The organism is Brevibacillus sp. HD3.3A (assembly GCF_013284375.2).
GTDB lineage: Bacteria > Bacillota > Bacilli > Brevibacillales > Brevibacillaceae > Brevibacillus > Brevibacillus parabrevis.
In genome coordinates this window covers 2,711,060-2,826,402 of record NZ_CP085874.1, presented here as the reverse complement: position 1 = coordinate 2,826,402, position 115,343 = coordinate 2,711,060, and the positions used below count along the sequence as shown (strand labels likewise).

The window sequence follows — 115,343 nt, the reverse complement described above, 5'->3', positions numbered from 1 at the left end:
AGCATGGCGACAGCCATCGCGCTCACCATTCCGTGCATCGGCTGGATGTGCGCCCTCCTTCGCCAAACCAAGCCGGTAAACCAGACGTACCCGATCAGTACGAACGCAAATATTTGCCAAACGGCGCTCATGATACCACCTCTACGTATATGTCCCTCCCTACACCGTATGTCCACGAGTGGCAAAACAGGACAAGAACGCGCGGCGAATCAAAGAGATAGCCGACAAAACGGGCACGCCTGACACGTCACAGCTCAACCACTTTCGTCGCGATGTTTTGGCAAAACTCCCGGTCATGCTCGACAAACAAAATCGTCGGCGCATGCTCCAAAAGCAGCTCCTCCAACTGCATGCGCGACAGCACATCGATAAAGTTCAACGGCTCATCCCAAACGTACAAATGCGCCCGCTCGGAAAGACTTTTCGCGATCAGCACCTTTTTCTTTTGCCCGCCGCTGAACGAAGCCATGTCTTTTTCGAATTGCGTTCGGGAAAAGTCCAGCTTGCGCAAAATGGCTTTGAACAAGCTTTCGTCTATGTCGTTGCTTTTCGCATAGGCCGTCAAGCTGCCCTGCAAATGTGACGTATCCTGGGAGACGTAAGAGATTTTCAGCTGGCTTCCTTGGCGAAACGTTCCCGTGTAGCTCACGTCCTCGCCGCAAATCAGCTTGAGAATGCTCGATTTCCCCGAACCATTTTTCCCGGACAGGGCAATTCGCTCGCCTTGTGAAATAGAAAAACGAACGCTGCCCGTCACCTGCTTATCTCCGTAGAAAATCGCCACATCTTCCAACTCGATCAGGCGATCTTTATGATACGTCAACGGAGAGATTTTCAGCGCTTCGCTCTGCTCCACATTTTTCAGCAGCTTCGCCTTGTCCTCGATAGCCGAATGCTGCCTTTGCTCGATCGATTTGGAGCGCTTCATCATTTTCGCTGCCTTGTGACCAATATAGCCTTTGTCGACTTTGGAGCCGGAATTGGTCGTACCGTTTTTCGTTTTTTCCACCTCATGCGACCAGCCGCTGGTGCGCTTCGCGGACTCGGACAGGCGTTTGATGTCTTTTTTCAGCCGCTCGTTTTCAGCCAGCTCAAAGTGATCCTGGCGCTGCTTGTTTTCCCACCAGGTCGAGAAGTTGCCTTTTTGAATCTCGATGTTGGTTTTGTTGATCGACAAAATATGGTCGACGCAATTGTCGAGGAAGGCGCGGTCATGAGACACGAGAATAAAGCCGTGCTTGGTCTGCAAATAGTCGCTGACCAGCTTCCTGCCTTCCATGTCCAGATGGTTCGTCGGCTCGTCAATGAGCAGGAAGCTGTTTTCCTTCAAAAACAGGGCGGCGAGAAGCACCTTGGTCTGTTCGCCGTTGGACAGCGTAGCAAACGGCCGATACAAAACTTCCTCGTCGATTTGCAAATAAGAGAACTCGCGCAAAAGCTCCCACTCCATATAGTCAGGGATTACTTCGCTAATGACATCCGCTGTGTTTTGCTGCTTGTTTTCAATCAGGTACGGAAAATATTCAAACGTCACCTGGGAAGAGATCGTTCCGCTGTACTCGTGGCGACCGAGCAACAGCTGGAGAAACGTCGTCTTTCCCCTTCCGTTTCGTCCGGTAAAGCCGAGCTTCCAGTCCGTATCAATCTGGAAGCTGACATTTTCAAAAATGTGATCAAAACTGCCGTCGTAGGCAAAAGTCAAATTCGTCACTTTGATGGTCGACATACAATCGTCCTCCTTGGAAAAAAATCAAAAAGAGCTGCAAGAAAGTTACTCTCTCGCAGCTCAAATACATATAACAAACCAAACCCCAGCAAGGAGTCAGATTGCATATACCGTTTGAGTGAACAGATGTCGTAACTTTCTTGCGTATAAGGAAATAAACATGCGAAATCCATCGCAATCGTTTTCCTTTACTAGCAAGAAAGCTTCCTACATCGGCTTCAACTCCAGTCATCAAAGTAACCTCATCTTACCATATCTGCTAACACCATTCAACCGCAAGCAGGCTTGACCGCCACTAGAGTACGTTTCCCATTGCCAGCAAGCAACCATCCTCAGGCTTTACTTGCCGGAAACAGGCTCGCTTTCTTTCAGATCGAGCGGGTTTTTCTCCAAAAAGTTGGTAGCGAATTGGCCGGAGACAAAATCCGGATGCTCCAGCAATTTTTCGTGAAACGGCACAGTCGTGTGCACGCCTTCGATCACAAATTCGCGCAAGGCGCGCTTCATGCGGGCCAACGCTTCCTCGCGGCTGCCACCCCACACAATCAGCTTGGCGACCATCGAATCGTAAAAAGGCGAGATGTCATAGCCCGGATAAACAGCGCTGTCCACGCGCACGCCGTAGCCGCCTGGAGGCAAGTAATTGGTCACTTTTCCCGGCGACGGCATGAAGTTTTTCGCAGGATTTTCCGCGTTGATCCGGCATTCGATGGCCCAGCCGTTGATCTTCACCTCATCCTGGGTAAAAGACAGCGGATTGCCCGCGGCGACGGAGATTTGCTCTTTGATCAGGTCGATCCCGGTAATCATTTCGGTGACCGGATGCTCTACCTGAATGCGCGTGTTCATTTCCATGAAGTAAAACTGCCCGTGACGATCGAGCAAAAATTCCACCGTACCTGCTCCGTGGTAAGAAACAGCTTTTGCCGCTGCCACGGCAGCTTGCCCCATCCGCTCGCGCAATTCCTGATCCAGCGCTGGCGATGGCGCTTCCTCCACCAGCTTTTGATGGCGGCGCTGAATCGAGCAATCCCGTTCGCCGAGGTGGACGACATTCCCATGCTTGTCGCCCATGACCTGAATCTCTACGTGACGCGGCTCCTCGACGTACTTTTCCAAATACACGCCCGCGTTGCCAAAAGCGGTTTCCGCTTCTTTTTGCGCCTGGCGAATCGCTTTTTCCAGTTCCTCGGCGTCATAAGCGACGCGCATGCCGCGACCGCCTCCCCCCGCCGTAGCTTTGACGATCACAGGGTAGCCGATTTCCCCGGCCACTTGCACTGCTTCCTCGATGTCGTCGATCAATCCGTCTGTTCCCGGAACGAGCGGAACATTGGCAGCACTCATCGTTGCTTTCGCGACGGCTTTGTCGCCCATTTTCGTAATCGCTTCGGGATCTGGCCCGATGAACGTGATGGAGCAATCTTGGCAAAGCTGGGCAAACGAAGCGTTTTCCGCCAAAAAGCCGTAGCCGGGATGAATCGCATCCACCCCTGTGAGCAAAGCGACCGTCATGATGCGGGGCATGTTCAAATAGCTCTCCCTGGACTCTTTCGGCCCGATGCAGTAAGCTTCATCTGCCAGCTCGACATGCAGCGCTTCGCGGTCAGCTTCCGAGTAGATCGCTACCGTAGCGATTCCCAACTCCTGGCACGCTCGAATAATGCGCACGGCGATTTCGCCGCGATTGGCAACCAATACTTTCCTGAACATAGGAACGCTCCTTCTTACTGTGGCTTGACAACAAGCAACGGTTTTCCGTAATCGACCAATTGACCATCCTGCACCAACATTTCGGCCACAACCCCATTTGCCGTGGAAACGATGTCCGAGGACAGTTGCAAAGCGTCGACCGTGCAGCGGCCGATCACATCATCTGCCTTGATCGTCTGCCCGACCTTCACCTGGGCGTAAAACAGTCCGACTGACGTGGACAGGACGAGCTGAGGTGTTTTTTCCGGCGCGGGAGTTTCCTGCTCCTTCTCGACGGCAAGTGTCGCTGTTTCAGTTGTAGCGGCGGCCTGCTGGTAGCCTTGATCCACCTCGTCTGTCTGAACCGGAAACGGCGTCGCGCTCACTGCCGCAGGCTCGCTTTTTTTGATGACGATTCGCTCTTTGCCCTTTTCCCATTCCAGCTCCTCGATGGACGACTGGTTGACCAGCTTGATCAATTCACGCAGTTCATGCAGCTTCATGCAAGATGCTCCCCTCTTACAATGGGATGTTCCCATGCTTTTTGTACGGACGGTCTTCCTGCTTGTTTCTGAGCATCTCCAACGCCTGGGCGACCTTCATCCGGGTTTCCCGCGGGTCGATGACGTCGTCGACCATGCCGAGGCTTGCCGCCACGTACGGATTGGCGAATTTCTCGCGGTAGAGCGCGATTTTTTCCGCGCGGGTTGCCGCCGGATTTGCGCTGCTCTCGATTTCTTTTGCGAAAATGACGTTCGCAGCACCTTCTGGGCCCATGACGGCAATTTCCGCATTTGGCCAGGCGTAGACGATATCTGCGCCAATCGACTTGGAATTGAGCGCCACGTATGCGCCGCCGTACGCTTTGCGCAAAATGACGGTAATTTTCGGCACGGTCGCTTCCGAGTACGCATACAAAATCTTCGCCCCGTGGCGGATGATTCCTCCGTGCTCCTGGTTGATCCCCGGGAAAAAGCCGGAGACATCCTCAAAGGTCAACAGCGGGATGTTGAAGCAATCGCAGAAGCGGATGAACCTGGCCAGCTTGTCGGAAGAATGAATGTCGAGTCCGCCCGCCATTACTTTCGGCTGGTTGGCGATGATCCCGACACTGTGTCCGTCGATCCGCGCCAGTCCGATGACGATGTTGCGGGCAAAATTCGGCTGCACTTCCATGAAGTCGCCGTGATCCACGATTTTCTCGATCACTTTGCGAACGTCATACACTTTCGTGCTCTCGGCCGGAACCAGCTCCAGCAGCTCTTCCTGCCATTCTTCGCCGCCCGCAGCTTCGAGGACAGGAGCGCGGTCGCGGTTGTTTTGCGGCAGGAAGCTGAGCAGCCTGCGCACTGATTCCAGCACCTCTTGCTCGGATTCGGCCGTAAAGTGGGCATTGCCACTGACCGTGGAGTGGACGCGCGCGCCGCCCAAGTCTTCCGCGGAAATTTTCTCGCCGGTTACTGTCTCGATCACTTTCGGTCCGGTGATGAACATTTGGCTCGTCTTTTCGACCATAAACACGAAGTCGGTAATGGCCGGAGAGTAGACCGCTCCGCCCGCGCAAGGCCCCAAAATGACCGAGATTTGCGGAATCACCCCGGAGTAGATCGCATTGCGGTAAAAAATCGTGCCGTATCCGTCCAGCGAGCTGACGCCTTCCTGAATGCGTGCGCCGCCGGAGTCGTTCAATCCGATGAACGGAGCGCCGTTTTTCGCGGCCAAATCCATGACTTTGGCGATCTTCATGGCGTGCATCTCGCCGAGCGCACCGCCAAATACAGTGAAGTCCTGCGCGAACAAATAAACAGGGCGACCGTTGATTTTGCCGTATCCGGTTACGACGCCTTCGCCCGGCGCTTCCATCTGATCCAGTCCGAAATGCGTCGCTCTGTGCTCGACGAACGGATTCAGCTCCATGAACGTATCCGGGTCGAGCAACAGCTCGATCCGCTCGCGGGCAGTCAGCTTGCCTCGGTTATGCTGGGCATCAATCCGGGCGTCACCGCCGCCCAGCTCGATTTTGAATTTTCGCTCCATCAAGTCATCGATTTTTTTGTGCATGTCGCTCATCGTCCGACCTTCTTCCTCTCTCTATTTCATGATCGCTTTTTCGAAAATGGCTACAAGCTGTTGTACCGCGCTCGTCGGCGACAATTGTCCGCTCGTCACGGATTGCTCGATGGCCGGGAGCATCTTGGCTACTTGCGGATTGCCAAAAAACGTAGTGCGCAAGTAGTCTTGGGCCATGCTGTGCATCCAGTCGAGCAGCTGCGCCTTGCGCCGGGCCTCGAAGCTGCCCGATAGTCCCGTCACATGGCGAAATGCGCCAACGACCTCCCATATGTCCGCGATGCCTTCTCCGGTCACCGCCGAGCACATGTACGCTTTCGTCTCCCAGCCGGATGTTGCTGGCTGCAAATAGTGCAGCACCCGGTTGTACTCGCCTTTGGCAATCAAAGCCCGCGTGCGGTTCTCCCCGTCCGCTTTGTTGATCAACAGCGCGTCGGCAATTTCCATGATCCCCTTTTTGATCCCTTGCAGCTCGTCGCCAGCTCCGGTCAGCATCAACAGCAGGAAGAAATCGACCATCGATCGGACGGTCGTCTCGCTCTGTCCGACGCCAACCGTCTCGACCAAAATGACATCGTAGCCAGCCGCTTCGCAAATCAGCATCGTTTCCCGCGTCTTCCGGTTGACCCCGCCCAGCGTCCCTCCGGTAGCGGACGGGCGGATGAACGCGTTCGGGTTGCGCGAGAGCAGCTCCATCCGCGTCTTGTCGCCGAGAATGCTCCCGCGCGTGACGGTACTGCTCGGATCGACCGCAAGCACAGCCACCCGATGGCCTTTTTCGCACAGCATCGTGCCAAATGCCTCGATAAACGTGCTTTTGCCTGCTCCCGGCACTCCCGACACCCCGATGCGAATCGATTGCCCGGTGTGGGGCAAAAGCTGGCGGATCACTTCCTGCGCCATGTCCATATGGGCGGCGGAATTGCTCTCGACCAGCGTGATGGCCTGGGCGAGCACGGTCCGGTTGTTTGCCCGCACGCCCTCGACGTACTGCTCGACAGAAAGGCGCGGGAGGCGGACTTTGGAAGAAAAGTTCAGGGATGTTTTGCCGTCTCCACCGCCGCTCATAGGCCGGCAGCCTCCAGTCGATGTACGATTTCCTGCAAAACGTGCTGGGCTGCTACCGGAATGACGGTTCCCGGACCGAAGATGGCGGCAGCGCCATGCTCGCGCAAAAAGGCGTAATCCTGCGGCGGAATGACCCCGCCGATGACGACGACGATATCTTCGCGGCCCAGCTTTTTCAGCTCCTCCACGAGTTGCGGCAGCAATGTCTTGTGTCCGGCAGCGAGCGAGCTGAAGCCGATCACATGCACGTCGTTTTCCACCGCTTGTTTTGCCGTTTCCTCCGGTGTCTGGAACAACGGCCCGATATCGACATCAAAGCCCAGGTCGGCAAAAGCGGTTGCGATGACTTTTGCTCCCCTGTCGTGCCCGTCCTGGCCCATCTTGGCGATCATGATGCGCGGACGCCGCCCTTCCCACTGCTCAAATTCATCCGCCATTTTGCGCACCGCTGCCACTTCATCCGCATCGGCGTACTCCGCACTGTAGACGCCGCTGATCGAGCGGATCACCGCTTTGTGCCGTCCGACCACCTTTTCATACGCATCCGAGATTTCGCCGAGCGACGCCCTTGCCCGCGCCGCTTCAATCGCCAGCGCCAGCAAATTGCCTTCGCCCGTGCGCGCACACTCGGTGATAGCAGACAGGGCCGCCTGCACCCGCGCCTCGTCCCGATTTTCGCGAAGCTCTTGCAATCGGCGGATTTGCGCTTCGCGTACCGCTGTGTTGTCGACTTCGAGAATTTCCAGCGGGTCTTCCTTGTCCAGACGGTACTTGTTCACACCGATGATGGCTTCTTTCGCCGAATCGATATGCGCCTGGCGTCTGGCTGCCGCTTCCTCGATTTTCATTTTGGGCAATCCCGTCTCAATCGCTTTCGCCATGCCGCCCAAAGCTTCGATCTCCTCGATGTGCGCCCACGCTTTTTCCACGAGCTGCGCTGTCAGCGACTCGACGTAGTACGAGCCTGCCCACGGGTCCACGACCTTCGTAATCTGGGTTTCGTCCTGCAAAAACAACTGTGTGTTGCGGGCGATTCGCGCGGAAAAGTCGGTCGGAAGCGCAATCGCCTCATCGAGCGCATTCGTATGCAGCGACTGCGTATGTCCGAGCGCCGCCGCCATCGCTTCCACGCACGTCCGCACGACGTTGTTGTACGGGTCTTGCTCGGTCAGGCTCCAGCCGGATGTTTGCGAGTGCGTGCGCAACGCCATCGACTTTTCGTTTTTCGGGTTGAACTGCTTGATCAGGCTCGCCCAAATCAGGCGTGCCGCCCGCATTTTCGCTACCTCCATGAAGTAGTTCATGCCAATCGCCCAGAAAAACGACAGGCGCGGTGCGAAAGCGTCAATGTCGATGCCAGCCGCAAGCCCCGTTCGCACGTATTCCAAACCGTCCGCGAGCGTATACGCCAGCTCGATGTCCGCTGTCGCGCCTGCTTCTTGCAGATGGTAGCCGGAAATACTGATGCTGTTGAACTTGGGCATGTGCTTCGAGGTGTAGGCGAAGATATCGGAAATAATTTTCATCGACGCCTCTGGCGGGTAAATGTACGTATTGCGCACCATGTATTCTTTCAAAATGTCGTTTTGAATCGTCCCGGTCAGCTCAGCCTGCGATACGCCCTGCTCCTCCGCCGCCACGATGTAAAAGGCCATGATCGGCAATACCGCTCCGTTCATCGTCATGGAAACAGACATTTTATCCAGCGGAATCCCGTCGAACAAAATTTTCATGTCGAGAATCGAGTCTACAGCCACTCCCGCCTTGCCGACATCCCCGACTACGCGCGGGTGGTCGGAATCGTATCCGCGGTGTGTGGCGAGGTCAAAGGCAATCGACAGCCCTTTTTGTCCGGCAGCCAGGTTGCGGCGATAAAAGGCGTTGCTCTCCTCTGCCGTGGAAAATCCGGCATACTGGCGCACGGTCCAAGGCTGGGTGACGTACATCGTCGGATACGGGCCGCGGAAATAAGGAGGCAGGCCCGGCATGTAGCCCAGATGCGTCATGTCTTGCACATCTTCTTTTGTATAAACAGGCTTGACGGGGATTTGCTCCATCGTCTGCCACAACTGCTGCTCCGCAAACTCAAACGCCTTTGCCCCGGCAGAAGCCTCCGCCGGAAACAGGTCGGAGATGTCCCGCCTGGACGAATACGGCATTTTGGAAAAATCAGGTCTCTTCATCGTGAGCTCACTCCTGTCCGCTCCTGAAGTTCTCGCAGCATCTGATAGCAATTGGAGCGCAGATGAATGCAATCATCCACTCCAGCCGCTTTGTACTGCGCCAGCTGCTCGGCATCCGGCAATCCAGCCAAAAGCACGGTCATATCCGGAGCCGCCTGCTTGATCGCCTGGGCGAGTGGCGGCACCAGCTCGGGATAGCTTGCATCGTCGGAGCAAATGACGGTAATCCGCGCTCCCGATGCGATTGCCGCTTGTGCCGCCTCTGCTGCCGAGCTGTACGCTGCTGTTCGCAGCGCTGCAAAACCGCCGACGGCAAAAAACTCTGCGGCAAAGTCCGCTCGCGCCTTATGCTTGGCGACAGGGCCAAGCGCCGCCAGAAACACGGATGGCCGCTGCCCTGTTTTCTCTGCGTACGCTTCCGCTTGCTTGCGCAATGTTTCGAAAGCTTCAGCCGCCCGGTGAACGCGAAGCGGAGCAATCACCGTCGCTGCTTGCTTGCCTGCGGTCAGCGCCTTGGCAATATCGCCTACGGTCGCGCCGTCAAGCGCTGCTTTTGCCGCCGCTTCCACCCAATCAGCCGTATGTTGCGCCAGCTTTTCCAAGGCTTCTGCGGCATCAGCCGGAGTTTTTTGGCTGCGGTATGCGCGCAATTCCGCGACTCGCTGCTTGTGAAGCGCTGGGGTGGTTGGGCGCGTGAGCAGTTGCTCCGCAGGATTCGGATACATGTTGGTGCCGACGATGCGGCTTTTGCGCTCTTGGATGTCTTTTTGCTTGCGGGCCGCTGTCTGGGCAATCGTTTCTTGCACGAAGCCGGACTCCAAAGCACGAAGCAAGCCGCCCTGCTCCTCTACTTGCACAAACAGCTCCCACGCCTTTTTCGCCAATTCGTCCGTGAGCCACTCGACATACCAGGAGCCGCCAGCAGGGTCAGCGACTTTTGCCAGATGCGCCTCCTGTTCCAAAATGATTTGTGTATTGCGTGCGATCCGGCGGGAAAACTCGTTGGCTGGACGAATCGCTTCGTCAAAAGCAGATACATGCAAGCTGTCGACGCCGCCAACAATCGCAGAAAACGCTTCCGTAGTTGCGCGCAGCATGTTGACGTACGGGTCGCAGACCGTTTTTGTCCAAGCCGCTGTGCGGGCGTGAATCGCTATTTTTTGCGCCTCGACCGAACCGCCGTACGCGTCCACAATATTCGCCCAGAGCATTTTCACGGCCCGAAGCTTGGCAATTTCCATGAACACATCGGAACCGACCGCAAAAGAAAACTGCATCCGGCCCGCCACTTCTTCAATCGTAAGGCCGCGGTCAAGCATCGCCTGAATATACTCGACGCCCGTTGCCAGCGAAAAAGCCAGCTCGGCCACAGCATGACCGCCGCTTTCGCAATACGGATTGCCCTGAACGAGAATCGTTTTGAGCTTGGGCGCATGCTGACTGGCCCAACTCGTCATTTTCGCCATGGCGGCAAAAGCAGTGTCAAGCGAGTGCGGAAGCTGCCCTTCCACGAGCAGCGGCGTCAGCGGGTCTTGCCCGATGCATCCCCGCAAGTTTGCCGGACTGTGGCCGCTCGCCTTCATATGAGCGAACAGCAGGGAAAAGACTGGCAAACCCAATGCTCCCGACTGCACGAACAAAGGCAGCTCTTCCAAATTCAGTCCGCGCAAGGCTTCCCCCAGTTCTCCCAGGGCAAAAATGGACAAGCCGTCTTTACCGATGTCTTCCGGCAGTGCTTCATCTGGATCAAGCCCTGCGCGCACAGCGCGATCAAATACGATGTGCAGCGCCGTTTGCCCGCGCGCCAAATCTGTCAATGCCGCTTCATGAAACGATTTCGCGTCCGGGGCCGCCATTTCCTGGCAGACCTCCCAGCGCCCAGCCTGCTGATCCAGCGGACTTCTCGTTCCCCTGACAAAAGGAGCCTCGCCCGGCCCCCCTCGTCGTGGCAATGTTGCGACATCTTCCGCCCGATAGATCGGCTGGCGGATAATTCCTTCCTGTGTTTTGGTCAACAGCTTGGCATCGAAGGCAGCTCCCTTCAACGATTTTTCGGCCGCCTCCCGCCATTGCTCGTACGTCGGCACAGGAAATTGCGTAAACAGTGTATCTTTATTCACGATCCAGACCTCCCCTCATTCGCCGATTCTACTCGGCAAGCTTCACCAAAAACAGCGGCTGGCCGTGGTCAACCAGTTGGCCGTTTTGTACCAGTATCGAAACGATTTCCCCTTTTACCTCTGCTTCAATCTCGTTGAACAGCTTCATGGCTTCCACGATACAGACAATGCTGGACGGCTCCACGCGATCGTGTACCGCTACATACGGTGGCGCATCCTCGGCAGAAGCCGCGTAAAAGGTCCCGACCATCGGGGAGGTGATTTTATGCAAGTTTTCCGTCTTTTCTGCGGGATGAGCTGTTGCCTCCTGCCGCTTTGTTGCTACAGGTTCTGTTTGGAGCGGTTGAGTTCCTGCTTTTTGCGGCAGGTTGACGACGGTTGAAGCTGGCTTGGCAGTGACCGCTGGCAACGTCGGCGCAGTCACGGCAGCAACGCTTGCTGTTTGCCCGGCAGTCCGGCGTTTGATGCGCAAACGGGATTCGTCATCGCTGACATCGATAGACTCTATGTCTGTCTGCTCCAGCAGCTTGACCAGTTCTCTCAGTTCATAGATCGAAAACATACGTATTCCTCCCATGTCCCGACTCATTGTGGCTGATTTGCCAACGAACCGACTGGTTGGTCTGTGATGAATGCGCAAGACCGACCAGTTGGTCTTTTAATCATTATAGCAAATGTCTGAATCGTCGTACAGACCAACCAGTCAGTCTGAATGGTACATCGCTGACCGGACCGTGAAGCGACTATGCCTCTGCTCCCATTTTTAGCAATGACGAGTAGTCGCCTGATCCATATTCGTTTACAACAATTTGAACGGCGCTTCGGGCGAAGCCAGGAAAAAGCGGTTGAAGTCCGGATTTTTCATCGCCTCTGGCTTCAGGACGGAATGCAGAACCATGTCGGCGTAAATGTCCGCAATCTGCTCGATCGAATACGTTCCTGTTTTTTGATACCATTTGTAAATCCAGTTGACCATGCCGAAAATCGCCATAGAGACGATTGGCACAGGCAGCTCCGGCCGGAACTCGCCCGATTTGATCCCGTCGGAAATGACGGTAAACATGATTTGCTTGTAGCGGTCCCGCTTCGTTTCAATATCAGTGAAATACTCCGGGGTCAAAAACAGGCTTTCCTGATAAAAGATCGTGACCTGCGAACGGTACAGATCGATCATCATCACAAACGATTTGACGATTGCTTGCAGGCGCTCGGTTGGCGTATCCCACTTCTCGTACGCTTCTTCCGCTTTTTCCAGCACGTACGTAATGAACTGGTCGTGAATGATGTAGAGCAGTTCATCCTTGGACTTGAAGTTGTGGTAAAAGCCTCCCTTGGAGGTGCCGCTTTCTTTGACGATCTGGTCGACGGTGACCCGGTGGTAGCCATGTGCTTCAAACAGGCGCATGGCCGTATCAATAATTCGTTCCCTGATTGATTTTTCGCTCATTATCTTCACCCGTGATCATTATAGCATAGAAATTCTTTTGCCGAAGGACGTTTGCATGCGCATATGTATTCGCGCTACAAGAAAAACGCCGATTCTTCCGTAGCGAAAAATCGGCGTCTCCTTTTTTCCGAAAAGCTTAGGTTTAGTTTGACTCAGTCTCATTGGCCGCGGCGGGAACCACACCTGAATACTCCTCCAGTGTGATGCCTTGCTCGCTGATTTGTTTGGCGATCTCCACGCCGACGTAGCGCAAGTGCCACGGCTCGTACATGTAGCCTGTGATCGCTTCTTTTCCATCCGGATAGCGGATGATAAAGCCGTGTTCTGCCGCGTGCTCGGCAAGCCACAATGCTTCCTTCGTGCCGCCAAAGCAGCTCGTCGCCGCGCATTTGCCGTCTACGCCGGATACGTCGATCGCAAGCCCGGTTTCGTGTTCGCTCGTACCTGGCACGGCGCTGTAAGTGCGCGCTTTTTCCACGCCGTCTTTTTGCACGTAGCGGTTGAACAGCGCTTTCTGGTAAGCGTGAGAGCGGTAGGCCGATACTCCTGCAAGCGCTACTCCGTCCGCTTTTGCCGCTGCAAACAATTCCTCCAGCGCAGCCGCCGCTTCCTTGCGCATTTTCCGCTTCTCGCTCTTTTCCGGGAGCAGGTACGGGACTTTCGGGAATACCAGGTCGTTTGGCGTATAGTTTTCGGGAAGCTTGCGCTGTTTGTTGACCAGGACCGCTACACTTTGCGGTTCAGCGACTACCTCGATATCCGCAAGCAGCTCTTCGTACTTGCCTGCCCCTTCCGCAGACGACTTTTTCGGCGGTTGGGCCTCTGGCTGCTTGGTTTCTTCCGGTTTCGTTTCTTCCGGCTTCGCCGTCTCGGCTGGCTTGGTTTCCGGTTGCTTGGCTTCCTCGGCAGGTTTGGGCACTTCTGCTGGAGCAGGTTGGGTCGTCTCCTGCGACGGCTTTGCCTGTTCTTCGTTTGGCGCAGCCATGCTGCTGCATCCAGACAGCGCGAGAATCGCGGCTGTTACCAGTATGATGGAATGATTCGTACGATTGGCAAAACGTTTCATCATGACGTCCTTTCGAATCGGGCCCGGCTGTACAGTCAGCCCGCATGGGTGTTGGGTACTTATCCAGCATGGAAGTACGTACCCATTATGACATAAATCGGGCCTTTTTCGTTACAGGAACGTGCCATTTTGGCAAAAAATCAGCGCGCCTTTGCCGGGACGCCTACTCTTCTTTTTTGGCAAAATAGGTGGCGAGCACAGAGCCGGAAAGGTTGTGCCACACGCTGAAGATGGCGCTCGGCACCGCTGCGAGCGGATTGAAGTGAGCCGCCGCCAAAGCCGCGCCCAAACCGGAGTTTTGCATGCCTGTCTCCAACGTCACCGCTTTGCGCTTCGCCAGATTCAAGCCGAACAGCTTGGCGAAAAAATAGCCGAGCACGTATCCGAGAATATTGTGCAAAATGACGACAGCAAAAATGATCATGCCTGTCTCGACGATTTTGCCTTTGTTCAGGGCAACGACAATCGCCACGATCAAAACGATAGCAATGGTAGACACGAGCGGCAATGCCTTGGCGCTCGCTTCCGCCTGCTTGCCGAAAAACGCTTTGACGATCACACCGAGTACGATCGGGACAATGACGACCATCACAATATCGAGAAACAGCGACTTCGTATCAATCGCCATCCATTTTCCAGCCAAAAGCGAGATGAGTGCAGGGGTAGCGATCGGGGCGATCAAGGTGGACACAGCCGCGATGGAAACCCCGAGAGCCACATCGCCTTTTGACAAGTACGTCATGACATTGGACGCCGTCCCGCTCGGACAGCAGCCGACCAAAATGACACCAACCGCAATATCCGGCGGAAGCTGCAACGTGATCGCGAGCACAAAGGCAAGCGAAGGCATGATCAGGTAGTGACCGACTACGCCGATCAACACATCGACCGGCCTGCGAAACACTTCGCGGAAGTCTTCCGAAGACAAGGTCAGCCCCATTCCGAACATGATGACGCCGAGCAGGAACGAAATGTAGCCTTTTCCGCCGACGAACGCTTCCGGCACAAAAAAGCCGAGAATGGCAAACAAAATTACCCACAACGAGAACGTGCTGCCAACAAACTTGCTGATTCTCTCCACAGTATTCATGTTTCTCTCTCCTGTTTTTCGTTTTATGTCTATTTAAAATATTTTTGATTATACTGCACGTTTTTGCATTGTTCTATGCTTTTCGGCAATTCCGTCTATACCAAAAACCTATACAGCTATAGTCTGAGCCAAACAAGTAAAAAAGACGCGCCGTATACACCAGCGCGTCTGTCCCTTATGATCTTGTTCGTCACCCAAGCACCAGCGAGTGCAGCGCCCGTCCGGCAGCAGTTGTTCGCTTATTTTTGAATGCTGACCTGGTCGAGCATGAGATAGCCAGCCGGACTGATGGAAAAGCCTTGAATGTCGGTGCTGATGACGGCGAGATTTTCCAGATTGCGAATCGGCACCAGCAGCGCATCCTGCATCTCCAGCTCCTGCGCCTTCGCGTAGATGGCGAGACGCTTGGCCGGGTCTGACTCGACTCGTCCGGCTTCGAGCAGCTTGTCCAGCTCCTGGTTGCTGTACTGAAAGCTGTTTCCGGCTCCGCCGCCCATCGTGTGAAACAGGTTGTACTGGTTGTAGTCCGCGTCACCCGTCGCGTTCCCCCAGCCGCTGACGAAAATCTGATGCGTTCGTGTCTTTTCGATCGTCGTGACGAAATCGGCGTAGCTGACCACATCCATTTTGGCGTCGATCCCGATTCCTTTGAGCTGGGAACGGATGACTTGCGCAACCATGACCCGATCATTGCGGTCGTATGTCAGCATATGGATGGAAAAGCCGTTGGGGTATCCTGCTTTGGCGAGCAGCTCGCGCGCCTTGTTCAGGTCGTACGGATAGCTTTGGACGGACGCACTGTAGCCGAATACTTTTGGCCCGAGCGGCGAGTTGGCCTGCGTGCCTACATTGTTGTAGACGCCTTTGATGATGGCTCCTGTTTCGATGGCTGAACTGATAGCCTGCCTGACGCGAATGTCGTTGAGCGGCTCTTGCGCCACATTGAACCCGATGAACTCGGTTCCCAACGCTTCGCTGCGATACACATGCAAGCGATTCGATGCGGACAGCCGATCGATCTCCTGCACCGGAATGGACTCGGCTACGTGGGCCTCGCCGTTTTCGACCATGGCAATGCGCTTCTGATCGTCCGCCACGACGCGAAAAATCACATGATCGATTTTCGGCTTGTCACCCCAATACTGCTGGTTTTTGTCCAGCACGATCTGATTTCCCGGCTCCCAGGAGCGAAACACAAACGGCCCGGTTCCAACCGGATGCTCCGCCAGCTTGCGCCCGTACTGCTCGATCGCTTTCGGGCTAATCATGCTGCCTTCGTGACTGGCTAATATGGAGAGCAGCGGCGTAAACGGCCGCTCCAAAATAAACTGTACGGTGTACGGATCGACGATTTTGATTTGCTTGATCTTGTCAAACATCGCAGCTCGCGGCGAAGCGATCTTCGGGTCCATGACCCGGTCCAAGGTTCGCTTCACTGCGGTGGCGTCAAACGGTGTGCCATCGTGAAAGAAAACGCCCTGTCGCAGCTTGAACTCCCAGACAAGATCGCTGACTTGCCGCCAGGAGAGGGCGAGCTGCGGCACGATCACCATGTTGGCATCCCGTCTGACCAGCCCTTCGTACACTTTTTGGTGGACGACACTCGCGGCATTGATCGTGGAGATGAAGTGCGGATCGAGATTGCCAGCATCGGACATTCTGACAATCGTCAGCGTCCCTCCTTCCACCGCTTTCGCGGGAAGGTCTTCCTTTTCGGCAGACGGTTCCGTTGCCATGGAACAGGCCGCGAGCATCGTCACGGCGAGCAGCAGTCCAATCAAGCTGGCAAAACGTCTCTTCTGTATCATCGTGGACTCTGTCGCACCCTTTCTTTCGCGAGATATACGCCTATTTTGTACAAAAAGACCGCCTTCCCGAATGATTCACAGAGAACGGCGGCCCGATGCTGGCAACGCGCTAAGGACAGGTCAGTCTTTTGGTTTATCAAACAACGACTTGTACTCGCCGAAGCCCTCTTCTTCCAGCTTGTCTTTCGGAATAAAGCGCAGCGCCGCAGAGTTGATGCAGTAGCGCAAGCCGTTTTCTCCCGGTCCGTCTTCGAACACATGCCCCAGATGCGAGTCTGCGTGCTTGCTGCGCACTTCTGTCCGAATCATGTTGTGGGTCAAATCGAGCTGCTCGGTGACATTCTCGCTGGCCAGCGGTTGGGTAAACGACGGCCAGCCGCAGCCGGAATCGAATTTGTCCAAGGAAGAAAACAACGGCTCGTTCGACACGATATCCACGTAGATGCCTTCCTCTTTGTGATTCCAGAACTCATTGGCAAACGGGCGCTCCGTGCCGCTGTTTTGCGTCACTTCGTACTGAATCGGCGTCAGTACCTGTTTCAGTTCTTCCTGCTTCTTTTTGTCGCGCCACGCTTCCTTCACGAACTTCGCTCTTCCCGACGCCGCCCGGTAATACTGGTAGCGCACAGGGTTTTTCTTGTAATAGTCCTGGTGGTAATCCTCTGCCGGGTAAAACGGCTTGGCAGGCAAAATCAAGGTCGCTATCGGCTTTTGAAAAATGCCGCTTTGCTCCAGTTCCTCACGCGAGCGAATCGCCAGGCGTTCCTGCTCTGGCGTGTGAAAGAAAATCGCCGGGGCGTACGATTGCCCCCGATCGCCGAATTGGCCGCCTGCATCTGTCGGATCGATCTGTCTCCAAAACATCTGCAACAGCTCTTCATACGAGATGAGCGCCGGATCATACGTGATTTGCACGGCTTCATAGTGTCCGGTTGTATCCGAGCACACTTGTTCATAGGTCGGATTTTCGACGTGGCCGCCTGTGTAGCCCGAGACGACCTTGATGATTCCTGGCAGCTTGTCAAACGGACTGACCATGCACCAGAAGCAACCGCCGGCAAAGGTTGCGGTTTCCCATCGTGAAATTTCGCTGTTCATGCAGTGCGCCTCCTGATCTATACGAAAGCTTCGATACCCTCGATTGTACATGTTTTGCAAAATGAAAGTCCACTCCGTAGCTGCCGCAAAAACAGTTAACCGAAAAAAAGACCCCGCATCGTGTCGAGGTCCTTGTTGGCAGAGCATTTATTTGGTCAGGGAAAGCGCCTGGGCAAATCCGGAAAGCATCACAACCATGTGGGCGATTCCTTCCTCGAAATCTTTCAGGCGAATCGACTCGTTCGGCGCGTGCACCTTGCAACCGACCCAGCCTACTCCCGTACTGACAACCGGAAGCTTAAGCTGCTCGCCGAAAATGTACATCGGGCCTGTCCCTGCCGAGTTCGGTGCGAGAACAGGCTCGTTCTCGTAGATGACGCGGGCGGTATCCAGCACATGGGCAACGAACGGATGGTGGAAATCGGAGCGGTACGCTTTTTGCCCGTTGATCATCGTCACCGTAATGTCGTCGTAGCCATGCTTCTTCAGATGCGCCTCGATGCAACGCAAGATGTGCTGCGGGTCTTGTCCCGGCACGAGACGGCAATCCACTTTGGCTCTGGCGTTTTTCGGCAGCACCGTCTTCGCGCCTTCTCCGGTATACCCGCTGTCCAGTCCGCAAATCGTCATCGTCGGGTGGAACACCATCGCCTCGCGCGGGTCCACGCCTTTTGCCTTCGTGATCAGCGGGCGTTTCAAGCCGTACAGTTCTGCCGTCGCTTCCTCGCTGAACGGCAGCTCGGACACGACTTTCTTTTCATCTGCTGTCGGTTCTTCGATGCCGTCGAAAAAGCCTTCGACCAAAATTTCGTTTTGCTCATTTTTCATCGTCGCCAGTGCTTGTACCAGACGCCATGCTGCGTTGTCTACATAAGCGCCGACAGAAGAGTGCATGTCGATGTCCGCGCCTGTGCAGGTCAGTTCCAAATACGCCATGCCTTTGATTCCGGCAACCATGCTGATGCGCTCGGATTCGTCTTTTCCGCCAAATTCCCAAATGCACGCATCCGCTGCAAACAGGTCTTTATATTGGCGCAAATACGGTTCCAGGTTCGGACTGCCGATCTCCTCTTCCCCTTCGATCAGGAACTTGATGTTGCACGGCAAGCCGCCCTGCTTTTGCAAAATTTTGATCGCGCTCAGCCGCGCTACCAGGTCGCCTTTGTTGTCGGCTGCGCCGCGTGCGAACAGCTTGCCGTCGATCACAGTCGGCGTGAACGGCTCGGTATGCCACTCGTTGAACGGTTCCGGCGGCTGAACATCGTAATGGTTGTAGTAGAGCAGCGTCTTGCTGGCATCGCCATTGCTGCCTGCTGCAAAAAAAGCATAGACGACGGGGTTGCCGCCAAGATCGTCGAGCACCTTCGTCTCGCCGCCAGCCTCGTGGATCATCTGCACGACGTAGTCGACTGTTTCCGGAATCGCTTTGTGCTGGGCAGAAACGGTGGGGTAACTCAAGTATTGCTTCAGGCGGTCAATCGCCTCCGGGAGTATCTCCTGTACGCAGCCCAATACTTGTTCCTTGTTCATCTTTCGTTCCTCCTCGTGAGCGCTCTTTGGCGGATTTGGATTTGGCATCGATACGACTACTACTGCTGCAAGCTTGGCACTTTTGGCTCCATATACGTCGCGAACCAGTCCTCTGTATACTGCAATCTCAGCACGCGCTGCTCGGGATCTCCGCTGCGGGACAGCTCATGTCCGGCTCCGGGGAAGCGAATGAAGGACACGGGTGCCTTGCCTTGGTGTTTGAGCGTGATGTACAGCTGTTCAGCCTGCTCGATCGGGCAGCGGTGATCCTGTTCCCCGTGCATGATCAGAAGCGGCGTCTCGATGTTTGCGACCAGACGAATCGGCGAATGTTGCCACATTTTCTCCGGATTGGTGAACGGATTGGCCTGAATTTCTTCGACGCTGAAGTAGTAGCCGATGTCGCTCACGCCGTAAAAGCTCACCCAGTTGCAAATGCTACGGTCCGTCACACCTGCACGGAATCTGTTCGTCTGCCCTACAATCCAGTTGGTCATCAGGCCGCCGTAGCTTCCGCCTGCCACTCCCAGGCGGGACTCGTCCACGAAATCAAACTGCTGGCACGCGTAGTCGACTGCGCTCATCAGGTCGAGATAGTCTTTGCCGCCGTAATCTCCGCAGCACGCCTGCATGAAGCGCTCGCCGTACCCGTAGCTGCCGCGCGGATTGGTGTAAAGCACCGCGTAGCCTTTTGCCGCCAAAATCTGAAACTCGTGGAAAAACGTATTGCCGTACATGGAGTGCGGCCCGCCGTGGATTTGCAAGACGAGCGGGTATTTTTCACCTGGCTTGTAGCCAACTGGTTTCAGCATCCAGCCGTGCACCTTCCAGCCGTCTTGCGCTGCAAATTCGATTTCTTCCGGCACAGCCAGCTCCACATTCGCAAAAAAGTCGCGGTTCAGTTCGGTCAAACGTTGCTCTGCCTTCGTTTCCAGGTTGAAGTGATACAAGTCTCCCGGAATGAGCGGATCACTGATCGCTGCGATCAGCGTCTGCTTTTGCTCGTCAATCGTGAATCCGTACACGTTGCGGTTGCCGCTGACGATGTGCTCTTTTTGTCCGTCCAGAGCTACGCGGTAAATGCCGGAATTGCCGCGCTCGCTTACAATCACGTACAACGCGGTTCCGTCCTCCGTCCAGACCGCTCCTGGAGTCGGGTGGCCCGGCGAGCGCACATCGCCAATCGTCGAATCGCCGATTTGCACGTCCCACTCAGCGGTCACGCAAGTCAGCTCGCCGCTTTCGAGATCGCATGTCCATACTCGCTTTTGCGTTGCGTTCAAGTAAATTCCGTCCGCCAAGCTGCCGATGAACGCGAGCTTTTGGCTGTCAGCAGACCAGGTCGGGTGAGAAAATGTCCCGTTACTGCTCGTCAGCTTCTTCCATTCTCCTCCCGCTGTCGGCAGCAAATACACGTCGACCGTGTGCAGCATGTCAGGATTTTCGTTGCGGTTGGCTGTGATCGCCAGCCATTTTCCGTCCGGCGACCAGGAGCCGATCGTATGATGGTAAGGCCCGTCTGTCAGCGCTTTTACTTCTCCCGTTTCCACATGCACGAGGGCGAGTTGCCGTGTTTTTTCGTACAAATAGCCGTAATCGTCCGATTTGTATTTCATCCGCTCGACATGGATTACTTTCGGCACGACTGCTTCTTTTGCTTCGCCTTTCTGATCGTCAAACGTCTCGCCGCGATCCATCAAGGAAGAAAAGACGATAAGCTGTCCATCCGGCGACCAGAGCGGAGTGCTCACCCCTGTTTTGCAGTGCGTCAACTGGCGCGGCTCGCCACCTTTGGCGTCAATCAGCCAAACTTGTGCTGTCCCGGAACGCTTGGAGACGAAAGAGATGCGCGTACCATCCGGCGACCAGCGCGGATACGTGTCACGCACAGCACCGCTCGTCAGTTGCACCGTTTCTCCTGTCTGCAAGTCGCGGACGAACAAGTGGTTGCGATACGCCCGCTCTTCGTCGATCATCGTCTTCACGTAAACAACCGCATCTCCCTGCGGGGAAAGCTGCGGGTCGCTTGCGTACGTCAGTTGATACAAATCTTCTGCTGCGACTTTTCTTTTTTGGCTGTTCATTTGTCACTCACTCCTTTTCACTGTGGACCGTTTTCAAATGCTCCAGGAAAAAGCGGGTAATGCCCTGATTCAGCGTGATGTGGTTGTCCAGTTTTTCGGTAAAGTGGCCTTCGTCTTCGAAAACGTGCAAAGCCACCTGTTGCCCCCGGCCTTGCATGTCTGCCACAAGCTGCTCCGCCTCGCTGACAGGGACCCGGGTATCGTTACGCCCGTGAAAGACGAGCAACGGTGCCTTGATTTTGGCAGAGTGATTCAGCGGCGCGATTTGTTCGAAGAAATCGTCGTCCTCGCCCAAGTAGCCGTATTCGACTTCACGCAGCTTTCTCCGCCACTCTCCCGTGTTTTTCAGGAAGGTGCCAAAATGCGAGATGCCGACGATATCGACTCCGGCTGCCCACAAATCCGGGTAATGGGTGAGGGCGGCAAGCACCATGAAACCGCCGTAGCTGCGGCCCATAATCCCGATTGCCTGCGGATCGACCGTTTCCTTTTGCGACAAGTCTTTGACCAGCCAGGCGAGGTCGGCGACAGAGTCCATCCGCTTGCGGCGATCGTCGAGTTGCACGTACGTACGGCCATAGCCCATGCTGCCGCGCACGTTCGGTGCCACTACCGTGAAGCCCTGGTTGACCAAATATTGAAAGACCGGGTGGTACTCTGCGCGAATCTGGCTCTCCGGCCCGCCGTGGACGTAGACGACAACCGGACTTTTGCCGGAATGGTTTTTGCTGTAGAGAAAATACGGCACCTCCAGCCCGTCAAAAGAATGGAAGCTGCACAGCTCTGGCTCCACGAGACTGTCTTGAATTTCTTTTGCCACGCCAACATAAGTCACGCGCTCACTCGATTTTTCCGCAAGCGAATACGTCCAGATGTCGCCGGGCAATGTCGGGCTTTTCAGGGCAAAGGCAAGCTGTTCATCCGAGCGGAACGCGAGTCCGCTGATGACGCCACCCGGGATGTTCTCTGCCATTACTTGACGCTGCTCGGTCAAAGAGTAAAAGCCGAGCGCCGAACGCCCGCCTTCATTGATGGCGAAAGCAAGCACTTCCTCGCTGTGCGAAAGTTTCGCTTCCTCCACGTCCCACTTGTCGATCTGGACGAGCTTTTCCAGTTCGGCGCCATCCAGCGCAAAGCGGCAAAGCGCCATCGCGTTGTCATCGCGATCGGTCACGATGTAGCCGTGTTGTCCGTCACGGGTCAACTGCAACGAGTGAAAGCGCGCTTGCTTGCTGCAAATCGGCAGCTTCCGGGCTTGTCTGGTCTGCAAATCCAACAGGTACAAGGCATTGTCGATATTCGTTTCCTGTACGCTGAAAATCAGCCCTGTGCCGTTCGGCAGCCAGGCAATCGGATCGCAGCGCCCGTCATGACGGTACACTTCTTCGTACTGGCCGCTCTCTACGTCCTGCACAAAAATATCGAAGCAGCGTGGCTCGCGACGGTTGCTCGACCAGGCAATTTTCTCGCTGCAAGGCGACCAGCCGCCGAAGTAATGGAAAAATTCGGGCACATCCGTCAATGGCTTGACGACTGCTCCACCCTCTTTCAGCAAAAAAAACTGCTGGCGCTCGTCTCCTTTGTTGTCCATGCCGACAACGGTCTTCGTCCCGCATGGAGAATGGGCGAACTCGACAACCCGGTCAGGCAAAGAAGTCACCTGACGTACGCTCGCAGTTTGCTCATCCCAACTCCACACCTGGGCAATGCCTGTGAGCTTCGTCAAAAAAGTCAGCTCGTTCGTTTTCGGCACCACTTTCAGCTGATAGGCCGACTTGACTTGCAAATAGTCCATAATCATGTGCCATCACCCTTTCCTCGTCATCAAGAAGTGTATGTATAGTGATTCATGGTTGACGAATCGCCAAGAACAGCCAAAAGCAGCTGACTGTTCCGTGTGAAAAGGGAAAAAAGAGGAGAGACTCCTCTTTTTTCTATTTTTTCGTTGCCCAGCGTGCGCTTGGGAATGCATTGACCGGATACGTCAATCCTTCCAAACCTGGTTTTACTAGATAGTTTTGTTGATAGTGGTAGATCGGGATGAACGGCATTTCTTCCATCAAAACAGCCTCTGCTTTGTGCAACAGTTCCATGCGCTTGTTCGGATCTTGCTCCACTTTTGCTGCCATGTTCAGGTCGTCGTACTCTTTGTTTACCCAGCCTGTACGGTTGTTCGGGCTGTCACCCAAGTAGTAATCGAGGTTGAACGCCGGATCGCTGATTTGACCTACCCAGCCCATGCGGCCCATTTGGTAGTTCTTTTGTCTCGTTGTATCGAGGTATACTTTCCACTCTTGGTTGGTCAGCTTCACATCTACACCCAAGTTTTTCTTCAGCATTTCCTGGAGGGCTTGGGCTATTTTTTTGTGGCTTTCATCGGTGTTGTACATAAGTGTTACTTCAGGCAGCGTAGACCAGCCTGCTTCCTGCATGCCTTCCGCCAGCAGTTTTTTCGCTTCCGCCGGATCTTCCTTGAAGTAGTCGCCGCCTTCTTCGCGGAAGTCTTTGCCTGTTGGCGTAATCGCTCCGCGCGGCACCATGGAGTAAGCCGGAGTTTCGCCGCCTTGGCTCACCATTTCGGTCAGTGCTTTGCGATCGATCGCCATAGCGAATGCACGGCGCACTTTTTTGTTGGTGAACGGCTCTTTCGTCACGTTGAACATGTACATGTACGTGCCGTAGTAAGGAACGGATTTGTAGTCAGGGCTTGATTTTTCCTGAGCGAGAATGTCAGATGGCATCTCTTTGTTGAAATCAAGCTCTCCGCTCTTGTACATCTGGTAGGACGTTGTGGCATCGTTCACCATTTTCCAGGTGATCTTCTCCATTTTTACGTCGTCCTTGTTCCAATAATTCTCGTTCTTTTCAATCACCAGTTCGGAGTCATGCTTCCAGGAAACGAGCTTGTAAGCACCGTTGGAAATATACGTCTCGGCATTGGCTGCCCATTTCGGATCGGCTTCCGCCTGCTTTTTGTTGATCGGGTGCCAGTAGCGGGTAGCAAGCATCTTGTCAAAGTAAGAAGTTGGAGCTACCAGTTCGATTTCCAATGTTTTCGCATCGAGAGCCTTGATTCCGACGTCTTCTGCTTTGCCTGTTCCTTTGTTGTACGCTTCTGCTCCCTTAATATAATAGAGGAGATACGCTGTCGTAGAGGCTGTCGCCGGATCGATATGCTTCATGAACGTATAGGCGAAATCTTCTGCGGTTACAGGCTCGCCGTTTGTCCATTTGGCATCGTCGCGCAAAGTAAAGGTGTACTTGAGCTTGTCGTCAGACAGCTTCACTTCTTTGGCTACCCCGAGAACCGGATTGCCTTCTTTGTCTTTCGTGTACAAGCCTTCGCCCAAGTGATCCATGATCCAGAACGATGTCGTATCCGTCGAAGTGAGCGGATTCAAATCGGGTGGTTCGGACTTGGCGTTGAATACGACTTCTTGTTTGACGGCAGCAGCAGGAGTGCTGGACGCCGTACCCGGGTTGTTCGTTGCTGTCCCTGAGCTTCCGCCGCAGCCAGCAAGCGCTGGTACTACGAGCGAGACGGACAGGGCAAATGCAGCTAATTTCTTCACAATGGTTCCCCCTGTATATAAAGATATAAAATCGTACTACCTGTAGAGATGGCAGGCGACCCAGTGATTGGGCGCTGCTTCCATCCATTCCGGCACCTGCTCGGCGCACTGCGCCGTTGCTTTCGGGCAACGCGTCCGGAAGACGCAGCCGCTCGGAGCGTTGGCCGGGCTGGGCAAATCGCCTTGCAAAATGATCCGCTCCCGCTTGATCGTAGGATCGGGAATCGGGATGGAAGACAGCAATGCTTGTGTATAAGGATGCAGCGGTTTGGCGTACAGCTCGAAGCTGTCGGCCATTTCCACCATTTTTCCTAAATACATGACGCCAATTTTCGTGGAGATATGCTTGACCATGGACAGGTCGTGGGCGATGAACAAATACGTCAGCCCTTTGTCCTGTTGCAAATCTTCAAGCAAATTGACGACCTGCGCCTGAATCGAGACGTCGAGCGCAGAGATCGGCTCATCGGCGATAATAAATTCCGGTTCGACGGCAAGAGCGCGTGCGATGCCGATCCGCTGCCGCTGCCCGCCGGAAAATTCGTGCGGGAACCGGCTCGCATGCTGCTTGGAGAGGCCCACCAGCTCCAACAGCTCCTTGACGCGGTCTGCGCGATCTTTGCGAGGAAAGCCGTGAATGTCCAGCCCTTCGGCGATAATGTCCAACACCGTCATGCGCGGGTTGAGACTGGCCTGCGGGTCCTGGAAGATCATCTGCACGTCGCGGTTGAACTGCGCAGAGTCTTTGCCTTTCAGCTGATGCACATTTTTGCCCTTGAACAACACTTCTCCATCTGTACGGTCGTACAGGCGAATCATCGTCCTGCCGAGCGTAGATTTGCCACAGCCGCTTTCACCCACCAGCCCGAGCGTTTCCCCCCGATTGATCGTAAACGTGACTCCATCCACCGCCTTGAGCTGGATGCCGTTGCCGATCTCGAAGTGTTTCTTTAACCCTGTTACTTCTATTAAAGTGTCTCTCATCTACGTCTGCCTCCCTGCCGCCACGAGTTCATCCAGCTTCGGCGCCCGCGGATCATGCAGCCAGCATGCCGCCTGGTGCGCATTTTCGAACACGGTTGCCTCTGGCATTTGCTGCTCGCAAATATCCATGGCAAACTGGCAACGCGCTGCAAACGGACAGCCTTTTGGCGGGTGGAACAAATCTGGCGGCGATCCGTCAATCGGCACCAGCCGCTCTTTTTCTTCGCCGTCAATTCGCGGCATCGAGCGCATCAGGCCCCACGTGTACGGATGCTTGGGACTCTTGAAAATATCTTCGACTTTTCCCGTCTCCACGACGATTCCCGCGTACATCACGACAGCGCGGTGAGCGATTTCAGCTACGACCCCCAGATCGTGCGTGATCATGACAATGGAAAGCTGTTGCTTTTCTTGCAGTTCTTTCAGCAAGTCCAAAATTTGCGCCTGAATCGTCACATCGAGGGCGGTTGTCGGTTCGTCGGCAATCACCAGCTTCGGATTGTTCGCCAGCGCAATCGCGATGACCACGCGCTGCCGCATTCCGCCGGAAAATTCATGCGGGTATTGATCCACCCGTTTTTCCGGATCGGGAATGCCGACCAGCCGCAGCATTTCCATCGCTTTTTTGCGCGCTTCCTCCTTCGAGACGTGGTGAGTCCGCACAAAGCCTTCGACGATCTGCGTTCCGACCTTCATCGTCGGATTCAGCGCTGTCATCGGGTCTTGAAACACCATCCCGATCTCGGTTCCCCGCAGCGAAAGCAGTTCTTTTTTGCTCAGTCGGGTAATGTCTTGTCCGTCAAAACGAATCTGTCCGTCGACGATCCGGCCCGGCGGATTCGGGATCAGCCCCATGATCGCCTGGGCGGTCACGCTCTTGCCACAGCCGCTCTCTCCGACCACAGCCAGCGTCTCGCCACGATCGACGTGAAACGTGACACCCCTGACCGCCTGTACTTCTCCCCCGTACGTTTTGAAATGAACGCGGAGGTTTTCTACTTGCAGCAAATGCTCTGTCATGTCTGGTTCCTCCTATCCTTGGGCGCGGTTACTCACGAATCCGCGGGTCGAGTGCGTCCTGCAAGCCATCGCCAAAAACGTTGAAGGCGAACATGGTCAGCGAGATCATCAGGGCCGGGAAGAACAGTCTCCACCAGTCGCCTGTCAAAATCACGCCTAACGCATCGTTGGTCATCGTCCCCCAGCTTGCGATGGGAGCCTGGACGCCCAAGCCGAGGAAGCTCAGAAACGACTCGGCAAAAATCGCAGACGGTATCGTGAAAGTCAGGTTGACAATAATGACGCCAATCGTGTTCGGAATCAGGTGGCGCAGCAGAATGCGCGGAAATTTTGCCCCGAGCACCTGTGCAGCCATGATGAACTCCTGGTTTTTCAGCTGCAAAATCTGCCCGCGTACGAGACGGGCCATCCCTGTCCAGCCTGTGGCCGACAAGGCGATAATAATCGTCACGATCCCCGGCTCCATGACAACCATCAGCATGATCACGACGAGCAAGTACGGCAGTCCGTACAACACTTCAATCAGACGCATGATGATCGTATCGATCCGATCGCCGCGTTTTCCCCGGCCTGCCATATATCCGGCAATTCCTCCGACGGTAACGCCGATCACCAGGTCGATCAGTGCCGCCGTAATTCCGATGATGAGCGAGATGCGCGCTCCGTACCACGTACGGGAAAACATGTCGCGTCCAAGCTCGTCCGTCCCAAACCAGTGCTCGGCGGAAAGTTCCTGATTGGCTGTCAAAAGGCTCTGATCCGAATAGCTGTACGGCACCAGATGCGGCCCGATGAGCGCCATGAGCACCATCAGTACGATGAGGGTAAAGCCAACCATGGCGAGCTTGTTGCGGACCAGCTTGCGGGTCACTTGCTGAAAATGAGTCAGGCTCGGCCGCATCGCGACGACTTGTCCGTCTGTTTTTTGTGATCTTGGTCGAAACAGCTCATTCGCTGATTGTTCTGCCGCCATTGGCTACCTCCCCCTTCCCGACAATTTGATGCGTGGATCAATGAACATATAAGCCAGGTCAATCAAGAAAATGATCAGTACGAGAATCGCGCTGTAAAAGACGGTCGTTCCCAAAATAACCGGATAGTCGCGGTTGAAAATGCCATCGACGAAATATTTGCCGACGCCAGGGACGGCGAAAATTTTCTCGACGACAAACGTTCCTGTCAGCAATCCCGCAACCAGCGGCCCGAGAAAAGTGACGACTGGAAGAATCGCATTGCGAATGCCGTGTCTGACCACGATCAGAAAAGTCGGAATCCCTTTTGCCTCGGCAGTCCGTATGTAGTTCTGATTCATGACCTCGATCATGCTCGTCCGCATGTAGCGAGTGATGATCGCGAGCGGCCCGAAAGCGAGCGCAAGCGACGGCAACACGGAGTGCTTCCAGCTGGCGAGCGTCGCAACCGGAAACAGCGGCAGCTTGATCGCCAAATAGTTGATGAGCAGCGGCGCCATAATGAAGCTTGGTACAGCAATTCCCAACACCGCCATGACCATTGCCATGTAATCAATCCAGGTATTTCGGTTTAATGCCGCAATTATTCCGAATATAAGTCCAAAAAAAAGTGCGACAGCGATTGCCTGCATCCCGATCAGCGCTGATGAGCCAAAACCGTCCTTGATCATATCGTTGACGCCGCGCGTCTCAGACTTGATCGAAGGCCCCAGGTCAAGCATCGCCAAACTTTTCAGATAAGACAAATACTGCATCGGCAGTGGCTCATCCAAATGGTACTTGGCGCGCAAATTCAGCAAAATTTGCTCCGGCAGTTGATCGGATTCGGATGCAAACGGATCGCCCGGGATCATATGCATCAGCGAAAAGGTCAGCGTCACGATAATCCACAAGGTCACGATCATCATCAAAATTCTTTTTAGCAGATAACGCGCCATGTTTTACTTATCCCCCCTATCCAGGCTTGCAAAAACGACGTATGCTTCGCCCGCTGTTTTTCTTTAACGGAAATTAACCTAAAACATTCCTTAAATCAACAATATAGACCTGTCTGTATTTAATGTCAATTCTGATTTTTTATTTTACTGACTATTTTTGCAACAATTGAAATGATGCCGGTTCCATAGTAAACTACCCTAATACGGAATTTTTCCCTAAAACATCCCTTAAACACTTTTTCGTTGCCTGTTGGATTTCCTTTTCTCTCACCGGCGATATATGGCATTTGCATAAGAAATCAAAACATACTATGATGCCGAAAAGAGGATCGATCCGCTTCGCGACGAATAGAGTAAACCCGTACTTTACCGTTTAGTTGGAGGACATAATGATCATACGAGTCGGCATAGTTGGTCCAAAAGATTCCGTGGAATTAATGAAAAGGGTCGGGCGAGAGTTCGCAGACCGCATCGTGCTCATTCCGTTTATATACCAGCGTGCGGAGGAAGCCGCCACCATTGTCGCAGAAAACGAAATGGATGTAGACATCTGGTTTTTCTCCGGGATTGGCCCTTATTCCATGGCTAGACAGCATTTGCAAAAGCAGAAAGCTTTTTATCCGCAGATCAACGCCAGCGTGCTTACGAAAGTTCTTTTGGAATTGGTATACCGCGATGGCCTGTCACTTGATCGTGTCAGCTTCGATACGGTGTCCGAAATGCATTTCCGCGAGACGCTGGAAGAGCTTGGCCTGCAATGCGACCAGCCTTTTCTCAATCCGTACCAGGAATTTCGCCTGACCAACCATTTGGTGGCTTACCATACCGCGCTCGTGCGGGAAGGAAAAGTAGACGCTTGCGTCACCGGGATGCTCTCTGTCACCGAAGAATTGCAACGCCAAGGCATCCAGGTGTATCGGATGGGGTTCACCCGCTTGACGTTCCGCGAGATTTTCAAGCAAATTTTGCAGGAAGGCGAGACTTTGCACTTCAAGCGCTCGCAAATCGCCGTTCAGCTGCTCGAAGTATCAGAAGTGGAGAAGCTCGCCAGCGAGCCTGCAAACGCTTACGATTTGCGTCGCCTCGATCTCAAGCTGCAAGAGCTTGTGCTCGATTATGCCGAGTCGATTTCCGGCAGCTTTGTCTCCTTGGGCAATTACAAGTTCATTTTGTTTTCGACTCGCGGCTCTTTTGAGGACAATCCGGCGTTTCACCCCACTACCCTGCTGGAAAAAATCATGCTGCTCACCAGCTCTTCGGCCAATATGGGCATCGGGTTCGGCGTCTCTGCTCTGGCGGCAGAACGCAATGCGCAACTGGCTCTCGTGCATGCGAAGAAACACGGGAACGCCGCTGTCCTCGTCGACCACGACGGCTCGATCGAAGGCCCGCTGCGCCAGGCGAAAAGCATCAGCTACGAATATTGGACAGAAGACAAGGAGATCAGCGAGGGGCTGAAAAAGGCGGGCGTCAGCATCACGACGCTGAACAAAATTATCTCGGTGCAAAAAGCTTTGGGCCAAAACTATATCAGCGCAGCGGAGATGGCGGAATGGATGGGCATGACACCGCGCAATGCCCGGCGAATTTTAAGCGATTTGGCGGAGCACAACGTCATCGAGCAAATTGGCGAGGAGACGCCGACCAACCGCGGGCGGCCACGCAAAATATACCGCGTGCTCCCCGCTTTGTCCGAAAGTCCGTAACGCCTGCCATCTGACATGTCCACCTTGCGCCAGCAAACCATACGGGCAACGCCATGGTGGCCTGCGCCATCATACCAAACAGGCACGAACACGTCGCCCTGCGCAGGCGGCCACCTCCCTTTTCAGAAAAAACAGCAAGCCGTTTCGTTTTTTACGCAAAAAAAACCAGTCGCAGACACGACGCACTCGGAAGTGCCGTGTCGGACTGGTTTTTTTGTGTGGCGCACAACATTCTAAACGTTGCAGCGATTCGGGCCATCTGCCATCCGCTGTGCTGCCGCCGTCTGAACCGATTGCTTTTTCCGCATGCTGGCGACGACCACCCCTGCGACAATCAGCAGGGAACCGCCCGCCTGAATCGCGGTGACTTGCGAGCCGAGCAGCAAAAAGCCGACCAGCATCGCGACGAACGGCTGCAAATTGAGGAAAATCGCCGCTTTGCCCGTCCCGACGATTTGCAGTTGCGAGTTCCAAACGATCCCGCAAACCCCTTGCATGAGGATAGCCGTGACGATCAGCATGCCCCACGCCCACGCTTCATGGCTGATGTGCGCCGAGGAGTCGAGCGTCAGCAAGGCCGCAGGCGTCAAAAACAGCGTCCCTACTGTCGTCGAATACACCGTCGTAATAAACGGCTGCATCGTCTGCGTCAGCTTGCGAATGATGATCATCGACGCCGAGAAAGTCACCATCGCAATGACAATCAGCAGCACTCCTTTGGAGATCGACAGGCCCGCTCCGATCCCGACGACGAAAAAGGTGCCGAGCAGCGCGATCCCCGAACCGATTTTCATGCGCAGCGTAAACTGCTCCTTTAAAAACATCGAGGCCAAAACCGCTGTCACAATCGGAGCCAGCGACAAAATCAGCGAGGCGGTCGTGGCGTCAGTCGTCAACAGGCCATTGAAATAAGCGGTTTGGTTTGCCAATGTACCGACAAGCCCGAGCAAAACGAGCAGTCCCAGCTCACGCAGCTTGATTTTCACGAACTTTTTCGTCACCCACGCGTACAGGACGAGAAACAGCGACGTGAACAGCAACCGGACATCAGCCAGAAAAAGCGGTGGAAATTCTTTGACGAGCATGCTCCCGAACACAAAGTTACTCCCCCACAGCGTCACACAAAAAAGCAACAACAAGTACGACCGAATCATTGTTTTTCCTTCTTTCACCCGTTACATGATAGAATCACGTATGCAATCGTACATGAGAAGCCCGAAAAAGTCCATGTGAAGATGCGCTATACTCTGAACTAATTTATGTCTTTCCACATCCTGACGAACCACGGTCAAACACGGAATTGGCGATTAGCTCGTACGAACGCAGTCTCCTGGCGTAATCGGGGAAGTCGGTAATGACCATGATTTCCTCTGCCTGATAGCGCCACGCAATTTCTTCCAGCTTTTCGCGAACATGCGACGGATCGCCCACAATTGGCGGCCTGCGGAAAGCTTTTTGGCTCAACCGGACACAGGCGGTTGCTTCTTCCAACGTTTCCGCGCAAATAACCCCTACGGCGACGATTACCTCCGGATTTGGCTGATGAACGGACGGCTTGTAGTCTCGCCTGTAGGCAGCAACGACTTCCTCCCCCTCCGCTTCGCTCATGAACAGGCCGTAGACGTATCCGGCCCCGTTTTCTGCGGCGTAGCCCGCGCTTTTTTGATTCGTGCCCAAAAGCCACAGCTTGGGCGGCAGCGGCGGGATCGGGCGAGCCACCACAGACTCGCCCTCTACGGTAAACTCCTGACGCAGCAAGGCAGCCAACTGTTGCACCAGCTCCGGCATGCGGCCAACGTCCTGCAAAAAACGGTCGTTCAACGCAAGCGTCGCATGAGCAGAGCCTCCCGGAGCGCGGCCCACGCCCAGATCGATTCGCCCCGGATACAAGGTAGCCAGCAAGTGAAACGCCTCGGCCACTTTGTAAGGCTTGTAATGAGGCAGCAGCACCGCTCCCGACCCGATTCGGATACGATGCGTCTGCGCCCCGATATGGGCGAGCAAAACTTCCGGTGTGGACGAAGCCAGTCCGGGCATGTCGTGATGCTCGGCAACCCAATAACGGCAATACCCGAGCTGCTCGGCAGTTTGCGCGAGCAAGACTGCTTGCTTCAAGGCGCAAGCAGGATCAACGCCCTCATAAATCGGCGCCAGGTCCAGCACACTCCATTTTTGTATCGGCATAAAAGCATTCCACCTGTTTGTTAGTCGCAACCGTTTCTTTCGTTCCCTCTAGCATAGCGCGATCCGCCGCGCGTACACAACCGCTCCGGTGCCCCGAAGCTTTTCCCTTTTCCTTGTCCATGCTCCCCTGATCGGTGACGTAACGACAAAAAAACAGGCCCGCTCCCCTTTCGGATGACGGACCTGCCTACAGGCTCCTGCTTTATTCCTGTGTATCTTGTGCTTCTTTTGGAGCGGCAGTCTCCTGTTTGTTTTCGTCCGAAGCTGGCTTTTGGCTCTCCTCCGCCTTCGGTGCTGGCGCTGGCGCTGGTGTTGCCTCGTTGGCTGGCTTTTCGGCTTTTACCGGAGCAAAAGTTTTCGCGACGAGCAAAGCATACGCCCGCGCGCCTTCCGAGTTGAGATGCACGCCGTCCTTGTAAAAATACGTATTTTTTCCGGCACTCGCGGAATGCCAATCGATCAGCGTCATGTTCGGATGGGCAGCTGCCACCTCTGCCAACGTCTCGTTGACGACGCTCTCCCACGGTCGCGGCACACGCGTATTGATCAAAATGACCTGGTCAACGCCATCCAGCGCCTTCAACAGCTTGTCGAGCTGCCCCTTGCTGAACGAGCCATTCGTTCCCAGTTCGATAATGACCCGGCTGCCAAGCTGTCCCTTCGCTCGCAGCGCCTTGATGACATCGGGCGCTTGCGCCATTTGTCTGCCTACCTTGCCGTCAATGACGATGCCTGGCAACAGCTTCGCCAAGTACGGCTCGATATCGAGCATGACCGAATCGCCGATGGCGGTAATTCCTTTTCCGGAAGTAGCGGCAACATCAGGCTCCTCTGATGCTTTTGGCTGTTTGGAAGCAGCGGAATTGTCCTGATTTTTTGCGGGAGCCGTTCCGCCTTGGGCAGGCTTTCCAGCGTTCGGTTTTGACTCGGTTTTCGGTTTCGTCGCGGTTTGCGTGCTCGGCTTTTGTGTTGGTTCCGGCTTTTTCTGTGTCACCGGTACTTGCGGGCCGTGCGGCTTGGCATCCACGTCTTGCTCTTGTGAATGGTCTTTTTGTCCCGAATTTTCGGCCGCTGCTGACGCTTCCGCAAGTTTTTGCATGGCAGACGTGTCTCCCGCTGTCGCTCCGGAGGTCAGCGATGCCACCCCGAAGTAGAGCACAGCCAGTGCGAAGGCGCAGCCTGAGGCGAGAATCTTTTTGGAACGCTTGGGAGCGCCCTGCTGCTTGCTTGTGCCGAGCTTCGCCCACAGTTTTCCCAAAGCGCCGTGACGAATCGGCTCCTCCATGTACTTCCACGACAGGGCTGCGAGCACGATGCACGCCAACACTTGCAGACACGCCCGCAACACGGCGAACGCCCCGCTTTCCTCAGCCGCAGCAGTCGGGCTGGTGAGCACAATCACCGGGTAGTGCCACAAATAAATGCCGTACGAGCGCACGCCGAGCCACTTGAGCGGCTTGCAGCCCATCCATTTTGCCAACGAGCTTGCCGGGTGAGCCAGCACAGCTACCAGTATCGCACTGACAATCGACAACAGGACAAGTCCGCCCTGATACAGAAAATCGTCGTACTGGTTTGTCTTCCAGATCGCCAAGAGCAAAATCGCCAGGCTCACGCATCCGATCACATCCAGCGTGGCCCGCGCTTTGCCGGAGATAGTTGTGGACAGCTTGCGACTCGGCCACATCATCGCCAGGGCGGCCCCGATCAACAGAGCGAATACCCGCGTATCCGTCCCGTAGTAAATCCGGCTCGGGTCCTCTCCCGGTTCATACATGACAGCCATCAACACGGCGGAAACGGCTGCCAGGCCGAGCGTCAAAATCACGAGCGGGCCGCGGCGCTTGATCAAGGAAAGTCCGAGCGCGACCAAGAGCGGCCAAATCAGGTAAAACTGCTCTTCTACCGCCAAAGACCACAGATGTCCAAGCGGCGAAGGCGGACCGAACTTCTCGAAGTACGATACTTCGGAAAAGACCAGCCACCAGTTGCTGACGTAGAAAAGAGCGGCCCAGACGTCTCCGCGCAAGCGCCCCATCTGCTCGGGCGAAAACAGCGCGACACTGGCGACAACCACCACCAGAAGCAACAGCAATGCCGGTAAAAGCCGTCTGGCCCTGCGCAGCCAGAAGTCTTTCATATCCAATCGCCCGTTTCTGCTCCACTGGGCAATCAGCAAATCGGTAATCAGGTAACCAGAGAGGACGAAAAAGATGCCGACTCCAAGGAGTCCTCCTGGCGCCCAATTGTAATTCAGGTGATAAATAATGACTGCGAGTACCGCCAGAGCCCTAAGCCCGTCGATCCCGGGCATGTAGCGGCTGTGGGCAGCCTTGATCGGTTCAGGCATGCTGGCGGCCTCCTCTGCTTGTTGTTTGGCGAGTCCGTACTTCCTTGCGTGTGTTCGTCAGATCCTTGCCATTCGTAACATTCCTTGCTTGCTTCTTGCTTACCGTGCTCGCCATGCAGTTCATCTGCATTCTCCCCTTTAATTTCCGTTCTGTTTTGTTCATGAGTTGACGGGGGCAGTCATTACACATCGGGAATTGCGTGCTTTATGAATGCAAAAACCCCTGGTTTCTTTGGTCCGCTGAAGAAAACGGGGGTTGGTCTCGTTCATTATCTTTATGGAAAATGAATTGTTCCAATCATCATTGCCCGTATTCAGGATGTGGTGCCCAACGTTTTTCCTGTGAAATGTGCTCCTTCTTCTTATGTATGGCTGTTTCCCCTCTTTCCTTCCTTGGATTTTTTCGGCACACTCGGCTTTCCTTTTTGCATGAAAGGAGCCTGGCCTGCCTTTTGGCCGACTGGAAATGGGCTTCCTTCTGATCGACCTAAAAAAATTGCCCGGTCATGTTTTTCTGTCGTCTTGCGTCGTGTCCGGCAACTTCTTGTAACCTGATTATAAGACGCAAAACAGTAAAAACGCGTTACAAATTGTTTACATTCCTTCCCGATTTTTTCCGGGCAGAAAAACGCGGCAAAAGACAGGCGGAAAGCTTCATCTTCCCGTTTGCAGACAAAAAAAGCCGACGGGGAATTTCCACCGTCAGCTCTACTTTTGTCCTGGATATCAAAAAAGGATGTCCGCTACATATCAGGCCCGCATGGGATCGTCTATTAAATGTGATGAGTAAACAAATAGTTCAGGAAAAATCCCCCACTAATGACGGCAATGGCCATACAGACGATGCCGCTGCGCACCCGTTGGGAGAGCAAACGCATAAAGCCTACACAGAAAAACACACCCGTTACCAAAAAATAGGAAATGCCGACCCAAAACACATTCCAAGGCAGGCTCGCAAAATCCACGTTACCCAAAAGTGAACACCATCCCTGTACCAATCTACTTTTCTTTCATTTTTGCATAAAGGATACTCCATTATAACATTGATCGCCCCTTGATTTGCCAATTTCACTCAGATCGTAACAGAAGTGTCATATGTTTTTGGCCAGAACGCTTCCTGATCGCATTCTGCTAGTTCCGCCAGGATGTTTTTTGCTATAATCAGCGCTAACAAAACTCCCCCTATGAAAAAAGATTGGTGAAATCAAATGATGGCATTCTCACAACTGACGAAGTGCAAACCCCCGATCCCGTAATTTCCCTCTAACCGTTTGAGATTTTTCAACGAATAGGGGGAAGTATTTTGCATACCAAAATCTCAACACCGTCACTGTTTTTGCTCATTTTGCTCGTCGGTTTTCCGCAAATCAGCGAGACGATCTACACGCCGTCGCTGCCGGATCTCGCCAGACAGCTTCACGTTGGCAACAGCACGGTTCAACTGACGCTCAGTATATATTTTCTCGGATTCGCCTTCGGTGTGTTTTGCTGGGGCAGGCTCTCTGACGCCATCGGACGCCGCCCGGCCATGCTCTGGGGAATCGTCGTCTATGGATTGGGCAGCCTTGGCTGCTATTTGTCCGCTTCGGTCGAGTGGCTGCTCGTTAGCCGTTTTGTGCAAGCTTTTGGCGCAAGTACAGGTTCTGTGGTCACACAGACGATCTTGCGGGAGTGCATGGACGGTCCCAGACGGCATGCCGCTTTTGCGCAAATTTCCGCCGCGCTCGCTTTTACCCCTGCTATCGGACCGTTGATCGGGGGCTGGGTCGACCAATGGTTCGGGTTTTCGGCGGTATTTTTTACGCTCGTCTTGATGAGTGTCGGGCTGTTCTTCGCGACCTTTTTCTCGCTGCCTGAAACAAGGGTGGCGTCCCCGGCCAAGACAACTGTTCGTACCGTTTTCAAGCAGATGCTTGCGGACCGGAGAATTTGGGCCTTTGCCTTTTTGATCGGGGCGACGAACGGCATTTTGTTCAGTTATTATGCCGAAGCCCCGTTCATCTTCATTGAATTTTTTCAGATGACACCAGGCTGGTTCGGGTTTTTGGGCGTGCTTGTCGCCCTGTCCTCGATCTGCGGAGCCATGTTAGCGAAAAAATGGCTGCCCCGGTTTGCTGCGGAAAAGATCATTTTGATCGGTTCTTTGGTGGCGACAGGCGGTGCAGCATGCTTGACTGTTTTGACTTTGGCTGGCGTGGAGCCGAATCCGCTCTCGCTGTGCCTCATGCTCGCGGCGATTTTTATGCTGCTGCTTGGAATCGGCATCGCCATCCCCAATTGCCTGAGTCTCGCACTTGTCGACTACGGTGCGGTGCTTGGAACGGCTGGCGCGATTTTGGGGCTAGGCTACTACGTGCTGGTCAGCCTGATTACGACTGGCATGAGCTACTTGCACAACGGCTCGCTCGTCACGATGCCGCTGTACTTTTTCGCGTTGGCACTGCTCATGTCGCTGGTCAGCCAAAAACTTGCCGCTCCCAAAAATCGTTAAACCACACAGACAGATGTAGCAACTAGCCGTTACCCTTTTCAAGCCGATTTTCCTGTTGCGGGAAGATCGGCTATTTGCGTGTTTGACGCCTGCTCTGCTGCTTCCTGTTGCCGTGCCTTCATGGTTTCTCCACATTCCTTTGCTACGCTTTTTTCGAAAAACATTATGAGGAGGATGCAGAAATCCATGAATCAATCCATGTTGCGAAGCAGCGTTTTTCCCGTGTTGCTTGGCGGTCTGGTACTTCTCGCCGCTTGCTCGCCGGACCAAGCTTCCACTACAGAGCATGCCGGACACAATATGGCGGCTACCCAGGACAACACGCAGGCAACCGCCCCTGTGACCCAGCCGATGGCAGCGGCAAGCGACAGTCCCATGCAGGTGCTGACTGGCAATGCGTTCACTTTGACGGCAAAAGAAAGCATGCTGCATCTCGATGACCAGACGATGAAAACGGCTTGGACGTACAACGGAACTGTTCCAGGCCCGCAGCTGCGCGTCAAGCAAGGCGAAACCGTTTCCGTCACGCTGAAAAATGAACTGCCGGAGCCTGTGACGATCCACTGGCACGGACTGCCCGTACCCAACAACATGGACGGCATCCCCGGCGTTACGCAAAATGCGGTAAAGCCAAACGAAAGCTTTACGTACCGCTTCACAGCCGATGTCGCAGGCACGTACTGGTACCACTCGCACCAGAACAGCTCGAAGCAAGTAGACAAAGGACTGTACGGCTCGCTCGTCGTCGAACCGAAAACGTCCGCCCCAGTGGACAAAGACTTTACGCTCGTCCTGGACGAGTGGATGCAGGACGACAGCATGGCAGAGATGCACGGAGGATCAGGCGCGATGGCAGGCATGAATCACGGGACTACTCCCGCTTCGCCGGGCACCTCGGCCGGAAGCGGCCACGACATGCCGGATATGAATGGCATGAGTGATGCGAAAATGATGCCGCTCATGTACACGATCTTTTCCGTCAATGGCAAGACAGGTTCGGCGATTGCACCCCTGCGGGTGAAGGAAGGGGAAAAGGTGCGCATCCGCCTGATCAATGCCGGGTATTTGTCCCACAAGCTGAATTTGCAAGGACATGCGTTCAAGATCGTCTCCACAGATGGGCAACCGCTGCACAATCCGCCGCTTGTCAAAGATCAGCTGCTCAACATCGCCCCTGGCGAACGATACGACCTCGAATTTGTCGCAAACCAGCCGGGAGCGTGGCTGCTGGAAGAAAAGAGCAGCAATCCCGGAGCCAAGTCGTTGGCCGTTCCCATCGTCTACGAAGGTCAGGAGCACGCGCAACGCCAAGCCGAATCGGCGAACCCCCTGCCTGTCGTCGACATCACGACTTACGGCGAGGCAGCGAAAAGCAGCTTTTCACTCGATCAAGCCTATGACGTGACGTACCGGATGGATTTGAACACGGACACGCGCGATGGACAAATGGCGTTTACGATCAATGGGCAAACGTTTCCGAACGTCCCTCCCCTCGATGTGCAAAAAGGCGATCTGATCAAAGTCACACTCGTCAATAACTCGCCGGAGGATGTGCACCCGATGCATTTGCACGGACACTTTTTCCAGGTGTTGAGCAAAAACGGCAAGCCTATTTCCGGCTCGCCGCTGCGGAAAGATACGTTGAACGTACAGCCCGGCGAGTCTTATGCCGTCGCTTTTGCAGCCGACAATCCGGGCGAGTGGATGTTCCACTGTCACGATCTGGGGCACGCGGCAAAAGGCATGGTGTCCGAAGTCAAGTACGCAGGCTTTCAGCGCGATTTCACCGTCGATCCGACTGTCGGCAACATGCCGGAATAAAAAAGAAGCAGGACGCCGCCTTGGCTCCTGCCTCTTTTTTGCTTTCCTTTTTTCCACAACAGAAGAACGGCGTGCAAGCTCCCGTTCCCGTCTCCTGCACACGTCTACACCAATTCGCTTGCCCAGGCATCACGCCACTCGACCCCGGCGGGAAAGACGCTCTGCACATGTTTTCGCAGCTGCTCGTCGTTCCACAGCTCCGGGCTTAAAATCGAGACGATGCCGCTGTCCTCGCGCGTCCGAATCAGACGGCCAATCCCTTGGCGCAGACGCAGCAGCATGTATGGCAAATCGACCTCGGCGAACGGCGACGCCGCGCTTTTCCGCTTGGCGGCAAACACCGGATCGTTCGGAGGAAACGGCAGCGACCAGATGATCACGTTGGACAGCGACGGCCCCGGCACATCCAGCCCTTCCCACAACGTCACGGCGCACAGGATGCTCTCCTCGTCGTTCTGAAAACAGGAGATCAGGTGGCTGATTTCCGCATCGCCTTCGTACCAGAAACGCATGGAAACGCACTCCGGGTAAGCTCCCACAGCCGCTTTGAACTCCTGCATTTCCTCCATCGACGAAAACAGCAGCAGCGCACGACCGCCCGTTTTTTGCAGCAGCGACACAGCCAAATCCATTTTTTCCGCAAACGGCTGCGTACAGGACAACGGCGGCACGAAAGCTTCCATCTGCTCCGCATATTCGTAAGGCGAAGCGACGGAGAACGACAAATAGTCTTCGATGCCGAGACTGTCCGCGATGTAGTCAAACGAGCCTTCTACCGACAAGGTCGCGGAAGAGAAAATAATCGGCATGTTTTGCGCGAAAACGCGTTCCCGCAAAACTTCCTGCACCATTTTCGGCATGACGACCAACGTAGGGCCTGTCCATTCTTCGCTCATCCAGGAAATGACGTGATCAGGCTTCTGGAACAAGCCGAGAGCCAGCTGCATCATTTCCAGATGCTCTTCCACAATCCGCAATTGGAACTCGTCCAAAGAATACAGGCCGCTCTCCAGCGCCAGCTCCTCTTCAATCGAAGCAATCAGGCTCGTAAAACGGTGGATCGAGGCAATCAGCTGCGGATGGAAGGAGATCTCCTTGCGCGTCGAACCGGCAACCGGCTTGCTTTCGGCGTTCAGTCGCAAAAACAAATCTTCACTCTGGATAATCGCTTCTTCAATCGCTACCGCCAGCGACTCCCTGATTTCGCCTTGCAGCAGGCGCGTAATGATTTCTTCAAACACGGAATGATTCAGCTTGTAGGTCAACGCCTTTTGCGCCGCAGGCTCCAGCAGATGCCCTTCGTCGAAGATGACAGAGCTGTGATTAGGCAAAAGCGGCAGTTGTCCTCCCCGCTTCCGCGCCTCATACGTCCAGACATGCTCCATGTAAAAATCGTGCGAGCAAATGATCAGATCGGCAGACTGGCGGTAATGGTTGCGCGACAAAGTCTGTCCGCACCGATGCTGTCTGTCGCAGACAAAACAGTCCTGGAAAGCGTCCCAGTTCATTTGCGACCACTGCTGGTCGTTCAGCGCGGAGTAGGCGCTGCGGTCGCCGTATGGAGTAAACGATTGAAGCGCTTCATGCTTGTGGACAAACGATGGCAGCTCCTCGTAAATGTGCATAAACACTTCGTCGCTGTCCAGCTTGTAACGCGCCTCGTCCAGCTTGCGCAAGCAAATGTACTGGTCTGGCGACTTGCCGAGCCTCGCGTCAATGGTCAAGTCGAGATGCTTGGCCAGCTTGGCGATATCCCCCTCCGGCTTCACCAGCTGTTCGATCAACGACTCGTTGGCACAGGCGATGATCGCCGGCTTTCTCGTATAACGCGCATAGCAGATGGCGTACAGCAAATAAGCGAGCGTTTTTCCCGTGCCTACGCCTGCTTCGGCAAAAATCGTCTGTTTCTCCTGGAAGGCCCGCTCCAGCTGAAAAGCCATGTAAATCTGCTCGTCGCGCACTTCGAAGCCAGCCTCAGGCAAAATATCGTAAAACACGTCCGCTACCCAGTCACTTACTTGCGAGATAAACGGCTGGGCGGGATCGTAGGCAAAAGGATACCGTTCCACTTCAAACCTGCCTCCATTATGAACCAAGAATCGTCGAGCAATGATGCCAAAGTGTAATGATGACACGAGTCATGGATAAACACAATACGTCAGGCAGGAAAAAATCGCGATTCGTGGTAAGATGGGAGAGAAACGACGAAGGAAAATAGTAGGAGTGAATGCGACAATGGACAAAGTCATGTTTATCGAAATCGGCATGGGGATCGATCTCCATGGACAAAACGTTACCAAAGCAGCCGTTCGCGCTGTCCAAAACGCCATCCATCACAACTCGATGCCGGGTCTGCGCTCTGTGCTGCCCGGAAATGATATTCACAAAATGAAAGTCAACGTGCGTCTCGCTGTGCCTGCCGACCGCGACAAGCTCGATCTCGATACCGTGCGGGCGGAGCTGCCTTACGGAGAAGTGTCGTTTGAAGTCGTGGACGGCGGCATGCTGACGAGCAGTGGCGTCGTCATTGCGGAAAAGGAAGACAAAAACGATCTGGCGTACGTCGTGATCGCTTCGGTGGAAGTCGGCTACTAATCAGGAAATCGAGCCAGTCCAGGTTCAGGGTGGTGTTGAAACCGTTCCAGATCGATGTCGCCCGTCTTGGACACCGTTACGCCTTCGCCTTCCAGCAACATTTTTTGCAGCGTCATGGAATCGAAGTCTTGCAACCCGATTTTTCCTTTGGCATTGATGACCCGGTGCCACGGGAGCTTGTGCTTTTGCGACATGGAGTGGAGTATCCGCACGATTTGTCTGGCTCCCCGCGGACTCCCGGCCAATGCGGCGATCTGTCCGTACGTCATGACAGTGCCTGCTGGAATGCTGGCGATAATCTGAATGGCGCGCTTCGTAAATTCGGTCATTTCCCGTTCTCCTGTTCTCTTTCATCCAAAAGTCGAAAAAGGCTCGTGATGCTTTCGTCATCACAAGCCTTTTTTCCTGTTCAGCTAAGCTTTGGGCAACTGGTTATTTTTCAAACAGTCTTTCCAGCTCGTCTACGAGACTGCCGACATACGCCACGGCATCGCGGATCGGCTGCGGCTCTGACATATCTACGCCTGCTTTTTTCATCAGCTCCAGCGGCTTCAGCGTGCCCCCTGCTTTCAAAACAGAAAGCCAACGGTCGACAGCTGGTTGCCCTTCCGCTTTAATGCTTGCCGCCATCGCAGTGGAAGCGGTCAATCCCGCCGCATACGTGTACGGATACAGTCCCATGTAGTAGTGCGGCTGGCGCATCCAGGTCAGGCTGGCTGCCTCGTCAAGCTCCACGGTGTCTCCCCAGAACTCTGCCAGCACTTGCCCTTTCCACTCCGACAGCTTTTTCGCTGTCAACGGCACGTCGTTTTGCGCGGCTTCGTACACTTTGCGCTGCATGCGGCCTTCCAGCAGATGCGTCACGAAGTTGTGGTAGTACGTGTTCATCAGTTGCAAAATGACCCAGCGCTTGAGGCGCGGATCGTCAGACTGCTCCATGATGTGCTGGGCGAGCAGCAGCTCGTTGATCGTGGACGGTGCCTCGATAAAGTACAAGGACGGACGCGAGTTGGTATAGCTTTGCTCACGGGTAGCCAACGTGAAGTGACCGCAATGTCCCAGCTCATGAGCCAGTGTGAAGGCGCTGCGCATGTTGCCCGACCAGGTGATCAGAATATAGGAGTGATTGCTGTACGGCGTCGAGCAGAAAGCCCCTGTCGATTTGCCCACGTTGTCGACGTAATCGATCCAGCGCTCGGACAGCGCTTTGTCCATGATCTCTGCGTATTCCGGTCCCATCACCTGCAAAGCGGACTTGATCAGGCGCCCCGCTTCCTCAATCGTAATCGGCGGGCTAAATTCAGGATCGAGCGGCGCTTTCAAATCGCAAAACGTCAGCTTTTCCAGTCCCAGCTCTCGCGCTTTGAGCTTGGCGTAGCGGCGCATGTGCGGAGCCAGCTCTGTTCCGATAATATCGAGAATGTTGTGGTACAGTTCGAGCGATACTTGTTGAGGATGCAGCAGCATGTCGGTGACGCTGTCGAAGCCGCGCAATCTGGACAGGACGGTCTGCTTCTTCACCTCTGTGGCATAGACGGCAGCGAACGAGTTTTGATAAGCCGCCAACGTTTTCGAAAAAGATTCGTAGGCAGCCCGGCGCAATGTCGTATCGGAAGACATTTCATAGTCCGCTTCAAACAAAGCAAACGAAACCGGACGTTCTGCCCCCGCCCCATCTTTGACAGGCGCGAAGGACATGTCGGACAGCTTCCCGCGTTGATAAATCGTGTAAGGCGCTGCAAACACTTCACCGAGTGCGGCAATGGCAGACTCCGTATCCGCAGACAGTCGATACGGCTTCGTTTCCAGCAAATCGGAAAGACTTCTGGCAAAAGGCGCAAGTCCCGGCTCTTCTTGCAGGTATTTCTCAATCGTGCCATCTGGCAGCGCCAAAATTTCGGAAGGCACAAACGAAAGCGCTGCGTTCAGCGTCGACACGACATCGCCCACCCGCGCAGAATTTGCCTGATTGAGCGGATTGGTGCCATCTTCGGAGGAACGCAGGCGGGCGTATGTCGCCACCAGATTCGCCCGCACCTCCATTGCTTCTTTTGCTTCCAGACATGCGAGCAATGTCTCTGCTCCTGTATGTAGCTGTCCTTGGAATGCGGTGACAATCGGCAGCTGATTGACAATCTCGTCAAGCTCCTGCTCCCATGCTTCTTGGCTGGCAAATAAATCGTCCAGGTTCCACGTATGTTCTACGGCCACCTGGTCACGCATGAGTCTCGTTTTCACTCTGTCTGCCTCCTTGTCATTCCCTCAGTAAAATGTTTTTGATTATTCAAGTTTGATTCTATTTGAATTTTCCTCCAATTCGCGAAAATATACAAGTCCGCTTTGCACGCGAAATCCGCCGTAATCTGTCTTTTCCTGCGCTTTCCGAGGAAATTCTTTCGAAAATAACTAGCAAGCCATTCCAATTTCCCAGGTATAATAGAAAAGAATTTATCGCCAAAGAAAGGGAGGTTTTCTTATGTCTTTTGAAGTGATGTTTGATCGCTATGCCGATCTCGCTGTAAAAGTCGGCGTCAACGTACAGCCGATGCAGACACTTGTTGTTAGCGCACCGCTCTCCTCCGCTCCGTTTGTGCGCAAAGTAGCGCGCAAAGCGTACGAAGCGGGAGCAAAACACGTACATATCGAATGGACCGACGACGAATTGACCCGCATGAAATACGATCTGGCACCCGATGAAGCTTTTGCCGAGTATCCGCAGTGGAAAGCGCAAGGCATGGAGGAACTGGCGCAAAACGGCGCTGCCTTCTTGTACGTTTCCTCCACCAACCCTGACTTGCTCAAAGGCGTGAAGCTTGAGCGAATCTCCAGCGCGAACAAGGCAGCCGGACAAGCCTTGCAGACGTTCCGCAGCTACACGATGTCAGACAAAGTAAGCTGGTGCGTGCTCGCCGTTCCATCCGAGGCATGGGCCGCTACCGTGTTTCCTGACTTGCCAGCGGACGAGCAGGTCCCCGCTCTGTGGGACGCGATCTTCAAAGCGACTCGCACAGACGCGGCTGATCCGGTTCAGGCTTGGCACGACCATCATGCCACGCTCAACAGCAAAGTCGCGTATTTGAACGCGAAGCAGTATCGTTACCTCCACTACGAAGCGCCAGGGACCCAATTGACGATCGAGCTTCCTGACCGCCACGTCTGGATCGGAGGGGGCAGCGTGAACGAAAAAGGCGTTTCCTTCATGGCGAACATGCCTACCGAAGAAGTGTTCACCGCTCCGAAAAGAGACGGCGTGAACGGAACCGTCCGCAGCACGAAGCCGCTCAGTTATCAAGGAAACATCATCGAGAATTTCAGCTTGACGTTTGAGCAGGGAAAAATCGTTTCGGTCACTGCCGAAAAAGGCGAAGAAGCGCTGAAGCAGCTCGTCGCAACGGACGAAGGCTCGCACTATCTCGGAGAAGTCGCGCTGGTTCCCCACCAGTCTCCGATCTCTTTGTCCAACATCATTTTTTACAACACGCTGTTTGACGAAAATGCCTCGAATCACCTGGCGATTGGCAGCGCTTACTCGGTCAATATCGAGGGCGGTGCAGACATGAGCCAGGAACAATTGGCGGCACACGGCATCAATACGAGCCTGGTGCACGTCGATTTCATGGTTGGCTCCGAGCAGATGAACATCGATGGCGAAACAGCTGACGGTGTCCGCGAGCCTGTATTCCGCAACGGAAACTGGGCATAAGCAAGCGGCAAGCAAAACGGCAAAGCGGTTCGCCGGATTCACGGAACCGTTCCAGCGCATGCGCAAGAGGACCGCGCGCCCTTTTCAGGTGCCCCGGTCCTCTTTTTCGTTCCTGCTACATATGGGTAATGATCGGGTAAAGCCTGCCTTGCAAGGCAAACGATGCTTTGCCTGTCTCCTCGGAGACGACGATGATCAGCGCGTCGCATTGCTCGCTGAGTCCCAATGCCGCGCGGTGCCTCGTTCCCAGCTTCTTTTCCCCGACGGTAATCTGCGACAGCGGCAGGACGTTGGCAGCCGAGACAATCTGATCTCCGCGAATGTACACCGCCCCATCGTGCAGCGGACTGCCCGGAAAAAAGATCGATTCGAGCAAGGAATGGCTCAACACGGCCCCAATCGGGATGCCCGCCTGCAAAAAGGGAGCTACGGAATCTTCCCGCTCCATGACGACCAGGGCACCTTGACGCTTTTGCGCCAAATGCGAAACAGCCAAAGACAAGTCGGTATATGTAGACGAATACGGAGCGAGATAGCATTGCAAATAAAAGGAAGCCGCTGTCGTCTCCAGTCGGCTGAATCTGCTGCGAATCTCGTCAAAAGTGCCCAGCAAGCAGCCTTCCGCTTGATCGAGAGCGAGCAAGCTTTGCTGCATAACCGCGAGGATGCTGGTCAATTCCTGCTTCAGCTCCGCTTTCAAGGAGGATGTATCGCAGTTCATCTGTACGATGGTCGTCCTCTCCCTCCACCAGCTTTTCCTCTGATTGTTCCCCATTCACTCCGGTTTCATCCTGCCAGTTGCCTGTGCGCCTTTTCCGGAGGCTGACCCGTTTTGATCTAGCTCATCTGCTTACGAGCGCACGGGACGGATGGAAATATGCGCGGCGGCAAGCGCCTGACGAATGCACTGGGCAAACTCCAGAGCGTGGGCACCGTCTCCATGAATGCAAATCGTATCAGCCCGTATCGACACATCTGCGCCTTGCACAGATTGCACGACTCCTTCTGTCACCATCCGCACGACCTGCCGCACGGCTGCCTGATCGTCCGTGATCAGGGCGTTTGGCTCTGTGCGGGGCGTCAATGTCCCGTCTGCCTGATACGTCCGGTCGGCAAACACCTCATGGGCGGCGCGTAGCCCGATTTTTTCCGCTGCCCGTGTCAATTCGCTCCCGGCCAGCCCAAACAGCACCAGCTCCGGGTTAACCTTGAACACTGCTTCCGCTATCGCTTCCGCCAGGGCCGGGCGCGTTGCTGCCATGTTGTACAAGGCTCCGTGCGGCTTGACGTGCTGCATCGTGCCGCCTTCTGCCTGGACAAAAGCTTGCAGCGCACCGATCTGGTAGACCGTCAGCTCGTAGGCGTCCTGCGCGGAGATATCCAGATTGCGACGACCGAACCCAACCAGATCGGCCAGGCCAGGATGGGCGCCGATTGCCACTTCGTTTTCCAGAGCCAGCTTCACTGTTTTTCGCATCGTCGCCGGATCGCCCGCATGCAGGCCGCAAGCGATATTCGCTGAACTGATATACGGCAAAATCGCCTGATCATTGCCCAGGCGATACACGCCGAAGCTTTCCCCCATGTCGCAGTTCAAATCGACAGTCTTCATCGTTTGCTCCTCCCTCCCAAGTAAAGCTCAATTCCCGTTTCGAGTTCTGCGAGCGCCTTTTCCTGCTCGTACCATGCCTGCTGGGCAGCGCGCAAGGTCACTTGTTGAAACTGTACCCGATCATGTGGACGCAGCTGGGCCAGGATGGGCAAATCGACAGTCGCCACATGGCCGATTTTCGGATAGCCGCCTACCGTTTGCCGATCTGCCAGCAATACGATCGGCATTCCACTCGGCGGAACTTGGATCGTTCCGGCAGACACAGCGGAAGAGATCAGCTCGACAGGTTCGTTCAGCGCAAGCTCTGGCCCGTGCAGCCGATATCCCATCCGGTCTGACTGCACGCTGATTTGATAGGGCGTTGTCCAAAAATCGCGGCGGCTTTGCGCGGTGAACAGCTCGCTCTCGGCCCCGGGCATGACCCGTACGACCGCGTCTTTTTGCTGTGGATAAGGGAAAAATGATTGTGGGACAAACCAGTCGGCCTCGCAAAAGGAATCGGCTCTGTTCACGCTCCGGTCTTGCAGTTGCCGGGCAAGCCGTACATTCTTTTTTCCCGGCTTTCCCAGGGACAGCCTGTCTGTTTCCGCAAGCGCTCTGCCCCATGCCCCGCCAAATTTGGCCCGCACGTTCGTGCTTCGGCTGTTCATCACGAGCGGCACGTCAAAGCCGCCTGCGATGGCGAGATAGGCGCGGCAGCCTTCTCTCGCATGCCCGAAGCGGAGGACACTGCCGCTTTGGACCAAGACTGGGCGATTGCGGCGAAGACGGCGCTCATCTAAAACAGGCTGCATGTCCGCCCCGCATACCGCCACGAGCACATCCTGGTGAAAGCGCAGCGCTGGCCCTTTCATGGTCAGCTCCAAAACAGCTGCGTCAGGCTCGTTGCCGACGAGCAGGTTCGCCACTCGCAGCGCCAGCGCGTCCATCGCTCCGTTGACATGGACGCCATGCCGCTGATACCCGTATCTGCCCAAATCTTGTACGGTCGTGAACAAGCCTGGCGAGATGACTTCGACACTCATCGCCCCACCTGCTTTCTCTGTTCATACTCAGCCGCAGAAATCGGAACGAAGCGCACCCGATCACCTGCGCGCAGCAAGCTGGGCGGATGCTCTTCCGGGCGAAACAGACGCTCTGGCGTGCGACCGATAATTTGCCAACCGCCGGGACTTTCCAGCGGGTATACGCCTGTCTGTGCCCCGCCGATCCCGACGCTGCCCGGCGCAATCGCCGTACGTGGCGTCGACCTGCGCGGAGTGGCGATCCGCTTGTCCAGCCCGCCCAAATACGGGAAACCGGGGGCGAAGCCGATCATGTGCACGATGTACGCTTGACCGCTGTGAATCTGGATGACTTCTTCCTGCGTCAAACCGTGGTATTCGGACACTTCTTGCAAATCCGGGCCGTACTGTCCGCCGTAGCAGACCGGGATGTCCACCACCCGTTGCTCCGATGCGGCGGAAAAAGACAATTGGCGCAACTGATTTTCGAGCGCTGCCTGGAAACGATCGTACGCCAACTCTTGTCCAAGCGGATCGCGCCATGCGAGCGGGTCGTAATAAATCGTCACAGTCGTGTAGCCAGGCACGTATTCGGTCATTCCCGACAGCGGCTGCTGCTCCAAATACGCGGAGATCGCCATGATCTTTTGCCGCGTCTGTTCGTCGATCACATCCCCCAGCTTGAGAACAATTCCTGCATCTCCGAGCGGAAAAAACTCCAGTCGCTCCACTCTGCACTCCTCCTGCCCATCTGTGTCGCTACGCTGCTGTGCCACGCGATCTTGGTGTCAGCTGATTTGTCCGCCGCCCTCCACGATGTCGCGTTCGTGATTCACAGCCGTTTCGATGGCAATCTGCAAACCGTTGACAATCGTCTCTACCGACATGCTCGGCTGCCCCGGATGCTTGGCCGCTTGTTCAGGCAAATACGGAATATGGACAAAGCCTCCGCGAACAGCCGGATATTCTTTGTCCAAGGCGTGCATCAGCCCGTAAAACAGATGATTGCAGACAAACGTGCCCGCTGTTTGCGACACGGAGGCAGGTATCCCTTTTGCCCGCATTTCTTTGACGATAGCTTTGATCGGCAAACTCGACCAATAGGCGACAGGGCCGTCTTCCACGATTGGCGTGTCGATCGGCTGCTTGCCCGCGTTGTCCGGGATTCGCGCATCGTCTACGTTGATCGCTACCCGCTCGATGCTAATATCCGCACGTCCGCCAGCCTGTCCGATGCAAAAAACGAGATCGGGCGAAATCTCGCGGATCGCTTGCAAAAGCAGTTCGACCGATTTGCCGAACACCGTCGGGAGCTGCCTTGCCACGATGCGGTACTCCCCAGCTTCCACCTCAGCCAGCCGTTTCACCGACTCCCAGGCCGGATTGATCGCCTCCCCGCCAAACGGGTCAAATCCTGTGACCAAAATCGTTTTCATTTCGCTTCTCTCCCTTTTTTCTAAAAGTAGATTACTCATTCCCGTTTGCCCGCCGATAGCCAAGCGCCGTCGAGATCCGCTCCGCCGCATTCGTCAGGTGAGCAACCAGTTCAGGTAGCCGCGCCTGCGAGAACCGCTCCTGTGGCCCGGCAATACTGATGCCCGCACAAATCCGGCCGAGATGGTCAAAAATCGGTGCAGCAATCGCTACCGTATCGTTTTCCAGCTCGGAATGGCTGATCGTAAACCCTTTGGCCCGAGACTCAGCCAGCAGACGGCGCAGCTCGTCCTTGTCCGTAATCGTCCCGCGACCGATTGGCTGCAAATCCACCTCTTGCAAATAGCGTTCGCGCTCCTGCTCCGCCAAAAAAGCAAGAATGATTCGCGAACACGCCCCCGCGTACAAAGGCGCCCGTCTCCCGATCTTCGTATACAGCCGCACCGGATGCGGAGTATCGAGCTTTTCCACATAGATCGCCTCGTCGCCGTCCCGAATGATCAGGTGGACCGCTTCCTCTACCTCGTCGCGCAGGACACTCATCACGGGCAAAGCGAGCTGCCGAATATCCAGCCGCTCCGCCACCAGTTGTCCGAACTGCAAAAACAGCAGCCCCAACGCATACTTGCCATCTTCTCCCCGCTGCAAAAAGCCCATCGCTTCCAGTGACCCTGCCATGCGGTGAACAGACGTTTTTGGCATTTGCGCGTACGCGATCATTTCATTCAGGCTAAGTCGCTCGTGCTCGATGAACAATTGGAGCAGCTCCATCGACTTCACAACCGTCTTGTTTTGGTGTTGGTTCATAAAAAGCTCCCGTTTGTCGCGAATTTTGTTCCGAATTTCGGAACATCAGTTTCATTTTTGTTATCTCCATCATAATTTTCTGTCTGCCAAAAATCAATTGCTGCTTTTCGAGTTTTCAGAAAAATAGGCACTTCCTTTTGCCACATTAGAAAACGTGGCTGCGTCAAGCCTTTGGCGCAGCCTTAGTTGCACTTATACTGGATAAGAATCTTGTAAATTCTTATCTGCACAAAAAAAAGCAAGCTGTTCGCTTGCCGTAACACTTCCCGCTGTTAGTGAATGTTCTTTTTCTTGAACCGTCCGCCTGATACATCGTGAATATGTCCAATTGCGAGAAAGGCAGAAGTGTCGATCTCCTCGACGATCGACTTCAGCTTCGCTTCCTCCAGTCGCGTGATCACACAGAAAATGACTTTTTTATCGTCGCCGGAATAGCCGCCCTCGCCGCGCAAATACGTAATGCCTCTTCCCAGCCTGGCTGACAAGGCATCGCCGATCTCGTCAGGAAAGTCGCTGATGATCCAGACCGACCTCGATTGCTCCAGTCCGACCATCGTCAAGTCAATCATTTTATAAGCGATGTAGTAGGCAATCAGCGAGTACATCGCCCGATCCCAGCCAAAAATGAAGCCTGCGCTGCCGAGAATAAAAATATTGAAAAACATCACGACCTCGCCGACCGAAAAAGGACTTTTCCGCGTCAGCAAAATGGCGACAATTTCAGTGCCATCTAGCGAACCGCCTGCACGAATCACCAGTCCGACGCCAATCCCGATGATGATTCCGCCGAACACCGCAGACAACAGCAAGTCGTCGGTCAGACTTGGGACATGGTGCAAAAAATTCGTGCCCAACGACATGACCGCAACGCCAAACAGCGTGGAGATCGCGAACGTTTTTCCGATCTGCTTGTAGCCGATCAACAAAAACGGCAAGTTGAGCAGAAAGAGGAAAACCCCGAGCTTGATCCCGGTCAGGTGCGACATCATGATCGACAGACCCGTCACGCCGCCGTCGATAATATTGTTCGGCACGAGAAAAATTTCCAGTCCGACTGCAACCATCAGCGCCCCGATCACAATGGCGAGCGCCCGGGTGACAATCCTTCGTTTTTTCGCCCGCCTGTGGGTAATCGGACTCGTTTTTGCCGCTTCCATGAAAATCATCCTTACCCGTTTTTTTCTTTTCTGCATCAGCTTTCCCCGGTTGGCAAAAAAATAGCCAGCCGTTTTTCCTGGCTGGCTGGCGAATCCGCCCTTGTTTTCCTGCTAAAATACGGGCTATCCCCAAAACGCGATCAAAATAATGCCGACGGTAATCACAGACGACATCGTCAGTCGCCACACCCATCCCGCCAAAAAATGAAGCTTCTTTTCGCAAATGGAGGTACATACGTGTTAGCGAAGGTTTCTTTTCGCCATGAATCCGAGGAAAAAGAGGTGTTGCATCATGGCCCCCTACCCTTCGCTGCGAAACAGCCCGATCGATCAACTTTTCCTCACGTATACTGGCTACAGCATCGGCACGGACGGAACGCCGCACTATCAGTTTTGGGAGTGTACCGACTTTCTTCCTCTGCTGTTTCACACGGACCCGGCAACCGGGCTGACAGATGGTGTCATGTTCACCGATTTTCTCTTTTTGGCTCTCGGCATTTTGAACCAGTCGGGAGAAGGACGCTTTTTGGCGCGACATGACAAGGCACCCGCCAACTGGAACGAATGGCTGCGCTATATGGATGAGCTGTTTTTGTGCGACCGGAACCTGGATGCCTTGTGCCAGGCGGTGCGCTGTTCGCCGTTGTCGCGCACGAATGTGTGGATTGCGCTGCCTTACCCGAATCCGCAAGTTTTCGGTGACGACGAGTGCCGCATCCAGGCTGTCGTCGACTGGATGTGTCTGTTTCTTGAGCGCTGGGCGACAAAGCCGTGGCAAGATTGCCTATGCCTGAGAGGTTTTTACTGGCTTCAGGAAAGCTTGTACTTCCAAGGGCCAGAGTACGACGATCGGCGGGTGATTCAGGCTGTCAACGCGGCGATCCACAGCTGCAAAATGGCTGGGCAACCGCTCCGCAGCATCTGGATTCCGTACCAGCAGGCGGCTGGCTGGAACGAATGGTCACAGCTCGGCTTCGACCTCGCCTTTTTGCAGCCCAATGCTTACTTCAATCCGAAAAAAAGTCTGGATGCGGCGGCGGTTGCCAGCTACGACCAGCAAATGGGCGTCGAAATCGAATTTGACCTCGGCGTGACTTATGATCAGGACAAACGGGCGCGACTGCTGGAATATTTGCGGGCCGGAGCTGCTGGCGGAACAGATCGGCAAGGCCAAAGCTACGGGCCGTTCCAATACGATTCGCCGCTCGCCTGGTACACGGGCGGCTGGTTTTTTGGCAAAAACGGGCGCAAACAGGCAATGATCAGCCTGTACCAATCGGGCGATCCGCTTTATGAGCAGCTTTTCTACTTTTTAAATGGAATGACGCCACCGTAAATACGCTTGTTTTTTCCATTCACCCGACTTTTGCGTTATAATGGAGGGATGACACTTCGTTCGGAGGATCAAAGCAGATGTTGCAAAGAGAGTTGACACGGGAACAGGCGATAGCTGTTGCAGAGCAAGTCCTGCAACATGTGGAAGGCACGATTATCGAGCGTGGGTATTCGTACTTTTCCGATGGGGTTGTTTTCAATACGCGCGTCGAGAATAACCGCACACTATGCAGCGATGTGCAAGGATCACAAGTGTACCATGTGCGCCTCGATTTGGAGGAAGTGCAAGGCAGCTCCTGTACCTGCCCCTACACCCGTCTTTGCAAGCACATCGCGGCGACTTTTTTTCAAATGTATAGCGTCTTTGAAAACCCGCGCCATTTTTTGGGCAAAGCCCAGCAGCCACGCCGGGCGACATTTTCACCTGCCATGCTCATCCCGAACTATCGGCCAGCGGTCAGCCCGCCGCAAGGAAACGAGACCGCTCCTGTGCAATCAGGGCTTACCGCAGCCAGTTCCGTTCACGACTGGTGGGCCTTTTTCGAGAGCTGGACGCGCAATTTGTTATCGGCGATGGAATCGTTCCGCGCTTCCTCCGAGATTTTTTCCAGCTACCAAAACGTGTTGTCCGTGACCGCTGGCTGGCCGACCGAACGCGCCCAACTGTTCCACATCCACGCCAATTTGTTTCACCTGCAAAAATTGCAGCAATACGTCCAAACGTATCGGCAATCCCACTGGTACCCGGATCTCGCCCAAACCGCGGAACGATTGCTGGAGCAATTGGAGGGCGCGATCTATTTCTCCGATCGGCAGGCTTTGTGGAGCAAACATCGGCTTGCGCTGGAAGAGACGCTCACGATCATCCGCCGTTGGAAGGAAAACGACCTCTCCTCGCTTTATTGGGTGTACGCCTATCGCCTGGTCTGGTGGTCGCTGCTTGACGCCCCCGAGTGGATCGAGCAGGAGAAAGCGGAGCTTGACGAGACGATCGCTTCGCCTAATACGTCAGAGGCGGTGCTGGAAAAAGCCCGCTTGCTTCGCGCCCACTTTTCCGTGATGGATCGGCAGGACGATCTCGCCTTGGCGGTCTGGATGCCCATGCGTCGCCTGCCCCTGGCTTTTTATTTGCCGTACATGAAAGCTTTTGCCCGCGAAGCGCAGTGGCAACGTTTCCTGGACTGGACAACAGCCCTTACCGGACGGATCGGCCAGGCAGAAGCGCAGCAGTACCGCTTTGTGCTCACGGTCTGGCGGGAAGCGATGAAACAGGTCGGTCGAGAAGCCGAGTGCGGAGCGATGCTGAAAACGTTTTTGCCCAGCAGCTATCCCGAATACGCGCTCTATTTGTATGAGGAAAAGCAGTTCAAGTCATGGATCGACTTGCAGATGTCTTTTCGGGTCCCTTTTGCCGATCTCTCGGCTGTCCAGTTGAAAGAAATCGAGGAAGCCGATCCTGCCCTGTTGTATCCGTACTATGTGCGTGAAGTGAATCGGCTGATTCGCGAGCGCAATCGCACGGCTTACAAAGAAGCGATCAAACTGTTGAAAAGAGGGCGCGCCACTTACGCCAAGGCAGATCAGGAGGCCGACTGGGAACGCTTCGTGGACAGACTGTCTGCCAAGCACAACCGCCTGCGGGCTTTCCAGGAGGAGCTAAGGAGAGGAAATCTGAATCTATGAACACGGTTACAACCATGGTGCTAACAGCGGAGCTTTTGGCAGACGGCCGTTTTCTCATCGCCGGATGCGATCAAGAAGGTCAGGCAATCGATCCGGAGGAGGTTGCGGCAGCGCTTTTTGCCTGGGATGAATCATCCTACTACGGCACATTTGTGGAAAAAAACGAGCAAGGCTTGCTGCTCAGTCCGCTGGAGGCCCTGTCCTTTTTTTCCGATCCGCCATGGCTCTTGCACGGGAGTTACTCTGTGGACGAGCGTTTTGCGGAGTACCGCGATGCGGCTGTCACACTGACGCATACGCTTGCCGCCGGTGCCATCCTCCCCGATTTTGCCGAATGGAAACGGGGGCGGTTTGGCTGGAAAGCGGAGCCTGCTCCTTCGACGCTCCCCTCCTACGGCGACAGGTGGCTCTCGCACGTCCTCGAAGAATTGGTCGATGCGCCTGGAGAAGTCGGTCGTGCCTGGGATCAGCTTGTCGCCCATTTTCCCGCTCTGTTGGTTGCGGGCGACGAGCTTTCCGTCCATTTGCAAGAAGGAGAATGGCTGCAATCGATCGGCTGGCTCCCGGATGTGACGCCGTTTCGCACTTGTTTGCAAATTATCGAGCCTGCCCATTCGGAAAGCGACTGGCTGCTGCAAATTTACTTGCAGGACCGGGAAGAACCGGATCGGCTGTTCGTGATCGAGCCTCATTTGTTGGGGGCGGCTACTGCGCAAATGGCGAAAATCCCGCTGGAATGGAAAGAGCATTGGCGGCGCTTGCAGAGCGATCTGGAAAAATGCCGCGAGATTTTTCCTTGGCAACGATCCGGTGCAGGTGAACGGTCTGAACTGCGCACCCAGCTCACGAATGAGGAGGCGTGGATTTTTCTTACCTCTTGCAGCCTGCAACTCGTGCAAGCGGGCATTCACGTCTTTTTGCCCGCCTGGTGGGAGCAAGTACGCCGGGTCAAACCAAAGCTCAAGGCAAAAGTTTCCTCGTCTGTCGGTGCGAGCAGACAGTCTTTTCTCGGCATCTCCCAAGTCATGGACTTCGAATGGAAGCTCGCCCTCGGCCCTGTCGAGCTGAGCGAAGAAGAGTTTGCCCAACTGATTCGCCAAAAGCAACGGCTGCTGAAAATAAGAGGGCATTGGGTTCAGCTCACGCCCGATCTGTTTGCTGAGCTTCAGCAAGCGTTGCAAAAAACGAACGCCAAAAACGGCCTGACCTTGCGCGACGTGATGAGCATGCATCTCACCGCCAATACCGAGGTCGAGGAATCGCCTGACGACCACGATCCGGATGAACCGTACCCGCTCACCGTGGAAATCCAGCTCAATGCCCATCTGCTGGAGCTGATGCACCGTTTGCAGGAGACGAAGCGCATCCCGATTTTGCCCCAGCCGGACGCTTTTCACGGGACGCTGCGCAACTATCAGTTGGAAGGAAGCTCGTGGCTGTTGTTTTTGCGGCAATTCGGCTTGGGAGCGTGTCTCGCTGACGACATGGGGCTGGGAAAAACGGTGCAGTTCATCACGTACTTGCTGCACGTAAAGGCTTCCGGCGCGAGCCAGTCGCCTTCGCTGCTCATCTGTCCGACGTCGGTCATCGGCAATTGGCAGAAGGAATTGCAGCGGTTTGCCCCTTCGTTGAAAGTGTTCATTCACTATGGGAACAATCGTCCCAAAAAAGCAGAGTTCGAGCCTGCCATCGCGGGGGCCGATCTGGTCATCACGTCCTATGCCCTCTCCCATCTCGACGAACAGGAGCTGTCCACGATCACCTGGAGTACGATTTGTCTGGACGAGGCGCAAAACATCAAAAACGCCTACACGAAGCAGGCATCCGCCGTCAGGGACTTGAAGGCGTGGCACCGCATCGCGCTGACGGGAACGCCGATCGAAAATCGATTGAGCGAGCTTTGGTCGATCTTTGATTTCCTCAATCCCGGCTATTTGGGCAGTCTGGGCGAATTTACGCACCGCTTTGTGCAGCCGATTGAGCGCGACCGCGATCAGCAGCTGATTCAGACCGTGCAGCGGCTCATTCAGCCGTTTTTGCTGCGCCGGGCCAAGACCGATCCAGCCATCCAGCTTGATCTGCCGGAGAAAAACGAGAGCAAGGAATACGTTCCGTTGACCGCCGAGCAAGGTGCGCTCTATGAAACAGCGATTCAGGAAATGTTTTCGCGGATGGAAAACGTCTCCGCCATGGAACGGCGCGGTCTGATTCTCACGACATTGACCCGGTTGAAGCAGCTGTGCGACCATCCCGCGCTGATCTTGAACGAGATCACGACTGCAGATGAAGCAAGCCGCTCCCACAAGCTCGAAAGACTTCTTGAGTTGATCGAGGAAATTCGGCAAAAAAACGAGCGCTGCCTGATCTTCACGCAGTATATCGAAATGGGCAATTTGCTCCAGCGCGTGTTGACACGCGAAGGCTACGGTCCGGTGTTCTTTTTGAACGGGGCGACCAAAAAGGAAAAGCGCGACGAAATGATCGCCCGCTTCCAGGATACGTCCCTGCCCGATGAGGAACGCGGCGCTATCTTTATTCTTTCGCTGCGCGCGGGCGGCACAGGGTTGAACCTGACCGAAGCCAACCACGTCATTCACGTCGACCGCTGGTGGAATCCGGCTGTGGAAAACCAGGCTACCGACCGGGCGCACCGGATCGGGCAACGCCGCAATGTCCAAGTGTACAAGTTCATTTCACTCGGCACCATCGAAGAGCGGATTGATGAAATGATGGAGCGGAAGCTGTCGCTCAGCCAGCAAATCGTCAGCAGCAGCCAGGAAGCGTGGATTACAGAGCTGTCTACGGCTGAGCTGCGCGAGCTGTTCGCCCTGCGCCACGATTGGAACGATACGAAAGGACTGTGACCATGAAATCTCCAGATGAAGAAAAAACTTCTGTTCCCGTGTCCTCTGACCAGCAAAAGGCAGACTTGCCCGACGTCTGGAAACGGTTTTTGCAGACGATCCAGACCCGGTTTGCCGAGCAAAAGCGCCCTCGTCCATGACAATGCGAAAAAGGTCCGACCTGCCAGCCTGGCGTTCGGACCTTGCTTTTTCAGTCTATTCGCTTCAAGCCGTATCCGGCGGCCGATTCAAAGGGAAGTACACTTCAACCGTCGTACCTTTGTTCGGCGTGCTGGAAAAATGAATGTACCCGTCGTGATACTGAATAATTTTATAAGTAATCATTAGGCCAAGCCCTGTCCCCTTTTCTTTTGTACTGTAAAAAGGCTCACCCAGCCGCTGCAATCTCTCTTCCGACATGCCGCAGCCTTTGTCCACAATCCGAATCAAGATGTGCTCGTGCTCTGTCCGCAAAGCCGTGATCCGAATCGGGCCTCCATCTGGCATGGACTCTACGGCATTGGACAGCAGATTGATGAAGACTTGCCTGATTTGGCTTTGATCGCCCCACAGACGTATCCCCTCCACCTCTTCCACATCCAGCAGCAGTTGATGGTTCGGTGCTTCTTCCTGAACCATCCGGGCAACGCCGCGCAGCAAGTTCGCGATGGACAGCGCTTCAAACTGATGCGATCTTTTCTGGGTCAAAAACACAAACTCGCGCAAAATGCTTTCCAATTGGTGAAACTCCGCGAGCATGATATCGAAATATTCGTTCTTCCATTGATCGCGTCGCAACAGCTGGACGAAACCTTTGATCGAGGTAACCGGATTTCTGATTTCGTGCGCTACTCCTGCGGCCAGCTGACCAACGACCGTCAGCTTGTCCATTTTGCGCAAAAACTCCTCCGCTTGCACCTGGGCTGTACTGTTGCGAATGATGAAAACGACTTGCGACACTTCTCCTTGCTCGCTCTGGACGGGCGTTCCTTTTGCCTCCAAAATGAGTTTGCTGCCATTTTTATGCTGGCAGGAGAACGTAATCAGCCGCGGCAGCTTCCACTCCATAATTTCCTGAAACGTCTGCCAAACCCGTTTCAACTGTTCGGCTGGCAATAAGTTTTGCAGGTTTTGATGCAGGAGAACTTCCGGAGCTACCTCCAGCACGGCGCGAACGGACGGCGACACGTATGTAACATATCCGTGGCAATCGATGACCACGATCATATCCGATATGTTTTCCGCTATCAGACGGTACTTGGCTTCGCTTACCCGCTTTGCTTCTTCTGCTTTTTTCAGTTCGGTGATGTCGACACAGGAGGCAATCACTTCCTTCACACGGCCATCGCGAAAAATCGGCCGCATGGCTGCCAGATAGCAGACGCCATTGACGACACCTTCGTACGTGACATGTTCTTCGCCACTCCATGCCCGCTCGTAATACATCGTCTTGCGCAGAGCCTCCTGCATCGGTAAAATATCGCGCAACTCGCTGCCTACCACTTGCTCTGGCGTCAAGCCGATGCGGTAGATCAGTTCTCCGGCGCAAAACGTGTGGATGAACGTCGCGTCCTGTTTGCGAAACGTAAATGTCATTCCTTGCTGATTGCGCATCACCTCTCGCAAGTAGACGAAAGGCTCGCCCCGCTCCTTGTGTGCATGCACGGCCAGGTCAAGCATGGCTTTTCCTTGTTCTCGCATTCGCACTTCCAGCTCGTCGGCCGAAAGCGGTTCACAAAAATAATGACCTTGTGCGAGATCGCAATCCAGTTTCAGCAAAAGCTCCACTTGCTCGCGATGCTCTACGCCATCGACTGTCGCCTGGATATCCATGGCTCGTGCGACCGCCAAAAGCGATTTGACCGCCATCTCCTGAGCAGAATCTGTCGTCGCTTGCTGGATCAGGGAGGAATCTATTTTCAACTTATCCAAAGGCATGCGCGAGATAACCGAGATAGAGCTGGCGCCTCTCCCAAAGTGGTCCAGACTTACCTGGACGCCAAGCTGCTTCAGTTGGGAAAGCACCATCATCCTCTCCCCATGCGTCTTTGCCTCTTCCGTAATTTCCAGTTCCAGATAGCGGGCAGGCAATTGACAATCGCGGAGAATCGCCTGGACGGTGTCCGCCAGTCCGACAGACTCAAAAGCATGCGCGGACAAATTAACCGCTATGACCAACGGCCCAAAACCGGCATCAATCCACTGCTTGCACTGCTCGCACGCTGCCCGCAAGACCCATTCTTCCAGCAGATGCACCACTCCGCTCCTTTTGGCAAGCACAAGCAATGCTTTCGGCGACAAAAATCCCCGCTTTGGGTGGTGCCATTGGACAAGCGCCTCCACCCCCCTCATTCCTCCCGTTCTCAAATCGAAAAAAGGCTGGTAATGGAGCGTGAGCTTGCGGTTCACAATCGCTTGATACAAGTCTTCATCACTCTGCTTCTGCTCATCCTGGTCCATTGTTTGAATACGAACCACTTCCCTCCTATTGGTTAGTCATCAAGCACGATCAGCCATTTCAAGCTTTGCAATTCCGAACTATTCTGACTCTTTCTCTCTTTCTACTTTATAGGAAGAATGCATACCCTGTCCAGATATCCGCAACAACGACAAACACCCTCTCACAAGAAGAGGGTGCTTTTTTGCCATGCTCTTTCGCTTGCTCAAGCTTGCAAGGCCGCTTGTCTGCGAACGGCGCGCGCGTCTTCTTTCAGCCGCGGACACGTATAGCAATATTGTCCTTCCCCGGTCTGATAGTACAAACAGCATTGATTTTTCAGGCGTACCTTCTTGCTCGGATCGCGCATGTCTTCCACCCAACGCACTTTTACGTCGAACGGATTTTTGTCCAGACCGAAGCACGCTCCTTCGAGTTGCCGACAGAGCGAGTCGTAGTCATCGCGCAAATGCTGCCGGACGCGCTCGCCTTGACTCTGCTCGACGAAGTAATCCAGATAGTAATTGAATCTGGTCGGCAACTGCCCCCAGATCAGCTTTTCCGGGTTATCCGTAGCCTTGGCAAGCGACTGGATCAACGGTCGCAAACTATGCTGGTAAAACGCGCGGTATTGCTGATCCAGCCAAGCTGCACGCCCGGTTTCCGGTGCCTCGACTTTGTTCCATTCGTCTACGACAAAGGAAAACTGGGCGTAGTCATCTGCAACGTAAAGCTGCACAGTCAGTTGATCGAGCGACAGGTGGAGCGAAACGTTCCACACCGACTGCATGTACTGCAATCCGAGCGCCACGCCGCCCAGCCAGCCCCCGATGTACGTGCCGACAGGTTTGCTGTCGTTTGCCTTGATGAGCGGAGCGTACAGGCTAACCAGCTGATCCATGTTTTCCGGCTTCACCAGGTCGCTCGCTTTCATGGAAAGCAACGTATCCGCTCTCAGCTCTGACGTCAGGCGAAAATGCTCTGCTAAAAAATATTCGTTCCAGCTTAACAAGCATGATCTTCCTTTCTTTTTTCGGTTGGGGAAAACGGCAAGGGCGACACCCATGAAGGTGCCCCCTTCACCGCAGTACACGAAAAATGGCTTATCTGGAAAAAGCGCTCTGCGTCTGCTCCAGGTACGAACCGAACTGCGCGTGGTACAACCGGCTGTAAATGCCGTCCTGGGCCAGCAGCTGCTCATGGTTCCCCTGCTCTGTGATGCCTTGCTCTGTCACGACAACGATGCGATCGGCATTTTTGATCGTCGCCAAGCGGTGGGCAATCACCAGTGTCGTCCGGCCTTGCGACAATTCCGCAAGCGATTGCTGGATCGCTGCTTCCGTCTCCGTGTCCAGCGCCGAGGTCGCTTCGTCCAGGATGAGAATCGGCGGGTTTTTCAAGAACATGCGGGCAATCGCGAGCCGTTGTTTTTGCCCCCCGGACAGCTTCACGCCGCGCTCGCCGATAACAGTATCCAGGCCAGTCGGCTGCGAGCGGATAAAATCTTCCAGCTTGGCTCGCCGTGCTGCCTGCCAAATCTCTTCTTCCGATGCCTGCTGCTTGCCGTAGGCGATATTTTCCCGGATCGTGCCAGAGAACAAGAACACGTCCTGCTGTACGATCCCGATCTGGCTGCGCAGCGAAGCCAGTGTCATTTTGCGGATATCCAGCCCGTCGATCGTAATGCTGCCATCCTGCACCTCGTAAAAACGCGGCAGCAAGCTGCACAATGTCGTCTTCCCAGCGCCGGACGGGCCGACAAAAGCTACCGTTTCCCCTGCGCGAATCTGCAAATCGATCTTTTGCAACACATTCGCTTCGTGCTCGTAACCGAACGAAACACCCTTGTATTCGATATCGCCCGCAAGTGCCTCGACCTTGACGGCATCGGGAGCATCGGCAATATCAGGCGCCGTATCCATGATTTCTATGTAACGCTTGAAACCGGCAATGCCTTTCGGGTAACTTTCGATGATCGCGTTGATTTTCTCCAACGGGCGGAAAAAGACGTTCGTCAACAGCAAAAACGCGACAAACTCCCCGTAGGAAAGCGAACCTTCGATGACGAACCAGCTTCCGCAAATCAGCACGAACAAAATGACCAGACGCATCAAAATGTAGCTGACCGAAGCGTTTTGCGCCATGATTTTGTAGGACAACAGCTTGGTCAGGCGAAAGCGCAGGTTGTTTTCCGCAAAGCGCTCCTTTTCAAAGCTTTCGTTGGCGAATGCCTGAATCACGCGCATACCGCCCACATTGTCTTCGACGCGGGCATTGAAATCAGCCATGTCGCCATACAAGCGGTGGAAAGCTTTCGTCATTTTGCGGTTGAAGTACACGACAAAAAACGTCATGATGGGGATCACCACAAACGTAAGCAACGCCATTTCTTCATTGATGCTGAACATCAAAATAAAGGCTCCAACCAGCGTCATGATTGCAATGAACAAATCCTCCGGCCCGTGGTGGGCAACCTCGCCAATTTCCATCAAGTCATTGGTCAGGCGAGACAACAGATGTCCTGTCTTCGTATTGTCGAAAAAGCGGAAGGACAGCTTCTGGATATGGTCATACAACTGTTTGCGCATATCCGTCTCGATGTTTATGCCTAGCATGTGCCCCCAATACGTCACGACGTAGTTCATCCCGGCATTGATTGCGTACAGGACGAGCAGCCCGAGACAGGCCCACATGATCAGCTCCCAGTCTTTGCTTGGCAAAAGCTGATCGACAACCATGTTCACAGCAAGCGGAAATCCCAGCTCCAGAAGAGCGACGAAAATCGCGCACGTAAAATCGAGCACAAACAATCCGCGATAAGGCCGGTAATAAGAAAAAAATCTGCGAAGCATCGCAGCCACTCCTCTCTCGTTGACAAGCTACATAAACACAGCTCCCCAATGTTTTTGAAAATCATTTTCATTATAGCTGGATTTCTTTTGAAGATCGATCAGGAATTTGCCAGTGATTTGCTGAAAGTGCAGTTTGCCAGGTGGGCTTGTCTGCTTTGGAAAAGCAAAAGACCGGACGGCCTTTTGCGCTCGCTGTCTCATTTCTTCCTGTTTCGATAGGCGCGTGCCAATCGTCTTATATTGCGATAAGGCGCTTTGTCCTTCAAGCGCAAAAACAGGACATGCGAAGGAACCTCATGATTCACTTCGATCAAATAAATTCGCCCTGAACGATCCACGGCGAAGTCGATGCCCAGCTCAGAGCGGCGCTTGAACTGGTTAAAATGTGCGCTGATCTCGTATCCAAGCTGGATCAGCCGCTTCGTGACACGCTCGATTTGTGCTTTGGACAGTGTCGGAGCCAGAGCCGTGCTGACTTTCAGCGCATAACCGCCCCCGCGACGCACATTCGTAATGATGCTGTCCTTCCCTGCCACTTTTGCCAGCATCGCGGCAAATTCCCACTTCCCGGCGGCATTGCGCATCATCATGACCCGGATATCAAACCGTCTGCCGTGTACTTTGGCGAGCGGAATGGTTTTTTGGATAATATGCCGGGTGCTGCCGCTTTTTAGGCGAACCTTTTTGTACAGCTGATCAATCGAGCTGGCGTGCTTTTGGGAACCCTTTTCTTTCACGAATGTGTAGCGGCCCTTTTCCTTCCACGCCTTGATTACGCCCCTGCCCATGTGCTCGTTGTCCGGCTTGATGAATACGGAGGAATAACGGGACATGTAATCACGCAGCGTTTTGCGGCTGAATATCGCAGTGGGCGGCAAATACCTTCTCAAACTTGCGGAACGGGAGTAATAGTTGTGCAATGCCCACTTGGAGGAGTGAAACGGCATAAGCGTTAATCCCCTTTCCTGTGCAAAGTAGCCTTGCCAGTGTCTCTTTTGCCAATATATCTTTCCGGCGGCAAAGCGGCACGGCACTTCGCCAAAGACGGGACGATCGCCCCTATCCAAAGAAAGCCCGAAAAAGCATCCGCTTCGAACAAGAAGAAACGGCCAACCATTTCGAGCCGTTTCGTTTCTGGCCATTGTACGCTTTCCCGGTTGGACGCGAGCTTCCTTCTGCTAGGCGCGACAGATCGCGATAAGCAGGAACCCCTCCGGCTGCTTCTGCTGCCCTTGTCTGCACCTGAACAAAAAAGGCTGGATATCGTGAGGGGTTTTTCTTATAATAGTGACTTGTGAAAAACGGCCCCGACTTTTCTGAAAGGGGAAAGTCACCATACTGAACAGAAAAGAGGTACCGTTTTGAATCTTACCCAATGGAAACTGGACTGGTTCGCAAACGTCCGCGCTGACGTGCTGGCTGGCGTTACCGTCGCGCTCGCTTTGATTCCCGAAGCGATTGCCTTCTCGATTATTGCCGGGGTCGATCCGATGGTCGGCTTGTACGCGTCTTTTTGCATTGCCGTGACGATTGCGTTTGTCGGCGGGCGTCCCGGGATGATCTCGGCTGCGACGGGTGCCATGGCCCTGCTGATGATTACGCTCGTCAAGGAACACGGGATCGAGTATTTGTTTGCAGCCACTATCCTGACCGGACTTTTGCAAATCGTATTCGGCGCCTGTAAAATCGGTCGCCTGATGACTTTTGTCCCGCACACCGTTGTGATCGGGTTTGTCAACGCGCTTGCGATTCTCATTTTCATGGCGCAACTGCCGCATTTTGTCGGGGCATCATGGACGATGTACGCCATGCTGGCAGGGACGCTCGCGATTATTTACTTGTTGCCGCGCCTGACCAAAGCAGTACCGTCTGCTCTCGTCGCGATTGTCTTCATGACTGCCCTGACCATTCTCTGTGGCCTGGATATGCGCACAGTCGGCGACATGGGCGAGATCACGCGCCAGCTCCCGCTGTTTCACGCCCCTGTGGTGCCTCTCGACATGGAAACGCTTTTGATCATTTTGCCGTATTCGCTTCCGCTCGCACTGGTCGGGATTTTGGAATCGCTCATGACTGCGGCGATTCTCGATGAGATGACGGATACGCGCAGCGATAAAAACAAGGAAGTCAAAGGGCAAGGAATCGCCAACATTGTCACCGGATTTTTCGGCGGGATGGCGGGTTGTGCCATGATCGGCCAGTCTGTGATCAACGTCAAATCTGGCGGGCGAGGCCGCTTGTCCACATTGGTAGCCGGCGTGTTTCTGCTGTTTTTGATTCTCGTCTTGGGCGATGTCGTGAAACAAATCCCGATGGCCGCGCTCGTCGGCGTCATGGTGATGGTTTCCATCGGCACTTTCAACTGGAAGTCTGTGCTCGACCTGCGAAAAATGCCGCTCGGCGATGCTGTCGTCATGGTCGCAACGGTTCTCGTCGTCGTAGCCACACACGATTTGGCAAAAGGCGTCCTCTCTGGCGTCGTGCTCAGCGCCCTGATTTTTGGCTGGAAAATGGCCCGGCTGCATTCCACTTCGTACAAGAGTGAGCTGGGCGAAAAAGTGTACGTCATTTCCGGACAATTGTTCTTCGGCACGATGACGCATTTTATCGAGCAATTTGATTTTCAGGATGATTCAGGGCAAATTGTCATCGATTTTTCCCGCTCGCATATCTGGGATATGTCAGCTGTAACCGCCATCTCCAAGGTCGTCGCCAAATACCGCGAGCTGGATAAATTCGTCGTGATCACAGGTTTGAACGAAGAAAGCAAACAGCTCGTGGATCAGCTCGGAATCAGCGTTCCGGCTGGACATTAACCACCGACAGCCCCCTCTTTTTGCAGGCAAAAGCGCACAGCTCGCTTGCGAAAAGAGGGGTTTTTTATGCGACTTTTTCATGCTTGTCGAACGTCAAGGTTTTTTGCTTATTTCAATTTTGCAATAGTCCGATCACAATTCTTGATTGGTCAGTACGGAAAACCAGTGCTAGAATGATCAATATTAAATTCCCCTGCTTCTATGCGGCAAAGGTTGTGACAGAAAGATGGAATTTTCATGGAAGCGCAATTTGTTTGTACTATGGGTCGGCGTCTTTTTTTGCAGCACGGCCTACTCGATCTCCATACCATTCTTGCCCATCTTCCTCCATACATCTTTGGGTGTTCACGAGCATTTGGAAGCCTGGTCTGGTATCTCGTTCGGCATTACGTTTTTGGCCAGCGCCCTGATCTCGCCGTACTGGGGCTCGCTGGCAGACAAATACGGGCGAAAACCGATGTTGATCCGTTCCGGTTTTAGCCTGGCTTTGCTGTATTTCCTGACTTACTTTATTACAGATCCTTACCTTTTCCTGGTACTGCGTGTGTTTCAGGGCCTTCTGGCTGGATATGTTCCGGCAGCAATTGCCCTTGTAGCCACCAATACTCCGGAAAAAAACGTCGGATACGCGCTCGGCGTCATGGCTACCTCCGGCGCAACAGGCGGGATTGTCGGGCCGCTGGTCGGCGGAGTCGTCAGCCATGCGTGGGGCAATGCGGAAGCGTTCCTCTTCTCCGGCTGCGTGGTGCTCGTAGCGGCGCTCATCGCTACCTTCCTCGTCAAGGAGACGAATATGAACCGCTCAGGCAGCCGTTCCAATGTGCGGGAAGATTTGCGCTCGGCCATCGCCAACCGCTCGCTGATGACGATTCTCGGGCTTAGCCTGATGGTGACGATCTCCGTCATGCTGCTGGAGCCGCTGTTGACGGTGTACGTCTTGCAGCTTGGCGCATCGCAGCAGGAAGCATCGCTCAGCGCCGGAATCATTTTCGCCGCGGTCGGAATCGCTACCGTCATTGCTGCGCCGCAGTGGGGTAAGCTCGGCGGCAAAGTCGGCTACACGAAAATTTTGTTCATCGGCTTGCTTGGCGGCGCGGTCGGCAACCTGTTGCAGTTTTTCTTCACCAGTCTGTCCGGCTTCGGGATTTTGCGCTTCGCGTACGGCTTGTTTTTTGCCGCGGTGTACCCTTCGATCAACGCGATGATTGTCAAGGTGACCGACCCTGAGTTCCGCGGCAGAGCGTTCAGTTTGAACCAATCCGTCAACCAGCTGGCGACCATGCTCGGCCCTGTGCTGGGCGGCGTGCTCGGCGGAATCATCCCGATCCGCTACGTGTTCATCATCAACGGGGTCGCTTTGCTCGCTACGGCTATCGTCATTCGCACGAAAAGGCCGGGCCAGCTCGGAAAGCAAGCGGCACAGCAGTCCTCCGACCCGCAGCTTGCAGCCAAATAGCGCAAAAAACTCCCTTCCGCTTTCGTCCGGCGAGATTGTCCGGTGTTAGCAGGAGGGAGTTTTTCGTGCTTTTTCATGCTGTCGCACTGTGCAGTTGCCTTGCCAGCAGCTGTGATGGCTCTAGCGACCGCGAACATGCGGCTGCGGCCAACCTCACTTTTGTTGCAGAGCTACTTTCAAGCCAAGCAAAATGTAGACGGAGCCGATGATTTTTCCGCTCCAACGGCCGAGCCAGGAGATGCGCTTGACCAAGTGCCCCAGCGGACGAACCGACAGGGCGATCAGCGTCGTGTAAAAAATCCGAGAATCGCAAAAATCAGTCCCAGGATCAAAAACTGCACCACAGATGCTCCCCGCTCGGGATGGACGAACTGCGGCAAAAACGCGAGGAAAAACAGGGCTGTCTTCGGGTTCAGCAGCTCAGCCACGATTGCTTGCATATACGCCTTGCCCGGCGGCAAAGGCGACACTTTCGGCAGCTGCGGATCGCTCGGCTTTTCCATGATCGCCTTGATGCCCAAATAGACGAGGTACACAGCCCCGGCGATTTTCACGATGTTGAACGCCCATGCCGATGTCATCAAGATCGCCGACAAACCAACCGCGGCAAAAATCGTGTGAATGAAATCGCCCGTCGCGATCCCGAGTCCCGCCATGATGCCCGCCCGACGGCCGCCCTGAACAGTCCGTGTAGCCGTCAGCAGCACCGCAGGGCCGGGAATTAAAAAAAGGCCGATCACGACCGCCAAAAACGTGCTCATTGTCGCCAGATCAAACAAACAGCTCCCCTCCTCTTTCTCTCTCGTTGTCTATGGATGCTCTCATTATATCGCGCTGCGAGATTCGTGGCGACAGGATCATGTGCTTACAACCGCCTAGCGCACCGGAAACAGCAGCGTAAACACAGTTCCTGCACCGAGGTTGCTTTCCAGCGTAATCGTCCCGCCGTGCGCCTCCATGATCCCTTTGGCAATCGTCAGCCCCAGACCGGCTCCTCCCCGCTCTCGCGCACGCGAGCGATCTCCCCGGTAAAACCGTTCAAAGACGTGCGGCAGATCAGCCGGAGCGATTCCAGAGCCGTTGTCCCGTACGTCCAGCCTGACGGAATCCGCTGATTTTGCAATCGTCACGGCTATGCGGCCGTTCGGCGCTGTATGCTTGCAAGCGTTCGTCAACAGGTTGGTGATGACTTGCGCGATTCGTTGCCTGTCGCCCGTAATCCACGCGTCCTGTCCGCCTTCCAGTTGAAACTGAATCGCGGAACGGGCAAAAGCGACATGCATCGCTTCGCTGACCTCCTCCACGATGGCCCGCAGCAAGACTGGTTCGCGGCGGATCGGCAACGCTCCCGCTTCTACCTGGATCACCTGATCCAAATCGTTCACCAGCCGAATCAACCGCAAAACTTCCGCGCGCGTACGCTCCAGATGCTTCGGGCTCGCTTCCCAGATTCCGTCGATCATCCCTTCCGTTTGCGCAAGCAGCGTATTGAGCGGAGTGCGCAGCTCGTGGGCGATGTCCGAAGTAAGCCTTTTGCGCAGCTCTTCCTGCTCGTTCAGACTCGCCACCAAATGGTTGAACGCCAGCACGAGGGAAGCCATCTCGTCTTTTTGTTCAGGCGCAGGCACGCGAACCTGCAAGTTCCCTCTCGCTACTTGCTGCGCGGCCGCGCTCACCTGCTCAACCGGACGGACCATGGAGCGAGCCAGCGGGATACAGAGCAGCACAACGAGCACAAGCAAGACTGCCGTCGTCCAAATCGCCGTATTTTTATGAGCCCATTGGAAATGTCCTTCCAGCGCCTTGTACGCATTTTGATCTTTGTGGCTGATGCCGATGCGCCCCACAACTGTCTGCTTGTCATCGTACAGCGTAATCGATTCGGTCGCACGATCGAAGTCCGCTCCGGCACCCGTAACTTGCCCCCATTCCCCCAGCTTGCTTCCCTGCGGATCGTACAGGACGAGATGCAAACCCAGCACAGATGAGATCGCTTCCAGCTGCCAAAAGGCTTGCCTGTCCCAGCCTTTGCTGTCCCGGTAGGCTGTCAAAGCTGCCTGGACAATCTCCTCGCTCTGTTGGCTCTTTACTTCATCCGTGTACATCAAAAAATGATCGTCCATCTCTTTGACGGCAAGCAGCGTCGTGATCAGGACGGCCCCCACGCCTACTGCCATGAAGGCGAGTGCCAGCTTCAGCCAAATCCGTTTCATCCGAACCTCATTTCTTCATCGGGACGTCAAACCGATAGCCCAGCCCGTATATCGTTTTAATGTAGACAGGCTGCTTCGGGTCGTCCTCGATTTTTTGCCGCAAATTTTTCACATGCGTGTCAATCGTGCGATCGTACCCTTCAAAATCGTAGCCAAGCACCTCGCGCACCAGCTCGTCCCTGCTCCACGTACGCCCAGGATGGCGAGCCAGCGTCGTGAGCAAGCGATACTCGTTCGGAGTGACGTCCAGCGCGATGTTGTTTTTGCAAATCGTTTTGTCGCGAATGGAAATGATGAGCTGCCCTGCCGCAAACTCATCGCTCAGGGCTGAATAATCGCCCGCTCGCCGCATGACAGCACGCACACGAGCAACCAGCTCGCGCGGACTGAACGGCTTGATCAAGTAGTCGTCCGCACCGATCTCCAAGCCGTGAATCCGGTCTGCCTCCTGACTTTTTGCGGTCAGCATCAAAATCGGGACGCGGGAATGCTTGCGAATCCGCCGACAAACCTCTTCCCCGCTGACATCGGGAAGCATCAAATCGAGAATGATGCAATCGACCGCAGCCGAATCGGCGATCTGAATCGCGGTTTCGCCTGTCATCGCGGTCAACACGTGGTAGCCGTCTTTTTGCAAATACGATGTTAAAATTTCCAGGATTTGCGTCTCGTCATCGACCAGCAAAATGGTTGACATGCCCTGTCCTCCTTTCCTCTCTTTTACGGCTGCTCAGATTGCCCGGTTTGCTCGGATTGCGCTGGTTTTCGCCGCCAGAAAAGCAACAGGACAAGGGCGCCCGCCACGAGAGCAAGCAAAAGCCGCAGCTTGTTTTCCCCAAAGTAGATGAGATCGTGTCCGACGAACGTCTCAAACACCATCGAAGGCACTTTTCCGAGCAATGTCGCCAGAAGAAAGTCAGCGAACGACATATTCGTCATGGCTGCGCCGAGATTGATCACACCCGAGGGGATCAGCGGATTGAGCCGCAACAAAACGACAGCGAGTGTCTTCTTGCCTCTCGTCGCGCCGTTGATAGCCGACACCCATTGGAATGACGCCAGTTTCTGTTTTTTGTCAGCTTTTTTGATCACATAGCGGTAGAAGAAAAAGGCGATCCCCGCACCCAGCACCTCCCCAGTCAAAGAGATGAAAAAACCGCCGTACAGGCCGAAGACAACCGCATTTGCCCCGGACAAAAAAATCGATGGCAGCACGCCTGCCACGCTGATCACGATATTAAGCGCGATGCTGCCGACGATCGCAAGCACGCCCCAGGAGCGAATCCATTCGGCCAAGCCTTCTATATTCATCAACCAATCCATCTACGCATACAGACTCCTCTCACATGCTGTTCCTATAAGCGTATACGAAACTTGTGAAGAAATCATGGAAAAAAACAAACAATCGCTTCCGACGGGGGAAGCGACTGAGCGAAGAAACCATGTGCAAAAAACTACTCGTCGGCGATGCCGATGTAAATATCGATCTGCGCCTGATTCATGTCCGCGCAACGCACGCCATCGTACAGCTCAAAATCGGCGGCAAACGTCCGTGTTACACCCGGCTGCTGGGACCATTCCCATATATGCTTCCACGCTTCCGTGATCACTTCCACCGTCGGGCCGACTCTTGTCGTAAAGACGGCATAGGTGGAAGCAGGAATCTCCTTCACAGTCAGTTCAGCAGGCAACGGCGCTTCTGCCTCGACTTCTTTTCCGACGAGCAGGGAGTAAGCCCCGTTCTCGTCGCTCTCGTAGTCAGCGTAGACGCCAAGCACGACAGCAGAGTCCTTTTGTCCTGGCGTACTCGCCGGATAACCTTCCTGGTAATAGCGATTCCATAGCGCTCCAATTTTCGCGTTTGGCCCGCACTCCGCTTCATTGGTTGTCCGTATTTGCAGTCCTGCTACACGCATGTGGCCCAGTTTGACGATTTTGGGGTTCATATTGTTGCACGCTCCTGTCCGGAAAAAGTAGCTTACATCGTCCAGTATAACTGCCCTACCTTGACAACTGTTTGTCAACGTTCCGGCTCATCCCCATAAAATGCCGCTATTTTTTTGGCGCTATCCGCGATTCTTTGCCGGATGTGAGCTGGCTCCAGCACCTTCAGACTATCCCCGTAGCTGAGCAGCATGCCTGCCAGCCATTCATCGTCTGTCATCGTCGTGCGAACCGTCATTTTCCCATCAGGAGCCGTCTCGATCGATTGCGGATCAAACATGTCTCTTACCCGGACGTGAGCGCGCGGAGCAAATTGCAGAACCAGCGCGATTCGTTCCCCGCAATTCCACTGCTCTTCCCATTGCAGCTTTTCCAGCTGGCAATCACGGGCGGCAAACTCCTCCGGCAAAAGCGCCAGATCAGCGATGCGCGACAGCCGAAACAGCCGAAACTCTTGCTTGCTTTGGCAAAAGGCGTACACGTACCAGACGTAGCCTTTGATGATCAGCCTCACTGGCTCGATGACCCGTTCGCTCGACTCGCCCTGCATTTTCGTATAGACGATTTTGACTCGCTTGCGGCACAGGATCGCCTCGCGCAAGCTGCTCACTTTTTGCTCGATGGCCGGAGTGCTACCCCACGGATTGAAGTCGTACACCACCGGATGCTCCCCGCCCTGAAAGGCAGACGGAGCCGTTGCGAGCAATGCCTTGATTTTTTCCAGCAGTTGACCGATTTGCTTGTCGTCTGTGGAAGAATGCACGCCTTTCAAAGCGGCAATCACGGCAACCAGCTCGTCGGCCGAAAGGTATTGCCGATCGATCGTAAAGTTTTCCATGATTTCGTAGCCTCCGCTTGTGCCCGGATAGGCAACAATCGGGATGCCCGCCGCATTGATCGTCTCCAAATCACGGTATACGGTGCGCAGCGACACTTCAAAATGGTCGGCAAGCTCGCGAGCGCTCATTCGCCTTTTGTTCAGGAGCATCATGACGATCGCCAGCAATCGTTCTACTTTCAAATCTCGTTCCACCTTTTTTCGCTTCCAGAGGAGCCTATTTAAAAAGGAGAACCCGCAGCAAATTGCCCTGCTGCAAATTCTCCTTTGTTCGTTCTTTCGTTTGGAGGAAAAACTAGACACCCATACGTCTGCGCTGATTGTTTGGCTTCTTGGTCAGCTGGCTTTTCATCGATTGGTTTTTCGCTTTTTGGTTCACAGGACTGTTTGCTTGCGCCTGTGCCTGTTTCTTTTCCGCCAATTTGCGTTTCATCGCTTCCTGGAGACTGATTTTTCCCGGTTTTTCTTCTTTCGTTTCCAGTTCGTTTTGGTTTGGCTCGGTCATGCGTAGCAACTCCTCATAGAAATTGGTTATCTTCTATGTATTCTAGTGCAAGACCGGAGGATTCGCCAGTAGTAATCTAGCCGTTTTTGGCGCGAAGCTGCATATATTTTACGCCGCTCGCCTGATACTTCAAAATTTCCTCCAAAAGCTCTGCAAGATAAGCTCCTGCTTCAATCGGCAGAGTCCCGCCCCGGTGAATATTAGAAATAACCGTACGATCCGATTCTACCGTATTCGCATCCGGTTTGTAAATCATGTAAGCGCTGAGACTTTCTGCCGTCGCGAGTCCCGGTCTTTCCCCGATCAGGGAGATGACGACTTTGCAGCCGACGATTTTGGCGACCTGATCCTGAATCCAGACGCGGCCTTTGTTGATGAAGATCGGCTTGCCCACGCTGATGTTGCGCATCGCCAAGCCTTGTTGCAGAGCGGGCAGCAAATCGGGAATGGTCGCTTCGCAGGCAGATGTGCTTAGCCCGTCGGAAATGACGATCTGCACGTCTTTTCCTTTGTCGCCATGCTGTTCCAGCCACTTCGCCGATTCATCGGACAGCATCCGCCCCGAATCGAGGTTCATCAGGTACTCCTGCATGCTCGTCGCCCGGGAATGCAGCTCAGGCAGTTGCAGACGCGCAAGCCATTCCGGGCTGATTGCTTTCATCACCGCGTCGTGTGCTGCCGCCTGGTCGATGCGGAACTGCAAGTAGCTGGTTGTCTTCATCCGCGTGCCTGTCCGGCCGATCCCGATCCGCGCCGGAGTTCTGTTCATCGCCCGCTCCAGCGCTTCCGGATTGTGCGGATTGTCTACCCCGCGCACTTTTTGCTCCGGGAAGTGAATGACTTCCTGCGTCTTTTTGGAAAGCTCATCCATGACCCGCTGGACAAGGTCATCCATGTTGATCTGTCTCATCGTGTTTGCCCTCCCCCAATCGTTAGTCGAACACCGATAGATCGCCCGCACGCTCTGTCAGCCGCCCGTTTTCCATCAGTCCCATTTTTTCCATCCATTTTTCAAACTCGCGCAACGGACGCAAGCCCAAAAGCTCGCGGTAGCTGGCATCGTCGTGATAGCTCGTATCCTGATAGCTCAGCATGACGTCGTCTCCGCCCGGCACACCCATGTAAAAATTCGCTCCGCCAAGCGTGGTGAGCATTCCGGCGATCTCCTGGTCGTTTTGGTCCGCGTACATGTGGTTGGTATAGGTAGGGGCAATTCCCATCGGCAGGCCGTGCAGCTTGCCCATGAACAAATCTTCCAGATCGGCGCGAATCATTTGTCTGCCGTCGTACAGCGTTTCCGGCCCGATGAAGCCCGAGACGTTGTTGACCATGAACGGCTTCCAGTGACGGCAAAAACCGTATGTGCGCGCCTCCAGCGTCTGCATGTCCACTCCTTCGTGCGAGTCCAGCGACACTTCCGAGCCTTGCCCGGTTTCAAAATACATCACGTTCGGTCCCGACGCCGTACCTTTGCGCAGCATCAATTCCATTGCTTCATCCAGCAAATCTTTAGAGACGCCAAATGCGTCATTCGCCCGCTGCGAGCCAGCCAGACTCTGGAACATCAAGGAGATAGGAGCGCCACCGCGCAGCGCCTGCATCTGGGTCGTGATGTGGGCGAGCACGCAGTTTTGCGTCGGGATTTCCCATTTTTGCATAAAATCGTGGGACATTTTCAGCAGCTTGATAACGCTTTCAACGGAATCGTTATTCGGATTGATTCCGATAACAGCATCCCCGGAGCCGTAAGACAAGCCCTCTTTCATCGAGGCGAGAATGCCTTCCGGATCGTCAATCGGATGGTTGGGCTGACAACGGAACGCCAGTCTGCCCGGCTCGCCGATCAGCGTGTTGCAATACGCCTGGTGCTTCATTTTTTGCGAAGCCATCACCAGGTCAATGCTGGACATCAGCTTGGCTGTAGCAGCAATCATCTCGCTCGTCAGACCGCGACTGATGCGGGTAAGCTCCGGCATGCCCGTCGAGAAGGACAACACGTACTCGCGCAGCTCGCCCACTGTCCAGTTTTTGATTTCCTCGTAGATCGACAAGTTCAAATCGTCGTAAATAATCCGGGTGACCTCATCCTTTTCGTACGGAATCACCGGATTTTCGTAAATGTCCTTGAGTTGGAGCTCGCTCAGTACGACTTTGGCTGCCATCCGCTCCAGTGCGGAATTTGCAGCAAGTTTGCTCATGTGGTCGCCTGACTTCTCCTCGCTCGCTTTGGCCAATACATCGCGAACGGATGTGAACTGGTAATGTTCTTTACGGATGACGCATGCCAATTTCATCTCGCTTCACTCGCTTTCTTTGGTGGAACTTTTTGTCCGCCCGACATTCTTTGAGTGAAAACGGCCATCCTGCATACTTTCGCGTTTCTCCCCGGAAAAATTCGTGTGAGACCAGCTCATCATTGAGCAACCGCGTTCGTGCGGATGATATTACCCAAAATATGCCTGGCGGGGATATGCTTGCTGCTTTTCGAGCGCGTCGTTGCGCTTGTTTCTTTCGTCCGTATACGTCAAAAAGACGCCTGGAAAAGGAGACGGTCATCCGTCTTCATTCAAGCGCCATTGCTTTTGTTGCGATTCACTTTTCAAGCGTATGCTGTTTTTCCAAAAGGAGCGTTTCCACCGCCGGGAGAAATTCCTCCTCCATGACCGGCTTGACCAAAAACGCGCAAACTCCTTTTGTTTTCGCTTTTGCTACCACGTCTTTGTGACTGTATGCCGTTAACAGGAGGATGGATGCATCCGATTGTCCTCTGATGATCCCTGTTGCCGTCAATCCATCCATAACAGGCATTTTTACATCCATGATGATGAGGTGCGGGTCCCACAGTTGCGTCAAAGCAACGGCTTCCTCGCCGTTCTTCCCGTCAGCCACAACGTTGTAGCCTTGTTCCTGCAACATCTCGACCAGGTCCATTCGCGTGATGGGGTCGTCGTCTATGATTATGATTCGGTAACGCTGACGCAATACTCCACCTCCCGCTAAGAGAATGGACGTGCCAACTGCTCATCATACGGTCAAACCTGCAACCGACGCCGTTGTCGGGTTTTTTTGCAGCTTTTTGAATACTCTCATTATATCTTATTACCGTTGGCTATTTCTACCCTTAATCCCGTCCTTTGCCGCTTGCCGTCCCGTTTTTTCAAAGCGGCTTGCTGACTTTCTATCGATCCTCGCGACCGCAGAAACGACCTGGGCATTCCTTCCGTTCACCGTCGCACTAGCAGACTTTCTACTTGGCCTGCTCCGTAATCTTTTGCCGCAAATCCGAGACTAGCTCCTGCATCGTCACGCTTTGCAAAATCGCTTCCATCGCATGCTCGGCACGAAGCAGGATCAATTCCAGGACGAACTGGATGTTCGCCCCCACCGGACAGGCTGGATTCGGCTGGTCATGAATGTGAAAAAGCTGGCCTTCTTCCACGACCTCAACCGCCCGGTAAATGTCGAGCAAGGTAATGCTCGCAAGCTCTTTGGCGAGTGATGCGCCGCCTGCTCCGGCCCGGACGTTCACCAGGCCCGCCTTTTTCAATTGGCCAAGTACCCGGCGGATAATGACCGGATTCGTATTCACGCTTCCGGCGATCCACTCGGACGTATGATGGGAGTTTGCATCGATAGAGAGAAGTGATAGTATATGAACCGCAATGGAAAAACGGCTGCTGATTTTCATGTCGGTCACCCTTTCGTTGTAATGATTATAGTTACACCTTCATTTGGAAGTCAAGTTAACCGTTCCGTCACATTTGCTGCTGTGGCGCATTTGTGAATTCTACTATAATTACGGTGTCATAAAATCCCATATTGTTGATGAGGAGTGTTGACTGTATGATGCATCCACAGATCGATGTTTCACCAGCAACGGCCTTGCTCGATGTTCCTGTCCATATTACACTAAGCGGTTTTCAGCCGCATCAGTTAATCACGCTCAACGCTACCCTGACGAACGGATTGCCAGGAGGAGAACTGACAGCGTCTTCCCATGCGATTTTTCAGGCGGACGAGAACGGCTCTGTTGATCTCGTCTCCCAGGCTCCCTTGTTCGGAACGTACGAAGGAATCGATCCGATGGGGCTTTTCTGGTCGATGAACGTGCAAACACTGCGCTTTTACAGTGCCTATTCACTCGATGACTTCCAGTTTACTCCCCGCTCTACCGAGATTCACCTGACGGCAGAAGTCAATCAAAAACCAGTCGCCAAGGCTGTTGTCAAACGCGTTTTCGTTTCCCGCGACGTCTCGATTACAAAAGTCAAGGAAGACGGCCTGGTCGGTCTGTTTTTCAGCAAGCCTCACCCTGAGCCGAAGCCTGCCGTGCTCGTCCTGGGAGGCAGCGAGGGCGGGATCGGCTCCTGTTCACAATTTGCCGCCTTGTTCGCCTCTCACGGCTATCCGGCGCTTGCTCTCGCCTATTTTCAATGCGACGACTTGCCGACGGACATTCAGCAAATTCCGGTTGAATACGTCCAGCGCGCCGTACATTGGCTCAAGCAGCAGCCAACCGTGCATCCTGACAAAATAACTGTGTTTGGCCGCTCCAAAGGCGCCGAGCTGGCCTTGGTCACCGCTTCGCTCGAACCGGATATCCACGCCGTCATCGCGTCCAGCCCCAGCTCAACCGTCAACATCGGGACAGACAGGGCTTTTGCCGATTCCGAGATATTTTCACCGCAATCGTCCTGGTCGTTTCGCGGCGAACCTCTGCCATTCGTTCCATGGACAGAGGAGCAATCCCGCCAATTCCGCGAGCTGCTCGATGCCGGACAACGCATCGATCAAATTCATAAGGACGCGTGGCGCGCCTGCGAGTGGCTTGCGGACGCCGAAATTCCTGTGGAAAAGATCAACGGCCCGATTTTGCTGCTTTCCGCTGACGACGATCACTGGTGGCCTGCTGCCGAACATTGCGAGCGCATGGTAGCACGGCTGAAGGCCAAGCAGTTTGCCCATCCGGTCGTGCATTTGCGCTACGCCGACACGGGTCATGGCATTCGGTTTCCGTACATTCCTACGACGCGAATCGCACAGAACGGAGGAACGCCGAAAAACAATGCGCAGGCGTCCGAGCATTCGTGGAAAGAAGTGCTCGCGTTTTTGGAAGAAACGTTTGCATAACCGCATAAGCACATGCTTTTTCTTGCCCGCTTACATAAGCTGTAGAGAACAGCTAGTCATGACTTTTCAAAAACGGCGGTGAAGCCATGTGAACTGGAGAAGGCAAGGACAGCTCAGGCGATTCACAGCAAGAATCGGGCAAACTTTTCGCATGACGCGCTGGACGTTGACACGCTCATGGAGCAGCTTCCGCCATCCTGGCAAAGTTTTGCTGCAAAAATGCTATGCGCTCCTCAGAAGAATGTATAAATAGATTTCCCCTCTTCCCGCAATTGATATTATCCCCTTTAAGTAGACAGTAAAAAGAAAGACCATTACTGTTTATTTGGAGGGGATATTCTTTATGGGGAAAATGACATACTCGCTTGAATTTAAGACACAAGTAGTGGAATGGTTTGAACAAGGAGCTACGTATAAACAAATTCAAGAAACCTACGGTTTGGATTTACGGATGTTCCGTAGATGGGTTAGAAAATACAGAGATCACGGTGTACAAGGATTGGTAGACCAAAGAGGCAAAGCCGGAGGGATGAGCATGGGAAGGCCTCGTAAAAACCCCATGGCTTCAGATGAAAGAATTAGGCGTCTTGAAGCGGAGGTAGAATTCTTAAAAAAGCTCTTAGAAGCCAGAAAGGGGGAAAGAAGAAGGATCAGGGAAAAACAGTAATTTTTCGGATTATTGCTGAGATGGCGGATCGTTATCCAGTTCTGTTACTATGCAAAATTGCTCAAGTATCAAAAAGTGGTTATTATAAGTGGCTGCACTTACAGAAGAACCCGACGAGAAAATACGCGGAAGACCAAGAGTTAAAAAAGCTGATTTTGCATTGTCATCAAGGGGTCAATGGAATATACGGATATCCTCGAATTAAGATGTGGCTATACCGGGTCCATGGCATTCGAATTAATCATAAGCGTGTGTACCGACTGATGAAAGAGTTGGGGATCCAATCACGTATTCGCAGGAAACGAAAGTATTATGGACGCAAAGAGCCAATCGTGATAACAGAAAACAAGTTGAACCGTGAGTTTGCTGCGTCACGACCTACTGAAAAATGGGCTACAGATATTACCTATATCATTTTTAACGGGAGACGGCTGTATCTGTCTGTCATTTACGACCTTTTCAATAATGAGGTAATTGCCTATAAAGTCAGCAAACAGAATGATTTATCCCTCGTCTTAGATACTGTGAAGGCAGCGACACAAAAAAGAGACGTGAATGGCGTCCTGCTACATAGCGATCAGGGAAGCCAGTACACGTCCAGAGCATATCAGAATCTATTACAAGCGTATAACATAACTCCAAGTATGTCGAGAAAAGGAAACTGCCTGGACAACGCTTGTATCGAAAGCTTTTTCAGCCACCTCAAAACAGAATGTATATATTTGGATTCCTTCGGAACCGAAGAAGAGGTGAATAAAGCAATCGAACGTTACATTCATTTTTACAATCACGAACGGATTCAAGCTCGTTTACGCAGTCTCAGCCCAGTTCAATACCGAGCTGAGGCTGCGTAAAGCAAGGGCTTGTTTTGAACTGTCCACTTGACGGGGATAAGACCAAATGGGTGGAGGGTTTTGTTTTTTCGCAAGCAAGATCGCAGCATCAGCGTCGGAAGCTTCCCTCCCAAAAACTTCCGCCTCTCCAACAGGTAAAGCCTACTCCCGTGACGAAGTAGGCTTTAGACATGTGACTATTCAAATTTCAGAGAGGATGAAAAAACAAATGGATTGCCTTTTTTGCAAAATCGTCAACGGTGACATTCCCTCCAAGAAAGTGTACGAGGACGAGCATGTTCTCGCTTTTCATGACATCAATCCTGTCGCGCCAGTCCACGTGCTGGTCATCCCGAAAAAACATATCCAGTCCGTAATGGCGATTGAACCGGAGGACAAAGAGCTGATCGGCCACCTGCACCTCTCCTTGCAAAAGGTAGCCGAGACCATGGAGGTAACCGAGTCCGGCTTCCGCGTCGTGACGAACATCGGAAAACACGGACAGCAAACGGTGTTCCACCTGCACTACCACCTCATTGGCGGCAGACAGCTGGAGTGGCAGTTCTAGCACGAATACATTTTTCGTCAGGCGTTGTTTTGCGAGACGATGTGGCGGGCGATCCCTTCGCCGTGAAATCTGCCGTTTTCGATGAAAATGGCATTGGCGTGGTGGCCCGCCGCAATCACGCCCGCTATGTACAGACCCGGAACGTTCGTTTCCATCGTTTCGGGATCATGGGCTGGCACGCCTGTCTCCTCATCCGTCTGCACGCCGAGCGACCGCAGGAACGTCCGGTCGGGACGATAGCCGATCAGCGCGAAAACGTGATCGTTGGCAAGCGTAATCTCACCGTCAGCCGTATTGACGTGAATCGCCCGTTCCTCAATAGCAGAAACCGTCGCTCCGAAAAACATTTGGATGCGGCCTTTTTTTATGAGACTTTCAAACACCGGACGAGTCCACGCCTTGACTTTGTCTGACAGCTCGGTTCTGCGGCAGATGACGGTGACATGCGCCCCTGCCCGTTCCAGTTCCATCGCGGCGTCTACAGCGGAGTTGTTGCCGCCCACAATCGCCACTTGCAAGCCGGCGTACGGGTGCGCTTCCTTGTAAAAAGAAGAAACTTTCGGCAAGTCTTCCCCCGGCACGTTCAACCGATTCGGATTGTCGAAGTAGCCAGTAGCGATGACCAGCTTTTTCGCTTCGTAGTGATGTGTCTTGGAAAAACGGTCCGTCGTCGTAACGTGAAAACCTTCTCCCACGCGCTTCGCTTCTGTCACGGTTTCGTATACGTGCACGCGCAAGTCCTCGCGGGAGGCTACCAGCCGATAGTAATTGAGCGCTTCTTGCCTGGTCGGTTTATCGTTGGCTGTGGCAAAAGGAATGCCGCCAATCTCCAGCAAGTCCGGCGTGCTGTGAAAAACCATGTACGTCGGATAGCGATAAATGGAATGCACAAGCGACCCTTTTTCAATAATGAGCGGATCAAGTCCGGCTTTTTTGCAAGCGATGGCTGCTGCCAGACCGCAAGGCCCGCCGCCAATAATCAGTACGTCTTCCATTTCTCTTCCGCCTCACTTCTTCATTTCTCTCTCTTCTCTTTCCAATCCTTATCATACCATATCGGAATTTCCGCAAAAGAGTTCCCGGCTGTTCTCTTACCAATAAATGACCAATGAAAGATTGGTTATGTCTCCTTATACTGGATGTATGATGAAAAAACAAAACATACATATTTGGTTGGTTTCTCTGGCATTTCTGACATACTGCCTGACTCTGGCTGTCGGCGTCCCTGCCTCCACCGCTTCCACAAAAGCGTTGAAGGACATTGCCAACAGCTACGCCAAAGAGCAAATCCGCTCCTTGCACGAGGCAGGTGTAATCGCAGGAGATGAAAAAGGCTATTTCCATCCGACTCGTTCGGTCACTCGTGCCGAGTTCGTCGCGATGCTGACACGCACGCTGGGCATCCAGCCTGTTGCGAGCAACATCCCCGCTTACACCGATGTCGCGAAAAATTCCTGGGCGTACGGCTCGGTGCAGGCAGCGGCTGCGGCAGGCATCTCAAGCGGGATCAGCGCTACTGCCTTCGGGCCGAAACGCACGATCTCGCGCGAAGAAGCAGCGACTTTTCTCGTGCGGGCTCTCGTGCAAAATGTTCCGGCACAAGCCAATCCAGCCGTCAGCGACGCCGCTTCCATCTCCAGCTGGGCAAAAGCTGCGGTCGCCAAGGCGCTCCAGAACAAGTGGCTCGTCGGCTACGAAGGCAACTTCCGTCCGAACGATGCCTTGTCGCGTGAAGAGACAGCCGTCATTTTGCAGCGTATTTTGACCGAGCTGAACAAAAAACCTGGTACGTCAGCGCCGCTGGTTTCGCTTGGCTGGCAATACCAGTCCACTACGGACGAGTTTATTGCCCAAGTCAAGAAAAGCGGTGTCAACACGCTGTCGCCACGCTGGTACTTCCTGCAAAAAGACGGTACGGTCAGCGACTTTTCCGACGCTGCCCTCGTTCACTGGGCACACGCAAACGGCAAACAGATCTGGCCTTTGTTCGGAAATCGCTTTGATTCCGCCGCCACACATGCAGCGCTGTCCAGTGCGGACAAGCGCAAGGCAATCGTGCAAAAGCTCGCTGCCTTTGTGGACAAGTACGAGCTGGATGGCATCAACGTTGATTTTGAAGGCTTTTCACCTGCTGACCGCAACAACTTCACGCTGTTCATCCAGGAGCTGTCAACTGCGCTGCAAACCAAAGGAGCTGTCGTCTCCGTCGATATTCCACCTGATACCAAAACCGATTGGAGTGAACCTTACGACTTTGCCAAACTGGCAAAAGCCGCAGACTATTTGATCGTCATGGCTTACGAGGAGCATTGGGTGGGTGGCCCGAAAGCCGGCTCCGTCGCTTCGCTTCCGTGGTTGAAAAAAGTGACGGAAGATTTGTTGGATGATATTCCGGTGCAAAAATTGATCGTCGGTTTGCCGCTTTACACCAGAGACTGGTATCAGGCAAAAGGCGGCGTGCAATCGACCGATATCAGCATCCCCGAGTCATATCAGCTGCTCTCGCAATACAGAGCGAGCACCAAATGGGATGCGAGCCTCGGACAGTACCGCTCTGCGTACAGCAAACAAGGGGTGACCCATTCGATTTGGCTGGAAGAAAGCCGTTCGCTGGGCCTCAAGGTTCAAGCAAGCCTGCAATGGCAAATCGGCGGTCTGGCTTACTGGTATGTAGGCTCCGAGTCTACCGATGTGTGGCCGGCCATCGCCAATGCGATCAAGCTGAAACAGGTGCGAGCCAAACTTTCCTGACGGACAACAGCAAAACCGCCTCCGCTGACGATACGTGCAGCGGAGGCGGTTTATTTTGTGAGAGCGGGGGTGACCACGATCATACGCAACCTCTAGCCTAGCGCACTAACGCAATTTTCGCTCCATGAACATGGCGCCTTCCAGCGGGTTGTAGATGTAAGGCGTCGTCTCGGAAAACCCGAACGCCCGATACAACGCCTGCGCGCTCGTCATCGTCGCCAGCGTATCGAGCCGCATGAAATCGTACGGAAGCTGTTCCGCTGCCTCAATCACTTTTTGCACGAGCGCCCTGCCGATTTTCAACCCGCGATATCGGTCGCGCACATACAGTCTTTTCATCTCGCAAATCCGTTCCTCGCTTTTGCGCAGGGCGATGCAGCCCGCTGCTTCTCCGTCTACCAGCGCGAGGATCAGCACCCCATCTGGAGCCGCATACTTCCCAGGTAACGATTCGCATTCTGCTTCGAAGTCCTGAAAGCCCAGGTCAAGCCCGAGCGACTCGGTGTATTCGCGGAAAAGCTGCTTCACGCTCTCCAGCTCTGCCTCGTGTTCTTCTGTCACATAACGAAATTCGATCATCTGTTCTTTCCTCTCCTGCCTGTCTGTTTTGTCTGTCTCGATGTGAAAAATCGCTGCTTATTTTCTTGCGCTGTGAACGATATACGCCAACCGTTCATCGCTTTGGCAAAAGTCTGCCAAGTTGCCAACGCCCCATTTCGCACTCACTGCTTTCAGCGTCATATCGTGGCGAATGTACTCCTTGGCAAGCAAAATCAGCATCGGGTCTGTCGTCTGAATCGCTTGCGGCACGCGGCCATCGAGGAAGCTGGCGATCAACACCTGCTGGTCGTCCTGGATCACGATGGTCAGTCGCTGGCCCATGCGCCGTTTTTCGATCGCGGAAGTTTCTTCGTGATAGAAGGCGTTGCCGAAAGAAGCCGTTTTTTGATCGGCAAACAACAGGGAGAACAGCCTGATTCCTTGCGCTTGTGCCGCTTCGGCCGCCCCCTTCAATTCATCCAGCTCCTCGTCCCACGCCGACAGCCACACTTCCTCTTTTGCATGTGTGAGCAAGCTTTGCATAGCGGACAAAATTTTCGCCCGCTCCTCCATATGCCTGATCACGTGAACCTCCACCGGCTTTTCCATCGCTTGCAGCTCTTGCTCCAAATAGTCAATCGTCTCGACATGCTGCTTTTTCAGATTCGCCATCAGTTCCTTGATCGGCACAGGCCGATACGTTGGCGGCTCTGTCCGCAGTTCGATGACAGCCTGCTTGCTCACCAGCTTGGCAATAACCGCGTACACCATCGACCTAGGAACCCCGCTCTTTTTGCTGATTTCGTACCCGTTTTGCAGCGGTTCTTTCAGCAATGTCACGTATACTTTTGCTTCATTTTTGGAAAAACCGATTTCCTCAAACTTGTCCAGTAGCAGCTCCATAACAACACCCTTTTTAGTTGTAATAGATATGACTACTATAACTCAATCCGTTTGACGAAGCAACCTGATTCGCGCTGCTCCGGCCAATGCCATAAAAAAACCGCCGCTTTGCCTGTTACGCAAAGCGACGGTTTCCTCTTTGATGCTATTCGTTTAGCCAACCTGCTGTAGCAGCTTTCCCCGCAGTTTGGTCAGCATGTCTTCGGTCATTTTTTCGAGATCAAATTCGGCTTTGAAGCCCCACTCATTCATCGCTGCTGTCGCGTCAATCGAGTTAGGCCAGCTGTCGGCGATCGCCTGACGCACCGGGTCTACGTCGTACGAGAGCGCAAACGTCGGGATGTGCTTGCGGATCGCTGCCGCTACATCTTCCGGCTCGATGCTCATCGCCGTTACGTTGAACGCGTTGCGGTGAATGAGCTTGGATGGGTCTGCTTCCATCAACGCGATGATCGCGTTCAAAGCATCGGGCATGTACATCATGTCCATGTACGTGCCTTTGCCGATGTAGGAAGTGTAAGCCCCGTCGAGAATCGCTTTGTAGTAAATATCTACCGCGTAATCGGTCGTTCCCCCGCCTGGAGGCGCCACGTAGGAGATCAGTCCCGGAAAACGAACGCCGCGCGTATCGACGCCGAACTTTTGGTAGTAGTAATCGCACAGCAGCTCTCCGGACACTTTGTTGACCCCGTACATCGTCGTCGGGCGTTGGATCGTATCCTGTGGCGTGTTGTCTTTTGGCGTGGACGGCCCGAATGCGCCGATGGAACTAGGGGTGAAAAACTGGCAGTTCAGCTCGCGAGCTGCTTCCAGTGCGTTGACCAGTCCGCCCATGTTCAGGTTCCAGGCAAGCAGCGGTTTCGCTTCAGCGGTAGCCGAAAGCAGTGCAGCCAAATGCATGATCGTATCGACCTGATGGGTTTTCGCCAGCTCGAACATGCGATTTCCGTCCGTTACATCCAAAATCTCGAATGGCCCGGAATCCACCACAGGGTCAGCTTCTTTTTTGCGGATATCTGTCGCGACAACCTGATCGGCTCCGTAAACTTCGCGCAGCTTCATGATCAGCTCAGAACCGATTTGCCCCAATGCTCCCGTAACTAATATCTTTTTCATGACAGGATCCCCATTTCTTTCCCAACTTTTTCATAGATGCCAAGGGCGCGATCCAGCATTTCCTTGGTGTGAGCGGCAGTCGGCATGTTGCGTACACGTCCTGTTCCTTTTGGCACGGTCGGGAACACGATCGCCTTGGCGTACACGCCCGCTTCGTACAGGCGTTTGCTGAACTCCTGTGTCTGTTGTTCGTCGCCAATGATGCAAGGCGTGATCGGTGTTTCGCTCGCTCCGATGTTGAAGCCAAGCTCTTTCAAGCCTTTTTTCAAATAGTGGCCGTTATCCCACAGCTTGTCGTGAAGCTCTGTGCTGCTTTGCAAAATTTCAATAGCGGCGATGCTTGCAGCCACGTCGGCTGGCGTCAATGCAGTGGAGAACAGGAACGGTCTGCTGCGTACTTTGAGCCAGTCAATCAACTCCTGGCGTCCAGCGACATAACCGCCGACTACCCCGATCGCTTTCGAGAGCGTACCGATCTGGAAGTCAATTTTATCGGACAAGCCAAAATGCTTGACTGTTCCAGCGCCTTTTCCGAGCACGCCGGAACCGTGAGCATCATCTACATACGTAATGAGGTCAAATTCTTCGGCCACCTCGACGATTTCCGGCAGCTTGGCAATATCGCCATCCATCGAGAAGACGCCATCGGTGATGACCATCAGTTTTTTATATTTACCGGACTCTTTCGCTTCTCTCGCCTTGGCGCGAAGGTCGTCGATGTCGGAGTGGTTAACGCGAATGATTTGCGCGCGCGACAGACGGCAGCCGTCGATGATCGACGCATGGTTCAGCTCGTCTGACAAAATCGCATCGTCCTTGTCCATCACGGCAGAAATAGCTGCCATGTTGCAGTTAAAGCCGGACTGATAAGCGATGGCTGCTTCTGTATGCTTGAAGGCAGCGAGTTTTTCTTCGAGTTTGACATGCAGATCAAGCGTACCATTGATGGTGCGAACCGCCCCTGCTCCAACTCCGTATTTTTGCGCAGCAGCAGTCGCCGCTTCGATCAGGCGCTGGTCTGTTGCCAGTCCCAAATAGTTGTTGGAAGACAGGTTAACCAGTTCTTTTCCCGCAATGGTGATGACAGGGCCGTTTGCGCTTTGCAAAGGATCGATGACGTTGTACAGACCTTTGCTTTTCAAATCAGCCAGATTTTCGTGTAAAAAATGCTCCAATGTTTTGCTCGCCAACGAGAATCCCTCCAGCATCCAGCCATCGGGCCTTACATCTGACCATCGTGGAAGTAATTCCCACGAAAACAAATGTGCACCCTGCGCGGACATATTTTTCTTATGAAAATCCCTTTAAATCAACCTTATTTACTAATAGGTTACCACCATTTTCTTTAAATGTCCATATCACAAAGACATATTTGATGACGCTTTCAGGCAAATCGCAGAAAGACCTATTCCTACATAAGTTCTCCTTTTGTTGGAATCTTAGACAAAAGCCGCGCAACAAAAAACCACCCTCCTCTTTTCCAGTGGAGCGTGGCTCTTGCTTACTTTTTCGCTTTGGCCGATTTCAACATCCCCGGTTTGGCATCGGATGTGCGGGCAAATCCATCCCCTGCAAAGCGATGCGTCATCAAAGCTTCGATCGGTTGACCCAGGCGAAAATGCTGATCGACCATCTGCTTGGCGTCTTCCGGGGTCACGTTCTGATACCAGATGCCTTCCGGATAGACGACTACGACACAGGCATCCTCACAGCGCCCGTTGCAGCGCGTGCGGCTCGTATGTACATAGTCGTCCAGACCAGCCTCGGTGATCGCTTCCCGGAGCGCTACCGTCACTTCCTCGCCCCCGTTGCGCATACAGCTCCCGCCATTGCAGAGCAACACATGGTGACGCGTTTGAGACAAATCCCACGTTGCCAATGAACATTCCTCCCGCGAAATAATCGTAACGATTACGTTTTATTTACTTTTCTACTTTACTTTTTCTCATCATGACTGTAAATAGCGCAATTTGCAATTCCCAGAACGTTTCCTTTTTGCTAGAATATATGTTCGTATACAACTATTCCAATCTTTGGAGGGCGGTGGATCACATGTCCGTAACCAAGCAGCGAGATGCCTTGCAACTGCTCCAGACAATCGGGTCTTTTCCCTGGTATGTAGAAAAATTTATCGACCATAAAAAGACGAAAAAAAGCTCCCCTTCCACCTTGCTCGGGTATTTGCGCGACATCGCCTTTTTCTTTCGCTGGATGATGACAGAAGGTTTGACGCAGGCGACAGAGCTCAAGGACATGCCCCTCTCTGACCTGAACGAGCTGAAAAAGGAGACGATCGAAAGCTACGTCTTGTACTTGCAAGAATCGCATCTGTACGAACGCGCCGCCCTGCTGACCAACCCGACGCGCAGCGCGAAAAAAGAGTACAGCGACCGGACGATCAGCCGAAAAATTTCCAGCCTGAAGTCGTTGTTTCATTATTTGGCTGCGCTGGCGGAAGACGAGCATGGCGAGGCGTATTTGAAGCGCAATGTCCTGGCCAAAATCGAGCTGGACGCAACAGAGATGACACCGCTCGCCCGCGCCCACGCCATCCGGGCAAAAATTTTGATCGACGATGAAATTTATCAGTTCGTCGATTTTGTTTACAACGGCTACCTCGCCCACTGTGACACGGAAAAAAAACGGCAGTACCACCTGCAAAATCGCGACCGGGATACGGCGATGATCGCGCTGATTCTCTCTGGCGGGTTTCGCGTCTCGGAGATCGTCAGCCTGGACTTGTCCGACATCGTCATGGAAAAAAATCAGTTGAAAATGATCAGAAAAGGCAAGAAGGAAGACGCTCCCTTTTTCAGCGACTGGGGCAAGGAGTATCTCGGTCGTTACCTGGCTCTGCGCGACAAGTATCATCCAGGCTCCCAGGAGGACGCTGTTTTCCTCGCCGTATCGCCAACGAAGCCGCACGGCCACCGAATCGAAGTGCGCTCGGTACAAAAGCTGGTCAAAAAATACGCGAAAGCATTCGGGATCCCTGATCTGTCCGTCCACAAGCTGCGGCACAGCTTTGCCACCCAGTTTTTGCGGCTGAATCCCGACCCTCACCAGCTGCAAGCGCAGTTGGGACACTCGAAAATCGAGACGACGATGCAATACGCCCACGTCCTCGAAGATGCGCTGGAGAAAGCGGTCAATCGCACAACCTGACCTGACTCCCCTAAAAAAGCAATCGACCAATCAGCCCTCGCCCTGGCGAACTCAAGCTGATTGGTCTTTGTTTTGCCTTTGCGTTCATCCTCTTTTTCCCCTACAGCCCGGCTGATCGCTGTAACCGTTTGGCAATTTCCAAAAAGTCTTCCCGCGACACCCCTGGCGCAAACTCCTCCGGCAATTCATCCAGATCGGGAACAGGCCCGCCATCCGGGACGCCTTGAATGACCTCCGCGGTTGATCCGTCCGGCAAAGGTCCGCGCCAGATCATCGCGATATCCTGATAGTCCTGGTAGCTGAACGTAAACAGCTTGCGGTTTAGCCCCATGGCAATATACGGATGAGTCGCGTCAAACTGCTCGTTGTCCAAATCCGGGACAGGAAGCATTTTCGTCAAATCGACTCCCGTAGCAATTTCCAGCGCCTTGGCGTAGGCCACCACATGCACGCCGCCTCTGACGAGCAAATAGCCAATCATCGCTCGTGCCGTCGGGTGATCGGTCATCTGGTACACGCGCATTTTGTGGGTGCGCGCCCCGCATTCGAGAAAAAAGTTGTGCAGCAGATCGAGCACGAGATTGCCGCTGGTGAACACGTAGTCGCCCGTCCACGATTTGCCCATCGAATCACCGGGCAGCGCGGTCTGTGCCGAGGCAATGAAATGGTATGTGTTGCGCTTGTTCAAGCCGTTTGCGAGCGGTGTAGTGTCGGGATCGCCAGGCCGCGTAATGCCTTTCATGCACAAGTTGATCGCATTGGATACCAGCTCGACGTGTCCTACCTCTTCTGCCGTGATGCTCGCGACGAGGTCGTAAAACGGCTTCAGCTTCCTTTTCCCGCGAAAATTGAACGATTGATACAAATAGTTGTTCAAAGTCGACATCTCGCCAAAACGGCCGCCCAATAGCTCCTGGACGGCCGCAGCGGCGTTGGCGTCTCCGTATTCCGGCTCCGGAAGCTCGATAGCCAATCGGTTAATCCGTGTAAACAACGCGATTCCCTCCCCCGTCATCCTCCTGTCTTTACTGTTTTATGAGGGGGAAAGGTTGTATCATGTCACTAACTCGGCATGACCCAGACGATTTGCTGTATGCGCACGAAAAACGTAGAGCCGCCGACTCGCAAAACGACGTGGTCGGGCAGGACGTTGACTACGTTTCCTCGGAGGTTTCCTTGCGTCGTTTGGATGGTAACATCACGCTGCACAACGCCTAGCAACGTTTGATACACGAACGGGTCAATCAACGACGTCATCGACGGGGTGTTTGATCCCGGCTGGGACTGGGGCTGATATGGATACGCATTCATGACACTCGTGGCTCCTTCCTGTAGTTCCTCCCCTTACTTTATGCAGCGTTCGGGATATGGGTGAGAGCACAGCTCATCCATGCCGCACGCTCTGCGACAGATGAGTGAACAGCTACAACCCCTACTGCCTGCCCTGTGACTGATGAGCAAACAGCTACAACCCTACTGCCTGCCCTTCGACAGATGAGTGAACAGCAACCCTGCCGCCTCCTCTGTAACTGACGAGTGCCCCCCGCAAAAAAAAGCCCGGCCCCCTGCCTTTCAGACAGAAGACCGAGCCTCGCTTCATTAATCGTGTAAGGATGGAGTTACAGCGAAGACTTGCCCTTGCTGTTCTTCGCTCCCGTAACCACTACGTTTTCCAGCTTGGCCGCTTTGAGCGTCTCTTGATCGATGACGTTCAACTCCGCCATTCTGTTCAGGACAACCGCCTGACGGGACTTGGCCTTTTCCCAATGCTTCACAGGCGAATACGCTTCCGGCGCCTTTGGCAAAGACGCGAGGATCGCGGTTTCCCCGATCGTCAGCGGAACTTTTCCCCCTGCTGTTGCCGCAGATTTGTTGAAGTAAAACTGGGCAGCTTCGCCGATGCCGTAGTGCCCGTGTCCGAAGTAAATCACGTTCAGGTACATTTCCAGCAACTCTTTTTTGCTGTAGCGCTGTTCCAGTTGCAAGGCAATCGCCATTTCCTTGACTTTTCTGCCCATCGTTTTGTCATGGGTCAAAAACAGATTGCGGGCGAGCTGCATCGTGATCGTGCTGCCCCCCTGCACGTAGGCGCCTTCGCGAACATCGATCCAGATCGCCCGGGCAAGCCCGTACGGATCGACTCCCGGATGCTGCATGTACCGATGATCTTCAATCGCCACGAACGACTTCCAGACATAATCAGGCATCTCGTCGAGCTTGACGTAGGCACCGTGAGCCGGGTGCTGCACGGCCGCCAGCTTTTGGTCATCGATCCACCAGTTGCCGGCCCAGGTCAAGACAACCGGAGTCAAAATCGTGACAATCAACATGAAAACGAGCAAAATGCCCGCTCTTTTTTTCCACGACCATGCCCGCTTTCGCACTGGCTGGTTTACGGTTGCTGCTGCATATGGATTCGCGTTTCCCCCTACCGGGACGGAAAGCTGGTTCATGCTACATTCCCCCTTGCCTTGCAGTACACCTTCATTGTAAGGAAGGGGGATGTTTTCTCCCATCGAATCCACTTACAGCAAGCTTACAATTTCGTAAGGCTTACCCCGATCAATAGCGGTGCGTTCCGGCCTCCTGCTGGCGCAGCTCGATCCGTCTGATCTTGCCCGATGTCGTTTTCGGCAGTTCCTGGACAAATTCGATCTTGCGCGGATATTTGTACGGCGCAGTCAATGTCTTGACATGATCCTGAAGCTCGGCAACCAGCCCGTCAGACGGCGTCTGGCCTTTTTTCAAAATCACAAACGCCTTCACCACATGTCCGCGCTCCGGATCGGGACTGGCAACCGCCGCGCACTCGGCCACTGCCGGATGCTTGACCAGCGCATCTTCCACTTCGAATGGCCCGATCGTATAGCCGCCAGAGATGATGATGTCATCCGAGCGGCCTTCGAACCAGATGTAGCCGTCCTCATCCATCTGCCCCTGATCGCCCGTAACGTACCAGTCGCCACGGAAAGCTCTCGCCGTGCGCTCGGGATCGTCCAGGTACCCTTTGAACAGCGCCACCAGATTGCGGTCAATGGCAATATCGCCGACTTTGCCGACGGGCAGCTCGTGCCCTTCCTCGTCAATAATCGCGATCCGCACGACTGGCGAAGGCTTGCCCATCGAGCCAGGCTTCGGCTCCATGCCGACAAAGGTGCCGACCAAAAGCGTGCTTTCCGTCTGTCCATAGCCGTCGCGCACCGTCAACGCAAATTCGCGACGGAACGTGTCAATCACTTCCCGATTCAACGGCTCGCCTGCCGAACATGCCGAGCGCAGCGCTTGCAGCTTGTACTGCGACAGATCGGATACTTTTGCCATCAGCCTGTATTCGGTTGGCGTGGCACACAGCACGGAAACGGGGTAATTTTGCAAAATAGTCAAATAGTTTTCGGCAACGAACCGTCCTTTGTAGACGAACGCCGTCGCTCCCATCCCCAACGTGGATACGAACGGACTCCAGATCCATTTCGCCCACCCAGGGCCTGCTGTCGCCCAGACCAGGTCGCCTTCGCGCACATCGAGCCACTGCTTGGCTGCTACCGCCAGATGGGCGAACGGCCAGCCGTGGACGTGCATGACGCCTTTTGGCCCGCCTGTCGTCCCGGACGTGTAGGACAAAAACGCAAGCTCGTCAGCGTCCGTATCTGCTGCGGTACATTCTTCACTCTGCCCTTCCATCAGTCCGGCAAGCGATACCCAGCCGTCTTTGCCTGCTCCTGTTGTGATGTAATGCGTCAAGCTTGGGCAGTTGCCGCGAGTCGGCTCCACCTCGTCCATCACCCCGTCAAAGCTGATGACTGCTTTCGCTCTGGCGTGGTTCACCCGATATTCGATGTCTTTGTAGCGCAGCATTTCCGATCCGGGCATGATGACGGCGCCCAGCTTCAGCAAGGCGAGGTACAGTCCGTAGGCAAGTGTGCCGCGAGAGACGAGCACCAGCACCCGATCCTTTTCGCCAATCCCGATGGAGCCAAGTGCATTGGCGATGCGATTGGAATAGCGGCGCAACTCCTCATAGGTCAAAATGTGTTCGTTTCCTTGCTCGTCCAACTCCCAGACAGCGCGTCTTTCCGGGTTCTTTTTCGCCCACTCATCGACTTGCGCCGCGAAGTTGTATTTGACTGGCATGTTCAATTTCAAATGACACACCCCCACTTTGTTTACCTTTGTTTACGTATGTAAAAAGACACTTCGACGTTTTTTTAATTTTTCCTCTTTACACTCTATTCAAACAAAAGAAAAACAGCGTCATGATACAAAAATTGGCACGCCATACGGGCGAAACGATTATGGCACTTCCTACGTCATACATAACAAAGGCTCCCATGCAGATGCACGAGAGCCGATTCGAACTGATGACACTGTATGAAGGTTACAGAACGCGCTTGACTTTGACAACACGCTTTTCCCAGTTCGTCCCATCGTACTTGGAGTATGTCACACCAGGACTGCCGTACGTGTGCAAGATTTTGCCGTTTCCAGCATAGATCGCCACGTGCGTGATCCGGTCGGAGGAGCTGTTGGCGGAAGCCTTCATGAAGAGCAGGTCACCTTTTTGCAGGTTCTTCTTGGACACAGTCGTACCTACTGTGGATTGCTGGCGGGAGTCGCGCGGCAACGTGATTCCCGCTTCCTTGAAGACGCGCTGCGTGAAGGAAGAGCAGTCAAACGTTTTGGTGCTGCTGCTGGAAGAACCGTACTTGTATTTCGTTCCCATATACTTTTCACCGATCTTGATTACTTTGTTGGCAAGATCGCTTGGAGCTTGTTGTGTATCGTCTCCGGAATTATCCGAAGAGCTTGTCTCTTCCAAAATGCGGCGAGCCCCTACGAATTTGTCGCTGTACTCGGAATAGCTTTTCACGACAACGGCATCCTCGCCTTGGGAGGAATAGACGAATTGATCATTGCCTATGTATATTCCCATAAAAGATGCGCTTCCGCTTCCTGTCGATGAGAAGAATACCAGGTCTCCCGGCTCAACGCTGTCTTGGGAGACTTTTTTGCCTGCCTTGGACAAGCTTGAGATCGTGCTGCCGATTGTGATGCCGACTTGTTTGTACGTATACGTAGCCAGCTCTGCGGAACCGAATTGTTTTGGACCTTTTGCTTTATATTCATAATCTTTCCCAATCAGCGATGTGGCAATATTGACTACATCAGATTGTTTTGAATCTTGCGTCTTAGCGGCCGCCTGTCCAACTTGACCACCCATTAACAGGGACGTACTCAGTAGGACTGCTATTGTTGACTTCATTACCCAATCTCGTTTCGTCACTTTCTTTTCCTCCTTGTTATGTTGTGGCACCCGTCTTGGGTACATGGACAGATTACCGCAGGAGGAAACAGGAGGATAAGACCGTAAAATTTACCAATTCAGGAATTAGTAGCATCGGACTACTCAGAAAACAAGCGGCAAAGTAGGCTGTTCTTGCCTTTTAGTTCCATAGCACCAGAAGCCATTGAGAAACGATTTCAATGGCGCGATGCACGAAAAAAACCCATCTTCTGCCTGATCATGTCAGAAGATGGGTTTTCTCTTGGCGGAGTAAGGCTCGTTATCCTTTCAATCTGGCGGTAAACTGGCCCCGCTCTTCGTCGCCCCATTTGAGTGTCAGCACATCGCCGTCTGCCACTGGCCCGACACCCGCTGGTGTTCCCGTGTAAATGATGTCGCCAGCTCCCAGACCGAAATGTTCTTCTACATAAGCCAAAATCGTTTCCAGATCAAAGATGACGTCGCTAATATTGCCTCGCTGAACTTGCTCGCCGTTTTTATGCAGCGAAAAGTCGGCTTGCTGCAAGGCAGACAGCCCCGAGAACGGCTGAAACGGCGTCAAGATTGCGGAATTTTTAAACCCTTTGGCAAGCAGCCACGGATGGCCAGCGCTTTTCAGCTCGCTTTGCACATCGCGCAACGTAAAATCAATGCCCAAGGCGACTTTGTCAATCACCTGCTCAAGTGCACAGCCTGGCTCATACGGTCTTGCGATATGCACGACAATCTCCGCTTCATAATGAAGCTCGCCGCGCGTGCCAGGCAGCGCGATTTCCTGCCCGTTCGTCATGGCCAAAGCGTGTGTCGGCTTGGCAAATATCATCGGCTTTTTCGGTACGTCATTCCCCAGCTCAGCCGCGTGCAGTCGGTAGTTGCGGCCCACACAGTATATATTGCGGATTTGTTCCATTTTTGTCCTCTCCTTATGAAAGCTTGTCGCTCCCATTTACTATATCATGGCAGAGAGGACGGCAAAAGCCGCTCAATACTCGTCAAAGCAGTTGTCATAGCCCGGCCACAGCCTTGCGTTTCCTCTGGCCTCCACTTCAAATACGGTATCGCAAATCGCTTCCAGCGCGCTCTCCAAATCCGTTGCTTCATCAGAAGCCCACATGAACCCGTAGCGGAGTCTGACCATTTGTTCGTTCTTTTCATACAGGACGAACTCCAGCTGCTGGTGCTGCTCAATGACCGCTTTGCGCGCCAGAACGGTTGCGTCGAGCGAAAACAATCCATCCCACTCCGAGATGACATAAGTGGAAGTCACCTCGATCCAGAGAGCGCAAGCATCGTTTTTCCGGCGAAAGACAACAGAGTCTTCGCGATAAAATCCGTATCCAGAAGGAAGGGCGCCTTGAAGCTTGAATGCAATTCCTACAGGCAAGTCTTCCGGCTTCAGTGCTCCGACAAACCTTCCCGGCAAAAGATAGTATTCATCTTGCTGGCAAGAGCTGAGAGGCTCCCCCATCACGAGCACGCGCTGGTTCTTTTTCTCGCCTGTCACCTGTACGTACATTGCGGCACCTCCTTTTCACACAGTATGGTCACGAATGCCTGCCTCAAAACCAAATTGTGTGTGGCTCTATCCATTATTTTACTTTTCCTGAAGACAAAAAAACAGAGAGGTACATCCCAATTTGATGTCCTCCCCGGATTTGCCTGGCTATTCGCGATTAGGCACGCACGATGGCGATTACTACATCGCTGTCTTTGTATGTTTTGGCTTTCACTTTAACGGGAAAATCGTACGGATTTTGAAATTGAAAATCAAGCACACCGAAGGCAACGGTCGCATCCTGGCCCGCTGGCACGTAGCCCACAGACTTGCTGTGATTGTGGCGCTCGACGATCGTCATTCCCGCCTCCGCTGTCGCGTTGTACAAGGTGCTGGAGACTTGGCAAATCCCGCCGCCGAAATCGTCTGTAAGCTGTCCGTTCAAGATGACGCCAGCCTGCTTCCAGCCGTCTTCCTCCAAATTGGAGTTTCCGACTTCTTTATTATAAGAAAAGACAGCTTGTGGCGCGATCTTCTCGTTGTTGATTTTTTTCATCGCCTTTTTGATGTTGTGCTTGCGTGCATCTGTGCTGTCTTTCATCGTCGTATGGTAAAAGCCGAGGACGTCTTTGTCTTTGATGTCCATTTTGTCCAAAAAGGCTTCGCGCTGCTCAGTCAAGGAAAGCTCAGCCGTATCCAAGGCAAAGGCAGGAACGGACAAAGCGTGCGTCCATCCGGAAAACAATAAAGCCGTCATCACACCTACTCGCCAAAGCCGAAGTTTGTTCATGCTCCTCTTCTCCCTCGCTTCCATTCATGCTGTCTGTGTATCAGTCGGGCTTGCAAGAACCAAGCCACAACCTCGCTATCCTACTGTAGCCCATGCATGAATGAGCGAGCAACCTGCAAATCTTGGACCGCTTGCCTAGAAAAAGGAAGACCGCTCCCATCCGGGCGGTCTGTCCTGGCTATGTGGCTTTTCTTTTGCACAAACGGGAATGATCTCTCAGCCCAATGCCTGGACGACCTGCTCCAGCTTCTTGGTGTTGGCAATCATTCCGTTGTTCATCCACGTCAAAAAGTCGACCTCGTAAACGTGCTGGTTGCGAACGGCTGGAAGTGCGCTCCACACAGGATCAGCGAGTATGTCACGCTCCGCTCCGGGCGCTTGCGTATGCCACTTGTCAAAGGTCACAAACAGATGGTCAGCTTGCAGATGCGCTAGTTGCTCCCTGGTCAGGCTGACCATCGGTGCATGCTCCGTCTCGGTAAAACCAGGGTATTGCCGATACGGATGCAGCCCCAAATCACGATACAATACAGAGCCGCTGAACCCTTTTTCTGCATTTGCGTACAGAAAAATATGGTCGGCGGAAATGCGCAGGCAAGCAACCGACTGCTTGTCCGCGATGCCTTGCAAATCACGGCGCGCGCTGGGCTTTAGCTTCATAGGCAGCAATCTGTTCCTCCGCCTGCTCTGTCCGTCCGAAGTAATCGGCTACTTTGCGCAGCAAAAAGCGCCAATTCTCGCTTGATTGCGGCAACACGCACGTGTGGGAGATGCGTCGGCACTGCTCGTACAAGTAATATTCGTTGTTGAATCCCACATGCGCAGCGATATCTTGCAAACGGTCGTCGGTTTGCGCCAGCATTTTTTTCGTGCGCTCAATCCGCACGTCGTTCAAAAAATCGAGCGGCAGCTGCCCTGTCGCCTGTTTAAACAATCGTGTAAACCGCCAACGATCCACCTGGGCGATACGCGCCAACTCTTCTACGGTCAACGTCTCCTGGCAATAATGAAGCATGTGCTGGATCGAGCGCTCCACGGCTCCGCGCTTGTCGGGCACGCTTGCGGACTCGGCAGACAGCCGCTTGTTTTGGAACAGTAACAAAAGCAACTGTTGAAACCGAACCTGATAGGCAAACGCCGCTGTCTCCTTCTGCGCGAAACGACAGCGCATCATTTCATCCAGCCATTCCAGACAGAGCGAAAACGGAACACCTTGCACCGCTCCCCAGCAAGGAAAGTGCTTGTACGGCTCCCCTTCTTCGCCTGGATCATCGGCGCTGTTCGGCTTCTGCCTGTGCATCGAAAAAGCGAGCCAGTAAACTGATTGCGAGGTATCTACCATGAGCTTTTTCACTTTTTGAAAATGAAATTCATTATCATCAACTCCGATTGTAGCGAAAAAAAGAAAACTCTTCAACCTATGTTGAAAAACTTTCTTCTGCGTCAATCGCGCTATTGTTTTAGTTGGCAAACAGCTTCAGCAGCTCGTCCATTTTTTTGTGGTTCGCCATAATCGCGCCCGTCTGCCAGTAAGAACGCTCCACCGGATAGACGTTGCCTTTTTTCACCGCAGGGACCGTCTGCCAGACCGGATTTTTCAACAGCTCCTGCAATGCCTGCTCGTTGCCCGCCTCTGCCCACGTTCCATTCGACGGCAAAATAATCAGATGATCGGCGTCAAGCTGCGGCAACGAGTCGCTTTGCACTGCCTGTCCGCTCGCCCCTTCTTTTGCCGCGCAGCCTGTCAGCGCAATCGCCGCTGACAATGCGAACACCAGCAGACCCGTTTTTCTGGAACTCAACCGCTTCACATCAACCACTCCTACAATATAAATGATTCTCATTATCACTGATTCACAAGCATTGTATCCCATGCCCCCCATTCTCTCAATGCACTTTCTCGACAGTGGCGTTTATACAAATTTGTCTGTTGCTGGTTTCCATAAAAGAAACAGCGGCGAGCCAAGACCTGAAACGAAGTCCTGGACTGCCGCTGTTGTGAGGAAACTGGCCAAGGAAATAGTTTCCCCGTTGCGTAATGCCTGGCTCAATTCCAGAAATATTTCATCTCTCTAAATCCCACATCCCATAATTGTTCATTTCCCTCAATGGTGATCGTCAGCTCATTTGCTTGTTCGAGGAAAATTTCAAACACTCCCGGCTCATGGAGTTGGTCTTCTGCAGCCGCGAACAGAAACTCATGTCCATCGACGGCAACCCTTATGCTTCCAGTAAAATCGTTTTGGTCAGGAATCCCATAATACAAGGAGAGAAAAAGCTCCTTGTTGCCCAACGTATACGTGTACGTTTCCCTGTTTTTGCCTTCGGCGCTGTACACATTGTATGTGGGTTCTACCTGTTGACCGCCGATTTTAAAGCTGTATGGTTTGCTTCCCGTTGCTGGATTTCCGGTGCTATCTGTCAGTTCATGTAACGCCACAAAAGGTCCTGCTTCTTTGGTGAACACTTTGTCAACAATCGCGCAAAATCCCCACACCCCGATCATCAGGACGGCAATAGAAATGCCTGTCGCAGCTATATTTCTCCAGACGTTTTTGGTCCGCATGCCCAGTTTGTACGCCCCGAATCCGATTGCTGCCCCTGATGAGTTTTGAATGACGTCGTTCACATCGAAGCTGCCGAGCAAAGTGAGCGCCTGAATGGTTTCCAGCACAAGAATGGACAGCAAAAACCATGCGATGAATCGAACAAAGCTAGTCCGGTATAGCAACGGAATCAACACGCCAAAAGGGATGAAAGCGGCAATGTTGCCAAAATCCACAAAATCCATCAGTGTAGGATGAAGCAGCTCTGCTATACTTGGCAGCTTGAAAAAACTGTCCGGTACAAAAAGAAAGGTGTAGTCGGTCATTTGCCCGATCGTATCTAACCTGCCGAAAGCGAGAAAGATAAAATACAGAATCACCATGGTATAAAGTATGGTTAGGGCAAGAATGATCTTGCGCTGCTGGGTAGTCATGGTTTGCTCCTCCAAAGACGATTGCCTATCATGCATGCTCTTGCTTCAACGCATCGATAATGTTTTCCCCTTTTACTTTCGCGCCGGCATACAGCATGGCGGAGCCGACGATGACAAATACGGCGACAATGACAGACAAAATACTCATCCAGGGCAGGGCGAATCCATAGCTGAATTTGTTCGCCAATGCTCGATAGATCAGATACATCACGACGAAGCTGATGGGAAGCCCAAACAGCAGCGCCTTGACCCCGTAAAAAATACTTTCGTAGTTCAGCATCTTCGCAAAGCCTTTTGGCGTCATTCCAACAGATTTCAGCATCGCAAATTCTCGCTTGCGAAGGGCTACACCCGTCGAGATCGTGTTAAAAATGTTCGCAATGGAAATCGCTGAAATTAATACGATAAAGCCATAGGAAAAGACGGACATCAACAAAATCCGTTGTTCTTTGCTTTTTCTGGATTGATACAAATTGTAGACGTGCAGATTTGTCTCATGCATCTCTTCGATTTCTTGCTGCGTTTTCAACGGTTCCGTACTTTTCAAATGGAGAAAGGTCTGAACGTGAGCCAGCTCCTCGGCATCAGCGAGTCGATTCATGACGCGTTCCGAAACGACGATGTTTAACCAGCCTATTTCTGGCGTGTTCATCCCCATAGGAGCTTGATCCGTCAACGCAGCAACGGTCACTTTGTTTCCCTTCGTTTTTTCTCCCGTTTCTTTATCGCTTTTCGCAAACTCGATACTTTCACCGACTTGCGTATAGATCGCTTTCGCTTGGACATATTTTCCCGTAGCCATCTCTTTGTAATGAATCGTATCCAGCACAATCGCGGCAGGCTGATCCGGATTCGTAAGCTGTTCGTAATCTGCGCCGACCGCTTTGGCATAAGCTTGCAGACTCGAATCGTCTAAGGCGTGAATTATTATATCGTAAGCATATTTTCCGTTCCGGAGCAAACTCCTATCCTGCTTAACCTTCTCTCGCAATTCATCGGCGATGAGCGCTTCGTCGACCCAAGCGTTTCGGTACAACGCGTGAATCACGTTGTACTCCGTTACGTTATCAAGGGAGGCAATGGATTGAACCAGCCTGTCGTCGATTCTTTTTCCATCGCCGTACGATACTTCCATATCGTAATTGACGCCTTCCTGCGACAGTTCGATGGATTGCTTCAGACTGGCGGTAAAAAACGATACCGATAAAAACAAAACAATGCTGACGACGAGCGAAAAAACGATGGCATGGTATCTCCGTTTGTTCCTTTTCAAGTTTTTCAAGCCGATCTCCGCTTCGATGCCAAACAGCTTGCGAACGAGCTTTGACGTTTTCACCGCTTTGGCCGTAAGCTTTACATCGGTAGTTTGGCGAATCGCGTCCATGGCGGAAATCTTGGATGCTTTGACTGCCGGGAGATACGTGGAAATGAAAATCGTCAACATCGAAACAACACAGGTAATCAGGATCGATAACGGTGTGACGACGAGCGTCAGCTTTTCCGCCGTCCATAATGCCCCTTGAATCATGGAGTTTATGAACCAAATCGTAATCCCGATCCCGGCAAGACCGCACAGGATGCCAACGGGAATGCTGATCAAGCCAATAACGACACCTTCAAAAAGCACTGAATTTCTCTTCTGCCTTTTCGTAGCCCCCACGCTCGCAAGCATCCCTAAATGGCGGGAACGTTCCGAGACGGATATGGCAAAAGCATTGTAGATGAGCGACACCGAGCCGATCATAATGACCGCCATCAGAATCGCCGTTAATGAAAACATCATGCTGTACGACGCTTCGCTTTTGGACAAGCCGTAATAATGAAGCAAATCGTTATTATAGTGAACGGTTTCGATCTGGTTGCTCTCAGCCAAATTTTCCGCATGAGCGAACAAGGTCGGATTGACTTTCTGCAAAGCTACCGCTGCATTAACCCGATCGTTTGCCCCCATGATGGTTTCATCGACATAGCTAATCACCGTATACCCCGGTGCCAACGCCGTTTCCCATTGTGGACGCTTGATGAAGCCTACCACCGTGTACTCTCTTGTCTTTAGATGCTGCAACGTTTCAGTCAATTGGTTTTCAGCCCTGCGCAGCGGTTCGGTTTGATCCAGGGGATGATCGCCCCCATTTTCGAAGCGTTCGCCGACGTGAAGGGTGAGACGATCGCCGATTTCGTACTTCACTTTGGCGTTCGTGGCAACGGCTTCGGAAATAACGACTTCCTTGTCCGTTTGCGGAAGACGCCCCTTGCTCAATTCAACCGGAAATTGCGCGAAGCCTTGCGCATCATATTGCTTGATGAACAAGTACGGCTTGTTTGCATTTTGGCTCCCTGCCAATCGGGAATAGCCGAGATCTCGTGTGATCGCAACGGTTTTGGTTGCCTCATCGTCGCGGATCGCCGCAAGCTGTTCTTTGTTTACATCTTGATATTGGACGTGCCACTCCCCATTATCTGCGATGGCTTGCCTGATCATTAAATCCGCAAAGGAAAAAACGAGCGTAGCAACAGCGGTCACCATCGCGACGGAAATGATGACGCCGATGATCGTTACGAGCGTTCGTCTCTTGTTTTGCTGCAAATGCCGGATGGTTAGCGTATGGACAATGTTCATCGCCGGATCACCTCGTCTTTGGCAATCCTTCCGTCTTCAATCGAAATGATCCTGTCGGCTTGCAAGGCGATGCGTTCGTCGTGCGTGATGACGATCAGCGTCTGATGATAAGTTTTATTCAACATTTTTAACAAGTCGACGATCTCGCTGCTGTTTTTGCTGTCCAGATTCCCGGTCGGTTCGTCTGCCAGCATGATCGCAGGATTGCTGATCAGCGCGCGGCCGATCGAAACCCGCTGCTGCTGCCCGCCGGATAATTGATTGGGCAAGTGGTTTAAGCGATGCTGCAAATTCAACGTATTCACAAGACTGTCCAGCTGCTTTTTATCTACCTTTTGTTGATCCAGCAAGAGCGGCAACGTCATGTTCTCTTCCACCGTCAGGACGGGAATCAGATTGAAAAACTGGTAGATCAGACCGATTTGTCTGCGCCGAAAGATGGCGAGCTGCGTTTCGTTCAAGGCATACATGTCCGTCTCTTCCACAAAAACGTTGCCGCCAGTCGGCCGATCTACGCCGCCCAGCATATGCAGAAGCGTTGATTTTCCCGAGCCGGACGGGCCGATAATCGCGACAAATTCGCCTTTTTGGACCGAAAAAGAAACATCGTCAAGCGCCTTCACCGCCGACTCGCCTTTGCCGTATGTTTTGGACAAATGCTCAATCTTTAAAATTTCCATTGTCAAACCTCCATAGCTGTGCTGATGGCTATCATTTTAATGGGCTAAAATGACTTTCAAGTGACGATGAAGGTGACAATTTAGTCACTTACGGACTGCCGCTAAATCACTTGCTTATAAAATTTAATCCGAAACTCGGTCCCCTTCTCGCTGCTGCTCGTCACATCGATCACGCCGTTCTGGCTGGCAACGATGCTATGCGCCATCGCAAGCCCGATGCCGATGCTCCCTTCACTGGCGTTCTTGCCTTTGTAAAAACGTTTAAAAATATACGGCAAATCTTCTTTCGGAATGCCTTTTCCGTTGTCGGCAATGATTATTTCGGTAAACAACGCGTTTTCAAAAAAGGTGATCGCGATTGCTCCGCCTTCATGCGTGTGCTCCACAGCATTTTTCAAAATGTTGATGATTGCTTCGGCTGTCCAATTGAAATCGCCGACAAAAGAGACGTCGGCATCGCCTGCGATGGAAACCGTTTGTCGCTTGATGTCCAGCGGAATCATCACCGGCTCCAGCGCCTTTTCGATCAGTCTGTTCACCGGGATTCGATCTTTTTTGAATGGGACCGTCTTCGCGTCGATTTTCGACAGCTTTAATAAGGAAGAAACAAGCCAATCGATGCGTTCCAGCTGGATGCGAATATTGTGGGTGAACTCCGTTCTTTTGGCCGGAGGGAGGTCGGGGTCGCTTACTAAATCCGCCATGACCGTCATAGAGGTGAGCGGCGTTTTGAGCTGATGCGAAATATCGGAAATCGCATCCGTCAGTTGCCTTTTATCCCGTTGCAAAAGCGAGCGGTGCTCCGAGAGCATGAGCGTCACTTTGTATATATTGTTTTTTAAAATGCTCAGCTCGCCTTCTTGATTATCGCGAACGTCAAGGGAGTCATTGCCGTTGCTAATTTCCCGCAAATAGACGGACAGCTTGTCAAGCTCGCGATATCTCCATCTGGTAAATAACAAACTGCTGCCCATGAGCAAAATCGATAAAATGAACACGAGCGCTGCGGCGACAGGCGAAATAAAAGCGGCGGCAACAAGCGCCGTTACACTGATCAAGCCCATGACGAACAATAACATTTGAATTTCCCGATTTCGCAGCATCTACTCACCAACCTTATAGCCGAAACCGCGGACCGTTTTGATCAATGTCGGATGTTGCGGATCATCCTCCAGCTTTTCCCGCAGCCTTTTGATATAAACGGTTAACGTATTATCGTTCACGAAGTCGCCAGCCACGTCCCAGATTTGCTCCAATAGCTGATTTCTTGTGAGCACTTGTCCAATATGGTTTCCAAAAATTAGCAACAAGCGATACTCCAAGGCGGTCAACGGAATTTCAGTGCCGTTTTTATGCACTTTGCCCTCCAACGTATTGATGCGGACATGGTCGATGTCTATGATCGTTTTCGTTTGAGACAGCTTCTGGTATCTGCGCAAGACAGACTTGATTCGGGAGAGAAGCTCGCGAATCCGAAAAGGTTTGGTAATATAATCGTCGGCCCCCATGTCAAGCCCCATCACGACATTGACTTCATCGTCGATCACCGTCAAAAAGATAACCGGGATGTCTCGGCGGTCTTTCACCATTTTGCACAGTTCATAGCCATTTCCGTCCGGAAGCGATAAATCAAACAAGCATAAAGCGAATTGATCGATGTCTTCGGCGAGCACCTTTTTCGCTGAGGCGACATCATGGCAAAGCACGGTGGAAAAGTGGTCTTGATGCAGCGAATATTCCAGACCGGACGCGATCGTTTTGTCATCTTCGACTACTAAAATTTTCATCCGCAGATCATCCTTACGATAGAATCACATTCATTTTCCGACTTAATTTCGGCATTATAACAAATTTTTTCAGCAACAGGCAAAAAAATGGCCGTTTCGGCGCGCGTATGAACGGCGGAACGGCGGTTTTGGTTGCTTGATTCTTGTTTCTTCGGGGAAGTTGCCCACTTTCTACCTAGATCAGCACGGGCCGATCATCTTGTTGGGCGCAAACTGAAAAAATGAGGTTTTCCAAGTATCATTTTACTGACAAGAGAGCTTATGGAAAATAACGTTGTATGTTTTTTTAGTTCGCAAATAAGGACAGCCCCTTGGCTGTCCTTATTTAAATTACATCATTTTTTTCTGACTCGATTCTAATTCTTCTTACACTATATTCGATGTCAGACTATTACTACTATCTTTACCAGCAAGTTTATAGAGAATACGTATTGAAGTAACATCACTTATTTAATTTGGTAATTTTGGTATTTAGCACCATAATAAGATCTTGTAAACGCGACAAACCAGCCTTTCGCAGTAACCTGAATATTTTTCCTTCTGTTATCACTATCATCTCTTGAAGTTTCCACAAGTGCATGGTCCTCTAATTGTTTTATAAATGGTCTAATACCTTGTGGCTTATCATATCCAAATTCACTATGATCACTCGGTGAAAATGCCCCACCTATATTTATTGCTTGGTCAAATACTTTCCAAACTCCTGGGCTTAGATGGCTCTCCAAGGACTCCAGATATCTGTTTCCTTCATCTAAAATCCAATTTTCGAACTCTTGATTCTTTTGTCCGTCAGTCTCTGGAGTAATCCCTTCATCAAAAACAAACATACAATAGTCTGCAATCTTGCCCAAAGAATTACGCAAATTCCCGTTTAATATCCGATACATCTTGGCGAAATCAGGAATAGTTAGAGGTAAATAAAAGTAATTCTTATTTACTACAAAAGTTCTCACCCTTGAACTAAATATTTCTCCAGCAAAAGATATGTCAATACCTCCAACGTCAATTGGATTATAAAGGTATCCTTCAAGCCTATTTGATGAAAGGACACTTCTCACAATGCCGTTAGCACCACATATTATCCACCGGATACCAGGAACATTTAATAACCTATCTCTTAACTCCTCTAATTTTGTTCTAGCTACAGAAGACGTCTCAAGCAATTCTAAATTATCAATTATACAGATAATGCCTCCGCCACTCCCCTTGGGGAACATAGTATTTAACCATTCGTGAACTTGTTTTTCTAATCCACTTTCTCTAAACCCATTTGATGTATTAACGGAAATTCCTCTCGATGCCGTACCGCCAAATCCTAAAATAGACAAACCTGTTTGTATTGCATTTAAGATTGGGGAATTTAGCCATTTATCTATCTTAGCAGTTTTAGGGACAACAACTCCTTTATCTTTCAAATACTCACTTTTTTCTATTATTGTTTGGGCAATCTCAACAATGACATCTTCAACGATATCATCAGCAGACTTATCCCCGGTTATTTGAAAGTTTCTTCTACAAGGTATTAGTAGTTGGTCAGTCTCACCATTAATATATTGACGAAATGCTTTAAAAGCCGCAACATTAGCAATACTAGTCTTTCCTATTCCAATCTGCCCTTCTAAAGTAACAATCTTCGGTGGTGTATGTAACCTAGATATTATTCTATGAATCTCTTGATCTCGACCTACAAGAAGTTCAATCCCTCTTTCATCAGCAGTTAATGCAGTCGTATTAAACGGATTTTCAGTAAATCCCCAACTATTATAGATATTCAACAGACAGAACCTCCGATTCAATTAAACTATGTATTTAATATAACATCTTTGTATCGAATTTGAAGTTTTTAACTAACAAATTTTTCCGCTACTTTACTCAATAATAAAGCCCAACTGAACAAACCTATCAACCAAAAACAAAAAGGAGCTTGTCACAACATGACAGCTCCTAGAAATCCAATAGGTTAATGCGACTTTTGCTCTAGCCAGCAAATGTGCCAAGCAAAGACGGCCATACAGAAATTTTCTCGCGGCAAGATGGGCATGCTGTTTCCCCAGCTAAATAATGTAGCTGCCTCACCAATGTTTGCTCGCCGATCGCTTCCGCCTGCTCCGCTAATGTTCGGATTTCTTCCTCTGCAAAAGACGGGGCCGGAACGATTTCATGGGGTGTCTGCTCCGTGTGAAAGACGGGATCTTGTTGAAACACTTGCAGGATTTTTGCCGGATGATCTTCCTGAGGCCAGATGTATACATCTTCTGTGCAGGCCGGGCACACGGCCACATACTCGTCGCCGTCCATAAAAGTCATCAACATATTGGCAACATCATGTGAACCTCGATAAGCGGCATCCGCCACCAAAATATAACGCTTCTCCGTCTCATCCAGGGAAGAATCGGCTGCATAGGAGAATACTTCTTTTGTTAGCGCCTTGAGCTTCGCAATGGCCTCTTCATATTCACGATACAATTCCATACAGACAGAGCTGCCTGCATCTTCAGCCAACTCCGCCCAAGATTCGGGAAATGGGTCCTCGTCGCGCTCATCGCGGCTTGCCTCGATGACACCGCAATTGATAAACAGCTCTTTGCGCACTTCCGCATCAGATGTAGAGCAGGCTATTTGTGCCAAAAACGGCATCGCCGCATATGTAGCCGTATAGATCGTATTTTGGTGGAACAAGTGTTCCTGAAAAAGTTCGTCAAAAATGCCCTGGTCATATTCCTGTATCAATTGCTGTAATAACACAGGTACGTTGTCTGCGGTACTGTAAGGTCCTGTCAGCTTTCCCCATATATCGCTATCCCACTTTAGCAAGTTTTTCCTCCGTTGGTGAGCAGGCTCAAGCCTCTTCCTTTTCTCCCATGAGCCTGCCTCTATCGTTTATTGGCTGACGAGCAAATCCAATCGCCCTTTCCATTGTTGTTCCAGCGCAGTTTCTCGTTTTCTCGCAAAAGCAGTGCGTTTCAGCCGGAATGGTCTGCAAATCAATCTGGTAGAGCTTTCCTCTTACCCGTTCAGCTTATTGTATCACATGAAAAGATTGGCAACAGGGTCAAACATCCCAACTCTTGGAAATCATACAGGATGCTTCTTTGCTTAATGGATTAATCGGGTGATACTGATACTGCTACGGCACGGCACAGCGCGCCCCACTGCTCTCACTTCCGCCCGCGCAGTATCGTGATCGTGCGAATCGCCGTCTTTTGGGAGCTGTGGATCGTGCCAAGATCCAAACATTATTTTGTTAAAAGCACGCGATGAACACCCTTGCTGCCTCCCGGTGCCGTTCCTATATATAAATATCCGTTATGGCTTACAGCCGTAGTTACGCCATACAGTTTGCCTTCCGGATCATGCCAGCTTCCGATCAGCTCCCCCTGCGGGCTGAGCTCTACAGCAAGCCCATGCTTTGCCGGTGCGCTAGCCCCGCTAAGCAGCGACTCCGGCAATTTGGCCATGGTACTGGCTAGCCAAGGATTGCTATGCATCTGATCTACAAAAGAAATGCGAGTCGTGTAAATACCTACCCAGAAATGACCTTGATCATCACGCGTAATGTTGTCTGGAAAGCCTGCGAGATTATCTGCGAAAATATCAGATGTACCCTTCTTCGGTCCTTTAATCCAGTATCTGGTTAATTGATAACGATACGATTCGGCCACTAACACAAAATCTTCATCCGCAGACAAGGCAACTCCGTTTGCAAAATAAAGGTTTTCTAACAAGACGGTCGTTTGCTTGGTTTTTGGATCGTACTTCAGCAAACGACCATGCGGCTTGTTCTCGGCAATTTCTTTGAAAGTTACACTACCATAATTCGAAGTATCCGAAAAATAAATGGAGCCGTCCTTGGCAATATCAAGCTCGTTAGCTAGATAGATCGGCTTACCATCCACTTGATCAGCCAATACCTCTATGTTCCCGGATGGATTAATGGAAAGTAGTCCTCTCTTGATGTCAGTAACGATCAAATCGCCTTTGGCATCGAATATAAGCCCATTAGGGGTTCCTTTGGTGTCTGCAAAAAGTTGGGCTTTTTGCGGATTCCCCTCTGCATCGAAAGGAACCTTGTAAATTTTCCCATCCGAATCTCCTGTATATAGCTGACCTGCTTTATCGAATGTAATAAATTCAGGGAATTGCGGAGCATCAGTCACAAGCTGAGCCGAGCTGAGTTTCCTGTTTTGTTTCCACGGACCCGTTTCCTCAAAAGACGGAGCCGTCGGTGCTAACCATTTTGCAGGCTGGATCGGTGAAGGTACAAGCAAGAAAACGAGTATTCCTAGAACGAGCACTGCGAGCAGCGATAGCCCCCATCTGTATATCCTCGCACGTAATCGTGAGCGTTTAGGGCGATTCACTTCTCCAGCAGATGTAACGGATCGAACTTGTGTATTAGGCATTAGCGTGACTCCTTTTTTCATTTAAGCGTGATTTTAGATTTTGACTTCCAAAATATTGCTTTTATCAAGCTAAGAGCGTGAATGCTTCTCCAGTTTCGGCTAAAGCTGGGTTCCCTCTCTCGCAAGATCCATAACTATAGCCTCGGCTTTGATGCTAAACGTTTTTCTTGTTTGGCCAGTTGCCTCGCGAATGGCTCTCCAATACCGAAGAAGCTCCCATGATGCGCGTCCATTTACCTTAAATCTTCATAACGCCACTCTCCCTTTAGATACTTCGTTTTATTTTGGAAACACCGTTACCGAATGAGCAAAAGTTACTATTGCCGATGCTCAAGGGACGCAACAACAATCTTTTCATTTGGTAACAGTGTTTCTATTCGATCTCATTGTATCCGTGCTTTATTAGAAAGTCAACATGCTCTTTGAATATCGTTGAACATCTGCCGTCTCATTGACAATCGCTTAACAACTGTATAAAATTCCTTGCAAGAGCGTCAGAAACTTTGTTTCCTGACGAAAACCTGATAACCGAAGGTGATGATTATTAGCGATCAAGATATCTCCTCCACTGCGAACTCACGAGTGTTGAAAACTTACCAAGAAGCCCGCTTGCAAAATATTGAAAATCTCCGCAAGCTCGTTGTTGACGCTGCTGCAATGCTCTTGCAAGAAGAAGGTCCGGAAGCCGTTACGGTACGTAAAGTAGCGCAGCAAATGGGTTGCTCGACAAAAATCATTTATAACTTGTTTGTCAATAAAGAGGGATTGGCTCAGCAGTTGTATCTGGACGGTTGTAAACTTCTCGCTAACGAATTAGACGGAACGCCGCAAGCTGCTGATCCTGCACAGCATTTGCAGAATTTAGGCGAAGCCTTTTGGCAGTTCGGGCAGCGTTACTCAAGTTATTATAAATTGATGTTCGGAGGCGCATTCGCGGATTTCAAACCGGATGAGGAAAGCCTAAATGGTACCAAAACGGCCATGCAGCAATTATTGACAGTGATCAACAATGCACAAAAGCAAGGTCTCATCGCTGGCCAGTATGCCCCTGAATTAGTTATACGCGTATTCTGGGCTTCGCTCCATGGTGTCATTCATCTTTACATGGGGGGACATTTGGGAGATGTACAGTCTGCACATGCGGTATATAGGCAAACATTGTCTTTCATTGTAAACTCGTTAATTCCGAATAAAACTTAAAAAACGGCAAGAGGCTTTTTAAAAAAGGCAGATTAGCTAACATTAAGCAAGCGGAAACATTGATTTATCAACGTTTTTGAAATGAATAAGGGGCGTCCCTCAGCCGAAAATCGACTTTTTGGGACAGCCTCTTGTCTTTTAAGCGTACATTCCATGATAATTTCAACTTCCATTCTTTGCTTTACCACTATTTGTGATACGGTTCACCTCAGCGGGCTGCTGTATCAGCTCTGCAAGATGGTCAAGCTCACTCCGAGAATAGTTCCTGTGGACAAATCTGCTTGTGGATTTGAACTTTTCCGCTGGCAGACAGGTTGCCTCTACCTTTTTCACGGCTTCAAGAAACGGCTTCAAGAAAAGAGGATTGCTCCACCTCGATTTGGAACCCTTTCACCTCTCTCTGCACACATAAAAAAGCAGCAGTGCAAGACCTTGCGCATAAAGTCTTAGACTACTGCGATTATATGCCGTTTTACTCACGTTACATTTTCGGGGCTTCCATCCCGAAAATCGCCCATTCTTCTTTTGCCGGGCCGTAAATCCCTGGAACGGTTAAACCTGCCTGTCGCATCAAAACGGTCATTTGTCCGCGATGATGGCTTTGGTGCAAAATCAAAAACATCAAGAGCGCTCCATTGGGCATTTTTTGACCGAGAAAATCTATCCGTTCTTGCAAAGCATCGTCGCTCCATTGCGTTTGTACAGCCTGCACAAAGGCATGACTGGCTTGCTGGTAACGCTCTGCTATGAATGACGCCGAAGTAGGAACAGGCCAATCTTTTTCTGTAGCTTCAAATGTTAAGTCGGTATTGGAAGTAATGATGCGAATGGCCGCTACCGTATGCCAGGCCGTGCGTCCCAAATTCCAGTTCTCCGGAGTGATTTCCTGTTTCAGCGACTCATCCGTCAGATGATTGAGCACTCTTTGTGTTGCTGCGGCTTCGTACTCCCACGATTTTACAAAATGGTCCAAGGTTTGGAACATAGCCAACCTCCACCTCCCTGATCGTTATTGATGATCAGTTCGCCGCACAAATGGATAATCCTCCCAAACACGAAAGCGAACAGATTGGCGATCATTTCAAACTTGTACGTATCTCCCATTGTTGCCTCCCAATCCGCTTATGCTCTCGATTATGAAGCGAAAGTCGTCACGAAACCAACGTCTACTTTCTCCACAAAGTTTTGTTAATATCCGCTAGCCTACTTAACGCTTCTTCTCTGGTATTGACAAACATCAGCTTACGGTCAAAATCGGGAATTTGCTTCGTCAGTCTCGCAATTTGAGATTGGGCGATTGCAGAGGTTAATTTGGTCATAAATCTATGTTTGAACGAAAAGTCGTCCGACACATAAAGAGTCAAGGCGTTGACGAGAGCGGTTTGTACCTCTGTAGAGGATGGTTTGACGTCCTTGACATCCACAATCAGTGCGTATTCGCTTTGGTTCGGAATTTGATTGGCCGTATTCATAAACTCCATGCAGAAAGCCCCGCCCTGCTCCAAATCAAAAAGCCCCTCGGCAAAAGCAATAAAGATACGAGTCTCTTTGTCCACAATCATCCGATACGTCCCTGAACCTTCTTTCATTTGTTCTTCCTCCTTGGTTTGTGAACAACGCTGGTTCACCTATTTAGATTTCTTTGAACTCTTCTACAACTCGGCGCATCTCTTCTGCCATATTGTTCAGTTCTTGAATTTTGATACTAGCACTTTTGATATACCCAGACTGCTCCGCTATGGTACTTGACACTTGTTCCGTAGAAGCAGCCGTTTCCTGAGAAACTGCCCCAATATTTTCGAATAAAGCTTGCACATGCTGCATATTTTCATTCAAGCTTCTCATTTCGCGCATCGTGTTATGGATATCTTCATCGATATGAATAACGGAGTGACCAATGGTAGCAAAAGAAGCAGTAACGTTAGCCACTACTTCATTCTGATCATGTACAATCTCATTAATGGTTTCAAACTCCGAATACGTAATGCCAATTGCTTCATTAATGTCGAAAATGATCTTATTAATCCCAGTCGCTTGCTTCTTAGAATCATCCGACAGCTTGCGGATTTCACTGGCTACCACAGCAAACCCGCTCCCGTTCTTCCCAACTCGTGCAGCCTCAATCGAAGCATTAATGGAGAGAAGATTGGTTTGCTGAGCAATCTCATCGATTAGTTTGGTAATTTTTTCGATTTGACTGGCTTTTTGCTTCACATTACTCATGGAAGCGACCAGATTTTCAATGACCATCATGTTTATTCTCATGGTTTCTTTTTGCTTCTCAATCATCAAGTTGCCTTCCTCAATCGCTTGATTCACTTGCCTGACCATGATGGCAGACGTTGTCAAATCGCCTGAAATCTTTTCAATAATATCCAGAATACTCTTGCCGGAAACAGCAGCCCGCTCAATGGAATTGCAATTATTGACAGCTCCTTTGGCAAGCTCCGAGGTAGCCAAAAAGATTTGATCGATTCCATTTCGAACGCCCTTGATTTCCTCCAGTAGTTCCGAGGAAGAGGCAAACACAAATTCGTTAATTTCCTCTGTACACGCCACAAACTTTTCGATTCTTTCATCAAAAGCGGAACTGGCCAATTGTGTTGAGAAAGGAACTATTTCCGTCTCTGCAACGATGCTCTTTTTCGAGCTCATTGAAACTTTGCTCCACAGGCTTCTTGTTGTCTTTAACAAGGCGCTTTCCCTCCTGATCTTCTAAGCCTGATACTTCTTAATCTCTTACTTACGCAAAGCCGCTATTACGTTGCATCATCTTCTGCCTTAACCGCAGACATAACTAGGAATAATTACTCATTGTTTCTCAAATGATTGCGTTATATGGGTATTTTATACCAGTATCGTTAAGCTTCTTGGCATTTTGTGTTAAAATTTGTCGAAAAAATAGACGCCCCTCACTAAACAAGGGGTGTCCCTCAGCCGAAAATCGACTTGTGGGACAGCCCCTTTTTATTTTGTACAGATGCATTTTTGTGAAAAACCCATAAAAAAACCTGGACCGCGTCCAGGCAATCTGTTAGAGAATGCGAAAGTTGGTGTGATCAAGACTGTTTCCGTCTCAATCGCCTTTGTTATTGTAACACAAATCGTTTTCGAGTCAAAGAAAATTATCGGACAAGCGCCACAATGTAGATGCACTCGTCTTTTCTACGAGTTCTACAAACTCCACCTCCGTCCAACAACAAAAGATAGAACGGCACATAGAAGCAGATATATCCGATTATTGGAAATAATCGTTATCAAATCAGACTGCATCTGCGCGGACTGTCCTTTGCTCGCTAAATCCGCAGGAAAGTCAGCCAATTGGTGAACGAAACCACAGATCCACTTCTCAGCTCTTCCACAACGGACAACGCTTCCTCCGGCTCATCCGTGATAATCCCATCCACGCCCATACTGAAAAAAAGCTCCATATTGTCCCTGTCGTTCACCGTCCATACGTAGAGAGGTTTGTTATGTTGTTTGGCAGAAGCGACGATGGATTCGTTGACCATATATTCTTCCATGACGACAAAATCGGCATGGAGCTGTTCCAGATCAGGGACCCCGGCGAACATGATGAACCCGACCTGAAGCTCTGGAGCCGCCTCTTTTAACTCCTGAACGATTCCATAATCCAGCGACTGGACGACGCATTCGTTCTGAAAATCATTGGCGCGGATGGTCTTGATAAATGTGTTGACCAGGTCGCGTTCTTCCCCGTGTGTTTTCACTTCTATATTCAGCTTGATTTTTCCGCGAGCGACCTGCATGACTTCTTCGAGGGTGCTGATCCGGCTTGTGAAAGTGCCTTGCTTGACCTCAAGCTGCCTTAGCTCATCCATCGTCAACTCATACACTTCTGCGTTGCGCCCCGTCAGTCTTTTCAGATTGGTGTCGTGAATGACAGCCAGTTGCCCGTCTTTCGTTTCCAGGATGTCTATTTCTGCATAATCCGCGCGAGCATTTATCCCGCCTTGAATCGCTTCGATCGTATTCTCGGGGCCTTCCGCAACATAGCCGCGATGGGCCATCACCGTCAACTTTTGCTCGCCAGGGGCCACTTCGCTGAGGGCGGGAGCCAGCACCATTGCCGTTCCGAAGGCGATGATCGACCCGAACGCAATCAGCTTTTTTCCATGCCTGTGAAACAGCTGATAGCTCTGGGGTGAACGGTTTTCAACGGCGCTTCCTTCCGGCATTTGCAAGACGGCATGCCGCGGGTCCGCTTTCGCCATGTATATACGGGTCAGCGTGGTGATGTAAATGGGCGATACAAACAAAATCGCCAGGTACAACGCAATGACAACGCCCTTCGATACGACAGATCGCGCCGTTTCGGCAAAAGCTTCCCCTTGCGGCAACATGACGTAGAGGAAAATCACTACGGCCAGGATCAAGACTACGACGATGATAAACAACAGAAAAACGGACAGCAGCACCACAAACATTTTCAGGTAGCTCTTTCTCAGGATCGCTGCGCTTCTTTTGGCGGCCTGCCGGAAGCTGCTCGTTCCCTCGATGACGATCATATGCAACAGGAAAGTCCACCTGATATTGAAAAAGGTCAGGACGGCAAACACCCCTGCATAAAGCAGCGTTCCCCAGCCCGTTTTCAACAGCTCTCCCGAAATAAAGTTCGGAATTTGCAAGGAAGGCAGCAAGGTGGAGCCTCCTCCCGCGCTCAACAGGGGCAAAAACAGCAGCAAGTAAACGGCCCAGCCAACAAAACCGTACTTGAAAAGCGAAGGGATATACGAAACAGATTGCAAAAATGCCGGAATCAGTCCGATTCTCTGTCTCTTTTGCCCATAATACGAGATTATAATCTGCACCGAGAATTCCAAAAAGATCAATATCGTAGCGGCAGGAATTAATATCAGCATGCATAAAAAACCGTACCTGCTCATAACGAAAGACAGCAGCTCGTAATTCGTCGCACCAGCGTATCCACCCAACCGAAGCAGACTGTGGAAGACGAACGAAATCGCCGGAATGAATATGAATATCGTGATGACCTTGTACAGCAGCTCGAAAAGGAAAATCTCCCGGTACGTAAAAGCCAACGTTTTGAAAATATCGGCAATCAGACTATGTACAGGGGCTTTCTTGGTAGTGCTCATGTTTTGGTTCCTGCTTTCAAAAAAGATATCAGGTCGCTTCATTTTAGCATAAAAGCCTTGGCTCCGCCGCATGACGGCTTGCTCCCGCACTTCTACGCCGCCAAATCCCCGATCTTTTTGACCAATTGACAGAAATGGTAGAAGGATGGAAAGAAAAAATTTGTATTAGTAGGAAATATTAGCTTCAAGTAACCCTGCGTAGCAGCGCGTGTATTGCCAAGCTTCCTGTAAGTTGTTCGTTCTTTCAGCCTTGGCACCAGTCACCCTTCCAATTTTCCGCGCACGGACGAGCCTGTTGCAGGCAAGCTTCTGGAACGTCGACGCACGTAAGCGTAGACCGTCAGCAAGACGATCAGCTCCGAAAGCGGAATCGCCAGCCATATCCCCGATGTGCCGAGCCAATGAGGCAACGTGAGCAAAATGGCGACCATCAGCAGCATTTCACGGGCTACTGTAATCCATGTTGCCATCCGCACCTGATTAGTCGCCTGGAAATATGTCATCATGACAAAATTGATGCCCATGAACAAATACCCTGCGAAAAACAGGCGAATGCCCGTAACAGCCAGCTCTTGCACTTCTTCGGCGAACGAACCGAATGCTGCGACGATGCCGTGCGCGGCGACCAGCCCGATCAGAAATACAACAAGCCCGGTTCCAAAAGCGGTGCGAACGGCGATCCTCATTGTCGCCTTTTGCCGCTCCACCAGCTTCGCTCCCCGATAATAACTGATCAACGGCTGGATGGCCGAGCCCATCCCGAGAAACGTCATCAGCATGACACTATGTATGTAATTCAAGATCGAGAACGCGGATACGCCCACCGTCCCTGCCCAGCGGACCATCGCCATGTTATAGCCTGCGGTAAAGACAGCGATGCCGATTTCCGCCACAAAACTGGGGAAGCCAATCGTAAACGTTTCTTTCGCCAGTTCCCGGGAAAAACGCGGAACGGCGAAACGCAATGCCGTATCCTTGCGCAAAAAATGCAGGGACAGCACGATAGCTCCCAAGGTCGCCGCAATGACGAGCGCAAGTGCTGAGCCCGCTACTCCGTAATC

97 protein-coding genes and 3 pseudogenes (2 of these 100 running past the window's edge) are annotated in these 115,343 nt (G+C 52.8%); 19 read left to right on the top strand and 81 right to left on the bottom strand.

The features are described from left to right. From HP435_RS13915 to HP435_RS13810, 22 genes are all read right to left on the bottom strand, one after another. Nucleotides 1–131: the 5' end (the start) of a hypothetical protein gene (locus HP435_RS13915; protein WP_173598750.1), read on the bottom strand. It extends 445 nt beyond the left edge of the window; 131 of the gene's 576 nt are visible here — the first part of the coding sequence; the start codon lies at nucleotides 129–131; its stop codon lies off the left edge, out of view. Nucleotides 132–247: 116 nt separating this feature from the next. Further along, entirely contained in the window at nucleotides 248–1,726 is a 1,479-nt protein-coding gene (locus HP435_RS13910) for an Lsa family ABC-F type ribosomal protection protein (protein WP_122963370.1), read from the bottom strand. 339 nt (nucleotides 1,727–2,065) lie between these two features. Beyond that, nucleotides 2,066–3,439, bottom strand: a complete 1,374-nt coding sequence (gene accC / locus HP435_RS13905) for an acetyl-CoA carboxylase biotin carboxylase subunit (protein ID WP_173595917.1) — start codon at nucleotides 3,437–3,439, stop codon at nucleotides 2,066–2,068. A 14-nt stretch (nucleotides 3,440–3,453) separates the two neighbouring features. Next, nucleotides 3,454–3,921, bottom strand: coding sequence for an acetyl-CoA carboxylase biotin carboxyl carrier protein (locus HP435_RS13900; protein ID WP_173598749.1), 468 nt, complete (start codon nucleotides 3,919–3,921; stop codon nucleotides 3,454–3,456). Nucleotides 3,922–3,937: 16 nt separating this feature from the next. Further along, the gene (locus HP435_RS13895; protein ID WP_173598748.1) at nucleotides 3,938–5,488 is read right to left on the bottom strand and encodes an acyl-CoA carboxylase subunit beta; all 1,551 of its coding nucleotides are present in this window, start codon (nucleotides 5,486–5,488) and stop codon (nucleotides 3,938–3,940) included. 21 nt (nucleotides 5,489–5,509) lie between these two features. Beyond that, a complete protein-coding gene (meaB, locus tag HP435_RS13890) occupies nucleotides 5,510–6,556 on the bottom strand; it encodes a methylmalonyl Co-A mutase-associated GTPase MeaB (RefSeq protein ID WP_122963374.1) in 1,047 nt (348 codons plus the stop codon). Further along, entirely contained in the window at nucleotides 6,553–8,739 is a 2,187-nt protein-coding gene (gene scpA / locus HP435_RS13885; RefSeq protein ID WP_122963375.1) for a methylmalonyl-CoA mutase, read from the bottom strand. The genes meaB and scpA overlap by 4 nt, the downstream gene beginning before the upstream one ends. Beyond that, the gene (locus HP435_RS13880; protein ID WP_173598747.1) at nucleotides 8,736–10,859 is read right to left on the bottom strand and encodes a methylmalonyl-CoA mutase family protein; all 2,124 of its coding nucleotides are present in this window, start codon (nucleotides 10,857–10,859) and stop codon (nucleotides 8,736–8,738) included. The genes scpA and HP435_RS13880 overlap by 4 nt, the downstream gene beginning before the upstream one ends. A gap of 28 nt (nucleotides 10,860–10,887) precedes the next feature. Further along, complete coding sequence (accB, locus tag HP435_RS13875) at nucleotides 10,888–11,421, bottom strand: acetyl-CoA carboxylase biotin carboxyl carrier protein (protein ID WP_173598746.1); 534 nt, start codon at nucleotides 11,419–11,421, stop codon at nucleotides 10,888–10,890. A gap of 237 nt (nucleotides 11,422–11,658) precedes the next feature. Further along, nucleotides 11,659–12,306, bottom strand: a complete 648-nt coding sequence (locus HP435_RS13870; protein ID WP_167470249.1) for a TetR/AcrR family transcriptional regulator — start codon at nucleotides 12,304–12,306, stop codon at nucleotides 11,659–11,661. Between the two features lie 142 nt (nucleotides 12,307–12,448). After that, nucleotides 12,449–13,372: a M15 family metallopeptidase gene (locus HP435_RS13865; protein WP_173598745.1), complete on the bottom strand. Its 924-nt coding sequence runs from the start codon at nucleotides 13,370–13,372 to the stop codon at nucleotides 12,449–12,451. A 163-nt stretch (nucleotides 13,373–13,535) separates the two neighbouring features. Then, complete coding sequence (locus tag HP435_RS13860; protein ID WP_122963380.1) at nucleotides 13,536–14,462, bottom strand: bile acid:sodium symporter family protein; 927 nt, start codon at nucleotides 14,460–14,462, stop codon at nucleotides 13,536–13,538. A gap of 239 nt (nucleotides 14,463–14,701) precedes the next feature. Beyond that, the gene (locus HP435_RS13855; protein WP_173598744.1) at nucleotides 14,702–16,270 is read right to left on the bottom strand and encodes a glutathione ABC transporter substrate-binding protein; all 1,569 of its coding nucleotides are present in this window, start codon (nucleotides 16,268–16,270) and stop codon (nucleotides 14,702–14,704) included. 120 nt (nucleotides 16,271–16,390) lie between these two features. Next, on the bottom strand, nucleotides 16,391–17,368 hold the full coding sequence (gene msrA / locus HP435_RS13850; protein ID WP_173598743.1) for a peptide-methionine (S)-S-oxide reductase MsrA: 978 nt from the start codon (nucleotides 17,366–17,368) through the stop codon (nucleotides 16,391–16,393). 147 nt (nucleotides 17,369–17,515) lie between these two features. Continuing rightward, nucleotides 17,516–18,898 carry a M20/M25/M40 family metallo-hydrolase gene (locus HP435_RS13845; RefSeq protein ID WP_173598742.1) on the bottom strand — a complete coding sequence of 461 codons (1,383 nt, stop codon included), beginning with the start codon at nucleotides 18,896–18,898 and terminating at the stop codon, nucleotides 17,516–17,518. Nucleotides 18,899–18,957: 59 nt separating this feature from the next. Continuing rightward, entirely contained in the window at nucleotides 18,958–20,982 is a 2,025-nt protein-coding gene (locus HP435_RS13840; RefSeq protein ID WP_173598741.1) for a S9 family peptidase, read from the bottom strand. Between the two features lie 7 nt (nucleotides 20,983–20,989). Further along, a complete protein-coding gene (locus HP435_RS13835) occupies nucleotides 20,990–22,783 on the bottom strand; it encodes a S9 family peptidase (RefSeq protein ID WP_173598740.1) in 1,794 nt (597 codons plus the stop codon). Between the two features lie 133 nt (nucleotides 22,784–22,916). After that, nucleotides 22,917–24,554: a peptide ABC transporter substrate-binding protein gene (locus HP435_RS13830; RefSeq protein WP_173595905.1), complete on the bottom strand. Its 1,638-nt coding sequence runs from the start codon at nucleotides 24,552–24,554 to the stop codon at nucleotides 22,917–22,919. 36 nt (nucleotides 24,555–24,590) lie between these two features. Further along, on the bottom strand, nucleotides 24,591–25,538 hold the full coding sequence (locus tag HP435_RS13825) for an ABC transporter ATP-binding protein (RefSeq protein WP_122963385.1): 948 nt from the start codon (nucleotides 25,536–25,538) through the stop codon (nucleotides 24,591–24,593). Then, nucleotides 25,539–26,558: an ABC transporter ATP-binding protein gene (locus HP435_RS13820; protein ID WP_173595904.1), complete on the bottom strand. Its 1,020-nt coding sequence runs from the start codon at nucleotides 26,556–26,558 to the stop codon at nucleotides 25,539–25,541. Nucleotides 26,559–26,586: 28 nt separating this feature from the next. Further along, the gene (locus tag HP435_RS13815) at nucleotides 26,587–27,531 is read right to left on the bottom strand and encodes an ABC transporter permease (RefSeq protein ID WP_063228298.1); all 945 of its coding nucleotides are present in this window, start codon (nucleotides 27,529–27,531) and stop codon (nucleotides 26,587–26,589) included. Between the two features lie 3 nt (nucleotides 27,532–27,534). Further along, complete coding sequence (locus HP435_RS13810; RefSeq protein WP_122963387.1) at nucleotides 27,535–28,467, bottom strand: ABC transporter permease; 933 nt, start codon at nucleotides 28,465–28,467, stop codon at nucleotides 27,535–27,537. Nucleotides 28,468–28,856: 389 nt separating this feature from the next. Here HP435_RS13810 and HP435_RS13805 point away from each other — a divergent pair, with 389 nt between their 5' ends. Further along, complete coding sequence (locus tag HP435_RS13805; RefSeq protein ID WP_217364883.1) at nucleotides 28,857–30,173, top strand: helix-turn-helix domain-containing protein; 1,317 nt, start codon at nucleotides 28,857–28,859, stop codon at nucleotides 30,171–30,173. Between the two features lie 233 nt (nucleotides 30,174–30,406). Here the strand turns inward: HP435_RS13805 and HP435_RS13800 are convergent, their stop codons facing one another. The 3 genes from HP435_RS13800 to HP435_RS13790 all read right to left on the bottom strand — a co-directional run bounded on the left by HP435_RS13800 (nucleotide 30,407) and on the right by HP435_RS13790 (nucleotide 34,707). Further along, the gene (locus HP435_RS13800) at nucleotides 30,407–31,327 is read right to left on the bottom strand and encodes a DMT family transporter (protein ID WP_122963388.1); all 921 of its coding nucleotides are present in this window, start codon (nucleotides 31,325–31,327) and stop codon (nucleotides 30,407–30,409) included. A gap of 103 nt (nucleotides 31,328–31,430) precedes the next feature. After that, nucleotides 31,431–32,357: an MsnO8 family LLM class oxidoreductase gene (locus HP435_RS13795; protein ID WP_122963389.1), complete on the bottom strand. Its 927-nt coding sequence runs from the start codon at nucleotides 32,355–32,357 to the stop codon at nucleotides 31,431–31,433. A gap of 202 nt (nucleotides 32,358–32,559) precedes the next feature. Next, entirely contained in the window at nucleotides 32,560–34,707 is a 2,148-nt protein-coding gene (locus tag HP435_RS13790; RefSeq protein WP_122963390.1) for an acyltransferase family protein, read from the bottom strand. Between the two features lie 590 nt (nucleotides 34,708–35,297). Here HP435_RS13790 and HP435_RS13785 point away from each other — a divergent pair. From HP435_RS13785 to HP435_RS13775, 3 genes are all read left to right on the top strand, one after another. Next, nucleotides 35,298–35,687: a hypothetical protein gene (locus HP435_RS13785; protein ID WP_173598739.1), complete on the top strand. Its 390-nt coding sequence runs from the start codon at nucleotides 35,298–35,300 to the stop codon at nucleotides 35,685–35,687. Nucleotides 35,688–36,010: 323 nt separating this feature from the next. Next, nucleotides 36,011–37,198 (top strand): multidrug effflux MFS transporter, encoded by a 1,188-nt coding sequence (locus HP435_RS13780; RefSeq protein WP_122963392.1) that lies wholly within the window; start codon nucleotides 36,011–36,013, stop codon nucleotides 37,196–37,198. 186 nt (nucleotides 37,199–37,384) lie between these two features. Beyond that, nucleotides 37,385–39,019: a multicopper oxidase family protein gene (locus HP435_RS13775; protein ID WP_173598738.1), complete on the top strand. Its 1,635-nt coding sequence runs from the start codon at nucleotides 37,385–37,387 to the stop codon at nucleotides 39,017–39,019. Nucleotides 39,020–39,123: 104 nt separating this feature from the next. Here the strand turns inward: HP435_RS13775 and HP435_RS13770 are convergent, their stop codons facing one another. Then, entirely contained in the window at nucleotides 39,124–41,088 is a 1,965-nt protein-coding gene (locus HP435_RS13770) for an ATP-dependent DNA helicase (protein WP_173598737.1), read from the bottom strand. Between the two features lie 166 nt (nucleotides 41,089–41,254). Between HP435_RS13770 and HP435_RS13765 the strand changes: the two genes are divergently transcribed. Next, the gene (locus HP435_RS13765; RefSeq protein ID WP_122963395.1) at nucleotides 41,255–41,614 is read left to right on the top strand and encodes a Lin0512 family protein; all 360 of its coding nucleotides are present in this window, start codon (nucleotides 41,255–41,257) and stop codon (nucleotides 41,612–41,614) included. On the opposite strand, the gene HP435_RS13760 is transcribed toward HP435_RS13765, so the two are convergent. Both HP435_RS13760 and pepF read right to left on the bottom strand, forming a co-directional pair. After that, a complete protein-coding gene (locus HP435_RS13760; RefSeq protein ID WP_122963396.1) occupies nucleotides 41,611–41,943 on the bottom strand; it encodes an MGMT family protein in 333 nt (110 codons plus the stop codon). The genes HP435_RS13765 and HP435_RS13760 overlap by 4 nt on opposite strands. Before the next feature lie 103 nt (nucleotides 41,944–42,046). Then, nucleotides 42,047–43,852: an oligoendopeptidase F gene (gene pepF / locus HP435_RS13755; protein WP_173598736.1), complete on the bottom strand. Its 1,806-nt coding sequence runs from the start codon at nucleotides 43,850–43,852 to the stop codon at nucleotides 42,047–42,049. Nucleotides 43,853–44,090: 238 nt separating this feature from the next. Between pepF and HP435_RS13750 the strand changes: the two genes are divergently transcribed. After that, nucleotides 44,091–45,317: an aminopeptidase gene (locus HP435_RS13750; RefSeq protein ID WP_122963398.1), complete on the top strand. Its 1,227-nt coding sequence runs from the start codon at nucleotides 44,091–44,093 to the stop codon at nucleotides 45,315–45,317. A gap of 115 nt (nucleotides 45,318–45,432) precedes the next feature. Here HP435_RS13750 and cdaS read toward each other — a convergent pair whose 3' ends face one another. From cdaS to HP435_RS13715, 7 genes are all read right to left on the bottom strand, one after another. Beyond that, nucleotides 45,433–46,092, bottom strand: a complete 660-nt coding sequence (cdaS, locus tag HP435_RS13745) for a sporulation-specific diadenylate cyclase CdaS (RefSeq protein ID WP_122963399.1) — start codon at nucleotides 46,090–46,092, stop codon at nucleotides 45,433–45,435. Between the two features lie 75 nt (nucleotides 46,093–46,167). Next, nucleotides 46,168–46,929: a LamB/YcsF family protein gene (locus HP435_RS13740; protein WP_122963400.1), complete on the bottom strand. Its 762-nt coding sequence runs from the start codon at nucleotides 46,927–46,929 to the stop codon at nucleotides 46,168–46,170. Then, a complete protein-coding gene (locus HP435_RS13735) occupies nucleotides 46,926–47,954 on the bottom strand; it encodes a 5-oxoprolinase subunit C family protein (RefSeq protein ID WP_122963401.1) in 1,029 nt (342 codons plus the stop codon). Before HP435_RS13735 ends, HP435_RS13740 begins: the two co-directional genes overlap by 4 nt. After that, nucleotides 47,951–48,664 (bottom strand): 5-oxoprolinase subunit PxpB, encoded by a 714-nt coding sequence (pxpB, locus tag HP435_RS13730; RefSeq protein WP_122963402.1) that lies wholly within the window; start codon nucleotides 48,662–48,664, stop codon nucleotides 47,951–47,953. The genes HP435_RS13735 and pxpB overlap by 4 nt, the downstream gene beginning before the upstream one ends. A gap of 57 nt (nucleotides 48,665–48,721) precedes the next feature. Then, a complete protein-coding gene (gene pcp / locus HP435_RS13725) occupies nucleotides 48,722–49,369 on the bottom strand; it encodes a pyroglutamyl-peptidase I (RefSeq protein ID WP_173595897.1) in 648 nt (215 codons plus the stop codon). 31 nt (nucleotides 49,370–49,400) lie between these two features. Beyond that, nucleotides 49,401–50,174, bottom strand: coding sequence for an IclR family transcriptional regulator (locus tag HP435_RS13720; protein WP_173598735.1), 774 nt, complete (start codon nucleotides 50,172–50,174; stop codon nucleotides 49,401–49,403). A gap of 272 nt (nucleotides 50,175–50,446) precedes the next feature. After that, on the bottom strand, nucleotides 50,447–51,331 hold the full coding sequence (locus HP435_RS13715) for a YitT family protein (RefSeq protein WP_122963648.1): 885 nt from the start codon (nucleotides 51,329–51,331) through the stop codon (nucleotides 50,447–50,449). A gap of 292 nt (nucleotides 51,332–51,623) precedes the next feature. On the opposite strand from HP435_RS13715, the gene HP435_RS13710 reads away from it, so the two are divergent. Further along, nucleotides 51,624–52,667 carry a DUF4855 domain-containing protein gene (locus HP435_RS13710; protein ID WP_173598734.1) on the top strand — a complete coding sequence of 348 codons (1,044 nt, stop codon included), beginning with the start codon at nucleotides 51,624–51,626 and terminating at the stop codon, nucleotides 52,665–52,667. A 77-nt stretch (nucleotides 52,668–52,744) separates the two neighbouring features. Further along, nucleotides 52,745–53,002 (top strand): annotated as a pseudogene (locus HP435_RS29265) (SWIM zinc finger domain-containing protein); the annotation flags it as partial. Here HP435_RS29265 and HP435_RS29260 read toward each other — a convergent pair. Further along, nucleotides 52,979–53,047: pseudogene (locus tag HP435_RS29260) on the bottom strand (hypothetical protein); the annotation flags it as partial. The pseudogenes HP435_RS29265 and HP435_RS29260 sit on opposite strands and share 24 nt — an antisense overlap. Nucleotides 53,048–54,345: 1,298 nt before the next feature. On the opposite strand from HP435_RS29260, the gene HP435_RS13700 reads away from it, so the two are divergent. Then, nucleotides 54,346–57,213, top strand: coding sequence for a DEAD/DEAH box helicase (locus HP435_RS13700; protein ID WP_173598732.1), 2,868 nt, complete (start codon nucleotides 54,346–54,348; stop codon nucleotides 57,211–57,213). 2 nt (nucleotides 57,214–57,215) lie between these two features. Continuing rightward, nucleotides 57,216–57,353 (top strand): hypothetical protein, encoded by a 138-nt coding sequence (locus tag HP435_RS13695; RefSeq protein WP_173595891.1) that lies wholly within the window; start codon nucleotides 57,216–57,218, stop codon nucleotides 57,351–57,353. Nucleotides 57,354–57,417: 64 nt separating this feature from the next. Here the strand turns inward: HP435_RS13695 and HP435_RS13690 are convergent, their stop codons facing one another. The 4 genes from HP435_RS13690 to HP435_RS13675 form a co-directional block, all read right to left on the bottom strand. After that, nucleotides 57,418–59,670: an EAL domain-containing protein gene (locus HP435_RS13690; protein WP_173598731.1), complete on the bottom strand. Its 2,253-nt coding sequence runs from the start codon at nucleotides 59,668–59,670 to the stop codon at nucleotides 57,418–57,420. Between the two features lie 185 nt (nucleotides 59,671–59,855). Beyond that, the gene (locus tag HP435_RS13685) at nucleotides 59,856–60,641 is read right to left on the bottom strand and encodes an IucA/IucC family C-terminal-domain containing protein (protein WP_173598730.1); all 786 of its coding nucleotides are present in this window, start codon (nucleotides 60,639–60,641) and stop codon (nucleotides 59,856–59,858) included. A 91-nt stretch (nucleotides 60,642–60,732) separates the two neighbouring features. Beyond that, nucleotides 60,733–62,481 carry an ABC transporter ATP-binding protein gene (locus HP435_RS13680; protein ID WP_122963410.1) on the bottom strand — a complete coding sequence of 583 codons (1,749 nt, stop codon included), beginning with the start codon at nucleotides 62,479–62,481 and terminating at the stop codon, nucleotides 60,733–60,735. Nucleotides 62,482–62,678: 197 nt separating this feature from the next. Beyond that, nucleotides 62,679–63,428, bottom strand: coding sequence for a YheC/YheD family protein (locus HP435_RS13675; RefSeq protein ID WP_173598729.1), 750 nt, complete (start codon nucleotides 63,426–63,428; stop codon nucleotides 62,679–62,681). A 414-nt stretch (nucleotides 63,429–63,842) separates the two neighbouring features. Between HP435_RS13675 and HP435_RS13670 the strand changes: the two genes are divergently transcribed. Both HP435_RS13670 and HP435_RS13665 read left to right on the top strand, forming a co-directional pair. After that, nucleotides 63,843–65,297 carry a SulP family inorganic anion transporter gene (locus tag HP435_RS13670; RefSeq protein ID WP_173598728.1) on the top strand — a complete coding sequence of 485 codons (1,455 nt, stop codon included), beginning with the start codon at nucleotides 63,843–63,845 and terminating at the stop codon, nucleotides 65,295–65,297. Between the two features lie 226 nt (nucleotides 65,298–65,523). Then, complete coding sequence (locus HP435_RS13665) at nucleotides 65,524–66,753, top strand: MFS transporter (RefSeq protein ID WP_173595888.1); 1,230 nt, start codon at nucleotides 65,524–65,526, stop codon at nucleotides 66,751–66,753. Between the two features lie 153 nt (nucleotides 66,754–66,906). Here the strand turns inward: HP435_RS13665 and HP435_RS13660 are convergent. The 11 genes and pseudogenes from HP435_RS13660 to HP435_RS13610 all read right to left on the bottom strand — a co-directional run bounded on the left by HP435_RS13660 (nucleotide 66,907) and on the right by HP435_RS13610 (nucleotide 75,941). Continuing rightward, nucleotides 66,907–67,532 (bottom strand): annotated as a pseudogene (locus tag HP435_RS13660) (LysE family translocator). Between the two features lie 96 nt (nucleotides 67,533–67,628). Further along, nucleotides 67,629–68,966 (bottom strand): sensor histidine kinase, encoded by a 1,338-nt coding sequence (locus HP435_RS13655; RefSeq protein ID WP_173598727.1) that lies wholly within the window; start codon nucleotides 68,964–68,966, stop codon nucleotides 67,629–67,631. Between the two features lie 7 nt (nucleotides 68,967–68,973). Then, on the bottom strand, nucleotides 68,974–69,663 hold the full coding sequence (locus tag HP435_RS13650; RefSeq protein WP_173598726.1) for a response regulator transcription factor: 690 nt from the start codon (nucleotides 69,661–69,663) through the stop codon (nucleotides 68,974–68,976). Between the two features lie 23 nt (nucleotides 69,664–69,686). Next, on the bottom strand, nucleotides 69,687–70,289 hold the full coding sequence (locus HP435_RS13645) for a TVP38/TMEM64 family protein (protein ID WP_122963417.1): 603 nt from the start codon (nucleotides 70,287–70,289) through the stop codon (nucleotides 69,687–69,689). Between the two features lie 131 nt (nucleotides 70,290–70,420). Further along, nucleotides 70,421–70,912 (bottom strand): GyrI-like domain-containing protein, encoded by a 492-nt coding sequence (locus HP435_RS13640; protein ID WP_173595886.1) that lies wholly within the window; start codon nucleotides 70,910–70,912, stop codon nucleotides 70,421–70,423. A gap of 74 nt (nucleotides 70,913–70,986) precedes the next feature. Next, the gene (locus tag HP435_RS13635; RefSeq protein WP_122963419.1) at nucleotides 70,987–71,931 is read right to left on the bottom strand and encodes a helix-turn-helix transcriptional regulator; all 945 of its coding nucleotides are present in this window, start codon (nucleotides 71,929–71,931) and stop codon (nucleotides 70,987–70,989) included. A 112-nt stretch (nucleotides 71,932–72,043) separates the two neighbouring features. Continuing rightward, the gene (locus HP435_RS13630) at nucleotides 72,044–72,253 is read right to left on the bottom strand and encodes a hypothetical protein (RefSeq protein ID WP_122963420.1); all 210 of its coding nucleotides are present in this window, start codon (nucleotides 72,251–72,253) and stop codon (nucleotides 72,044–72,046) included. A gap of 76 nt (nucleotides 72,254–72,329) precedes the next feature. Next, on the bottom strand, nucleotides 72,330–73,163 hold the full coding sequence (eutC, locus tag HP435_RS13625; protein ID WP_173598725.1) for an ethanolamine ammonia-lyase subunit EutC: 834 nt from the start codon (nucleotides 73,161–73,163) through the stop codon (nucleotides 72,330–72,332). 22 nt (nucleotides 73,164–73,185) lie between these two features. Further along, on the bottom strand, nucleotides 73,186–74,547 hold the full coding sequence (locus HP435_RS13620; RefSeq protein ID WP_122963422.1) for an ethanolamine ammonia-lyase subunit EutB: 1,362 nt from the start codon (nucleotides 74,545–74,547) through the stop codon (nucleotides 73,186–73,188). A 298-nt stretch (nucleotides 74,548–74,845) separates the two neighbouring features. Next, nucleotides 74,846–75,235, bottom strand: coding sequence for a response regulator (locus HP435_RS13615; protein WP_122963423.1), 390 nt, complete (start codon nucleotides 75,233–75,235; stop codon nucleotides 74,846–74,848). Nucleotides 75,236–75,500: 265 nt separating this feature from the next. After that, on the bottom strand, nucleotides 75,501–75,941 hold the full coding sequence (locus tag HP435_RS13610) for an Rrf2 family transcriptional regulator (protein ID WP_122963424.1): 441 nt from the start codon (nucleotides 75,939–75,941) through the stop codon (nucleotides 75,501–75,503). 155 nt (nucleotides 75,942–76,096) lie between these two features. Between HP435_RS13610 and HP435_RS13605 the strand changes: the two genes are divergently transcribed. The 4 genes from HP435_RS13605 (at nucleotide 76,097) to HP435_RS13590 (ending at nucleotide 79,451) form a co-directional block, all read left to right on the top strand. After that, complete coding sequence (locus HP435_RS13605; RefSeq protein ID WP_173595884.1) at nucleotides 76,097–77,383, top strand: acyl-CoA thioesterase/bile acid-CoA:amino acid N-acyltransferase family protein; 1,287 nt, start codon at nucleotides 76,097–76,099, stop codon at nucleotides 77,381–77,383. 343 nt (nucleotides 77,384–77,726) lie between these two features. Beyond that, on the top strand, nucleotides 77,727–78,050 hold the full coding sequence (locus HP435_RS13600) for a helix-turn-helix domain-containing protein (RefSeq protein WP_173600266.1): 324 nt from the start codon (nucleotides 77,727–77,729) through the stop codon (nucleotides 78,048–78,050). After that, nucleotides 77,987–78,904: an IS3 family transposase gene (locus HP435_RS13595; protein WP_173600267.1), complete on the top strand. Its 918-nt coding sequence runs from the start codon at nucleotides 77,987–77,989 to the stop codon at nucleotides 78,902–78,904. Before HP435_RS13600 ends, HP435_RS13595 begins: the two co-directional genes overlap by 64 nt. Before the next feature lie 208 nt (nucleotides 78,905–79,112). After that, nucleotides 79,113–79,451, top strand: a complete 339-nt coding sequence (locus tag HP435_RS13590) for a histidine triad nucleotide-binding protein (protein WP_122963426.1) — start codon at nucleotides 79,113–79,115, stop codon at nucleotides 79,449–79,451. Nucleotides 79,452–79,468: 17 nt separating this feature from the next. Here HP435_RS13590 and HP435_RS13585 read toward each other — a convergent pair whose 3' ends face one another. Continuing rightward, nucleotides 79,469–80,446, bottom strand: coding sequence for a YpdA family putative bacillithiol disulfide reductase (locus tag HP435_RS13585; RefSeq protein ID WP_122963427.1), 978 nt, complete (start codon nucleotides 80,444–80,446; stop codon nucleotides 79,469–79,471). A gap of 151 nt (nucleotides 80,447–80,597) precedes the next feature. On the opposite strand from HP435_RS13585, the gene HP435_RS13580 reads away from it, so the two are divergent. Then, nucleotides 80,598–82,202 (top strand): S-layer homology domain-containing protein, encoded by a 1,605-nt coding sequence (locus tag HP435_RS13580; RefSeq protein WP_229049905.1) that lies wholly within the window; start codon nucleotides 80,598–80,600, stop codon nucleotides 82,200–82,202. 105 nt (nucleotides 82,203–82,307) lie between these two features. Here the strand turns inward: HP435_RS13580 and HP435_RS13575 are convergent, their stop codons facing one another. The 5 genes from HP435_RS13575 to HP435_RS13555 all read right to left on the bottom strand — a co-directional run bounded on the left by HP435_RS13575 (nucleotide 82,308) and on the right by HP435_RS13555 (nucleotide 86,640). Further along, the gene (locus HP435_RS13575; protein WP_122963428.1) at nucleotides 82,308–82,781 is read right to left on the bottom strand and encodes a GNAT family N-acetyltransferase; all 474 of its coding nucleotides are present in this window, start codon (nucleotides 82,779–82,781) and stop codon (nucleotides 82,308–82,310) included. Nucleotides 82,782–82,838: 57 nt separating this feature from the next. After that, entirely contained in the window at nucleotides 82,839–83,645 is an 807-nt protein-coding gene (locus HP435_RS13570; protein ID WP_173598838.1) for a TrmB family transcriptional regulator, read from the bottom strand. Nucleotides 83,646–83,798: 153 nt separating this feature from the next. Further along, nucleotides 83,799–84,761, bottom strand: coding sequence for an L-threonine 3-dehydrogenase (locus HP435_RS13565; RefSeq protein WP_122963430.1), 963 nt, complete (start codon nucleotides 84,759–84,761; stop codon nucleotides 83,799–83,801). Next, entirely contained in the window at nucleotides 84,758–85,951 is a 1,194-nt protein-coding gene (locus HP435_RS13560; RefSeq protein ID WP_173595882.1) for a glycine C-acetyltransferase, read from the bottom strand. The genes HP435_RS13565 and HP435_RS13560 overlap by 4 nt, the downstream gene beginning before the upstream one ends. 311 nt (nucleotides 85,952–86,262) lie before the next feature. Continuing rightward, complete coding sequence (locus tag HP435_RS13555; RefSeq protein ID WP_122963431.1) at nucleotides 86,263–86,640, bottom strand: (2Fe-2S) ferredoxin domain-containing protein; 378 nt, start codon at nucleotides 86,638–86,640, stop codon at nucleotides 86,263–86,265. A gap of 173 nt (nucleotides 86,641–86,813) precedes the next feature. On the opposite strand from HP435_RS13555, the gene xerS reads away from it, so the two are divergent. Next, complete coding sequence (gene xerS, locus HP435_RS13550) at nucleotides 86,814–87,926, top strand: tyrosine recombinase XerS (protein ID WP_122963432.1); 1,113 nt, start codon at nucleotides 86,814–86,816, stop codon at nucleotides 87,924–87,926. Nucleotides 87,927–88,026: 100 nt separating this feature from the next. Here the strand turns inward: xerS and HP435_RS13545 are convergent, their stop codons facing one another. The 19 genes from HP435_RS13545 to HP435_RS13455 all read right to left on the bottom strand — a co-directional run bounded on the left by HP435_RS13545 (nucleotide 88,027) and on the right by HP435_RS13455 (nucleotide 107,962). Next, complete coding sequence (locus HP435_RS13545; RefSeq protein WP_063227078.1) at nucleotides 88,027–88,920, bottom strand: manganese catalase family protein; 894 nt, start codon at nucleotides 88,918–88,920, stop codon at nucleotides 88,027–88,029. A gap of 68 nt (nucleotides 88,921–88,988) precedes the next feature. Continuing rightward, entirely contained in the window at nucleotides 88,989–89,237 is a 249-nt protein-coding gene (locus tag HP435_RS13540) for a YuzF family protein (RefSeq protein WP_173598837.1), read from the bottom strand. Nucleotides 89,238–89,545: 308 nt separating this feature from the next. Further along, nucleotides 89,546–90,379, bottom strand: a complete 834-nt coding sequence (locus HP435_RS13535) for a transglycosylase domain-containing protein (protein ID WP_173598836.1) — start codon at nucleotides 90,377–90,379, stop codon at nucleotides 89,546–89,548. Between the two features lie 109 nt (nucleotides 90,380–90,488). Beyond that, nucleotides 90,489–92,069 (bottom strand): acetate--CoA ligase, encoded by a 1,581-nt coding sequence (locus HP435_RS13530; RefSeq protein ID WP_122963435.1) that lies wholly within the window; start codon nucleotides 92,067–92,069, stop codon nucleotides 90,489–90,491. Between the two features lie 232 nt (nucleotides 92,070–92,301). After that, nucleotides 92,302–93,207 carry a C40 family peptidase gene (locus HP435_RS13525; protein WP_122963436.1) on the bottom strand — a complete coding sequence of 302 codons (906 nt, stop codon included), beginning with the start codon at nucleotides 93,205–93,207 and terminating at the stop codon, nucleotides 92,302–92,304. Between the two features lie 280 nt (nucleotides 93,208–93,487). Further along, nucleotides 93,488–94,117, bottom strand: coding sequence for a fumarylacetoacetate hydrolase family protein (locus HP435_RS13520; RefSeq protein WP_122963437.1), 630 nt, complete (start codon nucleotides 94,115–94,117; stop codon nucleotides 93,488–93,490). Between the two features lie 72 nt (nucleotides 94,118–94,189). Next, nucleotides 94,190–94,723 (bottom strand): hypothetical protein, encoded by a 534-nt coding sequence (locus tag HP435_RS13515; RefSeq protein WP_122963438.1) that lies wholly within the window; start codon nucleotides 94,721–94,723, stop codon nucleotides 94,190–94,192. Between the two features lie 157 nt (nucleotides 94,724–94,880). Further along, nucleotides 94,881–95,492 (bottom strand): VanW family protein, encoded by a 612-nt coding sequence (locus HP435_RS13510; protein ID WP_122963439.1) that lies wholly within the window; start codon nucleotides 95,490–95,492, stop codon nucleotides 94,881–94,883. A gap of 216 nt (nucleotides 95,493–95,708) precedes the next feature. Further along, on the bottom strand, nucleotides 95,709–96,152 hold the full coding sequence (locus HP435_RS13505) for an ABC transporter substrate-binding protein (protein ID WP_173598835.1): 444 nt from the start codon (nucleotides 96,150–96,152) through the stop codon (nucleotides 95,709–95,711). Beyond that, the gene (locus HP435_RS13500) at nucleotides 96,124–96,834 is read right to left on the bottom strand and encodes a helix-turn-helix transcriptional regulator (RefSeq protein ID WP_173598834.1); all 711 of its coding nucleotides are present in this window, start codon (nucleotides 96,832–96,834) and stop codon (nucleotides 96,124–96,126) included. Before HP435_RS13500 ends, HP435_RS13505 begins: the two co-directional genes overlap by 29 nt. A gap of 118 nt (nucleotides 96,835–96,952) precedes the next feature. Next, the gene (locus tag HP435_RS13495) at nucleotides 96,953–97,303 is read right to left on the bottom strand and encodes a TroA family protein (RefSeq protein ID WP_173598833.1); all 351 of its coding nucleotides are present in this window, start codon (nucleotides 97,301–97,303) and stop codon (nucleotides 96,953–96,955) included. A gap of 236 nt (nucleotides 97,304–97,539) precedes the next feature. Continuing rightward, complete coding sequence (locus HP435_RS13490; RefSeq protein WP_173598832.1) at nucleotides 97,540–98,472, bottom strand: VanZ family protein; 933 nt, start codon at nucleotides 98,470–98,472, stop codon at nucleotides 97,540–97,542. Between the two features lie 28 nt (nucleotides 98,473–98,500). After that, nucleotides 98,501–101,092 carry an ABC transporter permease gene (locus tag HP435_RS13485; RefSeq protein WP_173598831.1) on the bottom strand — a complete coding sequence of 864 codons (2,592 nt, stop codon included), beginning with the start codon at nucleotides 101,090–101,092 and terminating at the stop codon, nucleotides 98,501–98,503. Continuing rightward, complete coding sequence (locus HP435_RS13480) at nucleotides 101,089–101,772, bottom strand: ABC transporter ATP-binding protein (protein WP_122963445.1); 684 nt, start codon at nucleotides 101,770–101,772, stop codon at nucleotides 101,089–101,091. The genes HP435_RS13485 and HP435_RS13480 overlap by 4 nt, the downstream gene beginning before the upstream one ends. Before the next feature lie 101 nt (nucleotides 101,773–101,873). Further along, a complete protein-coding gene (locus tag HP435_RS13475; protein ID WP_122963446.1) occupies nucleotides 101,874–102,875 on the bottom strand; it encodes a sensor histidine kinase in 1,002 nt (333 codons plus the stop codon). Beyond that, nucleotides 102,876–103,559, bottom strand: coding sequence for a response regulator transcription factor (locus HP435_RS13470; RefSeq protein WP_122963447.1), 684 nt, complete (start codon nucleotides 103,557–103,559; stop codon nucleotides 102,876–102,878). 446 nt (nucleotides 103,560–104,005) lie between these two features. Continuing rightward, nucleotides 104,006–105,334, bottom strand: coding sequence for a hypothetical protein (locus HP435_RS13465; protein WP_173598830.1), 1,329 nt, complete (start codon nucleotides 105,332–105,334; stop codon nucleotides 104,006–104,008). A 202-nt stretch (nucleotides 105,335–105,536) separates the two neighbouring features. Then, complete coding sequence (locus tag HP435_RS13460) at nucleotides 105,537–106,373, bottom strand: hypothetical protein (protein WP_173598829.1); 837 nt, start codon at nucleotides 106,371–106,373, stop codon at nucleotides 105,537–105,539. A 422-nt stretch (nucleotides 106,374–106,795) separates the two neighbouring features. Continuing rightward, the gene (locus HP435_RS13455; RefSeq protein ID WP_063227063.1) at nucleotides 106,796–107,962 is read right to left on the bottom strand and encodes an SMP-30/gluconolactonase/LRE family protein; all 1,167 of its coding nucleotides are present in this window, start codon (nucleotides 107,960–107,962) and stop codon (nucleotides 106,796–106,798) included. Between the two features lie 543 nt (nucleotides 107,963–108,505). Between HP435_RS13455 and HP435_RS13450 the strand changes: the two genes are divergently transcribed. Further along, a complete protein-coding gene (locus HP435_RS13450; RefSeq protein WP_122963650.1) occupies nucleotides 108,506–109,162 on the top strand; it encodes a TetR/AcrR family transcriptional regulator in 657 nt (218 codons plus the stop codon). A 481-nt stretch (nucleotides 109,163–109,643) separates the two neighbouring features. On the opposite strand, the gene HP435_RS13445 is transcribed toward HP435_RS13450, so the two are convergent. The 5 genes from HP435_RS13445 to HP435_RS13425 form a co-directional block, all read right to left on the bottom strand. Beyond that, nucleotides 109,644–110,147: a DinB family protein gene (locus tag HP435_RS13445; RefSeq protein WP_063227062.1), complete on the bottom strand. Its 504-nt coding sequence runs from the start codon at nucleotides 110,145–110,147 to the stop codon at nucleotides 109,644–109,646. 181 nt (nucleotides 110,148–110,328) lie between these two features. Continuing rightward, entirely contained in the window at nucleotides 110,329–110,751 is a 423-nt protein-coding gene (locus HP435_RS13440) for a hypothetical protein (RefSeq protein WP_063227061.1), read from the bottom strand. Nucleotides 110,752–110,794: 43 nt separating this feature from the next. After that, the gene (locus tag HP435_RS13435; protein WP_122963449.1) at nucleotides 110,795–111,856 is read right to left on the bottom strand and encodes a methyl-accepting chemotaxis protein; all 1,062 of its coding nucleotides are present in this window, start codon (nucleotides 111,854–111,856) and stop codon (nucleotides 110,795–110,797) included. Between the two features lie 602 nt (nucleotides 111,857–112,458). Beyond that, the gene (locus HP435_RS13430) at nucleotides 112,459–114,282 is read right to left on the bottom strand and encodes a glycerophosphoryl diester phosphodiesterase membrane domain-containing protein (protein WP_173595874.1); all 1,824 of its coding nucleotides are present in this window, start codon (nucleotides 114,280–114,282) and stop codon (nucleotides 112,459–112,461) included. 260 nt (nucleotides 114,283–114,542) lie between these two features. Further along, nucleotides 114,543–115,343 carry the 3' portion of an MATE family efflux transporter gene (locus HP435_RS13425; protein WP_173598828.1) on the bottom strand. 582 nt of this gene lie beyond the right edge of the window, so 801 of the gene's 1,383 nt are visible here — the last part of the coding sequence; the start codon falls outside the window, past its right edge — the gene reads right to left on this strand; its stop codon occupies nucleotides 114,543–114,545.

Bases quoted from the DNA above. Each gene is read 5' to 3' on its own strand.
- HP435_RS13910 (WP_122963370.1), bottom strand. From the start codon at position 1,726: ATGTCGACCATCAAAGTGACGAATTTGACTTTTGCCTACGACGGCAGT.
- accC (WP_173595917.1), bottom strand. From the start codon at position 3,439: ATGTTCAGGAAAGTATTGGTTGCCAATCGCGGCGAAATCGCCGTGCGC.
- HP435_RS13900 (WP_173598749.1), bottom strand. From the start codon at position 3,921: ATGAAGCTGCATGAACTGCGTGAATTGATCAAGCTGGTCAACCAGTCG.
- HP435_RS13895 (WP_173598748.1), bottom strand. From the start codon at position 5,488: ATGAGCGACATGCACAAAAAAATCGATGACTTGATGGAGCGAAAATTC.
- meaB (WP_122963374.1), bottom strand. From the start codon at position 6,556: ATGAGCGGCGGTGGAGACGGCAAAACATCCCTGAACTTTTCTTCCAAA.
- scpA (WP_122963375.1), bottom strand. From the start codon at position 8,739: ATGAAGAGACCTGATTTTTCCAAAATGCCGTATTCGTCCAGGCGGGAC.
- accB (WP_173598746.1), bottom strand. From the start codon at position 11,421: ATGTTTTCGATCTATGAACTGAGAGAACTGGTCAAGCTGCTGGAGCAG.
- HP435_RS13870 (WP_167470249.1), bottom strand. From the start codon at position 12,306: ATGAGCGAAAAATCAATCAGGGAACGAATTATTGATACGGCCATGCGC.
- HP435_RS13865 (WP_173598745.1), bottom strand. From the start codon at position 13,372: ATGAAACGTTTTGCCAATCGTACGAATCATTCCATCATACTGGTAACA.
- HP435_RS13860 (WP_122963380.1), bottom strand. From the start codon at position 14,462: ATGAATACTGTGGAGAGAATCAGCAAGTTTGTTGGCAGCACGTTCTCG.
- HP435_RS13855 (WP_173598744.1), bottom strand. From the start codon at position 16,270: ATGATACAGAAGAGACGTTTTGCCAGCTTGATTGGACTGCTGCTCGCC.
- msrA (WP_173598743.1), bottom strand. From the start codon at position 17,368: ATGAACAGCGAAATTTCACGATGGGAAACCGCAACCTTTGCCGGCGGT.
- HP435_RS13845 (WP_173598742.1), bottom strand. From the start codon at position 18,898: ATGAACAAGGAACAAGTATTGGGCTGCGTACAGGAGATACTCCCGGAG.
- HP435_RS13840 (WP_173598741.1), bottom strand. From the start codon at position 20,982: ATGAACAGCCAAAAAAGAAAAGTCGCAGCAGAAGATTTGTATCAACTG.
- HP435_RS13835 (WP_173598740.1), bottom strand. From the start codon at position 22,783: ATGATTATGGACTATTTGCAAGTCAAGTCGGCCTATCAGCTGAAAGTG.
- HP435_RS13825 (WP_122963385.1), bottom strand. From the start codon at position 25,538: ATGAGAGACACTTTAATAGAAGTAACAGGGTTAAAGAAACACTTCGAG.
- HP435_RS13820 (WP_173595904.1), bottom strand. From the start codon at position 26,558: ATGACAGAGCATTTGCTGCAAGTAGAAAACCTCCGCGTTCATTTCAAA.
- HP435_RS13815 (WP_063228298.1), bottom strand. From the start codon at position 27,531: ATGGCGGCAGAACAATCAGCGAATGAGCTGTTTCGACCAAGATCACAA.
- HP435_RS13810 (WP_122963387.1), bottom strand. From the start codon at position 28,467: ATGGCGCGTTATCTGCTAAAAAGAATTTTGATGATGATCGTGACCTTG.
- HP435_RS13805 (WP_217364883.1), top strand. From the start codon at position 28,857: ATGATCATACGAGTCGGCATAGTTGGTCCAAAAGATTCCGTGGAATTA.
- HP435_RS13800 (WP_122963388.1), bottom strand. From the start codon at position 31,327: ATGATTCGGTCGTACTTGTTGTTGCTTTTTTGTGTGACGCTGTGGGGG.
- HP435_RS13795 (WP_122963389.1), bottom strand. From the start codon at position 32,357: ATGCCGATACAAAAATGGAGTGTGCTGGACCTGGCGCCGATTTATGAG.
- HP435_RS13790 (WP_122963390.1), bottom strand. From the start codon at position 34,707: ATGCCTGAACCGATCAAGGCTGCCCACAGCCGCTACATGCCCGGGATC.
- HP435_RS13775 (WP_173598738.1), top strand. From the start codon at position 37,385: ATGAATCAATCCATGTTGCGAAGCAGCGTTTTTCCCGTGTTGCTTGGC.
- HP435_RS13765 (WP_122963395.1), top strand. From the start codon at position 41,255: ATGGACAAAGTCATGTTTATCGAAATCGGCATGGGGATCGATCTCCAT.
- HP435_RS13760 (WP_122963396.1), bottom strand. From the start codon at position 41,943: ATGACCGAATTTACGAAGCGCGCCATTCAGATTATCGCCAGCATTCCA.
- HP435_RS13750 (WP_122963398.1), top strand. From the start codon at position 44,091: ATGTCTTTTGAAGTGATGTTTGATCGCTATGCCGATCTCGCTGTAAAA.
- cdaS (WP_122963399.1), bottom strand. From the start codon at position 46,092: ATGGGGAACAATCAGAGGAAAAGCTGGTGGAGGGAGAGGACGACCATC.
- HP435_RS13740 (WP_122963400.1), bottom strand. From the start codon at position 46,929: ATGAAGACTGTCGATTTGAACTGCGACATGGGGGAAAGCTTCGGCGTG.
- HP435_RS13735 (WP_122963401.1), bottom strand. From the start codon at position 47,954: ATGAGTGTCGAAGTCATCTCGCCAGGCTTGTTCACGACCGTACAAGAT.
- pcp (WP_173595897.1), bottom strand. From the start codon at position 49,369: ATGAAAACGATTTTGGTCACAGGATTTGACCCGTTTGGCGGGGAGGCG.
- HP435_RS13720 (WP_173598735.1), bottom strand. From the start codon at position 50,174: ATGAACCAACACCAAAACAAGACGGTTGTGAAGTCGATGGAGCTGCTC.
- HP435_RS13715 (WP_122963648.1), bottom strand. From the start codon at position 51,331: ATGGAAGCGGCAAAAACGAGTCCGATTACCCACAGGCGGGCGAAAAAA.
- HP435_RS13710 (WP_173598734.1), top strand. From the start codon at position 51,624: ATGGCCCCCTACCCTTCGCTGCGAAACAGCCCGATCGATCAACTTTTC.
- HP435_RS13700 (WP_173598732.1), top strand. From the start codon at position 54,346: ATGAACACGGTTACAACCATGGTGCTAACAGCGGAGCTTTTGGCAGAC.
- HP435_RS13695 (WP_173595891.1), top strand. From the start codon at position 57,216: ATGAAATCTCCAGATGAAGAAAAAACTTCTGTTCCCGTGTCCTCTGAC.
- HP435_RS13680 (WP_122963410.1), bottom strand. From the start codon at position 62,481: ATGCTTCGCAGATTTTTTTCTTATTACCGGCCTTATCGCGGATTGTTT.
- HP435_RS13675 (WP_173598729.1), bottom strand. From the start codon at position 63,428: ATGCCGTTTCACTCCTCCAAGTGGGCATTGCACAACTATTACTCCCGT.
- HP435_RS13665 (WP_173595888.1), top strand. From the start codon at position 65,524: ATGGAATTTTCATGGAAGCGCAATTTGTTTGTACTATGGGTCGGCGTC.
- HP435_RS13655 (WP_173598727.1), bottom strand. From the start codon at position 68,966: ATGAAACGGATTTGGCTGAAGCTGGCACTCGCCTTCATGGCAGTAGGC.
- HP435_RS13650 (WP_173598726.1), bottom strand. From the start codon at position 69,663: ATGTCAACCATTTTGCTGGTCGATGACGAGACGCAAATCCTGGAAATT.
- HP435_RS13645 (WP_122963417.1), bottom strand. From the start codon at position 70,289: ATGGATTGGTTGATGAATATAGAAGGCTTGGCCGAATGGATTCGCTCC.
- HP435_RS13640 (WP_173595886.1), bottom strand. From the start codon at position 70,912: ATGAACCCCAAAATCGTCAAACTGGGCCACATGCGTGTAGCAGGACTG.
- HP435_RS13630 (WP_122963420.1), bottom strand. From the start codon at position 72,253: ATGACCGAGCCAAACCAAAACGAACTGGAAACGAAAGAAGAAAAACCG.
- eutC (WP_173598725.1), bottom strand. From the start codon at position 73,163: ATGAGACAGATCAACATGGATGACCTTGTCCAGCGGGTCATGGATGAG.
- HP435_RS13620 (WP_122963422.1), bottom strand. From the start codon at position 74,547: ATGAAATTGGCATGCGTCATCCGTAAAGAACATTACCAGTTCACATCC.
- HP435_RS13610 (WP_122963424.1), bottom strand. From the start codon at position 75,941: ATGAAAATCAGCAGCCGTTTTTCCATTGCGGTTCATATACTATCACTT.
- HP435_RS13605 (WP_173595884.1), top strand. From the start codon at position 76,097: ATGATGCATCCACAGATCGATGTTTCACCAGCAACGGCCTTGCTCGAT.
- HP435_RS13600 (WP_173600266.1), top strand. From the start codon at position 77,727: ATGGGGAAAATGACATACTCGCTTGAATTTAAGACACAAGTAGTGGAA.
- HP435_RS13590 (WP_122963426.1), top strand. From the start codon at position 79,113: ATGGATTGCCTTTTTTGCAAAATCGTCAACGGTGACATTCCCTCCAAG.
- HP435_RS13585 (WP_122963427.1), bottom strand. From the start codon at position 80,446: ATGGAAGACGTACTGATTATTGGCGGCGGGCCTTGCGGTCTGGCAGCA.
- HP435_RS13580 (WP_229049905.1), top strand. From the start codon at position 80,598: ATGAAAAAACAAAACATACATATTTGGTTGGTTTCTCTGGCATTTCTG.
- HP435_RS13575 (WP_122963428.1), bottom strand. From the start codon at position 82,781: ATGATCGAATTTCGTTATGTGACAGAAGAACACGAGGCAGAGCTGGAG.
- HP435_RS13570 (WP_173598838.1), bottom strand. From the start codon at position 83,645: ATGGAGCTGCTACTGGACAAGTTTGAGGAAATCGGTTTTTCCAAAAAT.
- HP435_RS13565 (WP_122963430.1), bottom strand. From the start codon at position 84,761: ATGAAAAAGATATTAGTTACGGGAGCATTGGGGCAAATCGGTTCTGAG.
- xerS (WP_122963432.1), top strand. From the start codon at position 86,814: ATGTCCGTAACCAAGCAGCGAGATGCCTTGCAACTGCTCCAGACAATC.
- HP435_RS13540 (WP_173598837.1), bottom strand. From the start codon at position 89,237: ATGAATGCGTATCCATATCAGCCCCAGTCCCAGCCGGGATCAAACACC.
- HP435_RS13535 (WP_173598836.1), bottom strand. From the start codon at position 90,379: ATGAACCAGCTTTCCGTCCCGGTAGGGGGAAACGCGAATCCATATGCA.
- HP435_RS13520 (WP_122963437.1), bottom strand. From the start codon at position 94,117: ATGGAACAAATCCGCAATATATACTGTGTGGGCCGCAACTACCGACTG.
- HP435_RS13515 (WP_122963438.1), bottom strand. From the start codon at position 94,723: ATGTACGTACAGGTGACAGGCGAGAAAAAGAACCAGCGCGTGCTCGTG.
- HP435_RS13510 (WP_122963439.1), bottom strand. From the start codon at position 95,492: ATGAACAAACTTCGGCTTTGGCGAGTAGGTGTGATGACGGCTTTATTG.
- HP435_RS13505 (WP_173598835.1), bottom strand. From the start codon at position 96,152: ATGAAGCTAAAGCCCAGCGCGCGCCGTGATTTGCAAGGCATCGCGGAC.
- HP435_RS13500 (WP_173598834.1), bottom strand. From the start codon at position 96,834: ATGGTAGATACCTCGCAATCAGTTTACTGGCTCGCTTTTTCGATGCAC.
- HP435_RS13490 (WP_173598832.1), bottom strand. From the start codon at position 98,472: ATGACTACCCAGCAGCGCAAGATCATTCTTGCCCTAACCATACTTTAT.
- HP435_RS13485 (WP_173598831.1), bottom strand. From the start codon at position 101,092: ATGAACATTGTCCATACGCTAACCATCCGGCATTTGCAGCAAAACAAG.
- HP435_RS13480 (WP_122963445.1), bottom strand. From the start codon at position 101,772: ATGGAAATTTTAAAGATTGAGCATTTGTCCAAAACATACGGCAAAGGC.
- HP435_RS13475 (WP_122963446.1), bottom strand. From the start codon at position 102,875: ATGCTGCGAAATCGGGAAATTCAAATGTTATTGTTCGTCATGGGCTTG.
- HP435_RS13470 (WP_122963447.1), bottom strand. From the start codon at position 103,559: ATGAAAATTTTAGTAGTCGAAGATGACAAAACGATCGCGTCCGGTCTG.
- HP435_RS13455 (WP_063227063.1), bottom strand. From the start codon at position 107,962: ATGCCTAATACACAAGTTCGATCCGTTACATCTGCTGGAGAAGTGAAT.
- HP435_RS13445 (WP_063227062.1), bottom strand. From the start codon at position 110,147: ATGTTCCAAACCTTGGACCATTTTGTAAAATCGTGGGAGTACGAAGCC.
- HP435_RS13440 (WP_063227061.1), bottom strand. From the start codon at position 110,751: ATGAAAGAAGGTTCAGGGACGTATCGGATGATTGTGGACAAAGAGACT.
- HP435_RS13430 (WP_173595874.1), bottom strand. From the start codon at position 114,282: ATGAGCACTACCAAGAAAGCCCCTGTACATAGTCTGATTGCCGATATT.